The organism is Dietzia cinnamea NBRC 102147, assembly GCF_001571065.1.
GTDB classification, from domain to species: Bacteria; Actinomycetota; Actinomycetes; order Mycobacteriales; family Mycobacteriaceae; genus Dietzia; species Dietzia cinnamea.
On sequence record NZ_BCSW01000007.1, the window covers coordinates 1 to 107009 of the forward strand.

96 protein-coding genes, 3 pseudogenes and 5 riboswitches are annotated in these 107009 nt (G+C 71.3%); of the genes and pseudogenes, 49 read left to right on the forward strand and 50 right to left on the reverse strand.

The window, feature by feature from the left end; genetic code table 11:
• The 3 genes and pseudogenes from DCI01S_RS04235 to istA all read right to left on the reverse strand — a co-directional run.
• Nucleotides 1-305: pseudogene (locus DCI01S_RS04235) on the reverse strand (ATP-binding protein); the annotation flags it as partial.
• Nucleotides 302-838 carry a hypothetical protein gene (locus tag DCI01S_RS17805; protein ID WP_244881644.1) on the reverse strand — a complete coding sequence of 179 codons (537 nt, stop codon included), beginning with the start codon at nucleotides 836-838 and terminating at the stop codon, nucleotides 302-304. The gene DCI01S_RS17805 and the pseudogene DCI01S_RS04235, both read right to left, overlap by 4 nt.
• Nucleotides 795-1955, reverse strand: a complete 1161-nt coding sequence (gene istA / locus DCI01S_RS04240; protein ID WP_244881645.1) for an IS21 family transposase — start codon at nucleotides 1953-1955, stop codon at nucleotides 795-797. The genes DCI01S_RS17805 and istA overlap by 44 nt, the downstream gene beginning before the upstream one ends.
• 252 nt (nucleotides 1956-2207) lie before the next feature.
• Between istA and DCI01S_RS17810 the strand changes: the two genes are divergently transcribed.
• From DCI01S_RS17810 to DCI01S_RS18120, 7 genes are all read left to right on the forward strand, one after another.
• Nucleotides 2208-3080 (forward strand): MEDS domain-containing protein, encoded by an 873-nt coding sequence (locus DCI01S_RS17810; protein WP_082767635.1) that lies wholly within the window; start codon nucleotides 2208-2210, stop codon nucleotides 3078-3080.
• Between the two features lie 102 nt (nucleotides 3081-3182).
• The gene (dnaK, locus tag DCI01S_RS04250; RefSeq protein ID WP_061228108.1) at nucleotides 3183-5075 is read left to right on the forward strand and encodes a molecular chaperone DnaK; all 1893 of its coding nucleotides are present in this window, start codon (nucleotides 3183-3185) and stop codon (nucleotides 5073-5075) included.
• 5 nt (nucleotides 5076-5080) lie between these two features.
• Nucleotides 5081-5608, forward strand: coding sequence for a nucleotide exchange factor GrpE (locus tag DCI01S_RS04255; protein ID WP_061228172.1), 528 nt, complete (start codon nucleotides 5081-5083; stop codon nucleotides 5606-5608).
• Nucleotides 5608-6582 carry a DnaJ C-terminal domain-containing protein gene (locus DCI01S_RS04260; RefSeq protein ID WP_061228109.1) on the forward strand — a complete coding sequence of 325 codons (975 nt, stop codon included), beginning with the start codon at nucleotides 5608-5610 and terminating at the stop codon, nucleotides 6580-6582. The genes DCI01S_RS04255 and DCI01S_RS04260 overlap by 1 nt, the downstream gene beginning before the upstream one ends.
• Complete coding sequence (locus tag DCI01S_RS04265) at nucleotides 6579-6899, forward strand: chaperone modulator CbpM (protein ID WP_061228110.1); 321 nt, start codon at nucleotides 6579-6581, stop codon at nucleotides 6897-6899. Before DCI01S_RS04260 ends, DCI01S_RS04265 begins: the two co-directional genes overlap by 4 nt.
• Nucleotides 6890-9526 (forward strand): ATP-dependent chaperone ClpB, encoded by a 2637-nt coding sequence (gene clpB, locus DCI01S_RS04270; protein WP_061228111.1) that lies wholly within the window; start codon nucleotides 6890-6892, stop codon nucleotides 9524-9526. Before DCI01S_RS04265 ends, clpB begins: the two co-directional genes overlap by 10 nt.
• Before the next feature lie 59 nt (nucleotides 9527-9585).
• Entirely contained in the window at nucleotides 9586-9744 is a 159-nt protein-coding gene (locus DCI01S_RS18120) for a thioredoxin family protein (RefSeq protein WP_198150746.1), read from the forward strand.
• A 49-nt stretch (nucleotides 9745-9793) separates the two neighbouring features.
• On the opposite strand, the gene DCI01S_RS04280 is transcribed toward DCI01S_RS18120, so the two are convergent.
• Complete coding sequence (locus DCI01S_RS04280) at nucleotides 9794-10591, reverse strand: IS3 family transposase (RefSeq protein ID WP_082767637.1); 798 nt, start codon at nucleotides 10589-10591, stop codon at nucleotides 9794-9796.
• The gene (locus DCI01S_RS04285; RefSeq protein ID WP_061228113.1) at nucleotides 10539-11039 is read right to left on the reverse strand and encodes an NYN domain-containing protein; all 501 of its coding nucleotides are present in this window, start codon (nucleotides 11037-11039) and stop codon (nucleotides 10539-10541) included. Before DCI01S_RS04285 ends, DCI01S_RS04280 begins: the two co-directional genes overlap by 53 nt.
• A gap of 773 nt (nucleotides 11040-11812) precedes the next feature.
• Here DCI01S_RS04285 and DCI01S_RS04290 point away from each other — a divergent pair.
• Nucleotides 11813-12271: a YflT domain-containing protein gene (locus DCI01S_RS04290; RefSeq protein WP_061228114.1), complete on the forward strand. Its 459-nt coding sequence runs from the start codon at nucleotides 11813-11815 to the stop codon at nucleotides 12269-12271.
• Nucleotides 12272-12413: 142 nt separating this feature from the next.
• Here DCI01S_RS04290 and DCI01S_RS17525 read toward each other — a convergent pair whose 3' ends face one another.
• Nucleotides 12414-12590: a hypothetical protein gene (locus DCI01S_RS17525; protein WP_167349538.1), complete on the reverse strand. Its 177-nt coding sequence runs from the start codon at nucleotides 12588-12590 to the stop codon at nucleotides 12414-12416.
• 305 nt (nucleotides 12591-12895) lie between these two features.
• Between DCI01S_RS17525 and DCI01S_RS04295 the strand changes: the two genes are divergently transcribed.
• The 7 genes from DCI01S_RS04295 to DCI01S_RS04325 all read left to right on the forward strand — a co-directional run bounded on the left by DCI01S_RS04295 (nucleotide 12896) and on the right by DCI01S_RS04325 (nucleotide 20210).
• Nucleotides 12896-14287: an NAD(P)/FAD-dependent oxidoreductase gene (locus DCI01S_RS04295; RefSeq protein WP_156482540.1), complete on the forward strand. Its 1392-nt coding sequence runs from the start codon at nucleotides 12896-12898 to the stop codon at nucleotides 14285-14287.
• Between the two features lie 360 nt (nucleotides 14288-14647).
• Entirely contained in the window at nucleotides 14648-15211 is a 564-nt protein-coding gene (locus DCI01S_RS04300) for a dihydrofolate reductase family protein (protein ID WP_061228115.1), read from the forward strand.
• Between the two features lie 251 nt (nucleotides 15212-15462).
• Entirely contained in the window at nucleotides 15463-16893 is a 1431-nt protein-coding gene (locus DCI01S_RS04305; RefSeq protein WP_061228116.1) for an MFS transporter, read from the forward strand.
• Between the two features lie 393 nt (nucleotides 16894-17286).
• Nucleotides 17287-17454 (forward strand): ATP-binding cassette domain-containing protein, encoded by a 168-nt coding sequence (locus DCI01S_RS16690; protein WP_244881646.1) that lies wholly within the window; start codon nucleotides 17287-17289, stop codon nucleotides 17452-17454.
• 106 nt (nucleotides 17455-17560) lie between these two features.
• Nucleotides 17561-17749 carry a hypothetical protein gene (locus tag DCI01S_RS04315; RefSeq protein ID WP_061228117.1) on the forward strand — a complete coding sequence of 63 codons (189 nt, stop codon included), beginning with the start codon at nucleotides 17561-17563 and terminating at the stop codon, nucleotides 17747-17749.
• A 10-nt stretch (nucleotides 17750-17759) separates the two neighbouring features.
• Nucleotides 17760-17886, forward strand: a riboswitch (cobalamin riboswitch).
• A 36-nt stretch (nucleotides 17887-17922) separates the two neighbouring features.
• Complete coding sequence (locus DCI01S_RS04320; protein ID WP_061228174.1) at nucleotides 17923-19482, forward strand: cobyric acid synthase; 1560 nt, start codon at nucleotides 17923-17925, stop codon at nucleotides 19480-19482.
• Entirely contained in the window at nucleotides 19479-20210 is a 732-nt protein-coding gene (locus tag DCI01S_RS04325) for a cobalt-precorrin-6A reductase (RefSeq protein WP_061228118.1), read from the forward strand. Before DCI01S_RS04320 ends, DCI01S_RS04325 begins: the two co-directional genes overlap by 4 nt.
• 194 nt (nucleotides 20211-20404) lie before the next feature.
• Here DCI01S_RS04325 and DCI01S_RS04330 read toward each other — a convergent pair.
• The 5 genes and pseudogenes from DCI01S_RS04330 to DCI01S_RS04350 form a co-directional block, all read right to left on the reverse strand.
• A pseudogene (locus DCI01S_RS04330) lies at nucleotides 20405-21889 on the reverse strand (cobyrinic acid a,c-diamide synthase CobB); the annotation flags it as partial.
• Nucleotides 21883-22497 (reverse strand): cob(I)yrinic acid a,c-diamide adenosyltransferase, encoded by a 615-nt coding sequence (gene cobO, locus DCI01S_RS04335; RefSeq protein WP_061228120.1) that lies wholly within the window; start codon nucleotides 22495-22497, stop codon nucleotides 21883-21885. The gene cobO and the pseudogene DCI01S_RS04330, both read right to left, overlap by 7 nt.
• On the reverse strand, nucleotides 22497-24665 hold the full coding sequence (locus tag DCI01S_RS04340) for a magnesium chelatase subunit D family protein (protein ID WP_061228121.1): 2169 nt from the start codon (nucleotides 24663-24665) through the stop codon (nucleotides 22497-22499). Before DCI01S_RS04340 ends, cobO begins: the two co-directional genes overlap by 1 nt.
• Nucleotides 24666-24687: 22 nt before the next feature.
• Nucleotides 24688-24872: riboswitch (cobalamin riboswitch) on the reverse strand.
• Between the two features lie 70 nt (nucleotides 24873-24942).
• Nucleotides 24943-25560 carry a response regulator transcription factor gene (locus DCI01S_RS04345; protein WP_061228175.1) on the reverse strand — a complete coding sequence of 206 codons (618 nt, stop codon included), beginning with the start codon at nucleotides 25558-25560 and terminating at the stop codon, nucleotides 24943-24945.
• A gap of 5 nt (nucleotides 25561-25565) precedes the next feature.
• Nucleotides 25566-26786 carry a sensor histidine kinase gene (locus DCI01S_RS04350; RefSeq protein WP_061228122.1) on the reverse strand — a complete coding sequence of 407 codons (1221 nt, stop codon included), beginning with the start codon at nucleotides 26784-26786 and terminating at the stop codon, nucleotides 25566-25568.
• A 153-nt stretch (nucleotides 26787-26939) separates the two neighbouring features.
• Between DCI01S_RS04350 and DCI01S_RS04355 the strand changes: the two genes are divergently transcribed.
• The 4 genes and pseudogenes from DCI01S_RS04355 (at nucleotide 26940) to DCI01S_RS04370 (ending at nucleotide 30921) form a co-directional block, all read left to right on the forward strand.
• Entirely contained in the window at nucleotides 26940-27992 is a 1053-nt protein-coding gene (locus tag DCI01S_RS04355; RefSeq protein WP_061228123.1) for an FtsX-like permease family protein, read from the forward strand.
• Nucleotides 27993-28075: 83 nt separating this feature from the next.
• Nucleotides 28076-28847 (forward strand): annotated as a pseudogene (locus DCI01S_RS18250) (ABC transporter ATP-binding protein).
• Nucleotides 28848-28891: 44 nt separating this feature from the next.
• A complete protein-coding gene (locus DCI01S_RS04365; protein ID WP_061228124.1) occupies nucleotides 28892-30121 on the forward strand; it encodes a bifunctional cobalt-precorrin-7 (C(5))-methyltransferase/cobalt-precorrin-6B (C(15))-methyltransferase in 1230 nt (409 codons plus the stop codon).
• The gene (locus tag DCI01S_RS04370) at nucleotides 30118-30921 is read left to right on the forward strand and encodes a cobalt-precorrin-4/precorrin-4 C(11)-methyltransferase (protein WP_061228125.1); all 804 of its coding nucleotides are present in this window, start codon (nucleotides 30118-30120) and stop codon (nucleotides 30919-30921) included. Before DCI01S_RS04365 ends, DCI01S_RS04370 begins: the two co-directional genes overlap by 4 nt.
• On the opposite strand, the gene DCI01S_RS16695 is transcribed toward DCI01S_RS04370, so the two are convergent.
• From DCI01S_RS16695 to DCI01S_RS04410, 10 genes are all read right to left on the reverse strand, one after another.
• The gene (locus DCI01S_RS16695) at nucleotides 30918-32471 is read right to left on the reverse strand and encodes a hypothetical protein (RefSeq protein ID WP_082767638.1); all 1554 of its coding nucleotides are present in this window, start codon (nucleotides 32469-32471) and stop codon (nucleotides 30918-30920) included. The two genes, DCI01S_RS04370 and DCI01S_RS16695, sit on opposite strands and share 4 nt — an antisense overlap.
• 238 nt (nucleotides 32472-32709) lie before the next feature.
• On the reverse strand, nucleotides 32710-33384 hold the full coding sequence (gene bluB / locus DCI01S_RS04375) for a 5,6-dimethylbenzimidazole synthase (RefSeq protein ID WP_082767643.1): 675 nt from the start codon (nucleotides 33382-33384) through the stop codon (nucleotides 32710-32712).
• A complete protein-coding gene (locus DCI01S_RS04380; protein ID WP_061228126.1) occupies nucleotides 33381-34928 on the reverse strand; it encodes a precorrin-2 C(20)-methyltransferase in 1548 nt (515 codons plus the stop codon). The genes bluB and DCI01S_RS04380 overlap by 4 nt, the downstream gene beginning before the upstream one ends.
• Nucleotides 34925-35590, reverse strand: coding sequence for a precorrin-8X methylmutase (locus DCI01S_RS04385; protein ID WP_061228177.1), 666 nt, complete (start codon nucleotides 35588-35590; stop codon nucleotides 34925-34927). Before DCI01S_RS04385 ends, DCI01S_RS04380 begins: the two co-directional genes overlap by 4 nt.
• A gap of 74 nt (nucleotides 35591-35664) precedes the next feature.
• Nucleotides 35665-35740, reverse strand: a riboswitch (cobalamin riboswitch).
• 20 nt (nucleotides 35741-35760) lie between these two features.
• A complete protein-coding gene (locus tag DCI01S_RS04390; RefSeq protein ID WP_156482541.1) occupies nucleotides 35761-36702 on the reverse strand; it encodes a ferredoxin-like domain-containing protein in 942 nt (313 codons plus the stop codon).
• A 77-nt stretch (nucleotides 36703-36779) separates the two neighbouring features.
• Nucleotides 36780-37526 carry a hypothetical protein gene (locus DCI01S_RS17120; RefSeq protein ID WP_156482542.1) on the reverse strand — a complete coding sequence of 249 codons (747 nt, stop codon included), beginning with the start codon at nucleotides 37524-37526 and terminating at the stop codon, nucleotides 36780-36782.
• 169 nt (nucleotides 37527-37695) lie between these two features.
• Nucleotides 37696-37935 carry a hypothetical protein gene (locus DCI01S_RS04400; protein WP_061228128.1) on the reverse strand — a complete coding sequence of 80 codons (240 nt, stop codon included), beginning with the start codon at nucleotides 37933-37935 and terminating at the stop codon, nucleotides 37696-37698.
• Nucleotides 37936-37950: 15 nt separating this feature from the next.
• The gene (locus DCI01S_RS18125; RefSeq protein WP_156482543.1) at nucleotides 37951-38259 is read right to left on the reverse strand and encodes a DUF1648 domain-containing protein; all 309 of its coding nucleotides are present in this window, start codon (nucleotides 38257-38259) and stop codon (nucleotides 37951-37953) included.
• Nucleotides 38260-38429: 170 nt separating this feature from the next.
• On the reverse strand, nucleotides 38430-38765 hold the full coding sequence (locus DCI01S_RS04405) for a type II toxin-antitoxin system HicB family antitoxin (RefSeq protein WP_007632678.1): 336 nt from the start codon (nucleotides 38763-38765) through the stop codon (nucleotides 38430-38432).
• The gene (locus tag DCI01S_RS04410) at nucleotides 38762-39013 is read right to left on the reverse strand and encodes a hypothetical protein (RefSeq protein WP_007632679.1); all 252 of its coding nucleotides are present in this window, start codon (nucleotides 39011-39013) and stop codon (nucleotides 38762-38764) included. The genes DCI01S_RS04405 and DCI01S_RS04410 overlap by 4 nt, the downstream gene beginning before the upstream one ends.
• A gap of 85 nt (nucleotides 39014-39098) precedes the next feature.
• Nucleotides 39099-39292: riboswitch (cobalamin riboswitch) on the forward strand.
• On the opposite strand from DCI01S_RS04410, the gene cobN reads away from it, so the two are divergent.
• From cobN to cobA, 3 genes are all read left to right on the forward strand, one after another.
• Nucleotides 39284-43195, forward strand: a complete 3912-nt coding sequence (gene cobN, locus DCI01S_RS04415) for a cobaltochelatase subunit CobN (RefSeq protein WP_438356733.1) — start codon at nucleotides 39284-39286, stop codon at nucleotides 43193-43195. Its footprint overlaps the riboswitch before it by 9 nt.
• Nucleotides 43185-43961, forward strand: a complete 777-nt coding sequence (gene cobF, locus DCI01S_RS04420; protein ID WP_061228129.1) for a precorrin-6A synthase (deacetylating) — start codon at nucleotides 43185-43187, stop codon at nucleotides 43959-43961. Before cobN ends, cobF begins: the two co-directional genes overlap by 11 nt.
• Complete coding sequence (gene cobA / locus DCI01S_RS04425; protein ID WP_061228130.1) at nucleotides 43961-44731, forward strand: uroporphyrinogen-III C-methyltransferase; 771 nt, start codon at nucleotides 43961-43963, stop codon at nucleotides 44729-44731. The genes cobF and cobA overlap by 1 nt, the downstream gene beginning before the upstream one ends.
• Nucleotides 44732-45191: 460 nt before the next feature.
• Here cobA and DCI01S_RS04430 read toward each other — a convergent pair whose 3' ends face one another.
• The 8 genes from DCI01S_RS04430 to DCI01S_RS04465 all read right to left on the reverse strand — a co-directional run bounded on the left by DCI01S_RS04430 (nucleotide 45192) and on the right by DCI01S_RS04465 (nucleotide 53779).
• Nucleotides 45192-45863 carry an Abi family protein gene (locus tag DCI01S_RS04430; RefSeq protein WP_061228131.1) on the reverse strand — a complete coding sequence of 224 codons (672 nt, stop codon included), beginning with the start codon at nucleotides 45861-45863 and terminating at the stop codon, nucleotides 45192-45194.
• 198 nt (nucleotides 45864-46061) lie between these two features.
• Entirely contained in the window at nucleotides 46062-46850 is a 789-nt protein-coding gene (locus tag DCI01S_RS04435) for a (2Fe-2S)-binding protein (RefSeq protein WP_061228132.1), read from the reverse strand.
• Nucleotides 46843-47625 carry an ABC transporter ATP-binding protein gene (locus DCI01S_RS04440; RefSeq protein ID WP_061228133.1) on the reverse strand — a complete coding sequence of 261 codons (783 nt, stop codon included), beginning with the start codon at nucleotides 47623-47625 and terminating at the stop codon, nucleotides 46843-46845. Before DCI01S_RS04440 ends, DCI01S_RS04435 begins: the two co-directional genes overlap by 8 nt.
• A complete protein-coding gene (locus DCI01S_RS04445) occupies nucleotides 47622-48770 on the reverse strand; it encodes a FecCD family ABC transporter permease (RefSeq protein WP_082767639.1) in 1149 nt (382 codons plus the stop codon). The genes DCI01S_RS04440 and DCI01S_RS04445 overlap by 4 nt, the downstream gene beginning before the upstream one ends.
• Before the next feature lies 1 nt (nucleotide 48771).
• A complete protein-coding gene (locus tag DCI01S_RS04450) occupies nucleotides 48772-49770 on the reverse strand; it encodes an ABC transporter substrate-binding protein (RefSeq protein ID WP_061228134.1) in 999 nt (332 codons plus the stop codon).
• Between the two features lie 130 nt (nucleotides 49771-49900).
• Nucleotides 49901-49996, reverse strand: a riboswitch (adenosylcobalamin-variant (AdoCbl-variant) riboswitch).
• A 137-nt stretch (nucleotides 49997-50133) separates the two neighbouring features.
• On the reverse strand, nucleotides 50134-50634 hold the full coding sequence (locus DCI01S_RS04455) for a beta-class carbonic anhydrase (protein ID WP_061228135.1): 501 nt from the start codon (nucleotides 50632-50634) through the stop codon (nucleotides 50134-50136).
• A gap of 65 nt (nucleotides 50635-50699) precedes the next feature.
• Nucleotides 50700-51899, reverse strand: coding sequence for an oxidoreductase (locus tag DCI01S_RS04460; protein WP_061228136.1), 1200 nt, complete (start codon nucleotides 51897-51899; stop codon nucleotides 50700-50702).
• Nucleotides 51900-52057: 158 nt separating this feature from the next.
• Nucleotides 52058-53779 (reverse strand): phosphoenolpyruvate--protein phosphotransferase, encoded by a 1722-nt coding sequence (locus tag DCI01S_RS04465; protein ID WP_061228137.1) that lies wholly within the window; start codon nucleotides 53777-53779, stop codon nucleotides 52058-52060.
• 135 nt (nucleotides 53780-53914) lie between these two features.
• On the opposite strand from DCI01S_RS04465, the gene DCI01S_RS04470 reads away from it, so the two are divergent.
• From DCI01S_RS04470 to DCI01S_RS04485, 4 genes are all read left to right on the forward strand, one after another.
• Nucleotides 53915-54682: a DeoR/GlpR family DNA-binding transcription regulator gene (locus tag DCI01S_RS04470; protein WP_061228138.1), complete on the forward strand. Its 768-nt coding sequence runs from the start codon at nucleotides 53915-53917 to the stop codon at nucleotides 54680-54682.
• Nucleotides 54679-55638: a 1-phosphofructokinase family hexose kinase gene (locus DCI01S_RS04475; protein ID WP_061228139.1), complete on the forward strand. Its 960-nt coding sequence runs from the start codon at nucleotides 54679-54681 to the stop codon at nucleotides 55636-55638. Before DCI01S_RS04470 ends, DCI01S_RS04475 begins: the two co-directional genes overlap by 4 nt.
• 63 nt (nucleotides 55639-55701) lie before the next feature.
• Nucleotides 55702-57810: a PTS fructose transporter subunit IIABC gene (locus DCI01S_RS04480; RefSeq protein ID WP_061228140.1), complete on the forward strand. Its 2109-nt coding sequence runs from the start codon at nucleotides 55702-55704 to the stop codon at nucleotides 57808-57810.
• 73 nt (nucleotides 57811-57883) lie between these two features.
• Nucleotides 57884-58141, forward strand: a complete 258-nt coding sequence (locus tag DCI01S_RS04485) for an HPr family phosphocarrier protein (protein WP_007629212.1) — start codon at nucleotides 57884-57886, stop codon at nucleotides 58139-58141.
• Nucleotides 58142-58314: 173 nt separating this feature from the next.
• Here the strand turns inward: DCI01S_RS04485 and DCI01S_RS04490 are convergent, their stop codons facing one another.
• Entirely contained in the window at nucleotides 58315-59265 is a 951-nt protein-coding gene (locus tag DCI01S_RS04490) for a dihydrodipicolinate synthase family protein (RefSeq protein WP_244881647.1), read from the reverse strand.
• Between the two features lie 357 nt (nucleotides 59266-59622).
• Between DCI01S_RS04490 and DCI01S_RS04495 the strand changes: the two genes are divergently transcribed.
• On the forward strand, nucleotides 59623-61068 hold the full coding sequence (locus tag DCI01S_RS04495) for a protein adenylyltransferase SelO (RefSeq protein WP_061228141.1): 1446 nt from the start codon (nucleotides 59623-59625) through the stop codon (nucleotides 61066-61068).
• Nucleotides 61069-61390: 322 nt separating this feature from the next.
• The gene (locus DCI01S_RS04500; protein WP_061228142.1) at nucleotides 61391-62089 is read left to right on the forward strand and encodes a hypothetical protein; all 699 of its coding nucleotides are present in this window, start codon (nucleotides 61391-61393) and stop codon (nucleotides 62087-62089) included.
• On the opposite strand, the gene DCI01S_RS04505 is transcribed toward DCI01S_RS04500, so the two are convergent.
• The 4 genes from DCI01S_RS04505 to DCI01S_RS04520 all read right to left on the reverse strand — a co-directional run bounded on the left by DCI01S_RS04505 (nucleotide 62061) and on the right by DCI01S_RS04520 (nucleotide 66565).
• Nucleotides 62061-63695, reverse strand: coding sequence for an FAD-dependent oxidoreductase (locus DCI01S_RS04505; protein ID WP_082767640.1), 1635 nt, complete (start codon nucleotides 63693-63695; stop codon nucleotides 62061-62063). The two genes, DCI01S_RS04500 and DCI01S_RS04505, sit on opposite strands and share 29 nt — an antisense overlap.
• 30 nt (nucleotides 63696-63725) lie before the next feature.
• Nucleotides 63726-64721 (reverse strand): AurF N-oxygenase family protein, encoded by a 996-nt coding sequence (locus DCI01S_RS04510; RefSeq protein ID WP_061228143.1) that lies wholly within the window; start codon nucleotides 64719-64721, stop codon nucleotides 63726-63728.
• 165 nt (nucleotides 64722-64886) lie between these two features.
• Entirely contained in the window at nucleotides 64887-65540 is a 654-nt protein-coding gene (locus tag DCI01S_RS04515; RefSeq protein WP_106385233.1) for a TetR/AcrR family transcriptional regulator, read from the reverse strand.
• A complete protein-coding gene (locus DCI01S_RS04520; protein ID WP_061228144.1) occupies nucleotides 65537-66565 on the reverse strand; it encodes an AraC family transcriptional regulator in 1029 nt (342 codons plus the stop codon). Before DCI01S_RS04520 ends, DCI01S_RS04515 begins: the two co-directional genes overlap by 4 nt.
• Nucleotides 66566-66655: 90 nt before the next feature.
• Here DCI01S_RS04520 and DCI01S_RS04525 point away from each other — a divergent pair, with 90 nt between their 5' ends.
• Both DCI01S_RS04525 and DCI01S_RS04530 read left to right on the forward strand, forming a co-directional pair.
• The gene (locus tag DCI01S_RS04525) at nucleotides 66656-68221 is read left to right on the forward strand and encodes a flavin-containing monooxygenase (RefSeq protein WP_061228145.1); all 1566 of its coding nucleotides are present in this window, start codon (nucleotides 66656-66658) and stop codon (nucleotides 68219-68221) included.
• On the forward strand, nucleotides 68218-69051 hold the full coding sequence (locus DCI01S_RS04530) for an SDR family NAD(P)-dependent oxidoreductase (RefSeq protein WP_244881648.1): 834 nt from the start codon (nucleotides 68218-68220) through the stop codon (nucleotides 69049-69051). The genes DCI01S_RS04525 and DCI01S_RS04530 overlap by 4 nt, the downstream gene beginning before the upstream one ends.
• A gap of 81 nt (nucleotides 69052-69132) precedes the next feature.
• Here the strand turns inward: DCI01S_RS04530 and DCI01S_RS04535 are convergent, their stop codons facing one another.
• The 3 genes from DCI01S_RS04535 to DCI01S_RS04545 are packed head-to-tail and all read right to left on the reverse strand — an operon-like array spanning nucleotide 69133 to nucleotide 72880.
• The gene (locus tag DCI01S_RS04535; RefSeq protein ID WP_061228146.1) at nucleotides 69133-70200 is read right to left on the reverse strand and encodes an ABC transporter ATP-binding protein; all 1068 of its coding nucleotides are present in this window, start codon (nucleotides 70198-70200) and stop codon (nucleotides 69133-69135) included.
• The gene (locus DCI01S_RS04540) at nucleotides 70193-71821 is read right to left on the reverse strand and encodes an ABC transporter permease (protein WP_061228147.1); all 1629 of its coding nucleotides are present in this window, start codon (nucleotides 71819-71821) and stop codon (nucleotides 70193-70195) included. Before DCI01S_RS04540 ends, DCI01S_RS04535 begins: the two co-directional genes overlap by 8 nt.
• Nucleotides 71822-72880, reverse strand: coding sequence for an ABC transporter substrate-binding protein (locus tag DCI01S_RS04545; protein ID WP_061228183.1), 1059 nt, complete (start codon nucleotides 72878-72880; stop codon nucleotides 71822-71824).
• Nucleotides 72881-73014: 134 nt separating this feature from the next.
• On the opposite strand from DCI01S_RS04545, the gene DCI01S_RS04550 reads away from it, so the two are divergent.
• Nucleotides 73015-73479 (forward strand): SRPBCC family protein, encoded by a 465-nt coding sequence (locus tag DCI01S_RS04550; RefSeq protein WP_061228148.1) that lies wholly within the window; start codon nucleotides 73015-73017, stop codon nucleotides 73477-73479.
• A 425-nt stretch (nucleotides 73480-73904) separates the two neighbouring features.
• On the opposite strand, the gene DCI01S_RS04555 is transcribed toward DCI01S_RS04550, so the two are convergent.
• Nucleotides 73905-74114, reverse strand: coding sequence for a hypervirulence associated TUDOR domain-containing protein (locus tag DCI01S_RS04555; protein ID WP_061228149.1), 210 nt, complete (start codon nucleotides 74112-74114; stop codon nucleotides 73905-73907).
• 273 nt (nucleotides 74115-74387) lie between these two features.
• Between DCI01S_RS04555 and DCI01S_RS04560 the strand changes: the two genes are divergently transcribed.
• Together DCI01S_RS04560 and DCI01S_RS04565 are read left to right on the forward strand one after the other, a co-directional pair.
• Entirely contained in the window at nucleotides 74388-74729 is a 342-nt protein-coding gene (locus DCI01S_RS04560; protein WP_061228150.1) for a transglycosylase family protein, read from the forward strand.
• Between the two features lie 133 nt (nucleotides 74730-74862).
• Nucleotides 74863-76248 (forward strand): MFS transporter, encoded by a 1386-nt coding sequence (locus tag DCI01S_RS04565; RefSeq protein ID WP_061228151.1) that lies wholly within the window; start codon nucleotides 74863-74865, stop codon nucleotides 76246-76248.
• On the opposite strand, the gene DCI01S_RS04570 is transcribed toward DCI01S_RS04565, so the two are convergent.
• Entirely contained in the window at nucleotides 76215-76802 is a 588-nt protein-coding gene (locus tag DCI01S_RS04570) for a dihydrofolate reductase family protein (protein ID WP_156482544.1), read from the reverse strand. The two genes, DCI01S_RS04565 and DCI01S_RS04570, sit on opposite strands and share 34 nt — an antisense overlap.
• 149 nt (nucleotides 76803-76951) lie before the next feature.
• Between DCI01S_RS04570 and DCI01S_RS04575 the strand changes: the two genes are divergently transcribed.
• Both DCI01S_RS04575 and DCI01S_RS04580 read left to right on the forward strand, forming a co-directional pair.
• A complete protein-coding gene (locus tag DCI01S_RS04575) occupies nucleotides 76952-77446 on the forward strand; it encodes a glutathione peroxidase (RefSeq protein WP_061228152.1) in 495 nt (164 codons plus the stop codon).
• Nucleotides 77447-77527: 81 nt separating this feature from the next.
• Nucleotides 77528-78796 (forward strand): alpha/beta hydrolase, encoded by a 1269-nt coding sequence (locus tag DCI01S_RS04580; RefSeq protein WP_061228153.1) that lies wholly within the window; start codon nucleotides 77528-77530, stop codon nucleotides 78794-78796.
• 166 nt (nucleotides 78797-78962) lie between these two features.
• Here DCI01S_RS04580 and DCI01S_RS04585 read toward each other — a convergent pair whose 3' ends face one another.
• Nucleotides 78963-80195, reverse strand: a complete 1233-nt coding sequence (locus tag DCI01S_RS04585) for a pyridoxal phosphate-dependent aminotransferase (protein WP_061228154.1) — start codon at nucleotides 80193-80195, stop codon at nucleotides 78963-78965.
• A gap of 96 nt (nucleotides 80196-80291) precedes the next feature.
• On the opposite strand from DCI01S_RS04585, the gene DCI01S_RS04590 reads away from it, so the two are divergent.
• From DCI01S_RS04590 to DCI01S_RS04605, 4 genes are all read left to right on the forward strand, one after another.
• Nucleotides 80292-81722, forward strand: coding sequence for an aminotransferase-like domain-containing protein (locus DCI01S_RS04590; RefSeq protein ID WP_061228155.1), 1431 nt, complete (start codon nucleotides 80292-80294; stop codon nucleotides 81720-81722).
• Nucleotides 81723-81821: 99 nt separating this feature from the next.
• Entirely contained in the window at nucleotides 81822-83282 is a 1461-nt protein-coding gene (locus DCI01S_RS04595) for an FAD-dependent oxidoreductase (protein ID WP_061228156.1), read from the forward strand.
• The gene (locus DCI01S_RS04600; RefSeq protein ID WP_063935576.1) at nucleotides 83279-84058 is read left to right on the forward strand and encodes a Crp/Fnr family transcriptional regulator; all 780 of its coding nucleotides are present in this window, start codon (nucleotides 83279-83281) and stop codon (nucleotides 84056-84058) included. The genes DCI01S_RS04595 and DCI01S_RS04600 overlap by 4 nt, the downstream gene beginning before the upstream one ends.
• 133 nt (nucleotides 84059-84191) lie before the next feature.
• Complete coding sequence (locus tag DCI01S_RS04605) at nucleotides 84192-84593, forward strand: cupin domain-containing protein (protein WP_061228157.1); 402 nt, start codon at nucleotides 84192-84194, stop codon at nucleotides 84591-84593.
• Nucleotides 84594-84659: 66 nt separating this feature from the next.
• Here DCI01S_RS04605 and DCI01S_RS04610 read toward each other — a convergent pair whose 3' ends face one another.
• A complete protein-coding gene (locus DCI01S_RS04610; RefSeq protein ID WP_061228158.1) occupies nucleotides 84660-86609 on the reverse strand; it encodes a heavy metal translocating P-type ATPase in 1950 nt (649 codons plus the stop codon).
• A 238-nt stretch (nucleotides 86610-86847) separates the two neighbouring features.
• The gene (locus DCI01S_RS04615; protein WP_007633765.1) at nucleotides 86848-87081 is read right to left on the reverse strand and encodes a heavy-metal-associated domain-containing protein; all 234 of its coding nucleotides are present in this window, start codon (nucleotides 87079-87081) and stop codon (nucleotides 86848-86850) included.
• Between the two features lie 194 nt (nucleotides 87082-87275).
• On the opposite strand from DCI01S_RS04615, the gene DCI01S_RS04620 reads away from it, so the two are divergent.
• Both DCI01S_RS04620 and DCI01S_RS04625 read left to right on the forward strand, forming a co-directional pair.
• Nucleotides 87276-87869 (forward strand): class I SAM-dependent DNA methyltransferase, encoded by a 594-nt coding sequence (locus tag DCI01S_RS04620; protein ID WP_061228159.1) that lies wholly within the window; start codon nucleotides 87276-87278, stop codon nucleotides 87867-87869.
• A gap of 68 nt (nucleotides 87870-87937) precedes the next feature.
• Entirely contained in the window at nucleotides 87938-89194 is a 1257-nt protein-coding gene (locus tag DCI01S_RS04625) for a glutaminase (RefSeq protein WP_061228160.1), read from the forward strand.
• Between the two features lie 195 nt (nucleotides 89195-89389).
• Here the strand turns inward: DCI01S_RS04625 and DCI01S_RS04630 are convergent, their stop codons facing one another.
• The 3 genes from DCI01S_RS04630 to DCI01S_RS04640 form a co-directional block, all read right to left on the reverse strand.
• Nucleotides 89390-90319, reverse strand: coding sequence for a patatin-like phospholipase family protein (locus tag DCI01S_RS04630; protein ID WP_061228161.1), 930 nt, complete (start codon nucleotides 90317-90319; stop codon nucleotides 89390-89392).
• A 184-nt stretch (nucleotides 90320-90503) separates the two neighbouring features.
• Nucleotides 90504-91730 (reverse strand): alpha/beta hydrolase, encoded by a 1227-nt coding sequence (locus DCI01S_RS04635; protein ID WP_061228162.1) that lies wholly within the window; start codon nucleotides 91728-91730, stop codon nucleotides 90504-90506.
• Nucleotides 91731-91732: 2 nt separating this feature from the next.
• Nucleotides 91733-92167 (reverse strand): pyrimidine dimer DNA glycosylase/endonuclease V, encoded by a 435-nt coding sequence (locus DCI01S_RS04640; protein ID WP_061228163.1) that lies wholly within the window; start codon nucleotides 92165-92167, stop codon nucleotides 91733-91735.
• Nucleotides 92168-92250: 83 nt separating this feature from the next.
• Here DCI01S_RS04640 and DCI01S_RS04645 point away from each other — a divergent pair, with 83 nt between their 5' ends.
• Nucleotides 92251-92928, forward strand: coding sequence for a DNA alkylation repair protein (locus DCI01S_RS04645; protein ID WP_156482545.1), 678 nt, complete (start codon nucleotides 92251-92253; stop codon nucleotides 92926-92928).
• Nucleotides 92929-92947: 19 nt separating this feature from the next.
• Here DCI01S_RS04645 and DCI01S_RS04650 read toward each other — a convergent pair whose 3' ends face one another.
• The gene (locus tag DCI01S_RS04650; RefSeq protein WP_244881649.1) at nucleotides 92948-94057 is read right to left on the reverse strand and encodes a glycosyltransferase family protein; all 1110 of its coding nucleotides are present in this window, start codon (nucleotides 94055-94057) and stop codon (nucleotides 92948-92950) included.
• Between the two features lie 59 nt (nucleotides 94058-94116).
• Here DCI01S_RS04650 and DCI01S_RS04655 point away from each other — a divergent pair, with 59 nt between their 5' ends.
• The 6 genes from DCI01S_RS04655 to DCI01S_RS04680 all read left to right on the forward strand — a co-directional run bounded on the left by DCI01S_RS04655 (nucleotide 94117) and on the right by DCI01S_RS04680 (nucleotide 100574).
• Complete coding sequence (locus tag DCI01S_RS04655) at nucleotides 94117-94992, forward strand: WcbI family polysaccharide biosynthesis putative acetyltransferase (protein WP_061228164.1); 876 nt, start codon at nucleotides 94117-94119, stop codon at nucleotides 94990-94992.
• Nucleotides 94989-96047, forward strand: coding sequence for a glycosyltransferase family protein (locus DCI01S_RS04660; protein ID WP_061228165.1), 1059 nt, complete (start codon nucleotides 94989-94991; stop codon nucleotides 96045-96047). The genes DCI01S_RS04655 and DCI01S_RS04660 overlap by 4 nt, the downstream gene beginning before the upstream one ends.
• Nucleotides 96044-97396: a glycosyltransferase gene (locus DCI01S_RS04665; RefSeq protein ID WP_244881650.1), complete on the forward strand. Its 1353-nt coding sequence runs from the start codon at nucleotides 96044-96046 to the stop codon at nucleotides 97394-97396. The genes DCI01S_RS04660 and DCI01S_RS04665 overlap by 4 nt, the downstream gene beginning before the upstream one ends.
• A 129-nt stretch (nucleotides 97397-97525) precedes the next feature.
• On the forward strand, nucleotides 97526-98641 hold the full coding sequence (locus DCI01S_RS04670) for a glycosyltransferase (protein WP_061228167.1): 1116 nt from the start codon (nucleotides 97526-97528) through the stop codon (nucleotides 98639-98641).
• On the forward strand, nucleotides 98638-99729 hold the full coding sequence (locus tag DCI01S_RS04675; protein WP_061228168.1) for a glycosyltransferase: 1092 nt from the start codon (nucleotides 98638-98640) through the stop codon (nucleotides 99727-99729). Before DCI01S_RS04670 ends, DCI01S_RS04675 begins: the two co-directional genes overlap by 4 nt.
• Entirely contained in the window at nucleotides 99726-100574 is an 849-nt protein-coding gene (locus DCI01S_RS04680; RefSeq protein WP_061228169.1) for a glycosyltransferase family 2 protein, read from the forward strand. Before DCI01S_RS04675 ends, DCI01S_RS04680 begins: the two co-directional genes overlap by 4 nt.
• A 126-nt stretch (nucleotides 100575-100700) precedes the next feature.
• Here the strand turns inward: DCI01S_RS04680 and DCI01S_RS04685 are convergent, their stop codons facing one another.
• The 4 genes from DCI01S_RS04685 to DCI01S_RS04700 all read right to left on the reverse strand — a co-directional run bounded on the left by DCI01S_RS04685 (nucleotide 100701) and on the right by DCI01S_RS04700 (nucleotide 104399).
• Nucleotides 100701-101492, reverse strand: coding sequence for an ABC transporter ATP-binding protein (locus DCI01S_RS04685; protein WP_007631559.1), 792 nt, complete (start codon nucleotides 101490-101492; stop codon nucleotides 100701-100703).
• Nucleotides 101493-101494: 2 nt separating this feature from the next.
• Complete coding sequence (locus tag DCI01S_RS04690; RefSeq protein ID WP_061228170.1) at nucleotides 101495-102502, reverse strand: ABC transporter permease; 1008 nt, start codon at nucleotides 102500-102502, stop codon at nucleotides 101495-101497.
• Nucleotides 102499-103479, reverse strand: coding sequence for an ABC transporter substrate-binding protein (locus tag DCI01S_RS04695; RefSeq protein ID WP_061228171.1), 981 nt, complete (start codon nucleotides 103477-103479; stop codon nucleotides 102499-102501). Before DCI01S_RS04695 ends, DCI01S_RS04690 begins: the two co-directional genes overlap by 4 nt.
• A 116-nt stretch (nucleotides 103480-103595) precedes the next feature.
• The gene (locus DCI01S_RS04700; protein ID WP_174521521.1) at nucleotides 103596-104399 is read right to left on the reverse strand and encodes a siderophore-interacting protein; all 804 of its coding nucleotides are present in this window, start codon (nucleotides 104397-104399) and stop codon (nucleotides 103596-103598) included.
• Nucleotides 104400-104582: 183 nt separating this feature from the next.
• Here DCI01S_RS04700 and DCI01S_RS04705 point away from each other — a divergent pair, with 183 nt between their 5' ends.
• The gene (locus DCI01S_RS04705; RefSeq protein ID WP_082767642.1) at nucleotides 104583-107009 is read left to right on the forward strand and encodes an MMPL family transporter; all 2427 of its coding nucleotides are present in this window, start codon (nucleotides 104583-104585) and stop codon (nucleotides 107007-107009) included.

Sequence of the window (107009 nt, forward strand, 5' to 3'; positions counted from 1 at the left end):
CGATCCGCAGATCCCCGTGAACCACCGGGGTTAGCTCGCGGTTGACGTTGCGGTCAGGCAGGTAGCGGATCTCTTCTACGCAGGCGTCAGGGTTTGGCGATCTTTCAGGCCTTGAGTAGTTTCTGGGTCCGGCGTTCCTGCCTGGCCGTGATCTCCTTGTCCAGGGCGTGGAAGATTTTCTCGGAGAAGGTCCACTCGTCGCAGGCGGGATCGTTGGCCAGGTCAATGACGGTCTGTCCGAGCGCGGTCATCCGCAATTGCGTGAACAGCGGCATGTCGGCGTCGGTGAGATGACGATCAGTCACTGCAGCTCCTCCTTCCCCGCGATGCCGGTGCTGGGGCGGCCGGTCAGGGCGGCGAGACTGAACTGCTCGGGCCCGGCCAGATGCGCCCCGGTGGTATCTCGCCGCCCTGCCGGCGGCTCCACCCGGGCCGTCGTTGCCGGCGGCGCCTCCGTCGTCGTGGGTCGGGCCGCGGCCTGGGCCCGCAGGGCCGCCAGTCGCTGTTTGACGGCGGTGTAGCTGATCGCCCGGCGTGCGGTCTCGGAGACGAGTTGCCCGCAGGCCCGCTCGAGGAGCTGCTTGTTGTCGCCGCGGGCCAGGGCGAGGATGTTCTGGCACGAGCGGTAGCCCTGCGCTTCGATGCGCTGACGATCGAGGACCTCGCTGATCGCGGCGACGGTGTTCGGTCCGATCTTGTGGGCCTGGCGTACGAAGTAGGCCCGCGACCACAGGTCGGATGACTGCAGGTGTTGGGCGGGCACGTGGTCAGGGTCGGTGACGAAGGCGTGCCGACTACCGGAGACGGTGTGGGAGGCGATGACCTCGCCGCCAGCCATGACCACCAGTGTGGGGCCGGTGATCACCCGCGTCGACGTGCTGGCCGGCGAAGGTGTAGGGCACCGAGTACTTCACCGTGGCGATCTCCACGTGATAGTCCCGGTTGACCTTGGATTTCTTCCAGATGACCGGCTGCCAGCGGACCTCGGGCAGAGCGATCAGCTCCGACTGCTCGTGCTCGGTGAACAGCTCGTGGCGGCTGGTCTTCTGGCCGCGGAACGGGATCCGGTCGTTGATCGCCTCCACCTCGGCGGCGATCGCCTCGTTCAGATCGTCCAGGCTGGCGAAGCGCCGATCGGCCAGCCGTCCGATCACCCAGTTCGTCACCACCTTCACCCCGGCCTCGACGTGCCCCTTGTCTGTCGGGCGCACCGGCCGAGTGGGCACCGCGGCGGTCTGGTGGTACTCGAGGAAGTCGCGGTATTCACGGTTGACCTCGCGGGCCCGGTCGCCGCGGGCGATCTGGTTCGATGCCGTCGAGGCGTTGTCCGGGACGATCACCTGCGCCGCGCCGCCGAAGTACTCGAAGGCCTGCAGGTGCGCGTCGAGCCAGTTCGGCATCTTCTCGTCCAGGCAGCCCGAGGAGAAGACCATCCCCGAGTACGGCAGCGACGCCACGAACACCGACACTGTGGTCTTGGTACCGATGACGGGGTCGAAGATCGCCATCTTCGTGCCCGCCCAGTCGACCTGCATCGTGTGCCCGGGCACATGCGCGATCCGCATCGTCAGCTCGCTGACCTCGACGTACGTGCCGACGATCTGGCAGAACCGCTGATAACTGTAGTGCCGCTGCCCCGGCGATCCGTCGCTGTCGAGGTAGTTGGCCCACAGCACCCGCAGCGGCAGCTTGTTCTTGCCCGTGCGCTTCTTCACGGTCGCCGCCACGTCGAAGGCCACGAACTCCGCCGACGGCGTCTTGCGCCCATCGGTGAACAAGGCGTCAATCTCCTCGCCGCTGAGCGCCTCGACCTGATCGACGGCGGTCAGCCCGTGCTCGCGGCACACCTTCCTCGCCTTCGCGACCGTGCGGTGCGAGCAACCCGCGATCGCCTCGATGTCCCGGTAGGACCTGTCCTGCAGCAGTAGCGACATCACCAATCGGTAATCAGTCACCGTGCCTCCTGTTCGGAATCACGCGCAGCCTGGTTGCCACGCGTAGAACCGACACGAGCACACGATGACCGGCACCGCTATCCGATGCTCATACTCGCGCTACCCGATCATCAGAACTCTGCTTTCCGAAGCACGTCCCTAACACATGTCCCAGGGCCAGGACATCCCTGATCCACGTGGTTCAGGGCCACGCCCGCTGCGGAATGCGCTAGCGTGCGATCCATCCAATCGACCTATCGAACGGTGGCGAGCATGAACGGTCTGAGTCTCGGGATCCCCGGCGTCGGCGCTGTGAGTTCGGGAACTCATTTCTGCGCGCTCTACTCGGGTCCAGCCGAGCGCGACCGGCTGTTGTACCCCTTCCTCGAGGAGGGGCTGAGGCATGGCGACAAATGTTTGTGCCTGATCGACGACGTCGAGCCGGCGCTGGTCCGGGACCGAGCCGTCGGGCAGCCCGGCGCCGACTACTCGCGACGCTCGGCGCAGCTCGACGTCGAACGCGCGTCGGACGCCTACCTGCGCTCGGGGGAGTTCAGCGTCGAGGGCATGGTGAGCTTCCTGTCCGGCCGCGTGGACAAGGCGAGCGCCGACAACTTCGACCTCATCAGAGCCGTCGGCGAGATGTCGTGGGTGCTGCCCGGCGTTCCGGGCTGGGACGACCTGTTCGTCTACGAGTCGTCCCTCAACCGCGTGGTCGAGGAGATGCCCGCCATTCTCATCTGCCTCTACGACCTCCAGAAGTTCGGGGCGAGGATGCTCGTCCAGGTGCTCCAGACGCACCCCAAGGTCCTGCTAGACGGCACGGTGATCGACAACCCTCACTACCTGCGGCCGGCGGAGTACCCCGCGGCCCGCCTCACCGAGGCGAGCCGGTACCCCATGGTCAGCGCGGGTTCGCACGGCGACGAGGACCTGGACCGAGGGTGGGGGTCGCTCACCGACGGCGAACTGCGCGTCGTGGCCGGTGTCGCTGCGGGCATGACCAACCGCGCTATTGCCACAAAGCTCCGCCTCTCGCGTCACACCGTGGACGCCCACCTGAAGCACGTGTACCTCAAGCTTGACATCCACACGCGAGTCGAGCTGACCGTGCTGGCGCTGCAGCATCACCTTCCCATGGGATAGCGGGAGACCTGCCCCCTCAGAGATCACCCGTTCACGGGATGCCGGTGACGTGGCCCCTGACCGAGCATGGTCACACACGAGCTTCCGGCGAATGGAGTAGTCATGGGCAGGGCAGTCGGCATCGACCTGGGAACGACGAACTCGGTGATCGCAGCGATGGAGGGTGGGCAGCCACAGGTGATCCCGAACGTGGAGGGCAACCGGACGACGCCGTCCGTGGTGGCTTTCCTGGAGAACGGTGAGCGCCTGGTCGGCCAGATGGCGAGGCGGCAGTCGATCCTGAATCCGAAGGGGACCATCTACTCCGCGAAGAGGTTCATCGGTCACAAGTACGACGAGGTCAGCAGTGAGATGAACACCGTCTCGTTCGACGTCGTCGCTGGTCCGGACGGCGCGGTGCGCTTCCAGGTCAACGGCAAGCTCTACGCACCCGAGGAGATCTCGGCACAGGTGTTGCGCAAGCTGGTCGACGACGCCGGGAAGTTCCTCGGTGAGCGGGTCACCGAGGCGGTCATCACGGTTCCGGCGCACTTCAACGACGCGCAGCGTCAGGCCACGAAGGACGCCGGCCGGATCGCGGGGCTCGAGGTTCTCCGGATCGTCAACGAGCCGACGGCGGCCGCCCTCGCGTACGGGATGGACAAGCGCGAGAACGAGACCGTGCTGGTCTTCGACCTCGGCGGCGGCACGTTCGATGTCAGCATCCTCACCGTCGGGGACGGTGTGGTGGAGGTCCGGTCGACAGCGGGGGACACCCACCTAGGCGGCGACGACTTTGACCGGCGCATCGTTGACTACCTGGCCGAGGAGTTCAGGAAGTCCAACGGCATCGATCTCCGCGACGACTCGCAGGCATTGCAGCGACTGTTCGAGGCTGCCGAGAAGGCCAAGGTGGACCTGTCGGCGGTCACACAGACGGCGGTCAACCTCCCGTTCGTCACCGCGGACGCCTCCGGGCCCAAGCATCTCAACGTGAACCTGATGAGGTCGACGTTCGAGCAGCTCACCGCCGACCTCGTCGAGCGCTGCCTCGGCCCGGTCAGGCAGGCGATGGAGGACGCCAAGGTCACCGCCGACGACATCGACGAGGTCATCCTCGTGGGAGGTTCGACGCGGATTCCGGCCGTGCAGGCGCTGGTGCGCCGCCTGACCGGTGGCAAGGAGCCCAACATGACTGTCAACCCGGACGAGGTCGTGGCCGTCGGTGCGGCTGTCCAAGCGGCGATCATCAAGGGCGACGTGAAGGACGTGCTGCTGCTCGACGTGACGCCCCTGTCGTTGGGACTGGAGACGATGGGTGGGGTGATGACCAAGGTCATCGAGCGAAACACGACAATCCCGGCCCGGCGGACCGAGATTTTCAGCACCGCGGAGGACAACCAGTCAGCCGTCGACGTCGTCGTCCTGCAGGGGGAGCGGGAGAGGGCGGCCGACAACCGGGTGCTGGCACGGTTCCGTCTGGAGGACATCCGCCCCGCGCCGCGTGGGGTGCCCCAGATCGAGGTGACCTTCGACATCGATGCCAACGGCATCCTGCACGTGTCGGCGCGTGACAAGGACACCGGTGCCGAGCAGGAGGTGACCATCAGCGAGTCCTCCACGCTGAGCCAGGAGGAGGTCGAGCGAATGGTCAGGGACGCCGAGACCCACCGCGGCGAGGACGCCGCGCTGCGTGAGCGGGTCGATGCTCGCAACGATCTCGACTCCGTGGCCTACCAGGTGCGCAAGACCCTCGAGGAAGCCGGCGCGTCCGTGCCCGAGCACGACCGCGCTCGTGCCGAGATGCTGGTCGAGGAGGCCCGCCAGGCCGTCGAGGGCGACGAGTCCGTGGATCGTCTCCGAGCGCTGACCGGGGAGCTCCACCAGATGACTCAGGCGCTGGGCGCCGCAGCCCGGGGTGGCGGTGGACCGTCGACCGGGGCGGCCGGCTCATCCGGCTCCGCGTCTGACAGCGATGATGACGACGTCATCGACGCCGAGTTCACGGCCAAGTGACGGCCATGTCCGACGGCGAGGAACCGACGAGCGAAGGCCCGACAGACGCGGCGCGGGGCGACGAGGCACCGGGAGGCGAAGCGCCCGAGAGCGTCGACCAGTCGCGCCAGGTCGCCGAGCTCGAAGACGCGTGGCGGCGCACGGCTGCCGAGCTCGACAACTTCCGCAAGCGGTGCGCACGCGACGTGGTGCGCGCCCGCGAGCAGGAACGGGCGACCGTGGCCACCAGCTGGCTGCCAGTCCTGGACAACCTCGAGCGGGCGCTCGAGCACGCGTCGTCCGACCCCAGTTCGGTGGCCGAGGGCCTGCGAGCAGTGCTCGCGCAGGCGGTCGGCGTCCTGGCCGATCTCGGGTTCCCACGTCGCGACGACGAGGGCACGGCCTTCGACCCAGCCGTGCACGAGGCGGTCAGCACCGTGTCCGGTCAGGGGCTGACGCCCGGCACCGTGGTTCAGGTCGTCCGCCCCGGATACGGACCCGACGACAAGCTCCTGCGTCCGGCTGCGGTCGTGGTGGCGACCAGGGATTCCTGATGGCCATGGACTTATATGAGGTCCTCGGTGTCTCTCGCGATGCCGACCCGGACGAGATCCAACGCGCCTATCGCAGGCTGGCGCGCCAGAACCACCCCGACGTCAACAAGCAGGCCGGGGCCGAGGAGAGGTTCAAAGACATCGCCGAGGCCTACGACGTCCTGTCGGACCCCGAGCAACGGCGGCGCTACGACGCCTTCGGCGAGGACTTCCGACGTGTACCACCCGACGCGGACCCGGCCGCCTGGCGCCAGGGCCGCGCCTATGCCGATGCGGGGGCAGGCGCACGCGGCCGGTGGTCGGGGGGTGGGCCGTCCGGCGGCTTCGGAGGGGCTGACTTCGGTGACGAGATCGACATCGAGGACCTGCTCGGGGGGATCTTCGGTGGGCGAGGGCGGGGCGGCCGGGGCCGGGCCGGTTGGGGACCCGGCCCGGTCCCGGGGGCCGACCACGAGGCGGAGGTGGAGGTCTCGGTCGAGGAGGCCTACCGCGGCACCGAGCGCAGCCTCACGATCACGGGTCCTGACGGCCCCCGCACGCTCGACGTCACGATCCCGCCGGGAGTCGTCGACGGCCAACGGATCCGGCTGCGGGGACAGGGCGGCCCGGGAAGCGGTGACGCGGCGGCCGGAGACCTCTACCTGGTGGTCCGGATCGCCGACCACCCGCGCTACCGGGTCGAGGGTCGTGACGTGCACGCACTCCTGCCGGTCGCTCCCTGGGAAGCCGCTCTCGGGGCGTCGGTGTCCGTCGACACGCCCGGCGGAGCAGCCACCGTCAAGGTCCCGGCCGGGTCGTCCAGCCACCGCCGCCTGCGGCTCAAGGGGCGTGGGCTCCCTCACCCGAAGGGCACGCCCGGGGACTTCTACGCGGAGCTGCAGGTGCGCGTGCCCCGCACCCTGTCCGACGACGAGCGGCGGCACTTCGAAGAGCTCGCCAAGGTGTCCCGCTTCGACGCGAGGAGCAGACAATGAACGCGTCCACGCGCTTCGCGCTGGCCCGACCCCACCGGCTGAGCCTGGAGAGCTATGCGCAGATCACCGGCGTACACCCGGAGCTGGTGCGCCGCCTGGTCGCGCTCGGGCTGCTGCAGGTCACTCGCGACGCACAGGGTCGCCTGTGGTTCGACCCGTCCCAGGTGAAGGAGATGGCCAGGATCCAGCGGCTGCGGATGAGCCTGAACCTCGGCTACTGCGCCATCGGGCTGGTCGTCCAGTTGCTCGACCGGATCGCGGAGCTGGAGAACGCACAACGGCGCACGACACGACGAGGAGACGCTCCATGGACATGAACAGACTGACCCAGAAGTCACAGGAAGCGCTGCACGACGCGCAGACCAAGGCGCTGCGCTTCGGCCACACCGAGGTGGACGGCGAGCACCTGCTGCTCGCGCTGCTCGACCAAGCCGAGGGCCTCGTCGCGCCGCTGCTCGCACGCGCCGGGGCCGACCCGGCCCGACTGCGTGAGGAACTTGAGGCCGAGCTCGGCCGGCGCCCGCGGGTCAGCGGGCCGGGCATGACGCCTGGACAGGTGCGCGTCACGCAGCGGCTTTCGCGGCTCCTCGACACTGCTGACGGCGAGGCGCGCAGGCTCAAGGACGAGTACGTCTCGGTCGAGCACCTCGTGATCGCGCTGGTGGAGGAGGGCTCGCAGTCAGCCTCCGGGCGGCTCCTGCGGGACCAGGGCCTGACACGCGACTCCTTCCTGGCTGCGCTGACCGAGGTGCGCGGCCACCAACGGGTGACGTCTGCGACGCCCGAGGGGACCTACGAGGCGCTGGGCAAGTACGGCCGTGACCTCGTTGAGGCCGCGAAGTCGGGAAAGCTCGAGCCGGTGATCGGCCGGGACTCCGAGATCCGTCGAACCGTCCAGATTCTGTCCCGGAAGACCAAGAACAACCCCGTCCTCATCGGCGAGCCCGGAGTGGGCAAGACGGCGATCGTCGAAGGCCTCGCCCAGCGGATCGCCGACGGGGACGTCCCCGAGGGCCTGCGGGACAAGACCGTCTTCGCGCTGGACATGGGTGCGCTGATCGCCGGCGCGAAGTACCGCGGCGAGTTCGAGGAGCGGCTGAAGGCCGTGCTCAACGAGGTGCAGAGCGCCGAGGGCCACATCCTGCTGTTCGTGGATGAACTCCACACCGTCGTGGGCGCCGGCGCCGGCGAGGGTGCGATGGACGCCGGCAACATGCTCAAGCCATTGCTCGCACGCGGCGAGCTGCACATGATCGGCGCGACCACGCTGGACGAGTACCGCTCGCACATCGAGAAGGACGCCGCCCTCGAACGCCGGTTCCAGCCCGTGCTGGTCGACGAGCCCAGCGAGGAGGACGCTCTGTCGATCCTGCGTGGGTTGCGCGAGCGGTTCGAGGTCTTCCACGGGGTGAAGATCCACGACGGCGCCCTGGTGGCGGCGGTGACGCTGAGCCACCGCTACATCTCCGACCGCTTCCTGCCCGACAAGGCCATCGACCTCGTCGACGAGGCCTGCGCGATGCTCCGCACCGAGATCGACTCGATGCCGGCCGAGCTGGACGAGCTCACCAGGCGCGTGACCCGGATGGAGATCGAGGAGGCAGCGCTGTCGCAGGAGGAGGACGCGGCGAGCAGGGCCCGTCTGGAAGAGCTGCGCAAGGAGCTGGCCGACGCCCGGGCCGAGGCCGACGCGCTGCGCGCACAGTGGGAGGCCGAGCGGTCGGCGCTGCGCGAGGTGCAGTCCCTGCGTCAGGAGCTGGAGCAGGTACGGCTGGAGAGCGAGCGGGCCGAGCGCGAGTACGACCTCAACCGGGCAGCGTCCCTGCGGCACGGCCGGTTGCCGGAGATCCAGCGGCGGCTGGAGGCGGCCGAGTCGCGGCTCGCGGGCAAGCAGAGCGGTCGCCGGCTGCTGCGCGAGGTGGTGACCGCCGACGAGATCGCCGACATCGTGTCGCGCTGGACCGGGATCCCGGTCACCCGCCTACAGGAGGGAGAGCGCGACAAGCTGCTCCGGCTCGACGAGGTGCTCCACGAGCGGGTCATCGGCCAGGACGAGGCGGTCCAGCTGGTGGCCGACGCCGTCGTCCGCGCCCGCTCCGGCATCAAGAACCCGCATCGCCCCATCGGGTCGTTCATCTTCCTCGGCCCCACAGGCGTGGGGAAGACGGAGCTAGCCAAGACGCTGGCCGCGGCCCTCTTCGACACCGAGGAGAACATGGTCCGGATCGACATGAGCGAGTACCAGGAGCGCCATACCGTCAGTCGACTTGTCGGTGCGCCACCCGGGTACGTCGGCTACGAGGAGGGCGGTCAGCTCACCGAGGCCGTGCGGCGCAAGCCGTACTCCGTCGTCCTGCTGGACGAGATCGAGAAGGCCCACGTGGACGTCTTCAACACGCTGCTGCAGGTGCTCGACGACGGCCGCCTGACCGACTCGCACGGCCGGACCGTCGACTTCCGCAACACCGTGCTGATCATGACGTCCAACATCGGCTCGGAGTACCTCCTCGGGGGGATCACCGCGGATGGCGAGGTCGAGGACGAGGCCCGCTCGATGGTGATGCGCACCCTGCAGTCGCACTTCCGCCCCGAGTTCCTCAACCGCGTCGACGAGATCGTGATGTTCAAGCCGCTGACTTTGGCCGAGATCGAGCGCATCGTCGACCTCCAGCTCGAGGAGCTGCGGGTCCGGCTGGCGGAGATGCGGGTCACCCTTGAGGTCACGGCCGAGGCGCGCCGGTTCATCGCTGACCAGGGCTTCGACCCGGCGTACGGCGCCCGCCCGCTGCGGCGATACATCTCACGTGAGGTGGAGACCCAGGTGGGCCGAGCGCTGATCCGCGGCGACGCGGCGGACGGGGGCACGATCTGGGTGGACCTGGCCGACGGGGAGCTCGTGGTGACCGCGTCCGGCAGTCCGACCCAGGGGCACGCCGTGACATGACCGCGAACGCTCAGAGGACGACCACGGTTGTGTGCGGGAACTGCGGAGCCAGGAACCGCATGCCGGTGGTGGCCGAGGGCACGCCACGCTGCGGGAGGTGCAGTACTCCGCTGCCCTGGGTAGTGGACGCGAACGACGCTGACTTCCACGCGGTCGTGGACGAGTCGAGCATCCCGGTGCTGGTCGACGTGTGGGCTCCGTGGTGCGGCCCATGCTGACGAGCTGGTCCGGTGCCGTCCACCACGGGCGTGAGGTCGACCAGCACGGTCACGAATGACGAGCTGCCGTCGCCGCGGACGTGCTTCCACTTGTCAAGCCCCGGGTCTTGTAGAGGGTGGTTATCTGGTGTCGATGAGGTCGTCGACGGGCTCTGGTAGTGGTTCGACCGCGGCGTGTTGGGCTTCGTACTCGGCCGGTGGGACGTAGCCGATCTCGCCGTGGATCCGTCGATGGCCCGAACCAGTCGATGTACTCGGCGACGGCGATCTCGAGGTCCTCGATGTCGCGCCACGGCCCCTTGTGGCGGTTGCGGATGAGCTCGGCTTTGAACAGGGAGTTGAACGCCTCCGCCAGTGCGTTGTCGTAGGAGTCGCCGCGTGAGCCCACCGAGGCCACCAGGTCCTGCTCGGCGAGCCGCTTGGTATAGCGCAGTGCCCGGTACTGGACGCCGCGGTCGCTGTGGTGAATGAGTCCGCTGAGGTCGTCGCCGGCGTGTGTGCGCTGCCAGATCGCCATGTTCAACGCGTCCAGAGCCAGGTCGGTGTACAGATTTTTGGACAGCTGCCAGCCGACGACCATCCGCGAGTAGACGTCGATGATGAACGCCGCGTACACCCACCCGGCGTACGTGCGGATGTAGGTGATGTCGGCAACCCACAGCTGGTTTGAGCGCTCGGCGACGAACTTACGTTCCACCAGGTCAGCGGGCCGCTCGGTTTCGGCCTTCGGGCGTGTGGTCCGCGGTGACTTGGCTCGCTGGACGCCTTTGAGGCCTTCGGCTCTCATGAGGCGTTCAACGGTGCAGCGGGCGACCTGGTGGCCGGCGCGGCCCATCTCCTTCCACATCTTGCGGGCACCGTACACGTGGTTGCATGTCGCGGTCAGCTGAACAGAGCACCACCGCGTCGAGAGTTCGATCGCCGGTCATCTCGAGCAGCTGCATGCCGAGCTCCATGTCGACGCCTTTCTCTTTGCCGTCGAGGTTGTTCTCCATCGCGATGACGGTGATGCGCCTGTCGCGCCGCCAGTAGCGGATGTATTGCTCGGTGATGGCGCGGGCGTGGGGGTTCTGGCGCTGGTGGTGAAGGCCGATCACCACGGTGATTCGAGCGACTCGGGAGGGGCGGTTCCGCTCGCCGGCGATCAGCTCCGAGATACTTCCGAGATTGAGTACGTGATCGTCGATGCTCTGTCCGAATCCCAGGATGGTGTCGGCTCCCCTGAGGAAGTTCCAGCCGTCGTACAGCAGGCCGATGTTCTGGGTGAGCGGGACTGTGTAGGTGTTCATGTTCATCCTTTTCTGTTCGTGTATTCGGTGTCTGCTGCGTAAGAAATGGGCTAGTGTCGCGCCTTTTATGCGTTTCCGCGAGTTCGTTTTCCTAGCGATTGTCTCGCTCTTTCCGGCTAGCTGACAAGGATGACACTACTCAAGTGGAGAGGGTTTGCAAGGCCCTGACGGGCGCCGGATCGGCGTCGATTTCCACAGGCGTCGGACAGGGTTTACGGACGCGACTAGCTGCGCTTGTATGCCTCTTGGCGTGGCATGTTCTTGATTTGATTCCTCCGGAGAATCACGAAGTTTCCCTCTTGAATCCACGGTATTCGGCTGGAACTTTTACTTACTTCTGGTGAATTGCCGGACGTAACTCCAGAAGTGAATGAAATCGCCTGGCTAAAGGGTTTCCCGGAATGTTCGACTTTCGGGGGCGAGCCCACTGTCCTGCGGAAATGGCGCGCGCGTCGGCCGTGGTCGCTCGGGTGTGGCGGCGGCGGCTGGCGGCGTGAGGGTTCCGGGCGTGCGGCGGCGAGGGGCCCCCGGTGGGTGAAGGGCGCTGGAGGCGGATGTCGGCGCGTCGTGATGCCGCGTCGGGCGGGGGTTCGCAGCTGCCAGGGTCGGGCCGATGAGCTGCTTTGTGTGATATAAATCACACATGCGCCCTATCTGCGGTTTTGGTGTTCGGGCGCGCGTTGACTGCTCGCTGCTGATTGCGGGCGCGCAGCTGCACCAGTAACGTTCTACCTACTTGGCGGCTGCCCCGAGGCGCCGCGGAGAGGGAGGACGATACGTTGACCACAGCTCGCAACGACCACTCGGATACCGACTACCGGGTTCTGCAGACCGTCTCGGACTACTCGGTGGCGCAAGAGATCGTGGATCGACTGTCCGATCGCGGATTCCCCGTTGACCGGGTCCGGATCGTCGGCAGTGGCCTCCGCTCGATCGAGCAGGTGACGGGTCGCCTGACCACGGGCAAGGCCGCGGGCCGCGGAGCACTGGCGGGTCTGTGGTTCGGCCTTCTGCTCGCGATTCTCTTCCTCATCCTGGCGCCCCTCGCGAGCTTCCTGTGGATCCTCGTCTGGTCCCTCGGCTTCGGCGCGCTGTGGGGCGCGCTCTTCGGCGCCATCGGCCACGCCTCGACGGGCGGACGCCGCGACTTCTCGTCGGTGCAGACGATTGAGGCCGACTCGTACGATGTTCTCGTTGAATCCACGCACTTCGACGATGCTGTCCGGCTGATCGGCTGAAACGCGCCCCACGCTGAACCCCAGCTCTGACCTACTCACACACGCGACGACACCGACGCATCTACGCGACGACCCGGGGGCCCCGCCCGCCGGACACCGAGATGTCCGGGGCGGGAGCCCCCGGGTCGCCGGGAAGCCGTGGTTAGGACAGTCCGCCGAGCAGATCGGTCGGCAGGAGGCCGGTCAGCGAGGCGGTCGCGCTGCCGGAGCCGCTGCCGGGCCCACCGAGAAGCGAGCCGAGGCCGAGCGAGCCGAGGATGGGCGCCGCGAGTGACCCCGCGGCGAGCGAACCGAGCGATCCGAGAGCTTCAGAACCCATGGATGTGTCTCCTTTCGACGGGCATGTGGCGTGATCGGAGAGTGATCTCCGCTCACTTGGCCGAGGGTAACAGCGCCTCCCGCCCACTGTCGGGTGCCGCGGAGACGCCGCCCGTCCGTCACCGGCACGTACACAAACGGGTCCTGGGTCGGGGACGGTGGCTCGTCGTACCTGATGGATGCGGAGATGCACGAGGACGGCGATCCGGAACCGGACGACGAGCCCCGCGAACACGACTAGGGTCGGCCGCAACGGGGCCCGGCGACGGGCTCATGGGAACGGCACAGTCAGTTCGAGGAGGCGCCATGACCGGATACTCGCACTCGCCGATGAACAGTGGGCCGTCAACGGAGAACCGCCATCGGGTGGTCATCATCGGGTCGGGATTCGGCGGGCTCGCCGCCGCCCGCGCGCTGGAGAAGGCCGACGTCGACGTCACCCTCGTCGCCCGGACCGGCCACCACCTCTTCCAGCCGCTGCTGTACCAGGTCGCGACGGGCATCCTGTCCGTCGGCGAGATCGCCCCCTCGACCCGGCTCGTCCTGCGGGACCAGAAGAACGTCACCGTCGCAATGGGGGAGGTGGACCAGATCGACGTCACCGCCCGGAGGCTGCACGCAACGGCCGGGCACGTCGACTTCGAGCTCGAGTACGACTCCCTCATCGTCGCCGCCGGGGCCAACCAGTCCTACTTCGGCAACGATCACTTCGAGCACTGGGCGCCGGGCATGAAGTCCATCGACGACGCGCTGGAACTACGGAGCCGCATCATGGGCTGCTTCGAGCAGGCCGAGGTGTCGGACGACGAGGAGGAACGTCGCAGGCTGCTCACCTTCGTCGTCGTCGGCGCCGGTCCGACCGGTGTGGAGATGGCCGGGCAGATCGCCGAGCTGGCGCGACGGACCCTCAAACACAGCTTCCGGCGGATCGACCCCGCCCGGGCCCGGGTCATCCTCCTCGACGCCGCCCCGGCGGTGCTCCCGCCGTTCGGGAACAAGCTCGGCAACGCCGCCCGGGCGCGCCTCGAGGAGATCGGCGTGGAGATCCAGCTCAACGCCATGGTCACCGACGTGGACTACTACGGGATCGAGGTCAAGGACCCCGACGGGTCGCTGCGCCGGATCGACGCCACCTGCAAGATCTGGTCGGCCGGCGTCCAGGCGAGCCCACTGGGCAGGATGCTCGCCGAGCAGACCGGCGCCGAGGTGGACCGGGCCGGGCGCGTACTCGTGAACAAGGATCTCTCCCTCCCGGGCCGGCCGGAGATCTTCGTGATCGGCGACATGATCAACCTCGACAACCTGCCGGGCGTCTCGCCGGTCGCGATCCAGGGCGGCAAGTACGTCGCCAAGCAGATCGCCCGCGAGGTCGCGACGGGACGGTCGCCGGCCGCCCGCCGCCCGTTCAAGTACTTCGACAAGGGCTCCATGGCGACCGTGTCCCGCTACAGCGCGGTCGCCAAGATCGGCCCCTTTGAACTCCACGGTTTCGTCGCCTGGGTCCTGTGGCTGGTCGTGCACCTGGCGTTCCTCATCGGCTTCCGCAATCGCGTCATCACCCTGCTGTCCTGGGGACTGCACATGGGCGATCATCGCTCGCACCTCACCTCCACGGCCCGGTGGGCGTACGGGCGGCAGGCCCTCGCCCGCGCGGAGCAGGCCGCCGAGCGCGACACCGACCGCGCACCGGCCGACTGACCCCGCGCCCGGTGGGCGCAGTCGCCGACTGACCCCGCGCCCGGTGGGCTCAGCGGTCGCGGCCGACGGTGCGGGGGTGGGACCGTGGCGGTCGACGACGACGACGTGAGCCCGGGCGGAAGGGGTGCGGTGACCCAGTCAGCTGATGAGTCCGCGAAACGTGCCCGACCCGTCCGCGCCAGCCCTGAGGTGCCCCGGCGGCCGGGCCGCCGAGGCCGGCGACGTGGTCGCGATCAGCGACCGCCCGTCGGCCACGCTGCCGACCCTCGTCGTGAGAACCCCGGTCAACGCTCAGCCTAGGGGCGGAATCCGGGGTTAGGCTGCCCCCAACGTCCCCGCGCCATCCGCGAAAGGCCGACCATGGGCACGCTGAGCTACACCGCGACCGTCTCGCTCGACGGGTACGTGGCAGACGCGGACGGGGATTTCCAGTGGTCCGCGCCGGACGCCGAGGTCTTCCGGTTCCACGTGGACCGCATGGGGGCCGTCGCCCACGAGGTGCTGGGCCGCAACACCTACGCGTTGATGGAGTACTGGCAGAACCCACCCGAGGGCGAGGAGTCGGGACCCGACGAGCAGGAGTTCGCGCGGCGCTGGCAGGCGATTCCGCGGACCCTCGTCTCGTCCACCATGACGGCCGCCCACCTCGCCTCCGACACCGACCGCCTGGTGCCGCGTCTCGACCCGGGCACCCTGCGCCGCATCGTCGACGAGGTCGACGGTGAGGTCGAGATCTTCGGTCCGACCACCGCGGCGGAGGCGATCCGCGCGGGGATGGTCAGCGACTTCCTGTTCTTCGTCGTCCCCCACGTGGTCGGCGGGGGCCTTCGCGCCCTGCCGCCGGACGCGCGCCTGGATCTGGAGCTCGCCGAGCAGCGCGTCTTCGGAGGCGGGACGGTACTCCTGCACTACCGGAGCCGGTGAACACGTAACCGAGTGCGTGAGCTGCGTAGCCCAGCCCGCGAGCCGTTGCCACGTCGTCGTCGTCACACCCCCGCCCGTACACCCGACGGCGTGTCCGGGATTGGACACGGTGCCCAGCGGGCGAGAAAAATGACGATCCACACTGTGCCACGTGCACATCCACCGCTGGGCGACGTGACCGAGATCACCAATCCGCCTAGCCTTGTCGCGGTCATCGGTAGCCACCCCCGCTACCCGGACCTAGGAGGAACATGGCAACGTCTGACGGGAAGATCGATCCCCACGGGAGCACGGCCGCGGTCGCCGAGACGATCTCGGCCGAGCCGGTGCCCCGTCACCGGATCATCCTCGCCTCGCTCATCGGCACCACGATCGAGTTCTACGACTTCTACATCTTCGCCACCGCCGCGGTGTCGGTCTTCCCGCTGCTGTTCTTCGCCGGCGGCGACGCCAGCACGGCACTGCTGGCGTCGATGGCCACGTTCGGCACCGCGTTCATCGCCCGCCCGCTCGGGTCCATCGTCTTCGGGCACTACGGTGACCGTCTCGGCCGCAAGGTCACGCTCGTCGGCGCCCTGCTCACCATGGGTATCGCCACGTTCCTCATCGGCCTGCTGCCGACGATCCACCAGATCGGCCTGTGGGCCCCCGCGATGCTCACGATCCTGCGCTTCTTCCAGGGCATCGGCCTGGGCGGCGAGTGGTCGGGTGCGGCGCTGCTGGCGTCGGAGACGGCGCAGCCGGGCAAGCGTGGGTTCGCCGCGATGTGGCCGCAGCTCGGCGCACCGTTCGGCTTCATCCTGGCCAACGGCATCTTCCTGCTGCTGACCATCTGGTTCTCCTACGATTCCACCGCCGCCGACCTGGGCGAGCCGTTCCTCGTGTGGGGCTGGCGCCTGCCGTTCCTGCTGTCCATCGTCATGGTCGGCGTGGGCCTGTACGTGCGGCTGCGCATCGAGGAGACCCCGGTCTTCGCCCGGGCGGTCGCGAACAACGAGCGGGTCAAGACCCCGGTGTCCGAGGTGTTCCGCCGCAACTGGTGGGAGATCATCCTCGGCACGTTCATCATGCTGGCCACCTACGGCCTGTTCTACCTCATGACCACGTGGATCCTGTCGTTCGCTATCGGCGCCGAGGAGACCGGCGGGCTGGGCTACGGCTACCAGTCGTTCCTCATCATCCAGGTCATCGCGATCCTCCTGTTCGCCGCGTTCGTGCCGGTCGCCGGCTGGCTGGCGGACGTGCTCGGTCGGCGCCGGATGCTCATCGGCGTCACCGCCGCGATCATCGTGTTCGGCCTGAGCTTCGGCTGGTGGCTGAACCCGGACGCGATGGGCACCGGCGAGGGCCTGGACGTGACCCGCATGCTGCTGTTCCTCAGCGTGGGCATGATGCTCATGGGCCTGACCTTCGGTCCGATGTCGGCGGTGCTGCCGGAGCTGTTCCCCACCAACACCCGGTACACGGGCTCGGGTGTGGCCTACAACTTCTCCGCGATCCTCGGCGCGGCGCTCACCCCGTTCGTCGCGGTGTGGCTGGTGCAGAACTACTCGGTCGCCTACGTCGGCTACTACCTCGTGGGCCTGTCGGTGCTGACGATCATCGCGCTGATCCTCGCGCCGGAGACCAGCAAGACCTCGATGTACACGGAGGAGTCGCGCTCGGAGGACGCCCTGGCGTGACGCCCGCCCCGCGGTGGATCGAGCTCCGCTGAAGGGGCGATCCCCACCGGGACAGACCCCGGGACCGTTGGAGGGTCCCGGGGTCTGTCGTGTCAGGGGGCGACGACGACGAGGTGGGCGGCGCCTGGGCCTGGCTCCCAGGATGGTCGAGCAGATCCGCGACATCATCATGGAAATCAACGCGCAGGGGACCGGCGTCCTGCTGGTCGAGCAGAACGCGGCGATGGCGCTGTCGATCGCCCGGCACGGCTACGCGGTGGAGACGGGGCGCGTGGTCATGGACCGGCCGGCGGCGGAGCTGCTGGACGACGACATCCGCGCGTTCTACCTCGGCGCGCGGTCCGGACCGCCAGTCACGGCCCCGCGCCCGGCCCCTCGGGCGGCCCCGCGCCGGTGCTGGAGTTCGCGATCATCGGGCCCAACGGCGCCGGCAAGACGAGCATCTTCAAGGTCCTGTCCGGCGTGTGCCGGCCACAGGAGGGATCGGTGACGCTGCGGGGGCGGCAGCTCGTGGGGCTGCGCCCGCACCGGATCGCCCGCCCGGCTCAGCCGGACGGGTAACGACGCGGTGCGGGCGCTCGATATGGAGAGGGAGACCTGCCCATTAGCCCCGCGACCCGCGGTCGCGACCCGCCGCCGCGCGGAGTTCCTCGCCTAGGAGTCATCCGTGATCTTCCGTCCGAACGGCCCCATCAGCGGCCCGATGTACGACGCCATCAACGCGGCATTCGGTGCGATCGCCCGCGGGCTGGAAGCGGTCGGTATCCCGTTCGACCAGTCCGCCGTGCCCCTGAGCTTCCTCGCCATACCGTTCGTGGCGGGCTCGAGCTACCTCCCGGCGGCCGTGGGTTCCTGATGCTCCTCGGGTAGTCTCACTGCTCGTCGGTCCAGGGAACCCGGTGCGAGTCCGGGGCTGTCCCGCAACGGTGTGACCCTCCCGCTTCGCAAGCGGGCCGGGTCGAGCCCGATACCTGCCGACCGCCGCCCGCGTCCGTGGTCGGTGTGTGCCAGGCCGAGGAGCCCCACCGCATGACTGCCGCTGCTACCGGCGCCGCGTCCCTGCTCGTCGCAGGAACCACCTCCGATGCGGGCAAGAGCGTCGTCACCACCGCCCTGTGCCGCGCCTTCGCCCGCCGGGGCCTGAGGGTGGCGCCGTTCAAGGCGCAGAACATGTCCAACAACTCGATGGTCGTGTCCGCCCACCACGCAGCCGGGCCCGCCGATACGGCGTCCGCGGGCACCGCCGAGATCGGCCGCGCCCAGTGGATCCAGGCCCTCGCCGCATGCGCGGTGCCGGAGCCGGCGATGAACCCGGTGCTGCTCAAGCCGGGCGGCGACCGCCGCAGCCACGTGGTCGTGATGGGGCAGCCGGCGGGCTCGGTGTCTTCGCGGGACTTCGTGGACGGGCGCGCCCACCTGGCGGAGGCGGCGTTCGCGTCGTACGACGATCTGGCCTCCCGCTACGACCTCATCATCTGCGAGGGCGCGGGAAGCCCGGCGGAGATCAACCTGCGCTCGAGCGACTACGTCAACATGGGTCTGGCACGCCACGCCGACATGCCGGTCGTGGTGGTGGGCGACATCGACCGCGGCGGCGTCTTCGCGGCGCTGTTCGGGACGGTCGCGCTGCTCGAGCCGGCCGATCAGCGGCTGATCGCCGGATTCGTCGTCAACAAGTTCCGCGGCGACCCCACGCTCCTCGAGCCGGGGCTGCGCCAGCTCACCGCGCTCACCGGCCGCCCGGTCCACGGGGTGCTGCCGTGGGATCCCGACCTGTGGCTGGACTCCGAGGACGCCCTCGCGGTGAGCCCGCGCACCGCCGACGCGCCCACCGCCCTGCGCGTGGCGGTGCTCCGTCTGCCGCGTATCAGCAACTTCACCGACGTCGACGCCCTCGGCCTCGAAGCCGACGTCGAGGTCGCCTATGTCACGGAGCCCCGCGACCTCGCGGGCGCGGACCTCGTCGTCGTCCCCGGGACCAGGGCGACCCTCGACGACCTTGCGTGGCTCCGCTCGCGGGGCCTCGACCGCGCGGTCATTACACATGTCGAGCGCGGCGGCACGGTGCTGGGGATCTGCGGCGGCTTCCAGATACTCGGCGGCGAGATCGCCGACCCCGACGGCATCGAGGGCACCCCCGGCGCGCGCGTGACCGGCCTCGGCCTGCTCGACGTGACCACGCGGTTCGGCGCGGAGAAGGTGCTGCGCCTGCCCACCGGGACCGCGCTGGGGCAGCCGGTGAGCGGGTACGAAATCCATCACGGCCGGGTGAGCGTCGGCGGCGGGGGAGAGACGGGCGACGACGACGAGGTGTTCCCCGGCGGGGCCCGGCGGGGTCGGGTGTTCGGCACGATGTGGCACGGGAGTCTCGAGTCGGACGGTTTCCGGGGCGCGTTCCTGGACGAGGTCGCGGCAGGGTCGGGGCGAACCCGCGAACCCTCGGACGTGAGCTTCGCCGCCGCGCGGGAGCGCCGCCTCGACCTGCTGGGCGACCTCGCCGAGGAGCACCTCGACCTGGACGCGCTGCTCGACTTGGCGCGCGACGGTGCGCCCGCCATGCCCGCGCTCCCGCCGGGTGCCGACCGGTGATCCTCATCCTGGGCGGCACGGCCGAGGCCCGCGAGCTCGCCGCCCTGCTGGTCGAACGCGGGGTGCCCGCGTTGTCGTCGCTGGCCGGGCGGGTCTCGAAGCCCCGGCTGCCGGTGGGCGAGGTGCGGATCGGCGGGTTCGGCGGCGTCGACGGGCTGCAGCGATTTCTGCGCGAGGCCGGCGTGACCGCGGTGGTCGACGCCACCCACCCGTTCGCGGCCGGGATCTCGGCCAATGCCGCCGCTGCGTGCGCGGCCGCGCGGGTCCCGCTGCTGCGCCTCGAGCGACCCGGCTGGGCTGCCGCCCCGGGGGCCGACCGCTGGCATTGGGTGGGCGATCACGACGAGGCCGCGGGCATCACCTCTCGCTCGGGCCGACGGCCGTTCCTCACCATCGGGCGGCAGTCGCTGAACAGGTTCGTGGGCCCGCTCGCCGAGCATCACGCGCTGGTCAGGGTGGTGGACCCGCCCGAGGTGGAGCTGCCCGAGCCGTGGCGGCTACTACTGAGCCGGGGCCCGTACTCGGTCGACGGAGAGCGCGCGCTCTTCGCCGACCACGGAGTCGACGTGCTGGTCACCAAGGACTCGGGTGGCGGTCACACGTGGTCGAAGATGGCCGTGGCCGACGAGCTCGGCGTGCCGGTCGTGGTGGTGCGCCGACCCGGCCCCGCGCCGGGCGTGCAGGTGGTCAGCGACGCCGTGGCCGCCGCCGAGTGGGCCTGCGGCTAGTCTCGCGCCCTCCGCCCCGCTTTTGGACGCAGCCCCGGCGGAACTGGCAGCAGTCACGGCGAGATTCCGCCTGCATCGCCGACATAGCTGCTGCCAATTCCGCGTCAGGGCCGGGCGAGTTGGGCTGGCCGGCGGCCCGGAGCGCTGCGGTCATGCCAGGGCGCTCTGGCGAACGTCCGGACCTGCGCCGCGAACCGGGTCGCGAGCAACGGATGTCCGGCCCAGTGGGTGTGCAGGTAGGACGCGTGGACCGACCCGGTGACGAAGCCCTCCGGCCCGGCAGTGCTCGTCCACGCCGGGCTCGCGCTCGAGAGCGGGCCCTCGACCGCGCCTGATTCGGCCCCCGCGGGACGCTGCCCTGCAGCCGTACCCGCCGTACCCGCCGTACCCGCCGCACCCGCCGAACCAGCCGCACCAGCCGCACCCGCCGTCGGCGTGACCGCCGTGCGATGGAACTCGTGCCCGGTGACCTCGGTGCCTGCGGCGGCCAGGATGCTGTCGGCCACGGCCGTCGAGCGCCGGTAGGCCAGCGTGAGCCGCGGGGCCATGGCGGCGTCGGCGTCGATCGCGCCCACCATCGGCACGCCGTCCAGGCTCCGGCAGAGGTACAGCAGGCCCGCACATTCGGCGACCGTCGGCACGCCCGCGGACGTCGCCGCGCGCAGTGCCCGCAGCATGGGCTCGTTGGCGGCGAGGTCGCCCGCGTGCACCTCGGGGAACCCGCCACCGAGGTAGATCCCTGCGGTCCCGTCGGGCAGGGACTCGTCGGCCAGCGGGTCGAACGGCGCGACCGAGCAGCCGGCCGCCTCGAGCAGCTCGACCGTCTCGGCGTAGCGGAACGTGAAGGCCCGGCCGCCGGCCACGGCGATGAGCGGGCGGCCCTTGTCGTCGTCGCCGCCGGATCCGCGCCCGCCACCTGCCACCGCCTCCTGCGCCGACCACGCCTGCCCGCGCAGCGGCGGCGCGGACCGCGCGATGCGCATGACGGCCTCGAGGTCGATGGATGCGGCGACCTTCCCGGCGAGGTGGTCGAGGGACCGCGCGGCCTCGGGGCGCTCGGCGGCGGGGACGAGGCCGAGGTGGCGGGAGGGGGCGGTGACGTCGTCGTCGCGCTGGAGCACGCCCAGCACGGGGATGCCCAGGGGCGCGAGGCCGCGGCGGACTTCGTCGGAGTGGCGTACGGACCCCGCCTTGTTGAGCACCACCCCGGCGATCCGGACGTCCGCGTCGAACGTGGCCATGCCGAGCACTGTGGCGGCGATGGTGCGCGAGGCGTGCGAGATGTCGACGACCAGCACGACGGGGGAGTCGGTGAGGCGGGCGACGTGCGCGGTGGAGGCGAACCCTTCGCGGCCGATGTGGCCGTCGTACAGGCCCATGACGCCCTCGATCACCGCGATGTCGGCCGGCCGCCCGCCGCGGGTCCCGCCGAATCGCGCACCGTGCAGCAGCAGCGGCACGATCCGCTCCTCGCCCACCAGGTGCGGGTCGAGGTTGCGGCCCGGCCGCCCGGTGGCGAGGGCGTGGTACCCGGGGTCGATGTAGTCGGGGCCCACCTTGTGCCCCGAGACCTCCAGCCCGGTGCGGCGCAGCGCGGCCATGAGGCCGGTGGCGACGGTGGTCTTGCCGTGCCCCGACGCCGGCGCGGCCACGACGATCCGCGGCAGCGCGGTCACCATTCGATGCCCCGCTGACCCTTCTGCCCGGCGTCCATCGGGTGCTTGACCTTGGTCATCTCGGTGACCAGGTCGGCGACCTCGAGCAGCCGTGGATCGGCGTCGCGGCCGGTGATCACGACGTGCTGCCGCCCGGGCCGCGCGGCGAGGGTGGCCACCACGTCGTCGACGTCCACCCAGCCCCATTTCATGGGATAGGTGAACTCGTCGAGCAGGTACAGGTCGTGCCGCTCGTCGGCGAGGCGCCGCTTGATCTCGGCCCATCCTTCGGCGGCATCGGCGGCGTGGTCGGCCTCGGTGCCGTCCTTGCGCGACCACGACCATCCCGAGCCCATCTTGTGCCACTCCACCGGGCCGCCCTCGCCGGTCTCGGCATGCAGTTGGCCGAGGCGTTCCATGACGGTCTGCTCGCCGATGCGCCACTTGGCGGACTTGACGAACTGGAAGACGCCGATGTCCCAGCCCTGGTTCCACGCGCGCATGGCCAGGCCGAACGCGGCGGTGGACTTCCCCTTGCCGGGCCCGGTGTGGACCATGACGAGCGGGCGGTTGCGGCGCTGGCGGGTGCTGAGGCCGTCGTCGGGGACGGTGGTGGGTTGTCCCTGGGGCATCAGGCGACCTCGTTTCGCGTCGTGGGGGTCGGTGCGGTGGTGTGTTCTCGGACGGTGCGGGTGAGGCCGTCGGCGGTGACCTCGCCGAGTGGCACGTGCTCGGCGCCGAGGTGCGCGGCGAGTTCGGCGGCTAGGCCCATGCGGAAGCGGCCGGTCTCGCAGTCCACCACCACGGACGCCACGCCGAGGGAGGCCAGTCCGGCCGCCGCGGTGCGGGACCGGGCGAGGGCGTCCGGGCCGTGGGTGGCGCGGCCGTCGGTGACGACGACGACGAGAGGTCGCCGCTGCCGATCGCGGATGCTCTCGATGCGCAGGACCTCGGCGGTGGTGAGCAGTCCCTCCGCCAGTGGGGTCCGGCCGCCCGCCGGGAGGTCGGCGAGGCGGGTGGCCGCGACGTCGACCGAGGAGGTGGGCGGGAGGGCGACCTGCGCGGCGGACCCGCGGAACGTCACCAGGCCGACCTTGTCGCGGCGGCGGTAGGCGTCCAGCAGGAGGGACAGGATCGCGGTCTTGACCTGCTCCATGCGGGTGCGGGCGGCCATGGAGCCCGAGGCGTCCACGCAGAACAGGACGAGGTTGGATTCGCGGCCCTCGCGCACGGCCGAGCGCAGGTCCTCGGGGGCGAGCAGGAGGCGGGCGCGTTCAGCGCCGTCGTGGCCGGCCATGCGGCCGCGGGCGGCCTGGTGCGGCGCGGCCGTGCGGATGGTGGCGGGAAGGTGCAGGTCGGCGCCGGTGAACTCACCGGCGCCGACCCGCCGACCGCTGCTCGTGCGGGCCCGGGACCGACGACCCGCCGCACCCTCGCCGGTGCCGGCGACGCTGAACAGCCGCGTCCGGTACGGCTCCGACGCGGAGGCCACGGTGCCGGGCTGCGGGGCGGCGGGACCGGGTGCGGAGCCCGAGGCGGTGTCGGGGTCCGGGGTGGTGTCGGGGTCCGGGCTGCCCTCGGGGTCCGGGCTGCCGTCGGCGTCAGCCGGGCTGTCCTGCTGAGCGTGCCCGCCGCCGTCGGTCGCGTCGCTGCCGGGCCCGCCGGCCGAGGCCTCGGCCGGGGTCTGGTCGGTGGACGGGGTGTCCGCACTGCTCGAGTCGTCGGCGGACTCGGACGGACCGGCGTTCTCGCCCTGCGGATCCTCGTCGCGGGGGTCGGGATCGGGCTCGTCGTCGTCGCCCAACAGCCGGTCCAGCAGCTCCTCGTCGAGGCCCGGCGCGTCGAACGGTGCGCGGCGGCGGCGGTGGGGCAGCGCCATGCGCGCGGCGACCCGGATGTCCTCGCGCGTGATGCGGACGCGGCCCTGCCACGCGGCGTGCGCGGCGGCGGTGCGGGCGGTGACGATGTCGGCGCGCATGCCGTCCACGTCGAAGCCCGCGCAGACCCGCGCGATGGTGGCCAGCGCCCACTCGGTGAGCCTGACCCCGCCGAGGACGCGCCGGGCGGCGGCGACCCGCTCACGCAGGGCGCGCTCGTCGTCGGCGTACGCGGCGGCGAACCCGGCGGGGTCGGCCTCGAACGCGATGCGGCGGCGCACCACCTCGGCCCGGAGCTCGGGGTCGCGCGGCGCGGCCACCTCCACGGTGAGACCGAAACGGTCCAGCAGCTGCGGGCGGAGCTCGCCCTCCTCGGGATTCATGGTGCCGACCAGCACGAAACGGGCGGCGTGCTCGACCGACAGGCCATCGCGCTCGACGGTGACGCGGCCCATCGCGGCGGCGTCGAGGAGCTGGTCCACCACGTGGTCGTGGAGCAGATTGACCTCGTCCACGTAGAGGATCCCGCGGTGGGCGCGAGCGAGCAGGCCGGGCTGGAACACGGTCACGCCGTCGGACAGCGCGCTCTCCAGGTGCAGCGACCCGGTGATCCGGTCCTCGGACACCCCGACCGGAAGCTCGACCAGGCGGACCGGCCGCCGCTCGGTGGGAGCGTCGGTGGGGATGCGGCCGTCGGGGGTCTCGGCGCCGCGGTCGTCGGGCGCGGAGGAGAAACGGTCGCCGGTGACCACCTCGATCTTCGGGAGGACTCCGGCGAGGGCGCGGACCATCGTGGACTTGGCCGTGCCCTTCTCACCACGGATGAGGACGCCGCCGACCGACGGCGACACCGCCGTGAGGATGAGGGCCAGCGACATGTCGTCGGAACCGACGACAGCGCTGAAGGGGTAGTGCAATGGCATGGGGGCTCCCGCTCTCGTCTGCCAGGCTGGTCAGCGCGAGGCCGGTCTCCGGACTTCCCGGCTCATCTGTTGACGCTGCGCGTTGGCGCGGTGTCGCGAGAGGCCGGGTTACCGTAGCGGGCCCTGTGCCGGATTCTCACCGGCTTCCCTGATTCTCCCCTCCGTCCGCTCTCGCGGCCGTGGGGCACCTCGTGCTGTGGGTCGTGTTCGGTTGTGGTGCTGAGGGTAGTCCAGGCACCGGTCACCAGCGGCACAGGGGAGCAGCGGACCCGCCCGGCTAGACGGCTCCGAGTTCGCGGGCCCGGGCCACGGCTGCGGTCCGCGTGGTGACGCCGAGCTTGTCGAAGATGTGCACCAGGTGGGTTTTGACGGTCGCCTCCGACACGTTCAGCGAGGCGGCGGTCTGCCTGTTGGTTGCACCGTCCGCCACCGCCCGGAGGACCTCCGTTTCGCGATCGGTGAGTAGTGGACGCGGGTCGCGTAGTCGGCCCATGAGCTTGCCGGCGACGGTGGGGGAGAGCGCACTCTCGCCCGCTGCGGCGGCGCGGACCGCGCCCAGGAGGTCGTCGGGGCCGGCGTCCTTGAGGAGGTAGCCGCAGGCGCCGGCCTCGATCGCGCCGAGGATGTCCGAGTCCGTGTCGTGACTGGTGAGAACCAGGACCTGGGGAGGGTCGGCGAGCTCCCGGATCCTGGCCGTGGCCCGGACCCCGGCGGTGGCATCGCCGGAGAAGCGCAGGTCCATGAGCACCACGTCCACGTCCCCGATCCTGCAGCGCTCCACGGCGGCGTCGGCATCAGCGACGTCTGCGATCACCTCGATCGTCGGATCGGAAGCGAGTAGCGCCCGCAGCCCCGTGCGCACCACCGCGTGGTCGTCCGCGATCAGCACCCGCACCCTCGTCACAGCTCCTTCTCCGTCGTCCCCGTCGGCAGCACCGCACGGACCGACGTACCGCCGCCCACCTCCGACTCCACTTCGAGTGTCCCTCCCAGGTCATCGACCCGACGGGCCATCCCGTCCAGCCCGAACGAGGCCGCGGTGCGAAGGGCGGTGGTGTCGAACCCGCATCCGTCGTCGTGGACCTCCAGCTGCACCGAGGTGGGGCGGTGGTCGAGGGTGATCCTGATCTGGTGGGGCGACCCGTGCTTGACCGCGTTGGTCAGGGCCTCCTGAGTCACCCTGACGAGTACCGCGGAGAGTTCCGCGGGTGGGTCGGCGGTCGGATCGCCACCCACCGACACGGCGAGTCCGGGGTTCTCGGTCCCCACCCGCTCGGCGATCCGGCGCAGGGCCCCGGCCAGCGAGACACCGTCGAGTGGTGCCGGGCGCAGCGCGGCGATGAGCCTGCGCGTCTCGGTGAGGTTCTCGCCCGCCACCTCGCGGGCGAGACGGATCTGCTCCACCGCGGGATGCGAGGGATCCGAGCGCTCGGCGGCGTGCAACAGCATTCCGATGCTGGACAACCCCTGCGCCACGGTGTCGTGGATCTCGCCTGCCAGCCGGGCCCGCTCGGCCTCTCGTCCCACCTCCCGTTCCCGGGCGGCGAGCTCGGAGCGCGTGGCCATGAGTTCGGCGATCACCGCGCGCCGGGCCTGCGACTCGCGGTGTAGCGCGCGCACGCCGGCCCCCAGGCCGAGCGCCACGAGTGCTCCCACCACCGGCCCGATGATCCCCGCGGCGGTGAAGCCCTCGTGTAGTCCCAGAGCCAGCACCGCGACTGCGGCGAGAAAGGCCACCGCCGCCGCGCCCGTCCACACGCCGAGGAGGAACTGGGCCAGGAAGAACAGTGGGAACACGAGGTAGGCGGCCTCGGGAACCTGGACCACGAGAGCCGCCCACAGCACGAGGACGGCGGCCAACCAGCCCAGGCGGACGGTGCTGGCCGTCTCGCGACGGCGCTCCCACACGGTTCCGATGCAGTACACGGCAGCGAATCCCGCGGCGGTCGCCGCGGCCGGGACGTTGAGGACGCCGGAGGCGTCGCTGTGCGCGCCGACCAGGGTGAGCACGAGCAGTGCTGCCACCAGTGTGTGCAGGGCGATCTGCAGTTGGGTGAACACCACACGTACCCCCGCCGACTCGGGCGGGAGCTCCGCGGCGGTCGTTGGCTCCGAGGTCACCAGGTCGACGCTAGTCGTAACCCGCCGGGGCCGGCATCCATCGAAAGGTGGAGGAGCGGCCCGCCTTTCGACTCGGGAGAACCAACCTCGCGGTCGATCCGAGTCCGTGGCCGGGAGACGAACCTTGAGGCATGCCTTCGGAAAGGGAAAACCGTGTTCTTCGCGCTTCGTGACCTCCGCACCGCCCGGTGGCGGTTCACCCTCATCACCGGGGTCGTGCTGTTGCTGTCCGTTCTGGTGGCTGGACTTCTCGGCCTGACCGCCGGGCTGTCGAACCAGAGCGTGTCCGCGCTCCGGGCTCTCGGATCGGGCGGTTCGAGCTTTGTCCTCCCCACTGACGACAAAGGTGTCGTCGACCTCGACCGCGCCGCTCTCACCGACGGGCAGGTGGAGTCGATCACGGCACTGGACCCCTCCGCCGTGCCGGTAGGACTCGCCCGGCTCACCGTGGACGACGGCACGGAGACAGGCGTGTCCGCCGTCGCCGTGGGTCTGGCGGCACCGGTGGGCTCGGTGGCCCCGCCGTCGAGGGGGGAGGTCCTGGTGTCCACCGGGGTCGACGACGAGGTGGGCGGCGGCGTGGATGAGATCGGAATCGGTGGCGACACCCTGGCGGTCGCCGGAGACGCCGGCGATCTCTGGCACTCGCACACGCCTGTGGTGGTGACCGACCTCGACACGTGGAGAGAACTCGCCCCCCGCGGCGGGGCGGCCACCACCATCGCGGTGTCGTCGGAAGCACTCGCTGATTCCGCCGTGCTGGATCAGGGCCTCGGCCTGGTCGACTCCGCGGGACTCGTGGGTGCGTTGCCCTCGCACCGGGCGGAGAACACCTCGCTGAGGACCATGACCTACATGCTGCTGGCTGTCACGGCGCTGGTCGTGGGTGCGTTCTTCACCGTCTGGGGGATGCAGCGCCGCCGTGATGTCGCCGTGCTCAAGGCGCTCGGTGCGTCCACGGCGATGGTCGTCCGCGATTCCATCGGACAGGCCGCGATCGTGTTGGCCGTGGGCATCGGGGGCGGGGTGGGGATCGTCGCGCTCCTCGGGTTGGCCGCGGCCGGCACCGTGCCGTTTGTCGTCTCCGCCGGGACCACGCTTCTGCCGGCCGCTCTGCTCGCGGTGCTCGGTCTGGGCGGCGCGGCCGCCTCGCTGGGGCCGGTCCTGAACGCCGACCCCAACTCCGCGCTCGGGGCCGCCCGATGAGCAGCCCCGATCGCAGCGGCCCTTCGCTGATGACGCCGCCCTCCGACTTCCTGCAACAACCGTCTACCTCCGGAAGGAATCTCATGTCCGACACCGCTCTGCTCGAGGCGCCGTCGACCACCGCGCTGAGGATGAAGGACGTCCTCCTGACCTTCCCCGACGGTGAAGGCAGGGTCACCGCCGTCGACCACGTCTCACTCTCGATCGATCGTGGGCGCAGCCTCGCCGTGACGGGACCTTCAGGCTCGGGAAAGTCCAGCCTGTTGGCGGTGGCGGCGACTCTGACCACGCCCGACTCCGGGCAGGTGTGGCTGCAGACCCGGGACGGCATGGTGGACCTGGCCGCGGTGAGCCCTGCGGAGGGTGCGGAGTTGCGCAGGAAGGACATCGGGATCGTGTTCCAGCAGTCCAACCTCATCGAGTCGCTCACGGCACGCGAACAACTCGAGGCCATGGCCTGGCTCGGATCACGACCGTCACGGGCGCGGCGCCGCGACGTGCGCGGACGAGCGGACGAACTCCTCGGTGTGGTCGGCCTGGGTGACGCTGGAGAGCGGGCGGTCGGGGCGCTGTCCGGGGGGGCAGCGGCAGCGGGTGGCGGTGGCGCGCGCCCTCATGAATCAGCCGGTGATGGTGCTCGCCGACGAGCCCACCAGCGCGCTCGATTCCGAATCCGGTGGGGTCGTGATGGATCTCCTCCTGGGTACCGCCCGGGATCTCGGGGTGGCACTGATGCTGGTCACTCATGACGCATCGATGGCGGCGCGGTGCGATTCACAGCTCCGTCTGGTCGACGGAGCTGTGACGTCCTCGACCGGGCTGGATCGGCAGCCGCGGGGAGGCTCGGTCGTCTGACTGGGCGCTGAGGCAGCTCGGCGGAGGCTGTAGGGTTCCGCGTCATGACAGCGCGGGTGACGGTGGTGGGGATCGGCGGTGACGGCTGGGCGGGTCTCGACGCGGCCCGCCGTAGCGCCGTCCTCGGTGCCGAGGTGGTGCTCGGCGGCGATCGCCATTTGGCGATGCTCCCAGCTGAGGTCTCCGCTGAGCAGGTGCCGTGGACGAGGCCCTTCCGCGAGGGTGTGGCAGAGCCGCTAGCCCGGTTCGCAGGCCAGCGGATTGTGGCTCTGGCCTCGGGTGATCCGCTCGTCGCGGGAGTCGGTTCGACATTTGTCGAGCTGCTCGGCGCCGAGGCGGTGAAGGTGCTGCCGGCGGTGTCCTCGGTGGCGTTGGCGCGGGCCCGGATGCGTTGGCCGGCCGAGTCGGTGGCGGTGCTGCGTGACCACCGGACGCTGTCTCGCGAGCTCGCCCCGGGCCGGCGCCTGCTGGTGCTGTCCGCCGACCGGCACACCCCGTCGGCTGTCGCCGCGATGCTCCGCGAGGCTGGTTTCGGGGGGAGTGCGCTCACCGTGCTGGCCGATCTGGGCAGCCCCGCGGAGTCCTCTGAGCGGTGTGTGGCGCGGGACTGGGCACCCGGCAGCGAGGCGCCGCAGCTCCACGTCCTGGCAATCGAGTGCGTGGCCGATGCCTCAGCCCGGCCCCTCGGCCTGGCGCCCGGGCTGCCCGATGACGCCTTTGAGAACGACGGCCAACTCACCCGACGCGACCTGCGGGCCCCGGCGCTGTCCCGGCTCGCGCCCTCGGCCGGGGAGCTGCTCTGGGACGTGGGGGCCGGCGCCGGGTCGGTGGGCATCGAGTGGATGCGGATGCACCCCGCGTGCCGGGCGATCGCCGTGGAGGCCGACCCCGAGCGTGCGGCCCGGATCGGGCGCAACGCCGCGGCGCTGGGGGTGCCCTCGCTGGAGATCGTGGAGGGCCGCGCCCCGGGCGCGCTGGAGGGCCTCCCCCGACCCGACGCGGTGTTCATCGGCGGAGGCGGCACCGCCCCTGGCCTGCTGCGAGAGTGCTGGGACGCGCTCGCGCCGGGCGGCCGGCTAGTCGCCCACGCGGTGACGCTGGAGACCGAACGCGTGATGATCGACGCCCGCGCCGAGTTCGGCGGCGAGCTGACGCGGTTCCACGTGGAACGCAGCGATCAGATCGGCTCGTTCACCGGCTGGGCGCCGGCGCGGGCCGTGGTGCAGTGGGCGGCCGTGAAGCCGCGTGGTGATGCGATGGAGGAGAACTGGTGACCGTTCACTTCGTAGGTGCCGGCCCCGGCGCCGCCGACCTGCTCACGCTGCGAGCGGTCGATCTGCTTCGCGCTGCCGAAGTGTGCTTGTACGCGGGGACGTACCTCGATGAGGGAGTGTTGGAGCACTGCCGGCCCGAGGCCCGTCTGGTCGATACGCAGAATCTGGATCTGGACGGGATCATCGGCGAGATCGTCGCTGCCCACGCAGACGGGCTCGAGGTGGTGCGGTTGTGCTCGGGCGATCCGTCGATCTACTCAGCGCTGGCCGAGCAGACCCGCCGACTGGACGCGGCCGGGGTGCCGTGGGCCGTGGTCCCGGGTGTGCCCGCCTATGCAGCTGCGGCCGCTGAACTGGGCGTGGAACTGACGGTTCCCGAGGTGGTGCAGTCGGTGGTGCTCACCCGGGTGCAGGCCCGGTCCACGGCGATGCCCTCGGCCGAGGCGCTGGAGAACTTCGCCGCCACCGGCGCCACGTTGGTGCTTCATCTGGCGATCACTCGCATCCGCGAGCTGGCCGAGCGACTGGTCCCCACCCACGGCGCGGACTGTCCGGTAGCCGTGGTGGCTAGCGCGAGCCGCCCGCACCGCGTTGAGCTGAGGGGGACTCTGGCCGACATCGCTGATGCCGTGGAGACGGCCGGGCTGCGGCAGGCGGCGGTCATTCTTGTCGGGCGCGCGCTGGTGCGGCCGGGGGAGGCCGAGTCGTGGCTGTACGCGTCGAGCCCGGAGCGGGAGGCGAAGCGAACTGATCGAATCGGGCCTGGAGGGTTTACCAGAGTGGGCGGTACAGAAAACTAAGTAGACGGCCATCCGAAGAGCGCTTTATGTAGCTCTTCGTCTTCGGGGGATACAAGCTTCTCATCCGCTGACCCGTTGACACATCCGAGTAGCGGGCTCGGCGCTGATGCTGAACGGGGCTTGTGAAGCATAATAAGCTGGGAAAATTCGTTAATCAGGGAGATTCCGGTGCGCATCAGCGTTACCGCGACAGTTGCCAAGTCGGCAACAGTGGAAGGTGTATCGGAGAAATCGACCGGTTGGGTTCGCCAGACTCCGAGCTGATCGTAATGATCTTGTGTTAATTTGCTGCCAGTTGCCCCTGGGAGCAGCTTGGTAATCGGATCTAACTTGAGGGCGATGCTGAGTGAACTTCCGTAGGTGCGGTCAGGGTGCTGGTCTACTGGAAGGATCCCATCGTGGATATGATTTCGAAGTTCTTTGCAGACTGTCGCATAGACGTGTAGCCGTCGCAATTCAGTCAATAGGTCTGCATCGTATTCCTTCTCTAGATGATCGGTTACGAATCCGCTTGCGTCGAGGGAGAAACGGTAATTCCTCGGATTGCGATTTGGGTCAATAAGTAGCAGGAACCGCCGACCGTAAATGTCGAAGGCGGCAGCTAGATAGAGCAGCTGACGGTCGAAAGCTTCTGCGGCGCGCTCCACTACATCTTTGCGGCGCTTCTTTGCGGGATTGGACAAGGCGGAAAGTAGGCTGTCGAGAGCTCGTGCGGATCGCATGATTCTGACTCGTATCGAGCGGAGAGCATCTAGTGTTTCGGCATCCGATTGCAGTGTTGCAGCGATTTCGAAGCATTCGAGCATTGCAAGCTGGGTTGCGATTCCTCGCTCGTATAGGTCCGTGACGGTTCCAGTGCTCGTCGCTCGCCTCCATGTGCCGCTGCCGTTACTTAGCGAGCCAGTGCGAACGTTGACGACCGGGTTGCTTGTCACGCGGAGATAGTGGCCAATAAGGCCAACGGCATCGTCCGGGGAAATGCTGATAACAACGTCGTTGTCTGGGACATCGCTCCGACTTGTTGTTTTTGCCATGGAAACGACGGCATCGATTCCAAGATGGGCGGCCGCGGCGGCGTATGCTGCAGCTCGGTGGCGCTGCTCGAGGTCCAAGGGCGAGGCCCATCCAGGCGCCACTTGATCGTCTAATTGCTGGAGAACCGGGAAAAAGCTCACCCTGGCGTGGGTCGTAGAAGTCTCTGTTTCTGTCGTCACGCCAAACTGGACAGTGTCTAAGAAAGGCGTTGCTTCATCAACTGTGGTGTATGCCATCTTATGTATAAGAGGGGCTTGAAGAGCGGTCAGCCATTCAGTAGGTGGTTCAGATCCGTTTGGTACTAGGAGTTGCAAGTCGATCTCTTCGCGTCCGATGAAGCTTGAAAACAAGCCTGCCGGAGGGGTGGGGACGGTTTCGACATCGATTCCCAGTCGCAGGCGGCGGGTCTGCGGTTGCAAAGGGAAGAGTGGGGAGTGTTTATCAACTTCTGTGGGCGGCCTGACGTATCTCATGAAACGCCGGTTTGGTTGTCCCTCGGGGATGGTGACAGTCATGGGCCCATGCTCTCACCTCGGGCGGATGATCGTGGAGCGATCCGGCGATACGAAGTTTGGGTTCAACGGCCGAGCTAATGGTCCCTGCCTCGGTGCCTCCGAGGCTTCATCGGGGGTCACGGGGATGAGTAACATCCTCTTTCGTAGCCTAACCGGACAACAGATGCACATCCTATTGACTGGGCGGTCGCTTCTGTCTCATCGACGGCTCCGGCTGCCGATGGGGTTGAGTAAGTACTCAGATCCATTCGACGGATAGCGCCTTGTGCTGCCCCCACCCGACCGTCTGCAGCAGTGGTTCTGGCAGGTCCAGTGCCGGGCGCCCGATGCACAGGTAAGCGAGCGGGCGAGCGCTGGCAGGCAGAGGGACGGCGCTGCCGAGGTGGGCGGGGTCGACGAGACTCACCCATCCCATGCCCAGGCCCTCGGCGGTTACCGCGAGCCAGAGCAGGGTGATGGCCGAGACCACGCTGTACTCGGACGCGGTCGGCATGCTGGTCGTGCCCAGCGTGGGGCCGGCGGGTGGTAGGTGGCTGACGATCAGTCCGACCGGGGCTTCCAGAATTCCCTCGAGGCGGAGCGAATTGTAGAGGCGACGGCGCTCGCCCTCGAACCGCTGGGACTCGGCGGCGCGAACCTCACGGAATCCCGCGTGAATAGCCTCGCGTGCCCCTCGGTCCTGGACCACGGTCACGTGCCACGGTTGACTCAGGCCCACGCTTGGCGCCACGTCGAAGACCTCGAGCAGTCGCTCGATGGTCTCCCGAGGGACCGGGTCGGAGAGAAAGTGGCGGTGATCCCGACGGGTCGTCAGGATGCGCCACAGCGCCTCTGCGTCGCGATCGGCCGGCTGGCCAGCGGCGTCGAGGGCGCCGGAGTGCGGCTGGGGCGGGTGGCCAGGGGCTGAGTTCATGCGCGGACGAACCTCGGGCTCCACGCTCGCCCGGATTCGGTGAGCCGGGTTCCTGACGCGCCCACGAGGAGCAGGCACTTCATGTCGATCGAGGCGCAGTCGAGCTTGCCGAGCGTCGTGACCGTGAGCGACTCCTCGGCCCGTCCGACGTCGCGGCCTACGACGACCGGCGTGGCGGGATCGCGGTGACGCAGCAGTACCTCGCGGGCCTCGGCCACCTGGTGGGTGCGCGAGCGGGAGGCCGGGTTGTAGATCGCGAGCACCAGATCCGCAGCAGCGATCGCGTCAAGGCGACGCTCGACCACGGACCACGGCTTGAGCCGGTCAGACAGGCTCACCACCGCGAAGTCGGCGCCGATCGGCGCACCCGCACGGGCGGCCACCGCCTGGACTGCCGAGACGCCGGGCGCGACGCGGATGTCGATCTCGGCGTACGCAGGATCCTCGGCGGCCTCGAACACGGCCGAGGCCATACCGAACACGCCCGCGTCGCCACCGGAGACCACCGCGACCCGCTCGCCGGCCAGCGCCAGATCGAGGGCGAACCGTGCCCGGTCCACCTCGACGGTGTTGCCCGAGGCGTGCCGGGTGAGGCCGACTCGCTGGGGGACGCGGTTGACGTACGGGGCGTAGCCGACGATGTGTTCGACCTGCGACAACACCTCGGTGACCTCGGGGGTGATCCAGCAGTCGGGGCCGGGACCCAGACCCAGAACGTGGACCATCGGGCCGCCGTCAGCCGTCGATGAGGCGGGCGCGGCGGGCACGGAGACTGCCGCGGTGGTGCTGGACAAGGGAACCCCGCGACGCCCGGTCGGGTCCTCGTGGCGCGAATCGCCGGGGACCACGATGAGCGAGAAGTAGGGGACCGAATCCGGGTCGACGTCGGCCACGGCGTGGAACTGCTCGGCGGTCATCGAGGCGCGCTCGACGTACACCGCCCCGTCGACGCGGCCGGCGGCCTCCAGCGCCCGGCGGACGGCGGGGAAGTTTCGGCCGAGCTTCATGATGATCGCGCCGTCGGTGTCGGCCAAGCGGCGGGCGAGCTCGGGCTCGGGCAGCGTCCCGGGCAGAACAGTGAGAACGTCGGTCTGGCGGACCAGGGGAGTGGCGGCGGTGGCGGTCGCGGCGGCGAAGGCCGGCACGCCGGGCACGATCTCGATCTCGAACCGAGGAGCGAGTCGGTCGTGCATGTACATGAAGGACCCGTAGAACAGCGGGTCACCCTCGGAGAGCAGCACGACGTCGCGGCCGGCGACCAGGTGCTCGGCCAACCGCGCGGCGCTGCGCTCGTAGAAGTCTGCGATCGCGCCCGCGTACCCGCCCGGGTGGTCGGTGGAGCCCGTGGTCACCGGGTACTCAAGTCGTTCCTCGATGGCGTGGGCAGGGATCAGGTCGGCGGCGATGCGGCGCGCGTTGGACTCCTTGCCGCGGCCGGCGTGGAAGGCGACGACGTCGGCGGCGCCGATGAGCCGGGCGGCCTTGAGCGTGAGCAATTCGGGATCGCCGGGGCCCACGCCCACCCCGTACAGGCGGCCGCTCACTCCTGCTCCTGCGCCAGTGCGTTGAGCGCGGAAGCGGTCATGGCCGAACCGCCGCGCCGGCTGTGGACGGTGACGAAGGGGATGTCGATGCCGTGGTCGCTGGCGAACGAGGCGAGCGCAGCCTTGGACTCGGCCGCGCCGATGAAGCCGACCGGGCAACCGACGATCGCCGCCGGGCGGGGAGCGCCGTCGAGCAGCATCTCCAGCAGGTGGAACAGGGCGGTGGGCGCGTTGCCGATCGCCACCACCGCGCCGTCGAGGCGGTCGCCCCACAGCGACAGCGCCGCGGCCGAGCGGGTGGTCCCCATCTGTGCGGCCAGGTCGCGCACACCGGGTTCGCTCAGCGTGCACACCACGTCGTTGTCGCGCGGGAGCCGAGCGCGGGTGACGCCGGAAGCCACCATGTGGGCGTCGCAGAGGATCGGCGCCCCGGCATACAGTGCCGCGCGGGCGGCGGAGACGAGCCGAGGGTGAACCTGCAGGTCCGCGGTGAGATCGGTCTGGCCCGTGCCGTGGATCATCCGAACCGCCAGCCGCTCGGCATCGGCGGGGATGCCGGACAGGTCGGCCTCACGCCGGATGGTGGCGAAGGAGTCGACGTAGATGGCCGGGCCGTCGTCGACGTAGTCGTAGCGACGCGGCGGCCTCAGGGCAGCACTCATCAGGTCCTCCTCGGGGTTCTCGCCCCGGTGTGAGAAGTCGCAGCGCTGCGGCATGAGCGGCGCTGATCCCCGGTGAGTATCTGGCTGGGCCCCTCGCGCTCAAGGGGCCTCACAGTGGCGGAACCGCCCCGGACTCTCACCGGGTTCCTCGCCGTGAGACAGCTGGCAGCCTACGCGTGCACGGCCAGAACCCCACGCCACGGGGTGACGACGAGCTCGGTGACCCCGGGCGCGGTGAGTCGCTCGATCAGGGCGGGGGTCAGGACGCCGCCGGGTGCCTCGATGTGCTCGATCCGGCCCGCCGAACCGGGGACCGGCCCGAACGGCAGCGGATCCGCGGGCCGGGGCAGGCGAGGGTCGGGATCGACGGCCGGGACCAGCGACCGGGGCAGGGCGGTCGCCGCCGGATCAGCCTTCGCCGCCGCACCGGCCTGCGCGAGGAGCTCCCGCACGTGCCACGGCGCGTCCGGCCCGGTGCCACGAGCCTGCACGAACGCGCGGGCCAGCTCGACCAGCCAGGCGGCGGCGCCGGCCAGCGGCACCACCTCCGACCACCGATCACCCACCCGCAGCTGCGCGCTCTCGGCATCCAGGGCGACCAGGCCCAGGTCGCAGGAGCGCTCGATGAGGTCGCCGGAGCCGTCGTCCAGCACGAACAGGAACCGCCCCGGCAGCCCGCCCAGCGACGGATCCGCCAGCAGTCCCGCGTCCAGGGCATCGGTCACCGGCCGCAGGTCCGCCCGGCCTAAGGCCTGCCCGCCGAGCGACTCGCCCAACCCCGTCAGCGGCGAGACCATCACGTTCCGCACCAGCTCGTGCCCGGGAGCGGGCAGGAGGCCGGTCGCGGCGATCGCCGACACCACCTCACCGGGGAGCCGCCCGTCCGGACCGATCGGCAGGGCCCGGAGCTGCAGGTTCGCGCGTGACGTGAGGTGCACGTCGTCGTCGCCATATCTCACGGCGACCCCGTGCACCGCGGCCAGGGACGCCGGCGAGAGGCGGCCGCCCGGGACGCGCAGGCGGACCAGTGCCCCATCGGAGGCCGGCCACGGCCGCAACACTCCCGGGCACAGGTCGCCGCGGGTCCGGCGGAGGGGTTCGGAGATGCTCACGCCGGACAGTGTGCACCGGGGTAGCGATGCTCGGGCCACGGGGCGGCTGCTTGGATGGGAGATGTGCACGTCGAGCGTCAGCGAGGCACCGACCCGGGTGACCGCTCGCCGAACTCCGTGAACACCCTCCAGGTGCCGTGTGTCTTCATGGCATCCACGACGAGTTGATAGTCGGGCTCGCCTGCGTACCGAATCTCGAAGAAGAGGCAGATCTGGCGCTGGAGGTCGAATATCGCCGTTCCTTCCAACTCAGGGTTCTCGCCGTTGGTGAGATTGATCCGCGCGACAGGCCCAGGGGTGGGCGAGCGGTGCCAGTCGGGTTCGCCGGTCCCCATCGCTGCTGACTCCTGCCAGAGGACGTCAACACTCCCCGGGAGATAGTCATCGGAGATGTGCCGAATTCCGCCCCACATCGGGAACCGTTCGTAGTAGATCAGGCTCGACGGATGCTGGATGTGTGCCCGCGGCATGGGGCCACCCGAGCGCTCTGACCCGGTAACCATGCCGCCGGGGCCGAGGTTGGCATCCGGCGGACTGAGCTCGTACACGGTCTCCCAGGTATTGAACGCTGGCGCGATGTCCAGGTGGAACCACTCAGGTCGATGATCGTGTTTGTGTTTACGCCCCCACAATTCGACTCCGGTGCTCGATGATCCACCGATCAATGACTCGAGCACTCCAGAACCGGCGATTGTGTTGAAGTGGCGGATGGACATTCGTACGTAACTGCCGCCGAAGAACGCCTGACCCTCTCGGCCGACTCCATGACTTGCAGCGAGTCTGGTCCAATAGTCGTCCGCGGTCGGCGGTAGTGGAGTCGTCATGTGCCGAGGGTAATCAGGCGGGCGAACGTCGCAGGATGTTTTGTATGCGGCCCAGACGCAGCGCTTTCGGGCACAGGTCGCCGCGGGTCCGGCGGGCGGGTGGGCCGCGGGCGCCGAGCCGCCGCACTCTGCGGGCGAGTTGTCACTAGAGCCGGCTGACTCTGGTGCGCTAGTTCAAGTCCGGCTGCTTGCTGTACCGGCCGCCGGCGCCGCCTAAACGCGCGATCGCGGCGATCAATCCTGCGGCGGGGACAAGCATGGCGACCAGCGCCGCTGGCGGAAGCCCGTCTTCCGGCGAGGCGGCGGCGAGGCTGATGCCGAACTGGGCGACGGCCAGGAACAGCAGCGCGGCCGACGCGAACAGGAGGAGGTCCTCTCGAAGAAGCCGCTCGAACCTGCGAAGCCTCAAGGGGGTAGCGGCCCACTAGTCCCGGTTGGGGGCATTAATTGCCCGGGGTGACCGTAGCGTCACAAGGGAGGAAAGCAGGGCAGTGAGCGTGATCACGGCGGCCGTCAGTGCGAAGGTGATGAGCGCGCTCGCCTTGCTCGTCCAGTTCGTAGGTGGCCCGCTGAATTCGAACTGGGTGGGAACTCGCGGCGGAAGAACCCCGATCTGCCAGATGAAGACCCCGAGCCAGATAGCCGCTGCCACGGTGGCAAGTCCGGATATCCATCGACTCGTGGGTTCACGAGGCAGCCGACGAGCCTCGTCCGTGATCGAGCTCGATGTCATACAGCCTTCTCCCTGCCGTGCCGACCGGCTGAAGGCATAACTTTACAGTGAAAACACGCATCAGCGTGGACTTGCACAGCGCCGCCGGAGTGGCCCATGTTGTAACCGTCACGCCGAAACGGCTTGAGAGGAATGTGCGCTGGGCTGGCGCCCTATCGCGTAGGGGTGGGCTACGCGCTGGCGAGTCGCTGGGCCGCCCACTGATTGAGGGAGACGTGGTTTTCCGCCGCCTCCATCACCAGACGGCGGTGGACCTCCGCCGAGGTGCGGACGTAGATGGTGCCGCTGTAGGTGCGTTCGGCGAACGGGAGGGGGACCTTCTCGCCCGCGTCGGTGAGGTCATCCACGACATCGGCGACCAGCTTCACGAGACCCTGGAGTGCTTCGGTCTGGTCCTGCTCGAGGTAGGACAGCGACGGGAACTCCAGAACGGTGGCGACGTACTCGTCGTCGTCGGGCGACCACTGAACTCGGTACGAGTAGCGGCGGGGATCGATATCGCTCATGACTGTTCCTCCATCTTCTTGATCGCTGCGAGCACTTGCTTGACCTGGTACGGCTTGGCCTGGCCGTTCTTGCCTCGCTGAATGTTCACTCGCGGGTCTCCCTGCCAGGGCATCTTGAACACCGCGTGGCTGGTTCCCTGCTGGCGAGGCTCCCCGAAGGCGCGCACGCACAGTGCGTACAGGTCGCTGTAGGCCACCGAGCCGGGGTTCCGCTCGATTGCAGCCCGGATCTTGTCGGCCTTGGACACGATCCCATGCTAGCGCATTCGCTAGCATCTGTCTCCCCTTGGCGAGGCAAGGGGACCAAGGGCGAAGGCGGACTCGGTCGGCGGATAGGCTCGCCCGTGCCGTGGTGCTCGGGAAGCCGGAGGAAAAGCCGGCGCGGCCCTCGCCACTGTAGTCGCGGAGCCACGCGACCCTCGTCCGTCCCACGCGTGGGGCGGAGGCCACTGGGCGGGAGCCCGGGAAGGTCGGTCGCGCGGCGTTGATGCGGAAGCCAGGAGACCGGCCACGGCGACATGTTCCACGAGGGTTTGGAGAAGAACATGCGCCCCGACCGGCGTTCGGCGTCCCCTGATGACGCCCCGGCACGCTCCGACGTGCCCCACATCGCACTGCTGTCCACCTCCGACACGGACCTGCTCTCCGCGCGCGAATCCGGCGCGGCGTTCACGCTCGGCAACCCGTCGCGCCTGGACGTCGAGGCCGACCTAACCGCGCTGATCGAGGCCGCCGACCTGGTGGTGGTGCGGATCCTTGGCTCGCGCCGCTCGTGGGACGACGGGTTCGCCGCCGTCCTGGGCGCGGGCGTGCCCGTGGTGGTGCTGGGCGGCGAGCAGACGCCCGACGCCGACCTCATGGAGCTGTCGACGGTCCCCATCGGCACCGCCGCCGAGGCCCACCGCTACCTCGCCGAGGGCGGGCCCACGAACCTCGCGCAGCTGCACGCCTTTCTGTCGGACACCGTGCTGCTCACCGGCGCCGGGTTCGAGCCGCCGGTGAGCGTGCCGGTGTGGGGGATGCCGGGGCGGCCGGGAACGCCGGGCGTGGGCGCGGGCGTCGACTCCACGGCGAGTGGTCACAAACGCGGCGATTCCCGGGACGCGACCTGGGAGAACGTGAACGAAATCGACCACTCGCCGAGGGTCGACCAGCCACCGCGCAACACCGACCACTCGCCGCAGGTCGACCACTCGGCGGGCGGGCCGGGCGGCGGGCCACGCGTGGGCGTGCTCTACTACCGCGCCCACGAGGTGAGCGGGAACTCCGGATTCGCGCACGCGCTGGCCGACGCGATCGACGCCGCCGGCGGGGTGGGCGTGCCGATCTTCGCCGGCTCCCTGCGCTCGGCGCCCGACGAGCTGTTCGACGCCTTTAGCACGCTGGACGCGCTGGTCGTGACCGTACTGGCGGCCGGCGGCACCACGCCCGGGGCCGCCAGCGCGGGTGGCGACGACGAGGCGTGGGACGTCGAGCGCATCGCCGCCCTGGACATCCCCGTGTTGCAGGGCCTGTGCCTGACCTGGGGCCGCGACGACTGGTCGGAGTCGGACGACGGCGTCAACCCGCTGGACTCGGCCAACCAGATCGCGATCCCCGAGTTCGACGGGCGCATCATCACCGCTCCGTTCTCGTTCAAGGAGATCGACGCCGACGGCCTGCCCCGCTACGTCGCCGACCCCGAGCGGTGCGCGCGCGTGGCCGGGATCGCCGTGGCCCACGCCCGGCTGCGCCACGTCGCGCGCGCTGACCGCAAGATCGCGCTGGTCCTGTCGGCGTACCCGACCAAGCACTCCCGCATCGGCAACGCCGTCGGCCTGGACACCCCCGCGTCCACCATTCGCCTCCTGCGGCGGATGCGCGAGGACGGCTACGACCTGGGCCCGGCGGACGGACCCGTCGCGAAGTTCCTCGACGAGCAGGCCTACGCCACCGACACCGCCGCCGGCGACGCCCTCATCCACGCCCTCATCGACGCGGGCGGCCAGGACGAGGAGTGGCTCACCACGGCCCAGCTCACCGAGAGCCACGTCCGCATCTCCACCGAGGACTACCTGCGCTGGACCGCCGACCTGCCCGCGACTCTGCGCAACGAGATGGTCGAGGCGTGGGGCGAGGCGCCGGGCACCCTGTTCGTCAACGACGCCGGCGAGATCGTCCTGGCCACCCTTCAAGCGGGCAACGTCGTCCTGTTGATCCAGCCGCCCCGCGGCTTCGGTGAGAACCCGGTGGCGATCTACCACGACCCCGAGCTCGCGCCGTCCCACCACTACCTGGCCGCCTACCGCTGGCTGGCCCACGGCTTCAGCGCGCACGCGCTGGTGCACATCGGCAAGCACGGCTCGCTGGAGTGGCTGCCGGGCAAGAACGCCGCCCTCTCGGCTGACTGCGCCACGGACGCGGCCATCGCGAACCTGCCGCTGATCTACCCCTTCCTCGTCAACGACCCGGGCGAGGGCGCGCAGGCCAAGCGCCGCGCGCACGCCACGATCGTCGACCACCTGGTCCCGCCCATGGCCCGCGCGGAGTCGTACGGCGACATCGCGCGGCTCGAGCAGCTGCTCGACGAGTACGGCAACATCGCCGCGATGGACCCGGCCAAGCTGCCGTCCATCCGCGCGCAGATCTGGACCCTCATGCAGGCCGCGCACATGCACGAGGACCTGGGCCTGGAGCAGCGTCCCGATGACGAGGAGTTCGACGACTTCCTCCTCCACGTGGACGGCTGGCTGTGTGAGATCAAGGACGTCCAGATCCGCGACGGCCTGCACGTCCTCGGCCAGGCGCCCGACGGTGAGGCCCGCGTCAACCTGGTGCTGGCCATCCTGCGCGCGTCCCAGGTATGGGGCGGGCAGTCCGGCGCGGTGCCGGGCCTGCGCCGCGCGCTCGGCCTGGCCGAGGGCGCGCCCACCGAGGAGGTCGACCGCGTGGAGGCGCGGGCGCGCGCGTTGGTGGAGGCCATGGAGGCGCGCGACTGGGACGTGGCCGCGGTGCACGAGGTCCTGGCCGAGGTGCGTCGGGCCGGTGCGTCCGGTGACGCCGGGGAGCGTGGCGACGGTCCCGGGGGCGACGACGACGAGGTGGCGCAGGTGCTCGGCTTCGCCGCCCGTGAGGTCGTCCCGAGGTTGGCCGGTACGGCCGACGAGCTGGACGCGGTCATGCACGCCCTGGACGGCGGGTTCATCCCGGCCGGCCCCTCGGGATCCCCGCTGCGGGGCCTGGTCAACGTGCTGCCCACGGGGCGGAACTTCTACACCGTGGACCCGCGGGCGATCCCGTCTCGACTGGCGTGGGACACCGGCCAGGCCATAGCCGACTCGCTGCTCGAGCGGCACCTGGAGGAGACCGGCTCCTACCCGGCCTCGGTGGGGCTGTCGATCTGGGGCACCTCGGCCATGCGCACCTCGGGCGACGACATCGCCGAGGTGCTGGCCCTATTGGGCGTGCGCCCGGAGTGGGACGAGGCCTCCCGCCGCGTCACCGGCCTCGAGGTGATCCCGACCGAGGAGCTGGGGCGCCCGCGCGTCGACGTGACGGTCCGGATCTCCGGCTTCTTCCGCGACGCGTTTCCGCACGTCATCGCGATGCTCGACGACGCCGTCCGGATGGTCGCCGAGCTCGACGAGCCGGACGAGCTCAACTACGTCGCCGCCCACACCCGCGCCGACCTGGCCGAGCACCACGATGGGCGGCGGGCCACCACCCGCATCTTCGGCTCGGCGCCCGGGTCGTACGGCGCGGGGATCCTGCAGACCATCGAGGCGGGCAACTGGCGCGACGACCGCGACCTGGCCGAGGTGTACACCCGCTGGGGCGGCTATGCCTACGGCCGCGACCTGGCCGGGGTGCCCGCCGCCGACGACATGCGCACCAACTACCGGCGCATCGCGGTCGCCGCCAAGAACATCGACACCCGCGAGCACGACATCGCCGACTCGGACGACTACTTCCAGTACCACGGCGGGATGATCGCCACCGTGCGCGCGCTTACCGGCGCCGAGCCGCGCGCGTACGTGGGCGACTCCACCACCCCGGACGCGATCCGCACCCGGACCCTGGCCGAGGAGACCCGGCGGGTGTTCCGGGCCCGGGTGGTCAACCCGCGCTGGATCGCCGCCATGCAGCGGCACGGTTACAAGGGCGCGTTCGAACTCGCCGCGACCGTGGACTACCTGTTCGGGTTCGACGCCACCGCCGGCGTGGTGCAGGACTGGATGTACGACACCCTGGCCCGCGAGTACGTCCTCGACGAGAAGACGCAGGACTTTCTGCGCCAGTCCAACCCGTGGGCGCTGCGCGGGATGATCGAGCGACTCTCCGAGGCCGCCGACCGCGGCATGTGGGCCGAGCCGAACGCCGAGGTCATGGATCAGATGCGGCAGGTCTACCTCGACGTCGAGGGCGATCTCGAGGACTCCCATGGCGACTGAGAAGCGGCGCGTGCGCGTGGTGGGCATCGGCTCCGGTGGGCTCGACCAGATCACCATCGAGGCCGCCGAGGCCCTGCGCGCGAGCGCCTATGCCCTCGCCGCCGTGAAGGGCCCGGCCGACGCGTTGGTCGATCTCCGCGCGCGGCTGCTCGCCCGGCACGCCCCGGACGTGGAGCTGGTGGGCGTGCCCGATCCGGAGAGGGACCGCTCGTGGTCGTCGACCTCCACCGACGGTGACTACCTCGGCGTGGTTCAGGACTGGCATGAGGCGCGCTCGCTGGCGTGGGAGCGCGCGATCGCCGCGCGGCCCGGCGACGTGGCGATCCCGGTGTGGGGCGACCCGGCGTTCTACGACTCGACGCTGCGGATTCTCGACCGGATCACCGAGCGCGGCCGCCTGGCGCTGGACGTGGAGGTGCTGCCCGGGATCTCCGCGCTGCAGGTCCTGGCCGCCCGGCACCGACTGGTCCTGCACGAGATCGGCGGCACCGTCACCGTGACCACCGGCCGGAGGCTGCGCGAGGTGGTGGCCGCTGGCGCGGACAACGTGGTGGTGATGCTCAACGCCGAGCCTCCGCCGGACGAGCTGGCCGACTGGCACATCTGGTGGGGCGGCAACCTCGGCGACGGCGGCGAGACGCTGGTGGCCGGCCGCGTCGGCGACGTGCTGGGTGACCTGCGTGCCCACCGCGAGCGGCTGCGCGCCGAGTTCGGCTGGGTGATGGACGTGTATCTGCTGCGACGCAGAGAAGGGACGACGGCCTGATGACGGGTGAGATCGAGTGCACCGGCCGGGTGGTGTTGGTCGGCGGCGGGCCGGGGGATCCGGGGCTCATGACCGTGGCCGGCCTCGACGCCGTCCGCAGCGCGGACGTGGTGGTGACCGACCGCTTGGGGCCGGTGTCGATCCTCGACGAGCTCGATCCGGGCATCGAGGTGATCGGTGTGGGCAAGGTGCCGTTCGGTCCCGCCACCCCGCAGGAGGAGATCAACCGGATCCTCGTGGAGCAGGCCCGCCGCGGCCGGACCGTGGTGCGGCTCAAGGGCGGCGACAGCTTCCTGTTCGGTCGCGGCGCCGAGGAGCATCTCGCGTGCACGGCCGCAGGAGTGCCCGTCACGGTGATCCCGGGCGTGACTTCAGCGTTCTCAGTGCCCGCGCTCGTCGGGGTCCCGGCCACGCACCGTGGGCTCTCGCAGGGAGTGTCGGTGATCTCCGGACACGTCCCGCCCGGCGATCCGCAGTCGACTCTGGACTACGGCGCGCTCGCCAGGTCCGGGACGACGCTAGTGCTGCTCATGGCGGTGACGACCCTCCCGGCCATTACCGCCGAGCTGCTGGCCGAGGGGATGCCCGGGGGCACCCCGGCGGTGCTGATCGAGAACGGCTCGACGCCGGTGGAGCGGGTCTTGCGCGGGACGCTGGCGACCATCGCGCGGCAGGCGGCGGAGGCGGGGGTCGGGCCGCCCGCGATCACGGTGATCGGCGCGGTCGCCGGGCTGGCGGGGGAGCTGGTGCCCGGGCTGCCCTTCGCCTGACCCGGCCGGTCGCCTAACCTGGCCGGTCGCCCGGGGTCGCCGGGCGGCCCGTAGCCGCACGGTGGGCTGGGCCCTTCCTCGGCGAGTGGTCGCAAATGCTCGGGTCGCGAGAACGCGACCTGGGGGAACGTGAGCAGATGTGACCCCGCGATGAGGCCGCCCGAGGGACGCAGCGCCGTGCGCTGCACTCACCCGGCTACGTCCGATCGCCTGGCCCGTCAGAATGGCCCGTTCGGGCGGGATGGGCCTCCACTCGCGCGGCGACATCGTCGGGGGCACTCAGCGTCGATGACAAGGAGAGGGAGCCGACGGGCAAGTGGGAGACGGCCTGTGTGAGTGACTATCGAGGAATCGGCCACTACCGTCGGACCTGAGCGCGGCACCGTGGGTGTCGGGCGAGTCGCAAGGCCAGGTGCACCCGGGGCAGACCGAAACCCTGGCTTTGCGCACGATCAGTAAGTCAGATTTCCCACCTGAGTAGGCCAGGCACCTGACTACGTTTGTTGATGAACTCTGCCAGCGCGGGGTCGATACATCCCGCGACGCTGAGTAGGTCGCCGTAGCGAGCCTGCACATCTTCCGACCACACCCGGTGGTGGTGGCCGATCCGGTTCCGTAGCTCGCGCAGTCGTTTTACAGGGTCCTGAATGGTCGACTGGTCGCGCGTGGGTGCGTGGGGGAACGCGCCGGCGATATCGGGCCAGAGGAACATCTGGCGGCGGGAGACCATCTGGTGCCAGAACCCGAACGGCAGTTCGGAGATAATCTGGCCGGGGTTCAGCGGCTTGCGGTTTCGCCTGACGCGGCCGATGCTCTCGGCGATGTCTTTGTACGGCTGGCGGTGCTTATCTACTCCGTTGCCGTCGCGACCCAGCTCTCGGAAGTCGTCGAATACCCAATGGCCCGAACGTCCAAGCGCAAGATGACGTTCGGCCAAACGCGCATCGAGAGCATTGCGGAACGCCACCTCGAAGTAGGCGAACGATTGCCAGAAGGCGCCGGAGATCGCGACGTTCCACCGGTACAGTTCCATCGCCATGACGTGATCGCCCTGGGCGCGGGCGAGATAGTGCTGCAGCCGCGCCGGGGCGAAGTGGCGCTCATAGAACGCCCAGTTGCTCGCGCTGGTCACACCTGCCTCCGCTGGGTACTATTGGAGTCGAACACCCCGGACCCGTCCCTGTAGTCCTCCTCGGAGGGCCGATCACACGGCCGGGGTTCTGCTTTTAAACCGCTCCGGTTGCTGCTGCCGCGATTCCGTCCAGCCAGCTCGTCAGCGGCCCGTCTCGGGAGGGGACGCTACCCGGGAGTTCCGGCCCCGTGGGGCGGGCTACATTCGCCGAAGCAGCTCCGCCCGACGGTCGTCCGGGGCGCGGCGCGGGCAGCTCGCGCACTTGCCGCCGTCGGTCGCCACATAGATGAGGCAACACGAACTGCGGCGGACGAACCGTCGCGTCCGGTCGGGGCCCTCCACGTCGACGTAGCGGGCCGGCAGCAGCGGTGGCCTGCACACAGCGAGAGCGAGCTCGACGCCGCGGTTCTCGTCGCCTGCGGCCCGGCCAGCCTCGAGCGCCCGGTTGGCGATGGAGTCCGTGGCGATCGCCCACAACGCCCGCGGTGCCGCGCCCGAGACCTCCGCGAGGGCGGCGATCACCTCGCTGTGGGCCTCCACCAGCGCGTCGGCGAACGCCGCGACCGACGGAAGGAGTCGATCAGACCGCGCCGAGTGGAGATAGCCGTTCGGCTGCAGCGAGACGCTGAGCCGCCCCGGGCGGGGATCGGGCGCGCGTCCGGTGGCGAGCAGCATCGCCAGCGGCGCCGCGACCAGCGTTGAGCTGGCCGAATACCACCACAAAGTCCCGTTCACCCGCGGATCGTCATGGTTCCAGCGCCGGCCGGTGTCCTCCACCCGCCGGGCCAGCCACCGCGGGTCCGTCAGCACCTCCCCGGGCAGGACGGTTGAGGCGTGCTCGATGGTGCGGGCGAAGTCGCCGAGGAGGGCCCAGGCGCCCGCATACGCGGCTGCCACCGTGCCGGGGGTGCGGAGATCGTCGTCGTCGCCGTCGTCACCCACCGGCTCCCCACCCACGCTCGCGCCACCCACCGCTCCGTCACGCATCGGCCAGCCCCACCACGTCGAGGGTGCGGCGACCGTCCGGCCCCGCCCGTACCTGGCCGCGCACGCCGAACACCTCCCGCAGCACCGCGGCGTCCAGGACCTCCTCCGGCGCGCCCGTCGCGACCAGGCGCCCGCGGTGCAGGACGGCGATGGCGTCGCAGTACTCGGTCGCCATCCGCAGGTCGTGGAGTGTGAGCAGCACCGCAAGTCCGCCGGCCGCGAGCTCGCGCAGCAGCGCCAGGACCGACAGTTGCTGGTGGAGGTCGAGGTGGTTGGTGGGCTCGTCCAGCAGGAGGACGTCGGGCTGCTGGGCGAGCGTGCGCGCGATCGACACCCGCTGCCGCTCCCCGCCGGACAGGGCGAGCACGTCCCGGTCGGCGAGCTCGGTCAGCCCGACCTGCGCGAGGACGGTCTCGACGACCGCGGAGTCGTCGGCGCCGAGGGGCTCGAACGGCCCGCGGGTGACCGTCCGGCCCAGGCGCACCGACTCGCGGACCGTGATGCCGCCCAGCGAGACCGGCTCCTGCGTGCTCGCCCCCACCGCGCGGGCGAGCGTACGGCGGCGCAGCGAGCTGATGTCCGCGCCGTCGATGGTGACGTGACCCGCCGTGGTGGGCAGCGCTCGGTAACACGCGCGCAGCAAGGTCGTCTTGCCGCTGCCGTTCGGCCCGACCAGGGCCGTGACCAGACCGGGAGTGACGGTGAGGTCGACGCCGTCGAGGATCTGCCGGCCGCCCAGGCGGGCGGAGACACGGTCCGCGCTGAGGGTGGTCATATCGACGCCCTCCCGTAGCGGCGCCACAGCATCACCAGGAACACGGGCCCGCCCACGACGCCTGTGATGACGCCGACCGGCAGCTCTGTGCCCTCGCGCACCGAGCGGGCCGCGATGTCGGCCAGGACCAGGGCGAGGGCGCCGAGCAGCGCCGCGGTGGGCAGCAGGCGCGCGGACGTCCGGCCCGTGAGGAAGCCCGCGAGGTGCGGGATGAGCAGGCCGATGAACCCGATGGTCCCCGACACCGCCACGGCGCCCGCGGTGAGCAGCGAGACCAGCAGCAGCATGAGGATCCGGAACCGCGGCACGTTGACGCCCATGGCGGTGGCGCCGTCGTCGCCGGTGAGGAGCAGGTCCAGGTGGCGGCTGCACAGCATCACCACCGTGCCGGCGACGGCGAGGATCGCGATCGGCGCCCAGACCATCGTCCACCCGGCGTCGCCGAACCCGCCGGCGAGCCACCGCATGACCGTGCCGAGTTGGTGGTCGTCGCCCAACACCAGCAGCGTGAAGGTGTTGAGCGCGCCGAAGACCATCGTCATGGCCGCCCCCACCAGCACGATGGCGGTGGTGTCGTGGGCGCGGCGGGCCACCAGCACCACTCCGGCCAGCGGTAGCAACGCGCCGACGAACGCGGCCATGGGCAGGGTGAACACGCCCCACATCCCGGCGCCCACCCCGAGGACAGTGAGGGCGACGACGCCGAAGCCCGCGCCCGAGGAGACCCCGAGCAGGTACGGGTCCGCGAGCGGGTTGCGGGTCACCGCCTGCGCCACACCGCCCGCGACGGCCAGGGAGGCGCCCACGGCCGCCGCCATGAGCGCGCGGGGCAGTCGCGACTCGAGGACGATCGCCTCGCGGGCATCGGTCCACCATGGCTCGAACGCGCCCGGGGCGAAGCGGTGCGCGACGATCGCCCAGACGTCTCCGATCGGGATGGACACCGAGCCCAGCGAGACGCCCGCCGCGATCGACACCGCGAGCAGGGCCGCGAGCGGCAGGCAGATGAGCGTGAGCGGGCGACGTCCGGTGGGCACCGCGGGCGGGACGGAGGCGGCGACCGGGTCCGTGGCCGCGGCGGTGCCTACCGTGTCGGTGGTGTCGGGGCTGTGCTCCGTGCGACGGTTCTCGGCTACCGACGTCATGTCACTGCCCGAACGCGTGCGGGTGCAGTTCGCGGGCGATCGCCTCGGTGGAGGTCGTCATCCGCGAGCTCTCGAAGAAGTCAGACAACGGAACCACCACGATGCGGTCCTCCCGCATCGCCGGGGTGGTGGCCATGATGGGCTGGGCGCGCAGGTAAGCGATCTTGTCCTCGGCGCTCGTGGCTCCGTAGTCCAGCACCACGATCGCCTCCGGGCGGCGCTCGCCGAGGATCTCCCACGTGGTCTTGAGGTAGGGACGGTCGCCCTCGGAGAAGATGTTGTCCGCGCCCGCGTATTCGCCGATGAGCTGGCCGATGCCCACCCCGCCGATGGTCGTGGGTTCGGCCTCTCCGCTGTCGTAGAAGAAGGTGGGGAGCCCGGTCACGCCCGCGGCGTCGAGCGTCGCGCGGACGTCCTCCATCTCGTCGGTGATCCGGTCCGTCAGATCGCGGGCGCCGTCCTCGACGCCGAGGACGCGGCCGAGCTGGGAGAAGTCGGTCTCGAGCATCGACAGGTCCGGGAAGCCCTCGCCGCAGTACTCGGAGAACAGGAACGTGTTGATGCCCGCGGCCTCGAGGGCGTCGCGGCTGCGGCCCTCCTTGTCGTCGAACGCACTGCGCATCCCGGCGACCACCAGGTCGGGCTCGAGGTCCACGATCTGCTCCCAGGTGGGGTACTCCTCGGCCAGGGAGGGGATGGCGTGGAACTGGTCGGCGACCTCCGGCAGCACATCGTTCTGCTCGCCGTAGCCCATCCCGACGATCCGGTCGCCCGCACCCAGCTGGATGAGGGTCTCGGTGACGTGGTCGTTCATCGAGATGATGCGCTGCGGCGGCTCGGTGTAGGCGGCCTCGCGCTCGCAGTTGGCGATGGTGACCGGGTTGGCGAAGGGCTCGGCCGCGCCACCGCTCTCGAGCGCCTCGCCGCGGGAGCAGCCGGCGAGCGCCAGGCCGGTCACGAGCAGCGCGGCCAGCGCGGTTCTGGGGTGGTGACGGAACATGATCAGACCTCGGATCGTGTCGTGTGGTCGACGACCACGGCAGACCCGCAGGACGGCTGGCGTCGAGGACGCCACGTCACCTGACAGGACCCCGGATCGCAGACCTCGGCGATGACTGGTGGAGTCAGGCCTCCGGGCAGGCGATCGGGCTCGCCGCCACTTGTGGTAGCGGCACACCGTTGCGGGTCAGCGCCGGATTCTCACCGGTCTTTCCCTGCGTCCGGAAGTCGGTAGTTCATGTCGAGCATAGGCACACCGCGCCGCGCGGAGGTAGTCGTCTCCAGCTCAGCCACCTGCGTCGACGGCCAGCGCCGCCTCAACCGTGGGATGACGCCAGAGTCGTCGACGGCCGCGCCGGGCGGGCTACTCTTCGCGCTGGACCTCACGCAGTTCGCCGGTGGACACGTCGTAGACGAACCCGCGCACCGCGGTGCTGTGCAGCAGGAAGGGGTCGGATTCCACGCGGGCGATCGACTGGCGGACGTCGGCCTCCGGCTCCGGGAACGACTCGGGCGCCCAGCGCGGCCGCAGCCCGGTGTCGGACTGGATCTGATCCTTGAAGTCGTCGTCCCGGAAGGTGAGCATCCCGCAGTCCGTGTGGTGGATGAGGACGATCTCCTCGGTCCCGAGCAGTCGCTGGCTGATGGTGAGCGATCGCGAGACATCGTCGGTGACGACCCCGCCCGCATTGCGGATGACGTGGGCGTCGCCCTCGGTCAGGCCCAGCAGGCCGTACGGGTTGAGGCGGGCGTCCATGCAGGCCACGACGGCGACCTTGCGTCCGGGCGGCATGGGGAGATCGCCCTTGTCGAAGTCGGACTGATAGGCCTTCGCGGCCTCGAGCAGCTCATCGGTGACGGTCATGGCCGCAGGTTAGTCCCGGCCGGCCGGACCCGACGGGGTTTGGCTCGCAATGGCGGGAACCGTTGTCAGGCCGGGGCGCGGAGCGGCGCCTCATGCGCCTCGCGGTCGAACTCCGGAAGTGGCTCGGCCGCCCGCAGGGCCCGGGCGATCGCCGGATCAGCCAGGTGCATCCGGCCGATGGAGATGAGATCGAACTCGCCACGCTCCATGCGCTCCACGACCGAATCGATGTTGTCCGCCGCCACGGCCACCTTGCCCGACTTCTGCTCGCGCAGGGACGTCCCGATCCCCACGCCGCCCACGGCGCCCGCCGGCTTACCCGTGAGCCTGCGGGCCCACCCGGCGAGGGTGACCTCGCCGTCGTCACCTTCCAGGTCGGGGAACGCCGAATCGCTGAAGCGCCTGGTCGACGCGTCGAACAGGTCGACGCCCGCCTCGGCGAGTGCGCCGAGGTAGACGCCGAGTTCGTCGGGGTCGGTGGCCTTGAGGACCGTGTAGTCCTGCTGCGTGTGCTGCGAGAAGCGGTAGAACAGCGGCGCCTCCGCGCCGATGGCCTCACGGACCGCCGCCACGACTGCTGCGGGGAAGCGGCTCCGCGCCGCCAGGCCGCCGCCCCACTCGTCGGTGCGGCGGTTGGTATCGGCCCAGACGAACGCATCCAGCAGGTAGCCGTGGCCGCCGTGCAGGGTGACCCCGTCGAACCCGGCCTCGAGGGCATACCGTGCCGACCGGGCGAAGGCGCCGATCACGTCGGCGATGTCCGACTCGGTCATCGGCTCCACCGCCGGCGACCAGCGCTCGATGCTCCGATCCGAGTACGTGGTGACGCCCGGCGTACCCCACAGGCCCGACGGACGCATGGGGTGCATCGCCATGAGGCGGTCGCGGCTCCCGCGATCGAAGCGGGCGTTGGCGCCCCACAGCGGACCGACGTGCCACAGCTGCGCCATGATCCGGCCGCCCGCGGCGTGCACGGCGTCCGTCACCACGCGCCACGCCGCCACGGACTCCGGACCGTCGAGGCGCGGGATCGCGGAGTGGTCGACCGACGTGGGGTGGTCCACGCCGATGCCCTCGGTGACGACCAGCCCGGTACCGCCTGCGGCGCGGGCCGCGTAGTAGTCCCGGTTGATCTCGTCGGGCAATCCGCCCGGGCAGCCCATCCGCGTCATCGGCGACATGACCAGGCGGTTGGCCAGGTGCAGTGAGCGGACGTCGAGCGACCGGAACAGGGTTTCACGACCGGGGGCGACCAGCGGATTCATGATGTGAGACCTCGTGATTCTCGGTGTGGCGACGAAGGCGGAGTCCTGATCTGGACACTCTTGTCGTTGACAGGCGTCAAGTGTAGACCAGCCAATGGTGTTCGCGGAGGTCCTCGAAGTGGCGCTCCGCCGACGCCGCCCGCGTACCCGGCGCCCCCTCAGCCGCGGGCGGCGCGGACCGCGTCCCGGGCGTCGCGGGCCGTGTCGCTGTCGAGCGCGATCCGGGCGAACTCGCGGCACTGCTGGAGCGTGACCCCGGCCAGCGCGGCGCCGACGTGGGGGAGGGCGGCGGTGGCCACCGACAGCGAGGTGACGCCGAGCCCCAGCAGGACGCAGGCGAGGTCCGGGTCGGCCGCCGCTTCGCCGCACACGCCCACCGGGATCGACCGGCCGTCGGGGGAACGGCCGGCGGCGTCGGCGACCGTGCGGATGAGTCGCAGCACCGCGGGCTGCCAGGGATCGGTGAGGGCGGCCAGGTCGGGGGACATCCGGTCGGCTGCCATGACGTACTGGGTGAGGTCGTTGGTGCCGACGGACAGGAAGTCCACGTGCGGCAGGAAGCGGTCCACCGCCACGGCGACGGACGGCACCTCGACCATGATCCCGGGCGTGAGGCCCCGGCCGCGGCAGCGGTCGGCGAAGTCGCGGGCCTCGTGGACGGTGGCCACCATCGGCGCCATCACCCACGGTGAGGACTGCGCTCCGCCGACCTGCCGGCCGGCCGCCGCGAGGGCGTCGAGCTGGCGGTCCAGTAGCCCGCGGTCGAGCAGGTCCACGCGGATCCCGCGCACGCCGAGGGCGGGGTTGTCCTCCTCGGTCATCCCGGCGAACGCGAGCGGCTTGTCCGAGCCGGCGTCGAGGGTCCGGGTGACGACGCGCGCGTCGGAGAAGGCGCCGAGCACTCGGGCGTAGAGCGCGACCTGCTCGTCGTGGGTCGGCTCGTCGGCCCGGTCGAGGAACGCCAGCTCGGTGCGGAACAGGCCGATCCCCGCGGCCGGGCCGGCGGCGGCCGCCTCCGCGCCGTCGCCGTCCTGGACGTTGGCGAGCAGGGAGACCGCGTGGCCGTCGGCGAGGGCGGCGGGTCCGGTCCAGCTCGCCGCCGCGGCGCGGCTGCGCCGGTCCGCCTCGGCCGCCGCAGCGGCCGGGCCCTCCTCGGGCTCGACCGTGACGGTGCCCGCGGCGGCGTCGACGAGCACGCGGGTGCCGTCGGCGACGGCGGACAGGCCTCCCGCGGCGACCATGCAGGGGATGCCCAGCTGCCGGGCGATGATCGCGGTGTGTGAGGTGGGGCCGCCCTGCTCGCACACGATCGCCAGCACGAGGGCCGGGTCGAGGCCGGCGGTGTCGGCGGGGGCCAGGTCGTCGGCCAGGAGGATGCCGGGTTCGTCGAACTCGGGGATCCCCGGTTCGGGCAGGCCGCGCAGTTCGGCGACCACCCGGGCGCAGAGATCGCGCAGGTCGGTGATGCGTTCGGCCTGCCGGCCGCCGATCTTGGCGAACTTCGCGGCGAAGCTCTCGGTGGCGGCGACCGCCGCGGCCTCGACCGCCGCGCCCTTCTTCAGCTCCTTGGTGACCTCCTTGGCCCAGCCGCGGTCGCGGGCGAGTACGGCGTTGGCGGTGAGCACCTCGGCGCTGACGCCGGTCGCCAGGGCGGCCCGCTGGTCGAGGCGGTCGGCGACGGTGGCGGCCGCGGCAGCGAAGCGCTCGCGACCGCGCTCGACGGCCTCCTGGTCCACCGCGCCCGGCGTGTCCGGGGCGGCGGCCGGGGCGGGCCCGTCAAGGGCGTCGGGCCGGACCACCCATCGGGCGGGCCCGTGGGCGAGTCCGGCGACCACGCCGGTGCCGCGGATGACCGCCCCGGCCTTCGACTGCTGCGTCATTGGGAGCTCCTAGCGGACCGGGCACCCGCGCCCGGCCGATCGAGTGGTTCTGTGACGAGAATAACTAAGACCGCTTGACTTTCCAACCGTTTCGGGCAGAATCCAACACACTCGGTCACAGGCGAAAGGCTCACCATGTACGGCAGCGAGCGACGACGGCGCATCACGGAGACCCTCGCCGCGTCCGGGCGGGTCACCGTGGCCGAACTCGCCGCCGACCTCGACGTGAGCGCCGAGACCATCCGCCGCGACCTGTCGGTCCTGGAATCAGAGGGCCACCTCGAGCGCACGCACGGCGGCGCGGTGTGCGCGGTCCCGGGTGGTCGTGTGGAGCGGACCCTCGCCGCGCGCCGGTCGGAGAACGTCGAGGCCAAGACCGCGATCGGCCGGGCCGCGCTTCGCCTGCTGCCCGCCGCCTGCGGGACCGTGCTGGTCGACGCAGGCTCCACCACCGCGGCCCTCGCCGAGGCGCTGCCCGCCGACCACGGGCTGACGGTCATCACCAACTCGGTCCCCGTCGCCGACGGCCTGCACCGCGCGGCGACCGACGACCTGCACGTGCTCGGCGGGACGGTCCGCGGCCTCACCGGCGGGTGTGTGGGCGCGTCGGTGCTTCGGGCGCTGGAGGCGATCCGCGTGGACGTGGCGTTCGTCGGCGCCAACGGCCTCCACCCCGACCGCGGCCTCACCACCCAGGACCCGGACGAGGCGGCGGTGAAGAACGCCATGTGCGGCGCCGCGCGGCGGGTGGCGGTGCTCGCCGACTCGAGCAAGTTCGGCCACGAGTTCCTCGTCTCGTTCGCCCGCCTCGACCAGATCGATGTGCTGGTCACCGACTCGCCCCCGCCCGGCCCGCTCGCCGCCGCGCTGGACACCCACGGAATCGAGGTCGTGCTGCCATGATCGTCACGCTCACCATGAACCCGTCGGTGGACCGCACCGCGCAGCTGCCGGCGCCGCTCGCCGTGGGCGGGGTCAATCGCATAGCGGCCGTCGACGACTCACCCGGCGGAAAGGGCGTCAACGTCGCACGTGTGGTGGCTGCCGGCGGGGTGGAGGCGCGCGCGGTGTTCCCCGCGCCTCCCGAGGACCCGTTCGTGACGATGTGCGCCGCGACCGGCGTCGCGACATCCGTGATGCCGACGACCGGGGCCGTGCGGATCAACCTCACCCTCGCCGACCCCGAGGGCACCACCACCAAGATCAACTCCCCTGGCCCCGAGCTCGATGCCGCCACGCTCGACCGGGTCCGGTCCACGATCGCCGACCTCGCCCGCGACGCGCAGTGGGTGGTGCTGTGCGGATCCCTGCCGCGCGGCGTGGAGGACGACTTCTACGCCGACCTGGTCACCGCCCTGCGTCCGGCGGGGGCGCGCCTCGCCGTCGACACCTCCGACGCGCCCCTGGCAGCCCTCGCCGCGCGACTCCCGGACGCCGCGCCGGACCTGGTCAAACCCAACGGCGAGGAGCTCGGCCAGCTCGCCGGCGTCGACGGTGCGGAGCTGGAACGACGCGCCGCCGACGGTGACACCGGACCCGTGGCCGCCGCCGCACGCGCCCTGCGTGAGCGGGGCGTCGGCGCGGTCCTGGTCACCCTGGGCGGTGCCGGAGCAGTCCTGGTCGACGACGACGAGACGTGGTTCGCGAACGCCCCCGCCGTGCAGGTCAGGTCCACGGTCGGGGCCGGCGACTCCGCGCTCGCGGGATATCTGCTCGCCGGGGCCCGCGGACTCCCGCCGCGGGACCGTCTCGCATGGGCCGTCGGTCACGGCAGCGTGGCCGCCTCCCTGCCCGGCACCGGACTACCGCTGGGCCTCGACCCCGCCACCTTCCGCGCCACGCTCAGGCGCCTCGACTGAGGTCCCCGTCCCCGCCCCCCCTCTCACCGCGAACCCCTTCTCACCACGACACGGAGCACGGCCATGAACCAGCCCATCATCGAGACCGCCACCGTGCGGCTCGACGCCGACCTCGGCGGCACCAAGCAGGAGGTGATCCGGGCGCTGGCCCGGACCCTCGTCGACGCCGGCCGCGCCGATGACCACGACACCCTGGTGCGCGACCTCCTCGCCCGAGAGGACAAAGCGGCCACCGGCATGAAGGGCGGGATCGCGATCCCGCACTGCAAGTCCGAGGCCGTGACCTCACCGAGCCTCGCGTTCGCCCGACTCGACCCGCCCGTCGACTTCGGCGCCAAGGACGGACCCGCCGACCTCGTACTGATGATCGGCGCCCCCGCCGGCGGCGGCAAGGAACACCTCAAGCTGCTCGCCACGCTCGCGCGGAACCTCGTGCGGGCCGAGTTCGTGGACGCCCTCCGGGCGGCCGCCACGGCCGAGGACGCGGTCGCGGCCATCGAGAAGGTGCTCGCCGCGCAGGAGCAGAAGGCCTCGTCGTCGTCCTCGTCGGCGCCCGCCCCCACGGCGTCCGGCGGCGGGGCGGCGACCACAACCGACGGTGGTGGCGACGCGCCGCTGCGCCTGGTCGCGGTGACCGCCTGCCCCACCGGCATCGCCCACACCTACATGGCCGCCGACTCCCTGGCCCAGGCCGCGCAGGCGCGTGGCGTCGATCTGCAGGTGGAGACCCAGGGCTCGGCGGGCGCCACCGCCCTCGACCCGGGCGTGATCGAGGCGGCCGACGCGGTCGTGTTCGCCACCGACGTCGGCGTCCGCGACCGCGGCCGCTTCGCCGGCAAGCCCGTCGTCGAGTACGGCGTGAAGAAGGCCATCGACGCCCCCGACCGGGTCCTCGACGAGGCGCTGGCCGCCGCGCGCGACCCCCGCGCCCGTCGCGTGTCGGCCGACTCCGGCGACGGCTCGGGGACCGCCGCGTCGGGCGCGTCCGGCGCCGACGAGCACTGGGCCCGCGGACTGCAGCGCGCGGTGATGACCGGCGTGTCCTACATGATCCCGTTCGTCGCTGCCGGCGGACTGCTCCTCGCGCTCGGCTTCCTCTTCGCCGGCTACGACGTCGCGTTCGTGTGGCAAGAACTGTCCACCTCGTTCACGCTCACCGACCTGCCCGGCGAGGTCTGGTACCTCGACGGCGAGATCGTCTCCGCCGGCACCGCCGGCGCCGAGGCCCTCACCCACGCGGGCCTGCGCCTCTACATCGGCGCAGTGCTGTTCGCGATCGGCCAGGCGGCGATGGGGTTCATGATCGCCGTGCTGTCGGGGTACATCGCCTACGGCCTGGCCGACCGCCCCGGCATCGCCCCGGGCTTCGTCGGCGGTGCGCTGTCCGCGACCCTCGGTGCCGGCTTCATCGGCGCCCTGGTCACCGGCATCCTCGCCGGCTACCTCGTGCGCTGGATGACCACGTGGAAGACCCCGCGCTGGCTGTCCGGCCTCATGCCCGTCGTGCTCATCCCGTTGATCGGCTCGCTCGCGATCGGTCTGCTCATGTTCCTCCTGCTCGGCCGCCCGCTGGCCGCGCTCACCGAGGCCATGGAGTCCTGGCTCGGCGGCATGACCGGCTCCTCGGTGATCCTGCTCGGCGTGATCCTGGGTCTGATGATGTGCTTCGACCTGGGCGGGCCCGTCAACAAGGCGGCATACACGTTCGCCACCGCCGGACTGGTCGCCGACAACCCCGCGACGCTGCGGATCATGGCAGCGGTGATGGCCGCCGGCATGGTCCCGCCGCTGGCGATGGGCCTGGCCACCGTCGTGCGCAAGCGGCTGTTCAGCCCGGCCGAGCAGGAGAACGGCCGCGCCGCGTTCCTGCTGGGCGCGAGCTTCATCTCCGAGGGCGCCATCCCGTTCGCCGCCGCCGACCCGCTGCGCGTGATCCCGTCGATGATGGCCGGCGGCGCCGTGACCGGCGCGCTGATCATGGCGTTCTCCGTGGAGTCGTACGCGCCCCACGGCGGCCTGTTCGTGGTGTTCGCCATCAACCCGGTCTGGGGCTACCTACTGGCGATCCTCGCCGGGACCCTGGTGGCGTGCGCGGCCGTGGTGGCCGCCAAGTCCGCGCGCCGCACCCCGGCAGTGGCCCCGGCCGCCGCGGCCGAGCCGGTCGCGGCCTGACCGCCCACCCTGCACGATGGCGGCAAGGCCCGACCCCCGCGCCCCCGCCACCCACCCCACAGGAGGAGACACCATGGCCAGCACCACCGTCATCGTCGGATCGGCCGAGGGCCTGCACGCCCGCCCGGCCGGCATCATCGCCGAGGCCGCCGAGAAGTACGACACGGACATCGAGATCACCTTCGACGGCGAGGAGGCCGACGCCGCCTCCGCGATGCTCATCATGGCACTCGGTGCGGAGAAGGGCGCCGAGGTCACGGTGAGCGGCGACGACGCCGACGCCGTCGCCGAGATCGCCGCCCTCATCGAGCAGGACCTCGACGCCGACTGAGTCGGCGCTGCGCCCGCCCGGCACTCACCGTCGAGAAGACGGTTCCGCCCGTATCGCCCGAGAGGCGACGTGCGAAACCGTCTTCTCGATGAGGACGAGGGCCCGGCGCCGGACCCAGGCGACCTCCGGCGAGGGGACGGCTCAAGTATGAGCCCGCCGGGGTGAACCTGTTGTTATTTCGCGAGCGACAGTGCGGTGAGGACGGTCTCCACCTCGGCCCGGTCACGTCCCCGCAGACCCAGGAGTGGTCGGGGCAGGCAATGCCCCGGAGCCAGTCCGAGCAGTTCGGCGACCGCCGCCACCACCCGCAGGCTCCCGTGCCGGACGAACAGGTCCCACAGTAAGGCGAGCCGGTCCGACGCGGCGAAGGCCTCCCCGCTGTCGCCCGCCAGCGCCGAGCGGGCGATCTGGAGGGCAGGGCCGGGCAGGGTGCCGGCGAGGACGGAGTACCAGCAGTCGCAGCCACCGAGGAGCGCCGCGGCGGCCGAGGGATCGCCGGAGACCCCCAACCCGACGCGCGCGGGCACGGCCTCCCGGAGCCGCGCTATGTGGTCGCGCGCGGCCTCGGCGGCGGGTGGGGGCGGCGGGATCTTGATCGACGCGACCGCGGGAAGCTCAGTCAGACGGGCGTAGAGCTCGGGCGTGAAGTCGAACCGGGTGGTGCCGGGGTTGTCGTAGACCACCATCGGGACGGACAGCTCGGTCGCGACGTCGGTGTACAAGCCCACCACGTCGTCGGCGGTGAGCGGCTGGTAGCTCATGGGGGCGAGCATGACCGCGGCGGCGCCGGCCGCCTGCGCGTCGTGGGCGAGCGCCCGCGCGTGGGAGGTGCGCAGCGCGCTGATGCCGACGATCACCGGGGTTCCGCCCGCGTGCCGAACGGTCAGCTCGGCCACGCGGCGCCGCTCGGCCCCGTCGAGGTAGGCGTACGAGCCGGTCGAGCCCAGGGCGCCGATCGAGTCGATCCCGGCGCGCGCCAGCCGCTCGACGATCCCCGCGTATGCGTGCTCGTCGACACGGTCGTCGCGCAGCGGGGTGAGGGGGAACGCGCTCAGGCCGGTGGTCACGCCCGCGCCGACCGCCTCCGCGGCCGCGCGCGCCGCCCCGGCCCGGTCGGCGGTCACAGCCTCAGCACCCGTCCGCACACCACCGGGTGCACCTCGTCGCAGCACTCGGCGACGGTCTGGTTGAGCGCACCGAGCAGGTCCCATGCCGGGCCTCCTTCGTCGTTGTGGTGACCTGACTCTAGAGGGTCGCGGGACGTGTCGATCCCCTGATGGCGGCGCCCGACGGCAGGGTTTCCGGGCAGCAGTCGACTGGTGACGTCGTGATGGGCGGCGTCGGCGAGCGGGCCGGCGTGCTCAGGGAGCCCGGCGTGTGTGGGGTCCGTCGCCGCCGAGCCCGGTCCCGCTCAGCCATCGACGGCGGCTCCCAGTCCTTCTGGCCTGACGCGGAACCGCACACGGACGTACCGTCGGGGTATGACCCCGCAGGCAGCATCGCCCGTCTCCCTCGGTTCCCGGTACGCCACCGAGTTCCCCGAGCTCGGGGTGCCGTGGAAGGCGGCCGAGGCGCCGGATCCGCGCCTCCTCGCACTCAACGAGCCGCTGGCCGCCGAGCTGGGACTGGACCCGGAGTACCTGCGCGGTGAGGAAGGGGTGCGCCTGTTCACCGGCAACCACGTGCCGGACGGCGCCACGCCCTTCGCCCAGGCGTACGCGGGCCACCAGTTCGGCGGATACTCGCCGCGTTTGGGCGACGGCCGCGCGCTTCTGCTCGGCGAGCTGCCCGACGGTCGCGACCTGCACCTCAAGGGCTCGGGCAGGACCCCCTTCGCGCGCGGTGGCGACGGCCTGGCCGCTGTGGGACCCATGCTGCGCGAGTACCTCATCAGCGAGGCGATGCACGCCCTCGGCGTGCCCACCACCCGCTCACTCGCCGTGGTGGCGACGGGCAACACCGTGTACCGCGAGACGCCGTTGCCCGGCGCGGTGCTGGCGCGGGTCGCCGCGAGCCACCTGAGAGTGGGGACGTTCCAGTTCGCGCGGTCGACCGACGACGGCGAACTGTTGCGTCGGCTGGCCGACCACGCCATCGCCCGGCACCACCCGCACGCCGCGGACGCGGAAAACCCGTACCTGGAGCTGTTCACCTCCGTCGTCGGCACCCAGGCCGACCTCGTGGCGCGCTGGATGCTGCTCGGGTTCATCCACGGCGTCATGAACACCGACAACACGACCATCTCCGGCGAGACCATCGACTACGGGCCGTGCGCGTTCATGGACACCTTCGACCCGGCGACCGTGTTCAGCTCGATCGACACCGGTGGCCGCTACGCCTACGCCAACCAACCGCCGGTGCTGCAGTGGAACCTCGCCCGCTTCGCCGAGACTCTCGTGCCGCTCATCGATCCGGACCCGGAGGAGGCGGTCCGCCTGCTCACGGAGGTCCTCAACACCTACCCGGAGAGGTACCAGCAGACGTGGACGGCCGGGATGCGGGACAAGCTGGGACTGTCGGCCGAGGTCCCGGACGCCGAGGCGGACGACCTGATCGAGGAGCTGTCCCGGCTCCTCAACGCGACCCGGCCCGACCACACCGGCTTCTTCCACGCCCTCGGTGCGGCCGCGGCCGGGGACACCGCGCCGGTCCGGGAGCACGTCGGCACCCTGGCGGAGGGCTGGCTCTCGACGTGGCGGGCCCTCGGACCCGACCAGGGATCGATGGCCCGTGCCAATCCGCTGTACATCCCGCGCAACCACCTCGTCGAAGAGGCCCTCGACGCGGCCACGGCAGGGGACATGGGACCGTTCTTCGAACTCCTCGTCGTCGTCACCGATCCCTACACCGAGCGCCCGGGGCGCGAGCGCTACGCACAACCGGCCCCTCCGGACGCCGCGAAGCACGTCACCTACTGCGGAACCTGAGCCGGATCTCATTACCGTACAGGCGTCTTGACAGGAAACATTTACTTATTGACTCTGCCGTTTGTCAGCCGTTCGTATGACACTGAGGTTGTTACATCAATCTCGTGGAGCGCCGGTGGGCGCCCTGGGGGTCATGCAGTGCGGATATTCATCGCGGACAGCGACGGCGGCTACCGGCAGCCCTCGAGGATACTCGGGCGGTTCGTCGACAACCTGGCGGACTGGACAGGCGCCCGGGACACCGTCAGGGTGCAGTGGCCGACCCCGGGGCAGGTGAACCCGCGACGGTCCCCACACCTGGGAATCCGCGGCCGCCGCCGGCGTGGCCGACCTCAGCCGGCTCGTGCGCCTGCATCCGTCGGACCCCCTCGTGCTCATCGGGGTCTGCAGCGGAACGCGCGTCATCTACGACTGGATGGACGCCCACCCGGAAGACATCGACCGCGTGGTGGCCGTCGGGATGATCGGCGACCCTCACCGGCCGTGTGACCGCTGGCTCGACGGCACCCCGGACCCCGGGGGGCAGGGCGTGGCCGGCCCACGACGCGGCCCGATCCCCGACCGCACCCTGTGGGTGTCCGTGCCGGGGGACCCGCTGAGCGGCGTGCTCCCGGACTGCCTCCTGAAGGGCGTCGTCCGCGCCTCGACCCTGTCCCCCGACCAGGTCTACGACGAGCTGCTCGAGGACCTGCCGGACACCCGGCCGCGCCTGGCCGCCCGACTCAAGCTGGCGCAGCAGCCCGCGCAGTGGTCGCCGCAGCTCCTGCGCAGACTCGACGACGCCGTGGCAGTCCTGGCGACCTATCGGGAACGCGAGTACGCGGCCCTGTACGAGTTCGGTGAGGGCGGGGCGTCCCCGCTGACGCGGCTCGGCGCGGCCATCGTCGACCGCGTCGAGGCATGTGGCCGCGAGAGCGGCGGCCACTCCGGTGATGTCACCGGCCACGGCCCCGGTTCGGGGGCCGGCTGTTCCAACGGCGCGCGGCCGAAGCTCAGCGAGTGCGCATCCGGGATGGCGTAGCGAACGGCCGGTTCCGGCCCGCGGCGCCGAGCAGGTCCTCGAACGCCGCCGCGGACCGGGGCGTGGGGAGCAGCCCCCCGTTGGCGTCGGCGAGCAGTGAGTTCACGGTCTCCCGCGCGCACGTCTTGTTGGTGCCGAGGAACCCGCGCGGGCCGCGCTTGATCCAGCCCACGACGTACAGGCCGGGGACGACGCTGCCGCCGACGGCGTCGAGGACGCGGCCCTCGCGGCTGGGGATCGTCGCGGTGTCCGGGTCGAACGGCACGCCCGGCACCTCGACCCCGCGGTAGCCGACCGAACCCAGCACGAGACCCGCCGGGATCGTCTCCTCCGAACCGGGCCGGGGCACGGCGCGGACCCGGCCCGTCTCGCCGCCGACGAGGTCCGTGCGCACCACGCGCAGGCCCTCGGCCCGCTCCGTGCCCACGACCTCGACCGGGGCGGTCTGGAATCGCAGGACGATCCGGCGGCGCTCGGTGTCGCCGGTGTCGCCGGTGGCGGCGGTGACGCCGGGGCCGCTGGTGCCGTCCGCGGGCACGGCCTCTCCGGCGGGGCGGGCCGCGATGCGGGCCAGGTACTCCGCCTTCAGCCGACCCTGGCGGGTGGTCGCGGCGTCGGGGTCGATGCCGTCCGGGGCGTCGACGCGCAGGTCGATGTCGTCCCGCGCGGCGAGTCCGACCAGCTCGGGCAGCGTGAACGCGGCGTGCTCCGGGCCGCGGCGGCCGAGCACCACGACCTCGCGGACCCGGCTGTTTCGCAGCGCCTCGAGGGCGTGGCGGGCGATGGAGGTGTCGGCGAGCCGCTCCGGGTCGGTGGCGAGGATGCGCGCGACGTCGAGGGCCACGTTGCCGTTGCCGACGATCACCGCGCGCTCGTGGTCCAGCGGGACGTGGGCGTCCGCGTGGTCGGGGTGGTCGTTGTACCAGGCCACCACTTCCGTGGCCGACGTGCTCCCGGGCAGATCGGTGCCGGGGATGTCCAGCGGGCGGTCCGTGCCGGCGCCGGTCGCGTACACCACCGCGTGATGATGGGCCGCCAGTTCCGCGGCCGTGACGTCCTCGCCGACGTGCACCCCGAGGCGGTACCCGAACCCGGGCTGGTCCTCGATCGCCCGGAACAGGTCGGCGACCGCGCGCGTGCTGGTGTGGTCGGGCGCCACCCCGTGCCGGGCCAGGCCGTGCGGCACGGGCAGGCGCTCGAACACCGTCACCTCCACCCCGGGCTGGCGGAGCAGCTCGTCGGCGGCGTACAGCGCGGCCGGGCCGGCGCCCACCACGGCCACCCGCACGGTCGTGCGCGTGGGGCCGAGGCGCACGAGCGTGGGGACGCGCGCCTGCGGCCGGGAAGGGCGGTCGTCACCGGTCAGGTCGGCGTTGATCTGCAGGAAGGCGCGCTGCTCCGGGGCCAGCTCGGTGTGCGGCACGATCGCCCCGACCGGGCACGCCCCCACGCACGCCCCGCAGTCCACGCAGGACACCGGGTCGATGTAGAGCATCTCCGCCGTGGCGAAATCCGGCTCGTCGGGCGTCGGGTGGATGCAGTTGACCGGGCACGCGTGGACGCAGGAGGCGTCGGCACAGCAGGCCTGGGTGATGACGTGGGGCATGGGTGGGCGCCTGTCCGGGAGGGGGTGTGGTCAGTCGCGGAACGCCACGGGTGGTTCGCCCCGGTACCGCGAGGGTCGTCCGTCGATCTTCAGGGCCTTCCACAGCCGGCGGGACGTCCGGTTCATCAGTCCAGACTCCTCGGCCAGCATCCGGACGTCACCGAAGAGGTCGGACAGGAACCGCCGCGACTCGGGGTTGTCCCAGTAGAGTTCGCGGACGACCTCGTCGGGGATGTCGAAGGTCTCCCGGAACTCGCGGGTCGGCTTGAGGATCGCGTCGCACAGCACCCGCATGATCACCGGGAACGCCAGGGAGACGAGGTACGCGTCCCGGCGGGACAGCTTGGGGGCGTTGCGCGCGACGTAGGTGTGCGCGAACGAGATGTGGCGCGCCTCCTCGGCGATGTGGATCTCCATGATCCGCGACAGCACCGGCGGCAGCGAGTCCGAGTTGCGCAGGACCTGCTTCTGCGTGTGGTCGATCGGCTCCTCGCCGGCCAGTACGGCGATGAAGAAGGCGACCGGGAAGCGACCGGCGGCCAGCGGGAGGAGCGGTGAGAGTCGCCGCAGCCAGCGCGGCATGCCAGGGACGTCCGCCCCGATCTGGTTGACGCCCTGCTGGAACATCTGCGTGTGGTGGCATTCCTCGGTGGCCTCGTGGGTGAGGTACCGGAATTCCGCGGAGCCGTTCTCGGCCGTGAAGACGTACTGCATGATCCCGCGGATGAGGATGTTCTCGAACTGCAGGCCCACCTTCATGATGTTGGCCTGACGCCACAGCCCGATCTCGATCTGCTTCTCCAGCGGCTGGGACTTGTACCAGGGGTGACCACCGAGCGGATCGAGCCCGGCGGGCAGGACCCAGCGCTCGTCCGTGGGGTCCACGGAGAAGTCAGGGTGGTCCCAGGCGATGTCCTTGAACGGGTCGAAGCTGCGGTGCACGGAGGCGTGCGACAGGCGGCGGAGCGTGTCCTCGTACTCGTCTGTGCTCGTCGTGGGGGCGGGTGCGGGTGCGGCTGCGGACATGATCTTCCTTCCGGTCACCGACCCGGCGGGTCGGGAGGCGTGGAATCCAGCGGATGAGACAGAGAGACATCCGCGATCTATTTGTCCCTGACGCTAGACACAGGCCGTCGATTCGTCAAGCAGTCATGGGGGGATTGTCAGCTCTGCCGGCGCGCACCGCGCGGGTCAGCGCTGCGGGTGCGCACCGAGGAGGGGGCCGAGGTGGTTCCGGGCGAAGCCCCGCGCGACGGTGGGGTCGTCGAGGTCGATGGTCGTCGACGGCGTGAGGACGAAGGAGACGACCAGTCGGGCGGTCAGTTCGGCCACGACCAGCACCTCTTCGTCGCTGCGCGGCTCGGGGGCGGCGCGGCTGATCTCCGCGGCGAGGAAGTGAGCGGCGGCGGTGATGAGCGGCGCGCCCTGGACGGTGAAGTGGGGGACCGTCGCCTCGGGCTCGGTCTCGAGGAGGCGGTTGAGCAGGTCATGGTCGCGGAGCGTCTGCACCGTGAACGCGAAGCCCTCGGTGAGTTTGTCCTCGATGGATTCGTGCGCGTCGAGTTCCTTCTGCAGGTCCGCGAGGAACCACGACGCCTCGCGCAGCAGCGTCGCCTCGACGAGTTCCTGCTTGTTGGCGAACCTGCGGTACAGGGTCATCCGCGCCAGGCCCGCCCGCCGGGTGATGTCGTTCATCGTCGACCGGGCGATCCCGACACTCTCGAACTGCGCGGCGGCCGCGTCGAGGAGCTGTTCGCGGATCGGGTCGTCGACCTCGACGGCGTCCGGCAGTCCGCGTCCGGAACGGAGCATCGCCAGGGGGTCGGACGACGGGTTCTCGCTCATGGGGTCGATTGTCCCACCCCGCCGTGGCCGTGCCGGACCTCGCGCGCGGTCATGCCCCACCACCGGCGCGCGTACTGGCTGAAAGTGGTCGCGTCGCCGAGGTCGAGGGCCGAGGCGATCTGGTACAGCGGGATCTCCGTGGTGGTGAGCAGCCGCGCGGCGACCTCACGACGGACCTCGTCGCGGACCGCGGAGAAGCTCGTGCCCTCGCCCGCCAGGCCGCGCTGCAGCGAGCGGGGTGACATGGACAGCAGCCCGGCGATCCGCGCCAGGGACGAGGCGCCGGCGTCGAGGGACTGCTGGAGCGCCGCGCGGGTCCGGTCGGTCAGGCTCCGGCGGTCGGTGGGCACGTGCTGCTCGAGGTACCGCAGCGCCAGCTGTTGCACGGCGTCGTCGCCGCCCGAGATCTCCCGGCCCAGAAGGTCGGACGGCACGCGCAGGACGGCGGACGGGGTCGACGGCGTGACCGGCGCGCCGAAGAGGGCCTCGTACTGCGCGGCGTGGGTGTTGAGCGGGCCTGGGAGCTCGACGGAGAGCAGCCCGTAGTCGCCGCCGAGCACGGTGCGCATGGCCCGGTGCAGGAAGAGCAGCACGAGGTCGACGGCCTGGGGCGGGATGAGCTGGGCGGGGTCCCGGTAGCCGAACCGCACGCCCAGCACGTCCGGCTCACCGCGCGGATCGGGGACGACGGTGATCTCTATCGACCTCGAGTGGAAGAACAGGTACTTGGAGGTCATCTCGAGCGCCTCGGTGGTGGTGCGCGCGTTCTTCACGACCACCGCGACAGGACCGAGCATGTCGAGGTCCTGGTGTTCGGCCACGCGCAGCCCGAGGTCGGGGCATCCGAGTTCGGCGGCCGCGGTCTCCAGTAGGAGCGCGATCGCCAGGTCCTCGACCAGCATCTCGTCGCTGTCCAGGGCGCCGTGGGGCAGGCCGGATCGCCGCGCGAGGTCGTCGGCGTCGCCGCCGAGCCCGGACACGACGGCGCGGACGCCACGCAGTCCTGCGGATCGGATGAACGCCATGGGAGCACTCTGGGCGACGTGGCGCGAAAGAGCAACTTGTTGGCGCATTGCGGAAACCCTCGCCCGCCGCGGGCGGTTACGGTACCTGGCATGACTGGAAGCACCCACCTCCCGGACGGGCCGGGCACCGAGCCCGCCGACCCGCTGGACCTGCTCATCGTCGGGGCGGGGATGTCGGGCATAGACCTGGCCCACCACGTCCACCGCGCCTTCCCGGACTGGCGCTGGGAGATCCACGATGTCCACGACGACCTGGGCGGGACCTGGCACACCTTCCGCTACCCGGGCATCCGCTCGGACTCGGACATGGCGACCTTCGGCTTCCCCTTCCGTCCCTGGCCCCACGACTCGACGCTCGGCAACGGCGAGGACATCAAGGAGTACATCCGCGACACCGCCCGCGAGGCCGGCGCGCTCGACCGTCTCCAGCTGGGCTCGTGGGTCGCGGACGCCGACTGGCGGAGCGACGTACAGATGTACCGCGTGACCTGCCGGAACGCCGACGGCGAGCGCATCGTATGGGCCCGCCGCGTGCACTTCGGCTCCGGCTACTACTCGCACTCCGAGGGTTTCCGCCCGGAGTTCCCGGGCGAGAATGACTTCCGTGGGCGGATCATCCACCCGCAGCAGTGGCCGGAGGACCTCGACTACGCCGGCCGACGGTTCGTGGTGATCGGCTCGGGCGCGACCGCGGTGACGTTGGTCCCGGCGCTGGCGGAGCTCGGCGCGGACGTGACGATGCTGCAGCGCACTCCGAGCTACATCGGCCCGCTGCCCGGGAAGGACGTCATCAGCGCGGTATGGAGGCGGTTGCTGCCGGCGCCGTGGGACCACCGGGTGGCCCGCCTCAACCACGGCGCGCGCGACACCGCGCAGTTCGTGATCGCGCAGCGCCTGCCGTGGTTGTTCAAGGCGGCGCTGCGGGCGATGCAGCGACGCTACCTGCCGGCGGAGGAGATCGACCGGCATTTCACGCCGCCGTACCGGCCGTGGGACCAGCGCGTGTGCAAGGCCCCCGACGGTGACATCTTCCGCGTCATGCGCCGTGGCGCCGCGCGGGTGGTGACCGGGCACATCGACCGGTTCACCGAGAGCGGCATCCGCCTCACCACGGGCGAGCACGTCGACGCGGACGTCATCATCACCGCGACGGGCCTGCGGCTGCAGGTCTTCGGGGGCGGCACGCTGAGCATCGACGGCGAGCCGCTCGACGTCCCGTCGCTGGCCACGTACCGCGGCATGATGCTGGCGGGCGTGCCCAACGTCAGTTTCACCGTGGGCTACATCAACTCGTCGTGGACCCTGCGCGCGGACCTGGTCTCGCGCTACATGGTCCGCCTGTGGGGGTCCGGTGAGGAGGTCTACGCGCCGCGAATGCCCGACGGCCCGGCCGATCAACTCCTGCTGGACTTCGACGCCGGCTACATCCGGCGCGACGGCCACCTGTTCCCCAAGCAGGGCGCCGCGCGGCCGTGGCGCTACGTGCAGAACTTCCTGGTGGAGATCCCCGAGCTCGCGTTCGGTGACCAGCGCCGGGAGATGGCGTTCGGGGAGGACGTGGTCCTGACCGGCGCCCGCCGCGCGCCGGGCGCCGGTGGTGCCGCCGTGCGTGAGGTGACCGAGATGAGCGACGACGACGAGGTGGCGCGATCATGACCCGTTTCCTTCCGCGCCGGAGCGCCGGACGGTCCGGGCGGGCCGCCTCCGACGGTCCGGGCAGGCGCGTGCTCATCACCGGGGCGGCCTCGGGGCTGGGCCTGGCGCTGGCCCGGGAGTATCTGGAGCTCGGCGACGAGGTGATCCTCACCGACGTCCACGCCGATCTGCCCGCGGCTGTACGGGGGCTGCCCGGGCGGTGGTCGTACCGCCGTCTGGACGTCACGTCCGACGCCGACTGGGCGGCCGCCGCCGAGGACGTCGACTCACTGGACGTCCTCGTCAATAACGCCGGCATCGCGGTCGGGGGTTCGCTGGAGACCACGTCCATGGAGTCGTGGCGGCGGATCGTGGACATCAACCTGCTCGGCGTCGTGCGGGGTTGTCGAGCGCTCGCGCCGAAGCTCGGCCGGGGCGGCCGCCTGGTCATCACCGCCTCGGCGGCGGGTCTCGTCCATGCGCCGAAGATGGGGGCCTACAACGCGACCAAAGCCGCCGCGGTCGCGCTGGGGGAGACCCTCGACGCCGAGCTGCGGCCGCGCGGGGTGTCCACGTCGGTGATCTGCCCGCAGTTCTTCCGGTCGGGTCTGGCCGACTCGCTCTCCGGCGACGACCCGAAGGCGGACGACATGGCGAGGAAGCTCCTCACGAGGACGCCCCTGACGTCGGAGATCATCGCGCGACGGTCGGTGCGCGGCATCGAGGCCCGTCGGGTGGTCATCACGCCCGACGCCCTGGCCACTATTTTCTGGTACTCCAAGCGCTTCTCCCGCGTGCCGTTCCTCGGCTCGACGCGCCTCATCGGCCGGGTGGTGGCGCGCACGGGCTGAACTCCGCCGGCAGGCGCCAGCTCGCCCGCGGGCGCGGGAGAGGCGGGTGCGGGCGCGGCGGTGGCCCCGCCCGCGCCCCGGTCAGTCCCGCGGGTAGACGAAGCCGCGCCGGACGTCGACGCCCACGGCCTCGCCGACCCGGCCGGGCGCCGCGGTCCCGGCGGGGGTGAGAATCCGGAGCTCGGTGTCGCCGTGGCGGCAGATGACGGTCCTCCCGCTACGACCGTAGAGGGAAGTGATGAACTCGGCGCCGATGCGACCCTCCGCCACGCCGGGGGTGGCGAGGTCGAGTCCGCCGGGGAGCAGGGCGAGGGTGGCGGGACCCGTCACCGTGCCGGCGGGCCCGGTGAGGACGTCGGCACCGAGCGTGATGCCCCCGTCGTCGGAGCGGAAGCCGTCGCCGTCGACCGTCCCGTCGACGAGAGTGGCGTCGTGCAGGAACCCGGCGACGAAGGCGCTGTTCGGGGCGGCGTCCAGCCGGTCGGGCACGTCGCACTGCACGAGTCGTCCCCGGTGCAGCACGGCCACCTCGTCACCGAGGGCGAGGGCCTCGCCCCGGTCGTGGGTGACGTGGACCATCGTGAGGCCGTGTTCGGCGGCGAGCCGGCGCAGTACCAGGCGTAGTGAGGCGCGCAGCGGCTCGTCGAGCGCGGAGAGGGCCTCGTCCAGTAGCAGGACGCTCGGTCGCGCGACGATGGCCCGGGCGAGCGAGACCCGCTGACGCTGCCCACCGGACAGGGTGTCGGGCCGCCTCCGGGCGAGCTCGCCCAACTCGACGGTCTCGAGCGCCTCGGCGACGAGCGCGCGTCGGCGTGCGGCCGGCACCTTCGCACGGCGCAGCGGGTAGGCGACGTTGTCCGCCACGCTGAGGTGGGGCCACACGGCATGGTGCTGGAAGACCATGCCGAGGTCGCGCTCCTCGGGCGGGAGGTGGACTCCGCCGCCGACGAGGGTGCGGCCGCCGACCCGGATGGTGCCCGCCGAGGGGCGCTCGAACCCGGCGACGGCGCGGAGGAAGGTGGACTTGCCGGAGCCGGACGGGCCGACGAGGGTGAGGATCCGGCCCGAGTCCACGCGGACGTCGAGGTCCTCCAGGGCGACGGTCTCGCCGAATCGGACGCTGACGCCGCGGGCGTCGAGTTCAGGCACGGATCCTCCCGGATGCGGCGTCGGACCCGGTGTCGGGTCGGGTGTAGCGGGCACCGAAGGCGGCCAGGACGAGCAGGCCCACCGCCATGAGCACCACGGACAGGGCGGAGGAGGCGTTGTAGTCCCCGGCCCGTTGGTACTGGAAGATCACCACGCCGAGCGTCTGGGTTCCCGGGGCCACGAGTAGGACGGAGAGTGTGAGCTCCCGCACCGCGGTGACGGCGACCATGACCGAGCCGATCCCGGCGGCGGGCAGGGCCATGCGCACGCTCGTGTCGATCCGCGAGCGTAGAGCCCTGGCACCGCCGATGCGGGCGGCCTCCTCCATCGACGAGTGGATCCCCGCCAGTGGGCCGCGGACGGTCTGCACCACGATCGCGGTGAAGGCGGTGACGTACGCACCGAGGATGACCCAGCGGGTGTTGAACAGCCCGGTGTAGCGGCCGAGGATGAGCCACCCCGTGGCGATGACTAGGCCGGGGACGGCCTGCGGCAGCAGCACCGACATGAGGAGCGGTTCGCGGTCGCGTCCGGCCAGGCGGGTGGTGAACAGTCCGACGAGCAGTCCGAGGACGCCGCAGATGAGCGCCGCTCCGAGCGCGAGGACGACGGAGTTGGTGACTCCGTCGATCGTGGTGGAGGCGGTCAGCGCCCGCCGGAAGTTGTCCAGGGTCGCGGTCTCAAGGGTGAGGGGCACGCCCGGTGCGGGGAGGAGGGCCCGGACCGCCAGGCCGACGAGCGGGGCGAGGGTGACGAGGACGCTGACGGTCCACGCGATCACCGCCAGGGGCAGCCGAGACCGGCCGAGGGCCTGGGGCGCGGCGGGCCGTCCGGTGCCGCCGAACTCGACCGACCCCTTGGTGACCTGCCGGTCGAGCAGCGTGCCCAGGGCACCGATCAGAAGCAACACCACCCCGATCTGGGAGACGGTCTGCAGTGGTGAGGCCACGGATCCGGATTCGAGGAACCGGTAGACCATCGTCGACAGCGTCTCGAACCCGGCGGGCAGACCCACGATCACGGGGATACCGAAGTCGCCGATCCCGCTGACGAAGGTCAAAGTGAACGCCGCCGCCATGGCCGGCCGGATGAGGGGCAGGGTGACGTCGAGATGGGTGCGCGTCGGGCGGGCACCGGAGAGGCGGGAGGCCTCCTCGAGTTCTGCGGGGATGCGTCGCAGCGCGGCCGCGACGACGAAGTACGCCATGGGGTAGGCGTGCAGGGTGAGCAGGAAAATGACGCCGGGCCCGCCGTAGAAGTTCCAGGGCGCGAACCCGATCAGTCGGTCGAGGAGTCCGCCGTCGGTGAGCAGGCCGCTCCAGGCGATGGCCCCGATGAAGGGCGGTATGAACAGAGGCGTGAGCAGCAGCAGGCGCAGCGCCCCGCGGCCCGGCAGGTCGGTGCGGTCGAGGCCGAACGCCATCAGCGTGCCGATGATGACGGCCCCGACCGCCGAGAGCAGAGAGCTGACGAGGCTGTTGGCGGTGGCCGTGAGCAGACCCTGGTCGATGAGTTCGGGAAGGTGGTTGGCCCCCAGCGCCAGCGAGACGACCAGGGCCAGGGGCAGCACCATGACGCCCGCGAGGGACGCCCACAGGGCCAGCCTGAGGGGGAGCGTCACCTACCTGACGGCCGCGTTGAAGGCGGCCACGGCGTCGTCGCGGGAGGCGGCGATCGCCTCGAGGTCCTGGTCGAAGAGGGCGATGTCGCCCAGCGCGGGGGCGCCCTCGGGGCTTCCGGCGTCATCGCGCACCGGAAGGTAGTTCTGGTCGACGGCGAGCTCCTGGCCCTTCTTGGAGACGAGGAAGTCGAGGAAGAGCTTGGCGGCCTCGGGGTTGGGTGCGTCGGCGAACACGGCACCGGGCTGGGTGATGTAGGGGACGCCCTCATCGGGATAGCTCACGGCGATGGGCGAGCCCTGGGAGGCGAGGTCGCGGACGAGGTAATCCACCACGATCCCGACGGGCCGGGAGCCCTCGGCGACGGCCTGCGAGACGGGCCCGTTGGACTCCGCGACCTGCGGGTTGTTGGCGCCGAGCTGTTCGATCCACTCCTCGCCCAGGTCCGGCTGCAGGCTCCACGCCGCGGCGTTGAAGGCGGCCGCGCCGGAGACGTCCGGGTTGGGCAGGATGATCCGGTCGGCGTACCCGGGCTCGGTGAGCTCGGCCCACGAGGTCGGCGGCTCGGTGATCTCGTCGGTGTTGTAGGCGATCACGGTGGGGATGATGCGGGTGCCGACGTAGAACCCGTCGGGGTCGATCGCCACGTCGGACAGGGCGTCGGCCTCGCTGGGCTCGAACTCCTGGAAGAGGTCCTGGTCCTTGTAGTCCTCGAAGGTGGGCACGTCGGCGGCGAGCAGGATGTCCGCGGCGACCCCGCCGGTGGTCTTCTCGGCCTCGATGCGCGCCTTGAGGTCGCCGGTGCCGGCGCGGAAGACCTTCACCTCGATGTCCGGCTGCTCCTCGTTGAACGCGGCGATGATCTGGTCGATCTTGGCCTGCGGCTCCGAGGTGTAGAGGGTCACCTCGCCGGAGGCCTCCGAGGACGTGGTGCCCTCGCCGGATCCGGGGGCGGCGGGTTCGGAACACCCCGCGAGTCCGAGGGCCCCGGCGGCGAAGACCGCCACCGACGCCAGTACCGCTCGACGACCAACAGACCGCGACACGCGACCACTTCCCATCTGCACCATGAAACGGACACTCCATCCTGGCACCCTCGTCGGTCCGGCTCGGGAGTACGGGGTGAACCCACGGTGAATTCGGCGCCGATCGCTGACCGGATGCGCCCCGCCGCGGCGGCGGGCACAGTGGAGTCATGACTGATTCCAACGCCATCACCGTCGAGCGCGTGATCGACCACTCGGCGGCTGAGATCTTCGATTTCCTCTCCAATCCGGAGAACCACGCCCGCCTGGACGGCTCCGGCTTCGTGCGCGGCGACTACAAGACCGACCGCATCCAGCGGGTCGGGGACGTGTTCGCCATGGATATGGAGGGCGATCACATGGGTGGCGAGTACCGCACCGAGAACCACGTCACCGGCTTCGCCAAGGACAAGTTGCTGGCCTGGCAGACCGCGCCCGCGGGCACCGAGCCCAAGGGCTGGGAGTGGGTCTGGGAGCTCGAGGCCCAGGGCCCGGACTCCACGCTGGTCCGCCACACCTACGACTGGTCCAAGGTCACCGACAAGGACCTGCTCAAGAAGGTGTCGTTCCCGCTGGTGTCGGAGAAGCAGCTCGAGGATTCGCTGAGCAACCTCGCCGCGGCCGTCGCCGGCTGAGCGGGCGGCCCGGCCCGGCCCGCCGCCTGCCGCCCGACGATCGGCTCCTCGCCCAACGATTGGCTCCTCGGATCTCGATCCGCCCCCGGAACTACGGGGGCGGATCGCAATCGGAGGGGCGGATCGCCGCACCTGCAGTCGCGCGGCGGGCCCGCTGCCGCATCACGTCCGCAGCCTTGCCGAGTCTGCGGGCACATCACCTGCCCGCGCCGCGCCACCTATCTGATCGCGCGCCGCCTATGGGATCCCGTAGGCGGTGCGCGATCAGATAGGTGAGCTGTCGCGTGCGCTCAGAGCCGGGCGTGCCGCCGACGTGGATCGCGGATTGCGCCCCTGCCCCGAGCGCCGCCCCCGCCTCGAGCGCCGCCCCCGCCTCGAGCGCCGCCCCCGCCTGGAGCGCCGCTCGCGCCCGGCCACGTCCCGCTCTAGTCGATCTTCTTCAGCGCTGAGCCCTTGTGCATGGCCATGTGGCCGGTCCTGTCGCTCTCGATCTCGTACTGCGGCTCGTCCTTGCTGCACCTCCGCATGCGTCCCTTGAACTCCACGTCCTCTGTGTGGATGTCGCGGATCACTCCGCGCACCATCCCGGCCTCGGAGTTCCACTCGACGTGGTCGCCCTTCTCGAAGTCGCTCATGACGCCAGTATGGGCGCCGGACGACGACGAGGTGAGCCATCTCACGCACTCGATCCCGCCCGCCGCCCGATCAGCGGGGCCTGCGCCGTGACCTGCATGCCTGCACGTCAGCGGTCGCCCAGCGCACTGGCCGGTCGGGCCCCGGATCCCGCTCCCGGGGGTTGCGGGGCCCCTCCCGGCTCTTCGTAGTCTCGGCGACCGTCCGACAGACGACGTCGAAGCAGACGAACCAGTCGTAGAGCACGACACGAGACCTTCAGGAGGTCACGAGGGATGCAGAAGAAGCTCGTCCGAACCCTGACCGGTGCGATGTTCGCGGGAGGCGTGGCCGCGGCCGGTGTCTCACTCGCCGCCCCGGCGGCCAACGCGGCCCCGGCCAGCAGCTGGGACCAGGTGGCCCAGTGTGAGTCCGGAGGCAACTGGCAGATCAACACGGGGAACGGCTACTACGGTGGCCTGCAGTTCTCCGCGCAGACGTGGAGCGGGTACGGCGGTGGCGAGTACGCCGCTACGGCCGACCAGGCCACGCGTGAACAACAGATCGACATCGGCGAGCGGGTGCTCGCGGGTCAGGGCGCGGGCGCCTGGCCGAACTGTGGTGGGCCGCTCGCCTGATCCGAGCGCCGCACACGGATATGCGCACGACCGGCGCCGGGGCGATCCTCCGGCGCCGGTCTGACGTCTCTCCGCCGGCGGCCTGGGCGGGTGGCGGAGTGGTAGACGGCGGAGGCGGCTAGTCTTCTGAACGGTGACCACCGCCGATCGTGTCTACTCCCGTCTCGTCACCCGCTCCGTCGACGCGGAACACGAACTCCCCGAGCCCGTCCGACGCGACCTTCCGCGCAACGGCCTGCGCCTCGTCGCCGCCAACACACTGCAGTCGTCGGGGGACCAGACCGTCAACGCCTCCACGGTACTGCCGTGGCTGTTCCACGTCCTCGGCGTGCCGGCGGCCTTCGTGGGCCTGCTGGTGCCGATCCGCGAATCAGGGTCGATGCTGCCGCAGGCGTTCCTCACCCCGCTCGTGGTGCGGGTGCGCCGCCGGAAGTGGGTCTTCGTCACCGGCGCGGCCGTGCAGGCGGTGTCGGTGGCGGTGATGGCCGCGATCGCCGCGCTCGGACACGGGACGGCGGCGGGCGTCGGGATCCTGGCCGCGCTCGTGGTGTTCTCGCTGGGCCGGTGTCTGTGTTCGATCGCGTCGAAGGACGTGCAGGGCCGCACCATCCCGTCTGGGGAGCGCGGGCAGATCGTCGGTCTGGCGACGTCGGCGGCCGGGCTGGTCGCCATCACCCTCGGCGTGCTCATCCGGATGCTGGGCGGCGAGGATCTCGACCACACCGCGCTGGCGATCCTGCTGGCCGTGGGCGCGCTGCTGTGGACGCTGTCGGCGTCGGTGTACGCGCGGGTGCGCGAGCCGGCCGGCGAGGCCCGCGCTGCCGACGAACCGGAATCCGGGGCGGAGGCCCCCGCGTCCGACGAGTCGTCACCCTCCTGGTTCGCGGACGCGGCGCGGCTCTTCCGCGAGGACGCCACGTTCCGGAAGTTCATCTCCGTGCGCGGTCTGCTGCTGGTGTCGTCGCTGAGCCCGCCGTTCATCGTGACGATGTCGATCGCCTCGGGAACGGGCGCGCTGGCCGGACTCGGCGGCTTCATCCTCGCCTCCGGCGTGGCGTCGCTGATCGGCGGGCGCATCTTCGGCCGGATGGCCGACCGGTCTTCTCGCCTGCTCATGGCGGGCGCGGCGACGGCGGCGTCGATCGTGGCGGTGGCCCTGGTGCTGATCGAGTCGATCCCGGGCTTCGACGGCGGCTCACTGGTCGGCGCCGCGGTGTTCGTCGGCGCGTACTTCCTGCTCACGCTCCTGCACTCGGGCGTCCGCGTGGGCCGCAAGACCTACGTGGTGGACGTGGCGGAGGGCGACACCCGCACCGCGTACGTCGCGGTCGGCAACACGATGATGGGCGTCATCCTGCTCGTGGTGGGAGGCGTCAGCTCGGCGCTGGCGGCGGTGAGCGTGGACTGGGCGCTGGTGTTCCTGGCGGTGCTCGGCCTCATCGGGGCGGCGTCGGCGGTCTCGATGCCCGAGGTCTCCCGCGGCGCTCAGGCCTCGGGGTCGAACCCGACCACGTCGTAGATGAGCTTCTGCACGCCGTTGCCGTAGGCCTCGCTCTCGACCAGCTCGAGCTTCTGCCGCGGCTTGTCGGTGTCGCTCCACATGCGTTTGCCGGCGCCGAGGATCCACGGGAACACCAACAGGTGGTAGCGGTCGATGAGGCCTGCGTCGGACAGGTTCCGGGCCAGCGTTGCCGATCCCTGCACGAGGATCGGCGCTCCCTCCGCCTGCTTCAGAGCCGCCACCTCGTCGAGGTTGCGCAAGATCGTCGTCGTCCCCCATCCCTCCACCAGGTCGCCCTCGGCGAGGGTCGTCGACACGACGTACTTCGGCACGGCGTTGTACTTCGGGAACTCGTCGACCATCTGCGGCCACACGGCGGAGAACGCCTGGTAGCTGACGCGGCCGAGCAGCATCGCCCCGGCCTCGTCCTGCTCGCGGGCCTTGAGGCCGTACGCCTCCTCGAGGAAGTCCACCGCGAACGTCCAGCCGGTGTTGCGGTAGCCGGGCTCGCCGCCGGGGGCCTCGACCACGCCGTCGAGCGAGACGAACGCGGTGTAGATCAGCTGGCTCACGGCGGGCTCCTCGCACGGGAGTGCCAGAGTACGCCCGCACGTGCGGCCTGTGAACAGTGACAAGGGCAGCGGCGGGTGTCGCCGCGGTGCCGCCCGGGCCCGTGTGACCGCGGCCGGTGCGACGACGAGTACGACGACGAGGAGTTCCCATGGCCGACCACCAGACCACCCTCGCGGACTTCGAGGCCAGCCTGCTCGACGGGAGCGAGAAGGATCTGTCCGACTACCTGGGGCAGGTCGTCCTGGTGGTCAACACCGCGAGCAAGTGTGGGTTCACGCCTCAGTACAAGGGACTGCAGGCGCTGTACGAGGAGTTCCGCGACCGCGGCTTCGTGGTGCTGGGGTTCCCGTGTGACCAGTTCGCGCACCAGGAGCCGGGCACGGACGAGGAGATCGGCGCGTTCTGCGAGCGGAACTTCGGCGTGGAGTTCCCGCTGTTCTCCAAGATCGAGGTCAACGGGTCGGGCGCGCACCCGCTCTACGACTGGCTGAAGTCCGAGAAGTCCGGCGTGTTGGGCGGGCGGATCAAGTGGAACTTCACCAAGTTCCTCGTTGGCCGTGAGGGTCGGGTGATCGACCGGTTCGGGCCCGCCCGCAAGCCCGAGGACCTGCGAGACGCCGTAGCCGACGCACTGCGGGGGTGAGCGGAGCGGTGCGCGGTTAACACCCCGAACTCAGTCGGTATTAAGGTTCCTCAGACACTTCTCATCACTCTTTGGAGCCACATGTCTTTCGGACTCCGTCGCGTCGCCGCTGTCACAGCCGGCGCACTCGCCGTCGCGCTGACCATCGGGTCGGCCTCTCCCGCTCTCGCCCAGACCGCGAGTATCGATCCCTCCACGCTCGGCCAGGACGATCTCGAGTCGATCATCGACGCCGTCGGCTCGGTGCCGCTCGCCTCCACCGCCGGACTCATCGGCTCGGTCGGCTCTGCCGACATCCCGCTAGACGCGGGATCGACCGAGAAGGTGGGGACGCCGACCCCGGTCGACCCCACGATCACGAAGACCGAGTTCCTCGGCATCGAGCGGTACCGGAAGGACGAGGCGGGCAACGCGCGGGCCTACGAGTACTGGACTGTCGCCTCGAAGGCCATGCAGCGCGAGATCACCGTCGAGGTCGTCCCGTCGCGTGGTGAGGGCGCCGCGCCGGTCCTCTACATGCTCGATGGGGTCGGGGCGCCGATCACCAGCACCGGGTGGGCTCACCAGGCGGAGATCGCCGACCGTCTCAGAGACGAGAACGTGCACGTGGTGAACCCGGCGGGCGCCTACGCGTCGTACTACACCGACTGGGAGGAGACGGACCCGACGCTCGGCCACAACAAGTGGGAGACGTTCCTCACCGAGGAGCTCCCCGCCGTCGTCGAGCAGCAACTCGACACGACCGCCAAGGCCGCCGTCGGGGGCATCTCGATGGGCGGCCAGGCCGCGATGCACCTCGCCGCCGCGCACCCCGATGTCTACGACGCCGTGATGTCCTTCAGCGGCTTCTACTCCACGATGGACCAGCTCGGATACCAGACCGTGCGTCTGAGCGTGGAGACCCGCGGCGGCGATGTCGAGAACATGTGGGGCCCGCACCGCAGCAAGCGGTGGGCGGAGAATGACACCATCTCGCACCCGGAGGGCCTGCGTGGCAAGGCCGTCTACTTCTCGGCCGGCAACGCCGAGATCGGTGAGGCCGACCTCGAGCAGTATGGCGCGAACTACCAGAGCCTGCTCATCGGCCTGGTGCTGGAGAAGGGCGTGTACGAGAACTCCAAGGCGTTCGAGAAGGCCCTCGATCGCGCCGGCGTCGAGCACAGAGTGGACTTCTCCGACACGGGCCTGCACAACTGGCCGAACTTCCTCAAGAACTTCGACTCCGGTTGGGACCACATCAAGCCCGCCCTGTACGGCGGTGATGTCGAGTCCGGAACGGGGACCCCGGGTACCTCCGGTTCCGTGGGCTCGGCCGGGTCGTCGGGCTCGTCGAGCTCGTCCGGTTCCTGACCGACCGCTTCCGCGCGCGTGTAACCCCGGGCGTGTAACCCCGGGCGTGTAACCCATCGAGAAGACAGTTCCGCACACCGCCTCTCGGCCGATACGCGCTGAACTGTCTTCTCGATGAGGGCGGGGCCGTGCGGCCGCGGCGGTGGGCGGCGCTGAACCCGGCCCCTCACGACACCGCGACCGTCAGCCTGCTCTCCAGATGGCGGGCGATCGCGCCGACCGCGCGCTCCAGCACACCGGCTTCGGGCAGACAGACGATCCGGAAGTGATCGGGGTCCGGCCAGTTGAAGCCCGTGCCGTGTGTCACGAGGACGTGTTCCGAGCGCAACAGGTCGAGAACGAACTCCTCGTCGTCGTCGATCCCGTACATCTCCCGGTCGATCCGCGGGAAGCAGTACAACGCTCCGCGCGGCGCCACGCAGCTCACGCCGGGGATCGCGTTGAGCCTCTCCGCGGTGAGGGCCAGCTGCCGCTCGATCCGGCCGTCGGGGTCCACGACCTCCGGTCCCCACGGGGAGTCCTCGGCCAGGGCGACAGGGATCGCGAACTGGCCGGGCACGCCGGGGCAGACCCGCATGTTCGACAGCAGCGTCAGCCCCTCGAGTAGGTCGGTGGCGCGGTCGAGCGGCCCGGTCGCCACCACCCAGCCGGCGCGGTACCCGCACACCCGGTACGCCTTGGACAGTCCGCCGAAAGTCAGGCACAGCACGTCGTCGCCGGCCGCGAGCGCGGCGTGGTGGTGCACGGCATCACCGAAGACCAGCTTCTCGTAGATCTCGTCGGACAGCAGCACCAGTCCGTGCCGGCGGGCGATGTCGGCCATCCCGCGGACGGTCTCTTCGCTGTACACCGCGCCGGTCGGGTTGTTGGGGTTGATCATCACCAGCGCGGTGGTGCGCGGGGTGATGCGGGACTCGATGTCCTCGAGGGACGGGTTCCAGCCGTTCGCCTCGTCGGCGAGGTAGTGCACGGGCATCCCGCCGGTGAGGTTCACCGCGCCGGTCCAGGTGGGGTAGTCGGGTGCGGGGACGAGGATCTCGTCGCCGGGGTCGACCATCGCCTGCAGGACGAGGGTGATGAGCTCGCTGACCCCGTTACCGCAGAACACGTCCGCCGGCGAGACCCCGCGGACGCCGCAGCGGCGGTAGTAGTCCGCGACGGCCTCGCGGGCCGCCGGGATGCCGCGCGAGTCGGAGTACGCCTGCCCGTCCTCGAGGCCTCGGGCGACGGCGTCCACCAGCTCGGGCCGGGCGTCCAGGCCGAACGGGCGCATGTTGCCGAGGTTGAGCCGGAGGACGTCGTGCCCCTCGGCCTCGAGGCGCATCGCCTCGGTGAGGATGGGGCCGCGCACGTCGTACCGGACGTCGCGGAGTCGGCGGGACTGGCGGTAGGTCTGCATAGCCCCCATTCCAGCCCGGAAGTGGCGCGGGCAGAAGATCCACTTCGCACATTTCCGCGGGACCACTTCTCGCCTGCCTCGCCTAGGCTGAAGCGCATGGCCCGTCCCACCCGCCCCGTCTCGCTCGTCGTGGGCGAGGTGGTCGGCGCGGCCGACCTCGTGGACGGGATCATCGACCGGATCGCGGAGGGGGCGCTGGCCGACGGCGACCGCCTGCCCTCGACCCGCGCGCTCGCCGAGCAGACCGGGCTCTCGCGCGGCACGGTGGTCCGGGCGTTCGACGAGCTCGCGGCGGCCGGTTTCGTCGAGTCCGCGCACGGGTCGGGGACCCGTGTCAGCGCCGGTGCCGGGCTGGCCGCGCGGGCGGGCGCGCGCACCCGGGGGCACGCCGACCCCGTCGCGTCGTCGGCCCCCGAGCCCCGCCGGGGCCGCTCGCCGCGGGACCTCCGGCCCGGCATCCCGGACGCCACCCTCGTGGATCAGCGCGCGTGGCGGGCCGCGGTGCGGGCGGCCGCCGCGCAGGGGCTGGCCGGCCTCAACCCGTGGGAGGAACCGAGCCCGTCCCTGCGGGCCGCGCTCGCCGGGCACCTGCGTCGTCACCGCGGCATCGCGGGCGCGGAGCCCCTGCTGTTCGACAGCTCGCGCTCGGCGATCGCGGCCCTGTGCGCGGCGTTCACCGCCGCGGGCCCCGACCGGCCACCCGCGGTGTTCCATATGGAGGACCCCGGTTACCGCGGCGCGCGACTGATGGCCCGCGAGCAGGGCCTCGAGGCGCGCCTGCACCCCGCCGAGCCGGGCGGCCTCGACGCCGCGCGTCTGGGCGCCGAGCGCGCGATCGTGTTCACCACGCCCGCGCACCAGTTCCCCCTCGGGCACCGCATGAGCGTGGACCGGCGGGTCGCGCTGGTGGAGTGGGCGCGCAGGACAGGGTCGCTGGTGATCGAGGACGACTACGACGGCGAGTTCCGCTACGGCGTCGCCCCCCTGCCGGCGCTGGTCACGCTGCCCGGCGCGGCGGATCACGTGGCGTACGTGGGCACCTCGTCCAAGTCGGTGGCGCCGGATCTGCGTGTGGCGTGGTGTCTGCCGCCCGCGTCGTTGTGGCGTGAGGTCGAGCGATGGCTGGTGGTCCACCGCCGGGGCCCGTCGTCGTTGCCGGCCGAGGCGCTCGCGGCGTTCCTGGAGTCGGGGGCGATGGACCGGCACCTGGCCCGCGCCGCGCGGGTCTACGCCGACCGCCGGAGCCGCCTGGTGGCGGCGCTCGCGCGCGAGTGTCCGGGCCCGGAAGTGACGGGTGTCGAGGCGGGCCTGCACCTGTGCGTGGTGCTGCCCGGATATGACGACGACGAGGTGGTCCGTGCCCTCGAGGAGACGGGGTGGCGCACCCGCTCGCTCAGCGGGCAGGCGGAGAGCCACGCGGTGGCGGGGCTGGTGCTGAGCTACTCGAGGCTCGCTGCGCGGGACGCGGCCGAGTTCGCGTCGGACCTGCGGCGGGTGCTCGAGAGGCTCGGTTCCGGTTACTCCTGAGGCCCGTACCCGCGCCCACCGAGCGGGTGCGGGTACATACGGCCTGTCTTACAGTGAGCGCCAGCGACATCCGCGGCGAGAGCTCAGAGGAGACGCACCATGGGCACATCATTCTGGCGACGCACGACGATCGACCCCCCGGCGACGGAGTTCCCCGAGGACGAGCACGTGGACCTGGTGATCGCCGGCGCGGGGTTCACCGGCCTCATCACCGCCCTCATGGCGGCCGCGCGAGGCAAGTCCGTCGTGGTCCTGGAGGCGCACACCGTCGGCGCCGGGGCGAGCGGCGCGACCACGGCCAAGGTCTCGGTCCTGCAGGGCACGCGACTGTCGACGCTGCGGTCGAGGCACGGGCTCGAGACCGCCCGTCATTACGCCGAGGCCCATCAGTACGGGCTGGACTGGTGGGCGGAGTTCTGCGAGACGCACGGTGTGCCCGCCCAGCGCAGGCCCGCGCTCAGCTACTCGCGCGGCGCCCTGGGGACGGCATCGTTGCGCAAAGAGAAGCAGACGATGGACGACCTCGGTATTCCCGCCCGGTGGTACGATCGACTGGATGTCCCGTTCCCCGCTCGATCGGCGGTGGAACTGCCCGACCAGCTGCAGATCGATCCCGTCCAGGCGCTGGCCGCGCTCGTCGAGGCCGTGGACGCGCTCGGGGTGCGCATCGTCGAGCAGTCCCGCGTCACCAAGGTGACCCCGCGCGGCGACGGCGCCGACGCCCATGCCGAGGTACGCAGTGACCGCGGGATCCTCACCGCGCGTGACGTGCTCCTGGCGACGTCCGGGCCGTCACTGGACCGCGGCCCGACGGTGGCGACCATGGAGGCCGAACGCTCGTACCTATGCGCTTTCGAGTACGACGGCGGACTGCCGGAGGGCATGTACGGCTCGGTGGAGACGCCGGTGCGCTCGCTGCGGACCGTGCCGACCGAGAACGGGGAGGTACTCTTCGTGGGCGGCAACGGCCACCGCACCGGAACCGTCGCCCCGACCGGATCCAAGATCGAGTCACTGCGGGAATACGCGGAGAAGTACTTCCCCGGTGCGCGGATGACCCACGGGTGGTCCGCGCAGGACTTCCACCCGGTCGAGATGGTCCCCAGGTCGGGACCGCTCCCGTGGGGGAGGGGCCGCGTGCACTACGCCGGTGGCTACAGCAAGTGGGGGGTCAGCGGGTCCGCCGCGGCGGCCGGGATCATGGTCGACCGGCTGGAAGGGCTCGACCCACGCGTGTCGTTCGGCAAGCCGACGCTGACCGGCGTGATCAAGACCGCGCCGTCGATGTACGCCGACCTGCCCGTCCACATGGCCGCCGCCGCGGCGAAGTCGGTGGTCCGGCGCCCGCGGCCGAGCGTCCGACCGAGGGGCGAGGCGACGGCCGACGACGGCGAGAGGTGCACTGTCGGCCTGCTGTGCCCGCACATGGGCGCCGTGCTCAGCTGGAACGACGTCGAGCGCTCGTGGGACTGCCCCTGGCACGGGTCCCGCTTCTCGGCATGTGGTGAGCTCATCGAGGGCCCCGCCACGAGCAACCTGAAGCGCCACGATACGACGTGACGGCGATCCCCGGACGCCGCCGGACACCGCTGCGACCGACCTGCGCACAACCTCACGCCTGCTCGATCGACGTGCGGCTCGCGGTCCTGCACCGCACTCCGTTTTTCGCCGACCTCGACGCCGACGGGATCGCTGAGGTGGACCGGCGGGCGGTGTCCCTGTCGTGGGGCTCCGGCGACGCCGTGTATACCGAGGGCGAGCGCTCCGGCTACCTCTACGTCATCGCCCACGGTCGCGCCAAAGCGTACCGGAACTCCGAGGACGGCAGGACCGTCGTCGTCGACCTGCTCGCACCGGGTGATTTCGCCGGTGGTGTCGACTCGCTCGGCACGCCGCGGTACGGCGAGACGGTCGAGGCGATCGACACACTGTGCGCGCTGCGGATCAGCGCCGAGGACTTCCGCGACCTCCTCACCCGATTCCCGCAGGTGGCGCTGCGCGTCGTCGACCACCTCACGGGGCTGCTCGAGGACGCGCGGACCACGGTGACGCACCACGCCACCCGTACCGTGTCGCAGCGGGTGGCCGGGACACTCCTGCGTGTCGCCGACAAGTTCGGTGAGGCCCGCTCCGGGTTCGGCGACGGCCGCGCGGCGGGAACGCTGCTGGAGCTACCGCTGACGCGATCCGACCTGGCAGGGATGACCGGGTCCACACCCGAGTCGGTGTCACGGGTGATGAGCAGGCTCCGGCGGGAGGGGATCATCGATTCCGGTCGCCGCTGGACCGCCGTGCTCGACCGCGAGCGACTGGCCGAGATCGCCGAGCCGCGCTGAGCGCCCGCGAGCGTTCGCGGGGCGTTGCACAGCCTGTCCTTGGTTGAAAGTGGCCCGGGAGTGACCGAAACTCGGGAGGACAACATCGGCCGCCGGCCACAGTGTGTACCCGCCTACGGAAGCAGGAATATCGATGAGCCCCACTGACCAGGGTCCGAACCCGTTCGTCGTCGACATCGAGGAGGCCACCCTCGCCAACGACAACTACCGGACCACCCTGTGGACGGGATCGCACATGCAGCTCACCGTGATGAGCATCCGCCCCGGGGACGACATCGGTCTCGAGGTCCACGACGACCACGACCAGTTCCTCCGCGTCGAGGCCGGCACGGGTCGGGTCGAGATGGGGCCGGCGAAGGACCAGCTCGACTTCGTCCGCGAGGTCTCCGACGACTGGGTCATCCTCGTGCCCGCCGGGAGCTGGCACAACGTCACCAACATCGGTGATGACGACCTCAAGGTGTACTCGCTGTACGGCCCGCCCGAGCACGAGCACGGCACCGTTCATCAGACCAAGGCGGACGACGACCACTGATCTGACGAGACACCGCGGGCCCGGTCCGGTCGATCTTCCGGTGCGGGCCCGCGATGTGGTGTCAGGTCAGGCCGAGACCGCCTCGCGGTGCCGCCCCCGGCGATCCGGGTCGGCGACGGTGCGGTGGACGTCGACCCGCCGACGCAGGAGACGCATCGCGTTGACGATGACCACCAGGACGGACGCCTCGTGAACGAGCATTCCGATCGACATGGTGACCCCTCCGGCGAAGACACCTGCCAGCAGCGCGGCCACGGTGATCATCGCGACCGCGATGTTCTGACGCATCACCGACACGGTGCGCTTCGCCAGACCGACGGCCTCCGGCAGCTTGAGCAGGTCGTCACCCATGAGTGCGATATCCGCGGTCTCCACCGCCACGGCTGACCCGGCGGCGCCCATCGCGACACCGATGTCCGCGGTGGCCAGCGCGGGAGCGTCGTTGACACCGTCGCCGACCATGGCCACGGTGTGGCCCGCCCGCTGCAGCTCGGTGACCGCGTGCAGCTTGTCCTCCGGCAGCAGCCCCGCCCGGACCTCGTCCACCCCGGTGGCCGCGCCGACCGCCTCCGCGACCAGCGGGACGTCACCGGTGAGCATGATGACCTTCTCGACACCGGAACCGTGGAGCCGGGCGATCATCTCGGCCGCATCGGCACGGACGGTGTCGGCCACCGCGATGACGCCGGCCACCTCGTCGTCGACGGCGATGATCATGGGGGTCTTGCCGTCGCGGGCGAAGTCGTCGGCCGCCCGTGCCGCGCCGCCGTCGTCGGCGATCCCGAACTCGTCCAGCAGCGCCTGGTTGCCGATCAGGACGCGATGCCCGTCCACCTGCGCGGTCAGACCCTTGCCCGCGATAGGCCGGACCGATTCGGGAGTGTCGTAGGCGACCCCCTCGGCCGAGGCCGCCTCGAGGATCGGCCGGGCCAGCGGGTGTTCGGAGCCCGCCTCGCCGCCTGCCGCCAGGGCCAGCACGTCGGCGCGGGACCTGTCAGGGGCCAGCACGAGGACGTCGGTCAGTTCGGGTCGTCCCTCGGTGAGGGTTCCGGTCTTGTCCACCGCGACGACGTCGATCTTCGCGGAGGTCTCCAGGTACTCCCCGCCCTTGATGAGGATGCCGTTGCGGGCCGCCCTGCCGATGCCGGCGACGATCGCGACCGGGATCGAGATGACCAGCGCACCGGGGCAGCCGATCACCAGCAGGGTCAGCGCCAGCACCACATCGCCGCTGATCAGGCCGGCGACCAGCGCCAGGACCATGATGCCCGGGGTGTACCACGCGGAGAAGCGGTCGATGAAACTCTGGGTACGCGCCTTGGCGTCCTGCGCCTCCTCGACGCGGTGGATGATCCGCGCCAGGGTGGTGTCGGCACCGATGCCGGTCGCCAGGACGTGGAGGAATCCCCCGCGCGACACGGTGCCGGCGAACACCTGGTCGCCCTCGGACTTCTCCACGGGAATCGACTCGCCGGTGATCGAGGCCTCGTCGAGCGCACCGGAACCGGCCACGACCTGGCCGTCGACGGGGACCTTGGCGCCGTTCTTGACCAGTACGATCTCACCCTCGCGGACCTGGCCGGCCGGGACCTCCACCTGTTCGCCGTCACGCATCACCACCGCGACGTCCGGTGCCACGGCAACCAGCTCGGCCAGCGCGGAGCGGGTCTTGTTGAGGGTGGCCGACTCGAGGGCGTGACCGATCGCGAACAGGAAGGTGACCGCGGCCGCCTCCCAGTAGTTGCCGATGATGATCGCGCCGATCCCCGCGACCGACACCAGCAGATCGATGCCGATGTGGCGGATGAGCAGGGCATCGACCGCCTTCTTGACGATGGGGGCTCCCGCGACGACAGCGGCGGCGAGCATCAACACGTCGGCGAGGACCGCGTTGTCCTCGAGCCCGCGGAAGTCCGAGCCGGCCACACCGGATGCGATGAAGGATCCGATGATGAGCAGCCCCGACAGGATCGGGACGAACCAACGCCCGTATATCCATTTACGGATGGTATTCATGACCTACTCCTCGATATCCGGGTCCAAATTTCGGTGCGGTGTTTCCGACACATCTCCTCGACCCGTCGGAATTACCATAAGAGCGTTCCGGTGAAGCGACCATGACGGTGATCAATTAACCGCACGATCGGATACGGCAGGCCCGGCGGTGGGGGAATGTCCGGAAAACGCGGCTCCGCCGTCCCGGGCGAATCGGCGCGCGGGACGGCGGAGGGCAGGTGAAGGGTCACCGGTCCGGTCAGAAGGCGCTGGGACGTGCCCTGTAACCGGCCTTCGCCACGGCGGCCACGAGGTCATCGACGCTGGACACCCCCGGGTCGTGGTCGACCTCGATCCGCGAGGAGGCGAAGTGCACCTCCACCTTCTCGACACCCTCGAGTCGACCGACCTGCTTCTCGATCTTGGCCACACAGGACGGGCAGGAGAACCCCTCCGCGCGCAGGATGCTGTGAATGACATTCTTTACGGCCATGACGTTGTCCTTTCCTCTCGGTCCCGGTCGGCACCCGCCGCCGAGTAATTCCCACGATAGAGACGGGCCGCTGCCGGAACATTGACGCGGATCACTTATCCGCACAATTCTTTCCGGTCGTGTCGCGGGGACTATTTCGAGGCGTGGTCCGCGTTGATCGACATGAGATCAAAGGAAAAGGGGGGATCAGGAACATGACATATGAGGACATCCCGAGCGCGTACGTGGCGCGGGCGGAGGTGCTGGCGGGCGTGCTGGGCAGGGAGGTCGCCCCGGACGATCCCGACCGCGAGGTCATCGAGGCGTGGGCGGGTGGTGTCCCCGGGCGCATCCTCGACGTCGGCTCGGGCACGGGACGGTGGGCCGGGCACCTGGCGGCGCTGGGGCACACGGTGGACGGGATCGAACCCTCCGGCCCGTTCGTCGACATGGCCCGGGAGAGCTTTCCGACCGTGGCGTTCCGGCACGGCGCGATCTCTGATCTGGACGGGACGCAGGAGCGCTGGGCCGGCCTGTTGGCCTGGTACTCGCTCATCCACATGGATGGACAGGAGCTCCCCGTGGCGCTGGCGACCCTCCACCGGGTTCTCGAGGCGGGCGGGCAGCTGCTCCTGTCGTTCTTCACCGGACCCTGTCACGGTCCGTTCGCCCACCCGGCGGCCACGGCCTACCTCTGGCCGATGGACTGCATGGTCACCGCTCTGGAGCGCGCGGGCTTCAGGGTGACGGGCCGGCGTACGCAGCCGGGTGCGCCGCACGCCGTCGTGACCGCGCGGTCCGCCGCCTGACGGGCATCGCAGGCCCCGCGCCCGGGACTGATCGGCCCCCGCGCGGACGGTCATGACACTCTGGTGGCGTGAAGACACCGGTACCTGATTATCTGCTCGAGATCCGCGACGCCTGCTCGGACGGCGGGGAGGGCCGGCTCGCGGACTACATCCCCGAACTCGCGGCCGTGGACCCGGACCGGTTCGCGGTGGCCGCCTGCATGATAGACGGGGTCGTCTACACAGCCGGCGACGCCGACGCGGAGTTCACGATCCAGTCGATGAGCAAGCCGTTCGTCTACGCGCTGGCCCTGCGCGACCGCGGGATCGAGGCTGTCCTGGAGAAGGTCGAGGTGGAGCCGTCCGGCGACGCGTTCAACCAGATCTCCCTCAACCGGGGCACCGGCCGGCCGCGCAACCCGATGATCAACATCGGGGCGATCGCCACGCACACGCTCGTCGGCCCGCCCGGCGCCTCGGAGGACGAGCGCAACACGGTCATCGCGGACGGGTTGTCGGCATTCGCGGGTCGGCGGCTCGAGGTCGACGGCGCCGTGTGCGAGTCCGAGCTGCGCACCGCGTTCCGCAACCGCGCGATGGCCAACCTGGTCCGCGCCGGCGGGATCATCGACGGCGATCCCGACGAGGCCTTGCGCGGATACACGCGGCAGTGCGCCTACCGGGTTACGGTGCGGGACCTCGCCGTCATGGCCGTCACGCTGGCCACCGGCGGCGTCAACCCGGTCACGCGCGAGCGGGTGGTGTCGGCACCGGTCGTGAGGCAGGTCCTCGCGGTGATGACGACGTGCGGGATGTACGACGCCGCCGGCGACTGGATGTCCACGGTGGGGATTCCGGCCAAGAGCGGGGTGTCCGGAGGGATCCTCGGCGCGCTGCCCGGTCAGGTGGGGCTGGGGGTGTTCTCGCCGCGGCTCGACGAGCACGGGCACAGCGTCGAGGGCGTACGCGCCTTTGAGCGGCTGTCGCGGGAGCTCGAGCTCCATCTGATGAACACCACGGTCACCGAGGTCGAGGCCGTGCGATCCGTGCGGTTCGACGAGATCTCCGGGCGCCGGACGTTCCGCCTGCAGGGCCCCATGACCTTCGCCAGTGCCGAGCAGGTGCTGCGGCGCCTGGCCGAGATCCCCGAGGGGCCGGAGGAGGTGACGCTCGACCTCAGCCGCGTGTCCTCGGTCAACGCGAGCGCCCGGCGGATGTTGCTCGAGGCGATGCGGCGGTTGGCCGATGACGGGCACACCGTGGGCCTGGCCGACCCGAGCCGGCGCCTGCCGGAGCCGGACCTCGGCGACGGGACCCGCCCGGTCACGCGCCGCGCGGCGCGCTGACTGTCCCCGTGGTGCTCACCCGCCGTTGAGCCCGCTGACCGGGGCGAACTCGTGCCCCTCGCCGCCGGCGCGCGATGTTCCAACGTCCCGTAGCGACTAGCGATCACCAGGGGGTCGTGACGCGGACGCGGTCGGGGGATAGAGGGTGACAGCCGACGTCGAGAGGTCCAGTCGCATATCGCTGAGTCGGCTCAGTCACACCCCGGCCCCGTTGGCGGCGAGCGCCGACCGGACTGTCGCGGGAGCGGTGGTCATGGAGTGCTCGAACGCCTGCGTGCGGCGCGCGCCGTTCATGAAATGCGCGCTCAGGCCGGCGAGATCGGCGGGGGTCGGCAGGATCGGCACGACGGTCGTGCCGCGGGCGCGGACCGTGTCGATCTCGGCGTGCAGGACGGTCGACATCGGGCGGCGGATCATCCGGTACTCGAGCGAGCCACCGGGGCCGGGGATGCGGACGCCCGGTGCCGACGCCATCGGGGCGATGACGTAGATGAGGTCCACCTCCTCCGGACCGATGAGGTCGACCGAGGCGGTCGAGCCCATCCCGCCGTCGACGAAGATGCGGTCCCCGATCGGCACCGGCGGCATCCAGCCGGGTGTCGCCCAGGACGCGCGCAGCGCCTCGCCGACGGTCGCGTGAGGCGACCCGGGTGCGCCGAACACGACCCGCTCCCCGGCGCGGACGTCGTAGGCCACCATCCGGGCCGCGGGGTGGGGGAGCCAGGCGCCGACCTCGAACTGCTCGGCGAGTCGCTGCAGCCACCGCGCGTCCGCGCGTCCCGTGGGGGCGATGCCGGTGAGGCCCGCCAGCCCGGTGCGCTTGCGCAGGAGGCCCGGGTTGAGCAACGGAAGCCGCGGCAGCGGCGGCACGCTGGGCGGAGTGGAGGCGATGTGGTCCCGCAGCCTCGGGTCGGTGGCCCGGCCGTACTGCATGTCGACCAGTTCGGAGACGGAGACGCCGCCGGCGAGCATGGTGACGAGTTCGGCGCCCGCGGAGGTGCCGAGCATGACGTCGGCCTCACGCGGGTCGAAACCGGTCTGCTCGCCCAGGGCGTGCATGGCCGCGATCGCCCAGGCGGCCCCGATGGTGCCGCCGCAGCCGAGCACGATCGCCGTCCTGCTCATGCGTCGGACTCCTGAGGTCTGCGACTCACGTCCGCGCCCACCATTCGTCGCGCTCGGCGCCGGTGACCTCGCGCGCGGTGTAGTCGCCGACCCGCGGGGGTTCGTATCGTCCCGTCAGCGGCATGGAGTCTCCTCGGATCGGCGATGTCCTGGCAGTGAGTGGAACCTTACGCGGCCGGAGCACTCAGGCGTACCGGTCCGTGAACCGGGCGACCGCGTCGACCACCGCGAGGTACCGCGGCGAGCACACCGCGTCGAAGCCGTGCTGCGCGCCCGGCAGCTCGGCGTAGACCACCGGGTTCGGCGACCCCGCACGCAGGTGCCGTACGAGCCGCCGCGAGCCCTTGACCGGCGTGTACGTGTCCAGCGTGCCGTGGATGATCGCCACCGGCGGCGCCCCGGACGCCGGATGCCGCACAGGGTCCGAGACGTCCCGGGTCGCACTGCCCAGCCGGCCGTAGTACCCGTAGAGCCCGACCGCCGCGGCCAGCGTGGTGTCGACGTGCTCGAAGCCGGGCTGGAACCGGGGATCGTTCGCGGTCAGCGCGGTCATCATCGCGATGTGGGCGCCTGCCGAACTGCCCGCGACGACGATCGGCGCATCGGCCGGGATGCCGTGTGACGGGCCCTCGACGCGGATCCAGTGGAGAAGCCGCTTGATGTCCACCAGGTGGCGCGGGAAGCCCGCCTCGGGGGTGGGCGACAGGGTGTAGGTCGCGCTGATGGCGACCCAACCGCGACGCGCGTGGTCGAACAGCATCGCGCGGGACTCGCGGCTCGGTGCGCCCGCGCGGAAGTGACCGCCGTGGATGTGGACGAGCACGCCGCGGACCCCACCCACCCCCGCGCCGAACTCACCGACACGGGACCCGGCCCCGCCGTCGCCACCAGGGCGGAGGTCTGCACGGGTGTAGAGATCGAATCGGTGCGCCACGGGGTCCGGACCGTAGACCATGCCCCGGCGGGCCCGCACCCCGTGCGGAGGCAGCGGCCACGGACGGGCCAGCACCGTCGGCCAGGGCGTGCGGTGGCGTGGGGCGGAGCTCGTCGTCGTCGCCGTCTCGCGGCCCTCCGAGCCGTTCCGCGGCGCCCCCTCCCGCAGCGCGCGGTCCAGGGCGGGCCCCGCGGCGAGGTGGCGGGCGAGCACGGCCCCCAGCCCCGCGCAGGTCAACGCGGCCATCCCCGCACCCACCACGTCGGACGGACGCCGCTCCCCGCGGGCCAGCGCGCTCGCCGTGGTCGCGCCCACGAGCGCGCCGATGTGCAGCGGCACCTCGAGCGCCGGCAGGCTCGCCACCCACCCCGCGGTGGCGGCGGCGAACGGCCGACGGATGGGGCGCAGGGCGAGCGTCGTGGACACCGCGGCGGGCGCGACGAACGCGGGCAACGGGACGCGGGTCGGTCGGGACACGGTCACTCCTCGGGCTGGTCAGCGCGCTCCCAGGCCGCCACCGGGCCCGGGATCAGGTCGAACATCGGGTGCGGCCGCGGGGCGACGAGCCGGTCCAGCCAGGGCGGGTCGCGCTCGATGACCTTGGCCCGCAGGTGCGCCCACTCCAGCGCGAGCTGGCCGTCGGTGAGCGGCAGGCGCTCGGGCCCGGGCGGCAGGACGACGCGCGTGCGGTCGAACCGATACCCGCGCGCGTCGGCGGCGTCGGCGAGACCGTGCAGCCACGTGGCGATCCCCGCGACCGGGTCGGCGAGCGTGCGGAACCGCTCGAGCTGCGGATGCGCGCGATAGCCCTTCGTCAGCCCGCGGAGTACCTTCTGGGCCAGGAGCCCCTCGCGCCACCCGGCGACGAGCGCGGCGCGGTCGAGCAGGTCGGGATGGATGCTCCACAGGCGCACCCCGGCGAGTATAGGGACGCCCCGCGCGGCGGGGGCCGGCGTGCGTGGCGGCGGGCGCGCCCGGGAGGGAGAGGACGACGACGATGACGACGATGACAACGCCGACGCTCGACGAGGTGATGGCCGAGCTCGCCGGGCTCGAGGACGCCCGGATCCGGGAGGTCAACGCCCGGCACGGCGACGACCACGCGGTCAACCTCACCAAGCTTCGCGCGGTGGCCAAGCGGGTGAAGAAGAACCAGCCCCTGGCGGTCGAGCTGTGGGCGACCGGCGACTCGGCCGCGCGGCTGCTGGCGATCCTCGTGTGTCGGCCGAAGGAGCTCTCCGCCGACGAGCTCGACGCCATGCTGCGCCAGGCCCGCACCCGGAAGGTCCACGACTGGCTGGTGGGCTACGTGGTGATGAAGGGCCCGCACGCCGAGGACCTGCGCGTGGCGTGGTTGGACGACGCCGACCCGGTCGTGGCCTCCGCCGGCTGGGCGCTCACCGCCGACCGCGTGGTCAAGAAGCCGGAGGGGCTGGACCTGCCCGCGCTGCTGGACGTGATCGAGGCCGAGATGGCCGACGCCCACGAGCGGCTGCAGTGGGAGATGAACACCTGCCTGGCGCAGATCGGCATCCACCACCCGGAGCTGCGCGGGCGGGCGCTGGAGATCGGTGAGCGGCTGGGGGTGCTGCGGGACTACCCGACGCCGCGCGGCTGCACCTCGCCGTACGTGCCCGAGTGGATCGGCGAGATGGTCCGCCGGCAGGAGGGCTGACGCCGCGCGCGGCGAGTGGTCACAAACGACGATGCCTGGCGTCAGCGTCCTGGGTGAGGTCCAGCGCTGCGCGGTAGATCGCTGCGTGGGTGGCCGCGACGGCGGCGTCCTCGGCGTCGGGCGCCCGCTCGGGGACGGGCGGGCCTCCGAGCGCGGTGCCCAGTGACTCCCGGAGTTCGGCGGCGTCGGGTGAGGCGGGGTCGTACGAGGCGACGGCGTGCCCCCACTGCTCGACCAGGCATCCGATGCGGGGGACGACGGGCGGCAGGCCCAGGTCGCGGCAGAGCTCCAGCCACCCCGAATGCGTCCCGTGCCGGTGCGGGAGCACCAGGGCGTCGAACCCGGCGAGCGCGGCGCACAGCTCGGACTCCGGCAGGTGGCCGTGCGGCCGCACCTCCACCTCGGGGCGGGCCGCGAGGCGGTCCAGCGCCAGCGCGACCCGGTGCCGGGGGTGGTCGGACTCACGGGCCGCGGCGAGGGCGTCGGCGCGGATCATCACGACCAGCCGGGTGTCCTGCGGCAGCGCCTCGGCCAGCGCGGGCAGCAGTTCCTCGGCCGCGACGCCCGCCCGCAGGGTGCCGAGCACTACCCCCACGGTGCGGCGGGACCGCCCGCCGACCCGCTCCCGGCGCAGCGGCTCGGTGACCCCGGCCGGTACGAGGCGTGGATGCGGGATGACCCGGGCGTCGACGCCCCACCGCTCCCGGATCTTCGCGGCGGCGCCGGCGGTCAGAGTGAGGACTGCGGAGGCCCCGCGGACGAGATGACCGGTGCGCTCGAGATGCGCGGCGGGGTCCGGTTCGTGGGGGTTGGTCAGGTCGTGGACGGTCACCACCAGCGGCATCGCCCGGGCCCGGAGAGCCGAGACGAACCCCGCGACCTGATCGGGCGTGCGGTGCTCGTACCCGAAGTGCAAGTGCACCAGGTCGGCGCCGTCGAGGACCTCGGGCCGCTCGGCCGCCTCCAGCGCGGGATGCGGCCACCACCGGGAGGGTTCGGCAGGGTCGAGCACCGGGTCGTCGAGCGCGACGACGTCGGCGGCGCCTCCGAGGGAGTGGCGGACGTAGTCGTGCCCGGCGGGCACGGAGCGGACCCGCATCGTCGGGGCGGGGGAGGCGCCAGAGTTCACCTCGTCACCGTGCCATGCGTCCCCGGCGCCGTGACCCGGGGCCTACTACTGTCGACGCGGTGAGCACCCCCGACCGGCCGACCGTCATGGTGATCGGCAACTGCCAGGCCGACGTCTACCGCGACCTGCTGCGCTCCTCGGACGAGGTCCGGGTCGTGGACGTGCGGCCGGTGTACGAGATGACGGCCGCCGACCTGCCCGGCCTGCATGCCGATCTCGCGCGCACGGACGTGCTGATCGTCCAGCCCGTCCGCGACGACTACCGCGACCTGCCGCTCGGGCACCGCCAGCTCGCTGCGCATCTGCCGCCCTCGGCGACGGTCGTCCTCGTCCCCGTCCTGCGCTACGCCGGCCTGCATCCGTACCAGGTGCTGGTCCGGCCGCCTCGCGACCGGTCGCTGACCCCGCCCCTCGCGCCGTACCACGACCTGCGCACGATCCTCGCCGCCGCGACCGGCGACCGCGGCGTGCTCGAGGCCGTGCCGACCGCCGAGCAGGCCCGGACCGCCGGCCGCGAGTCGGTCGAGGCGCTGCGGGTCCGCGAGCAGGCGCACGGCACGCTGACCGCCTCCGACCTGCTCGACGTATTCCCGCGCTGGCACACGATCAACCACCCCGACCGGCACACGCTGGCCACGGTGTTCGAGCGCATCCTCGAGCGGCTGCCCGCGGGGGTGCTCACCGACCCGCCGCGGATAGGTGACCGCGAGCCCCTCGGCTCCACACGCGCACCCGTGGAGCCTGCCGCGGCCCGCGCACTCGGCGTGACCGGATTCGATGGGACCGCCTCGGGCGACTGGCTCGTCGACGGCGTGCCGGTGCGCACTCGGGAGATCATCGACGCGCATCTGGCCTGGTATACGGCCACGCCGGGCGTGGTCGAGGAGGGCCTGCGCCGCCACGCCGACCGCATCGACCTGCTGGGGCTGCGATGACGGCCCCGGGCTCCGCCGCTCCGAGCCCCGGCGCCGCGGATCCCGCCCCGGACCCCGGAGCCCCGCTGACCATCGCCCTCGGCCCGCCCGAGCACGGGGTGACCCGCTTCGCCGTGGACAGCGCGCGCGCCGCGGGCACGCCGGTCCTCGAGGTCCGGGAGGTGGCCGCGGTGCCCGCCGCGCTGGCGGGGCGGGGGCGCGGACCAGTGCACCTGCACATCACCGACCCGCTGTTCGGCCGCACGCCCGACGAGGCCGCTGCGGCTGTGGAGGCACTCGCCGCGGACCGGCCCGTCAGCGTGACCCTCCACGACGTGCCCCAGCTCGCGGAGGGTGCCGAGCGGTGCCGCCGCCGCACCCGGGCCTACCAGTGCATCGCGCGGGCCGCCGGGCTGGTCGTGGTGAGTTCCGAGCACGAGCGGCGCCTCTGCGCGGACGCCGGCATCGCCGTCGACGCCGTCATCCCGCTGCCGGTCCCGGCCCTCGGGCCGCCCGCCGACCTCAGCCCTGACGCGCGGTCGGTCGGGGTGTTCGGGTTCCTGCACCCGGGCAAGGCCGTCGACATGGTCGCCGAGGCCGTCGCCGCCCTGGCCGCTGGGGGTGACGCCGACATAACTCTACGGCTGTTGGGCGCCCCCGCTGACGGGCACGACGACTACGTCGACGCCGCGCTGCAGACCGTCCGCGCCGCCGGTGGGCGCGCCGAGGTGACGGGACGGGTCGACGACGAGGACCTCGCCCGCGTGCTCGGCGAGGTGACGGTGCCCGTCGCCCTGTTCCGCAACGTGTCGGCGTCCGGGTCGCTCGGCACGTGGGCCGCGGCCGGCCGGCGCCCCCTGGTCTGGGACTCGGACTACATCCGCGAGATGGAACACGACCGCCCCGGCTCCCTGCTCATCACTGACGGCACCGACCTCGCCGGCGACCTCCGGCGACTGCTCGGCGATCCCTCGCCCACACGCATCCCGCCCCCGCCGCCGGGGATCGAGGAACTCGGACGCGCGTACCGCGCGGCGTGGGCGCAGTGGCCGACGGGACCCGGGGGGCTCGCATGACACGGAGCGTCCCCGTGCGCGGCGGCATCGACGTGGTCATCCCGTACTACCGCGACCAGCGCATGCTCGACCGGATCCTCGCCGCCCTCCGCGGCCAGACCGGACTCGACCACCGGGGCACGCTGCGGGTGATCGTCGCCGACGACGGCTCGCCCACCCCGCCGACGGTCCCGCCCGACGTCACCGTCGTGCGGCAGGACGATCGCGGTTTCCGTGCCTCCGCCGCACGCCACCTGGGTGCGGAGGCCGGCGACGGTGAGCTCCTGCTCTTCCTCGACGGGGACACGGTCCCCGGGCCCGGTTACGTCGCCGCGATGTGCGAGGCGCTGGAGGGCCGACCCGATCTGCTGGTGGTGGGGCGGCGTCGGTACGGGCGCTTTCCGCACCCCACAGAAGAAGTGGAGCCCGCCGAGATCCTCCCGGACCCCGAGTGGCCGGCCGCCTACTACGCCGAGACCGCGAACCTCACCCGGGGCGAGGACCTGTGGCGCGGCGTGCTGTCCGCCGTGTGCGGCCTGCACCGCCGCCTCTACGACCTGGCCGGCGGTTTCGATCCAGACATCGTCGGCTACGGCGGCGAGGACTGGGACCTCGCCTGGCGCTGCCAGCAGGCCGGCGGCCACCTGCTGTACGTCCCCGACGCCGTGGCCTGGCACGACGGCCTCGACTGGTCCGGCCGCGCCGACACGGCCGAGCGACCCGGGGACGACCGCGCCGACGCCGGCCGCCGCCACGACGGCTCAGCCCACCTCACCCAGAAGAACGCCGAGACCGCTCGCCTGGCCCCGCTCATCGCGTCGACGCTCACCCGACCGGCCGGCGGGATCTACGCGCTGCCCTCGATCGCCGTCCACGTCCACGCCGCCGATCCGGCGTTCGGCGGGACCGGCACGGCCGCCGCCACCTGCGCATCCCTGCTCACCTGGGGTGATGTCGCGGTGACCGTCGACCCCGCCACATCCGACGCCGCCGTGATCGCCGAACTCTTCGCCGACGACCCACGCGTGGACCTCCGCCCGCGCAGCCCGTGGTGGCTCCCCGGGACGCCGGGGGCGGGTCCTCGTCGTCGTCCCCCCGTCCTCGTCGACATCCACCGTCCCTGCGCGCTCGGGGCGCTCGACGCGCGGCGGCTGCGCGCCCTGTGCCCGCCCGAGGGGAGCGTGACCCTGGACGACGACGAGGGGCGCACCCTCGCGGACATTCGCAGTTCCCGGGCCCTGGCGCGCGAGCAGGAGTGGGGCGAGCGTCCTCCCGTGGCGCAATCGATCGCCGCGGCGGGCGTCGGGGTCCGCAGCCTGGGAGGCGACGGCGACGGTGTGCGGCTCGAGCGGATCATCGCGGGCTGGTGACGGTCGGATGGTGCGACGGGGGTGACCCGCCGGTGCCGCAGCGGTGGCGCGGGGGCCCCCGACAGGACACTATTCAATGTTCTGGCAGCGCCCGGACCGGTCGGGTGCCACGAGAGGACGAGGGGGGCTGTGGACGACCGTAGCGAGCAGCGTCTGGACATCGCCGTGATCGGGCCGTCCCGGTTCCCCATACGGGAGCCGTACGCCGGTGGGCTCGAAGTGGTCGTGGCCAAGGAGGTCCGGGCCCTGCGCGCCCGCGGTCACCGGGTGACCCTGTACGCGGCCACCGGCAGCGACGGGCACGACCCGCGGTTCGAGTTCACCGCCATGGCCACCGCGGCCGGCCGCGGCGACAGCTACTACCCGCCCGGCGGCTACGAGGCGGACTCCCTCGAGTTCGAACGACTCATGGACCACGTCGCCGTGGCCGGCTACGACGTGGTGCTCAACCACAGTCTCAGCCACGTCCCGCTCGTACGCGCCGCCGAGATGGGCACGCCCATGATCACCACGCTGCACTGCCCGCGGCTCGAGCCCATGCAGGAGGCGTTCGACCAGCTCGGTGAGGCCACCGGCCACGTGCTCGCCGTGAGCCGATCCGTCCTCGGCACCTGGCGGGTCCCGCAGGGGGCCGACGTCCTGCCGAACGGCGTCGAGCTCGTGACCTGGCGGCCCCGGGAGACCGGGTCCGACTCGCGGCGGGGTGCGGCGCCCCGCGCGGTGTGGACCGGCCGGATCGTGCCCGAGAAGGGCCCGCACCTGGCAATCGAGGCAGCGCGGCTCGCGGGGATGCCCCTCGACCTCGCCGGCCGCGTCGGTGACGACCGGTACATGCGGCGCGTCCTCGGACCCCGGCTGAGCGAGGCCGGTGACCTCGTGCGCTACCACGGTCCGCTGGGCCGCGACGCGCTGGTGCCGCTGGTCGCGAGCGCGGCCGTCGCCCTGGTGACCCCCTGCTGGGAGGAGCCGTTCGGACTGACCGCCGTGGAGGCGCTCGCGTGCGGCACCCCGGTCGTCGCCCTGGCGCGCGGCGGCATCCGCGAGATCATGCGCGGGCAACCCGGCGTGATCCTCGTCGACCCCGGCGACGACCCGGCGTCCGCGCTGGCCGCCGGCATCCCGGCCGCGCTCACCCTCGACCGGGCCGCGACCGCCCGCGCCGCTGCCGCCGCGTTCTCCCACGACGCCCGCATCGACGCCCTCGAGGAGCGACTCCGGGCACTACTGATGGGCGTGGCGTCGTGATCGGGATCTACGCCCACCACCACGGCAGTGGGCACGTGCAGCGGGCGCTGTCGGTGGCCGCCGCGCTCGACGACGAGGTCACCATCCTCACCTCCGCCCGCGTTCGCGACGATGCTGTTCCCGATCCCGGGCGCGTCCGGGTCGTCTCGCTGCCGTTGGACGTCGGCGGGTCAGGAGACGGCGCGGGGCCGGACCCGACCGCCGGGGGGCGGTTGCACTGGGTCCCGCTGCGCCACGACGGGTTGCGCCGCCGGATGGCCGTGCTCGCCGAGTGGATCGACCGCCACGCGCCGACCGTGTTCTGGTCGGACATCTCCGTCGAGGTGACGGTCGGCGCCCGGCTCACCGGTACGCCAGTGGTCTCCACCGTGCTGCCGGGCCGCCGCGACGACGCCCCGCACCTGCTCGCCCACGGGGTCTGCTCGGCGTTGGTCGCCGGGTGGCCCCGCGCGGCCGGCGCACCCGTGCCCGCCGGGGCCACGCGTCCGCTCGTGCCCGTCGGCGGCGTCTCACGGTTCGCCGGTCGGGACCCGGGCGCCGGTCCGCGTCCGGGCGAGCGCCACGGGGAGCGGCCCCGCGTACTGCACCTGCGCGGTTCCGGCGGAGGCGGCCACGATCGACGGTGGGACGCCGTGCGCGACGAGCTCGGTGAGGTCGACTGGATCTCCCTCGGCGGTCCCGGCGGCCGCTGGGTGGCCGACCCGTGGGACGAGCTGTGCCGCGCCGACGTGGTGATCAGCGCGGCCGGGCAGAGCTCGATCGCCGACCTCGCCGCCGCCGACGCGCACGTCGTCGTGGCACCGGAGGAACGGCCCTTCGGCGAGCAGGACGCCACCGCCGCGACCCTCGCCCGGCTGGGCCTGGCCGAGGTCGTGCGCCGCGATGACCCGGTCGACCAGCTGGTGGGAGCCGTCCGGCGCACCCTCGAGGTCGCCCGCTCCTCGTCGGGCGCGGGGTCCGGGCTGCGCGAGACGTGGGAGGTCGACGGCGCCGCCGAGCGGCTGGCCGGCGTCCTCGAGGCGGTGGCCGAGGGGCGGGAAAACGGAGTCGAGCGGCCCGCGGAGCCGACGGTCGGAGCGGCGCGATGACCACCGCGGCGTCGATCGCCGTGGTGACGGTCTGCACGCCGGGCCGCGCCGAACACCTGAGGTCCCAACGCCGCGCGATGGCCGCGCACCTGCCCGGTGCCCGGCACGTGGTGGTGTTGCCCGACAGGCCCGGCGGTCGGGATCTGGCCGCCGAGCTCTCCGCCGAGGGCGTCGAGATCGTGGAGTTGCCCGCCGGCCCCGACCTGCCGATCGCCCGCAGCCGCAACCTCGGTGGCGACCGGGCGGCCGAACTGGGAGCCGACCTGATCGTCTTCCTCGACGTGGACTGCATGCCCGGCCCCGAGCTGGGTCGGCGGTACTCCGAGATCCCCGACGGCGCCGTGGGACTCGGGCCGGTGACCTACCTTCCGGAGTCCGCCGGAGCGCCCGATCCGGCCGACCTGCCCGCGTTCACCAACCCGCACCCGGCCCGACCGTTCCCCTCCCGCGGCACGCGGCGACTGGAGCCCGACGAGTTCGGGATGTTCTGGTCGCTGTCGTTCGCCGTGCGGCCGGGCCTCTGGCTCCGGTTGCGCGCGGACTTCGGTGGGTTCGACGAGGCCTTCACCGGGTACGGCGCCGAGGACACGGACTTCGGCCGCAGGCTGCTCCACCGGCGCGTGCCGGTGATCCTGGTGGCCGGCGCGCACGCGTACCACCGGTGGCACCCGGTGGCTGATCCGCCGGTCGACCACCTGACCGACCTGCTGCGCAACGGCGCGCACTACGCCGCGCGGTGGGGGAGCTGGCCCGCGCCGGGCTGGTTCGAGAAATTCGAGCAGATGGGCCTGGTGCGCAGAGTCGGCGACGGCTGGGAGGCCGTGCCCGGCGCGACCGGTGACTGAGCGGCGCGGGCGCGGGGCAGCGCGACGAGAAGAGCGTCCCGCACACGATTCCCGAGTGGGGGTGTGCGGAACGCTCTTGTCGATGGAGTGGGCCGGCGCGTGGCGTCGGCGTTCCACGCGGGTGGCTCAGCCGAGGAAGGCCTGATCCGACAGGGTCGCGCCCTTGATGTTGGTGAACTCGCGCAGCAGGTCCTGCACCGTGAGCTTGGATTTGGTCGCGTCATCGGCCTCGTACACGATCCGGCCCTCGTGCATCATGATGAGCCGGTTGCCCAGGCGGATGGCCTGCTCCATGTTGTGCGTGACCATGAGCGTGGTGAGGCCGCCCTCGCGGACGATGCGCTCGGTGATCGACGTGACCAGCTCCGCGCGCTGCGGGTCGAGGGCCGCGGTGTGCTCGTCGAGCAGCATGATGCGCGGCTGCGTGAAGCCCGCCATGAGCAGCGACAGTGCCTGCCGCTGACCGCCCGACAGCAGCCCCACCTTGGCGGTGAGACGGTCCTCGAGGCCCAGTTCGAGCATGGCGAGCTGCTCGCCGAACCGCCCGCGCCGCTTCTTGCTCAGCCCACGCCCGAGACCGCGACGCTGACCGCGGAGCAGCGCCAGCGACAGGTTCTCCTCGATGGTGAGGTTCGGGGCGGTCCCGGCGAGCGGGTCCTGGAACACGCGGCCGATGTACTTGGCGCGCTTGTGGTCGGGCAGACGGTTGACGCGCACGCCGTCGATGTCGATCGCACCGGTGTCCACCGGCAGCTTGCCGGACACGGCGTTGAGCAGGGTCGACTTCCCCGCGCCGTTGGAGCCGATCACGGTGACGAAGTCGCCCTCGCCGAGCGTCAGTGTGAGGTCGTTGAGCGCCCGGCGCTCGTTCGCGGTGCCCGGGAAGAAGGTCTTGGACACTCCGGTGACGGACAGCATCGTCAGACCTCCTTGGTGCCGGGGGCGGTAGAGCCGGGGGCGGCGGACCCGGTGGCGGCCGCGTCGGCGGACGTGCCGGGGCCCGGATCGACCGCGGCACCGACCCCGGCCACGGCCCGCTCGTTGGCCGCGACCGGGGTGGTCGGCTTGCGCCCGAACCGGCCACCCACGGACTTCCAGCGAGGCAGCAGCAGCGCGATGACCACGAGCAGGGCGGTGATGGCCTTCATGTCATTGGGGTTCAGGCCCACCTCGAGCGCCGCGAAGATGATGAGGCGGTAGAGGATCGCACCCACGACTACGGCGAACACGGCCAGCCACAGGCGACGCTGGCCGAGGATCGCCTGACCCAGGATGACCGACGCCAGGCCGACGAGGATGAGGCCGATGCCCATCGAGATATCGGCGAAGCCCGAGTACTGCGCGATGAGCGCGCCGCACATGCCCACGAACCCGTTGGACAGGGCCAGCGTGAGGGTCTTGGTGAAGTCGGTGGAGACGCCGAAGGAGGCGATCATCGGGCCGTTGTCACCGGTCGCCCGGATGGACAGGCCGAGGTCGGTGGTGAGGAACCACAACACGACCAGGCCGAGCAGGATGACGGCCACCGCGAGGACGGCGACGCCGCCCCAGGTGCCGAGGATGCCGGCCTCACGCAGCGGCGTGAACGCCGTGTCCTGCCGCAGCAGCGGGACGTTGGCCCCGTCCATGATCCGCAGGTTGACGGACCACAGGGCGATCATGGTGAGGATGCCGGCGAGTAGTCCGTCGATCCGACCCTTGGTGTGCAGCAGGCCGGTGACCGTGCCGGCCAGGAACCCGGTGCCGAAGCCCGCGAGGGTCGCGAGCACCGGGTTCCAGCCGGCGAGGAGCCCCATCGCCGCGGTGGCGGCGCCGGTGGTGAAACTGCCGTCGACGGTGAGGTCGGGGAAGTTGAGGACGCGGAAGGTCAGGAAGACCCCCAACGCCATGACCCCGTAGATGAGGCCTACCTCGACGGCCCCGATCACTTGCGATCAGCCTCGGCGAGGATGTCCTCGGGGATGGTCACGCCCTGACGCTCGGCCGCGGCCTCGTTGACCACGTAGGTGAACTCGGTCGCGGTCTCGACCGGCATCGTGGCCGGGTCCTCGCCGTCGCGCAGGATGCGCAGCGCCATCTCACCGGTCTGGCGGCCCAGCTCGGTGTAGTCGATGCCCAGGGTGGCGACGGCGCCGCCCTCGACGGTGCCCTCCTCCGCGGCGATCACCGGGATCTGCTTGTCCTCGGCGACCTGGACGAGCGAGGCGATGCCGGCCACGACCATGTTGTCGGTCGGCACGTAGATCGCGTCGACGTCACCGAGCGCCTCGACGGCCTGCTGGATCTCGTTGACGGTGGTGACGGTCTGGGTGACGATCTCCAGCCCCAGCGGACCGGCGGCCTCCTCGGCCTGGTCCACCTGGACCTGCGAGTTGACCTCGCCGGAGGCGTACACGACGCCGACACGCTCGGCGTCCGGGACGAGCTGCTTGAGCAGCTCGAGCTGCTCTTCGATGGGAGCGGCGTCCGAGGTGCCGGTGACGTTGGAGCCCGGCTCCTCCATCGAGTCGACCAGCTCGGCCGAGACCGGGTCGGTGACCGCGGTGAACAGCAGCGGGATGTTGATGATGTTCTGGGCCATCGCCTGCGCGGCCGGAGTGGCCACCGCGAGGGTGAGGTCCAGGTCGTCGGCGGCGAACTGCTGGGCGATGGTCAGCGCGGTGGCCTGCTCGCCGTTGGCGTTCTGCTCGTCGAACTCGACCTCGACGCCGGCCTCGGAGAATGCCTCCTTGAACCCGGCCGTGGCCGAGTCCAGAGCCGGGTGCTGGACGAGCTGGTTGATGCCGATGCGGTAGGACTCGCCACCATCGCCGGAGGCGTCGTCACCGCCGCCCGAGCAACCTGCGAGGACGAGAGCCGAGGTGGCGACCAGTCCGGTGAACAGCTTCGCGCGTGTGAATGCCATGTGCCATGCCTTGTCTGTGCCGTCTGGGCCTCCCGGGTGGGTACGCGAGGGGCCGGATGCGTGAACGGTGCTGGCACATGAGGGTACCGGGTCGCCCCGACACGATGAGCCCGGACTCACCTGACGGGCTGCGGGCCCTCCTCCGACTCGGCCAGTTCGCGCTTCCAGGTGCGGAAGCCCTCCTCGGTCCGGCCGCGCCGCCAGTAACCGGAGATCGACGCCCGGGCGGCGGGCACGCCGCGCTCGCGTCGCAGGTACGGCCGCAGGTGCTTCATGACCGTCTCGGCCTCGCCGTGGACGAAGACCTGCACGTCGCCGCCCGGCCACGGCAGGTCACGCACCGCGCCGACCAGCGGAGCGTCGCCGTCGATCAGCCCCGGGCCGGCGTCCGTCGAGGGGGTCCCGCGGTGGATCCAGGTGACCTCCACACCCGCCGGCGCGACGAGGTCGACCTCGTCGTCGTCGCCCCCGACCTCCAGGAACACCGCGCCCACGGCGTCCTCCGGCAGCGACTCCAACGCCGCGGCGACGGCCGGCACCGCCGTCTCGTCCCCGGCCAACAGGTGGAAGTCGGCCTCCGGGTCCGGACGGTAGCCGCCGCCCGGGCCGCGCAGCGCGACCTGCGTGCCCGGGGTGACCGAGCACGCCCACGGGCCGGCCACTCCGGCGTCACCATGAACGACGAAATCGATCCAGACCTCCCGCGCGACCGGGTCGCATCGCCGCACGGTGTACGTCCGCACGACCGTCTCGCCGGCGTGGGGAAGCTCGATCTTGACGTAGCTGTCCGTGTCCGCGCGGGCGGCGAACGAATCGAAGCCCTCGCCACCCAGGATCACCCGGACCAGGTGGGCGGTCACCGTCTCGGTGCGCAACACCGTCAGGACGATCGGGGCGGGGGGCTGGCGATCGCGGGCCACTCGTACTCCTTCGGCAGGGGGTTAGGTAACCCTATCCTCCCGGAGAGTCGCCCCCCGCGGCCGGGGACGACCGCGCGGGGTGTCGTCCGCCACACAACCTTGCACAGACTGTGCAATCGTGCAGAGTCCGTGCAAAACTGCGAGGGTTCGCGAGTTGCACCCACGCCCCGAGGAGCCAAGCGCATGGCGTCATTTCTCTACCGCATCGGCCGGTCGGCCTACCTGCACAGGTGGCGGTTCATCGTCGCGTGGCTGCTCATCATCGCGGGCATGGGCACGGCCGCCGCCACCCTGTCGCAGCAGACCACCAGCAGCTTCGAGATCCCCGGCCTCGAGTCGATCGAGACGCAGGAGGCGATCCAGGAGCGGTTCCCGGGTTCGCCCAGCCAGCTCGACGCGCCGACGGGCACCGTCGTCATCCGGGCACCCGAGGGCAGCACCCTCACCGATCCGGCCGTCGCGGAGGACGTCGACGCCTTCCTCGCCGAGGTGCGGGAACTGGACTTCCTCACCGGCACCGAGGCGATCGTCAGCCCGGTGATGGCCGCCGAGGGCATGCGTCAGCAGATGACCGAGGCCAAGGCCGCGCAGGGCATCCCGCAGGAGCAGATCGACGCCGACCTCGCCGCGCTCAGCCCGCTGAGCGAGGACGGGACGACCGGCACGCTCCAGGTGCAGTTCGACGCCGAGACCACGATGAACGTCGAGGCCGAGGACCGCGAGGCCTTCGCCGACCTCGTCGCGGAGCATCAGGACGGCCTGACGATCGCCTACTCGGGTAACGCGTTCCAGACCTCCGAGATCAGCGCGACCGGCGAGATCATCGGTATCGCCGTGGCCGCCGTCATCCTCACCATCACGTTCGGCTCGCTCATCGCGGCGGGCCTGCCCCTGCTCGTCGGCGTGGTGGGTGTGGGCATCGGCATCGCCGGCATCTTCGCCGCCACCTCCTTCACGGACACGATCAGCAACTTCACGCCGACCCTGGCGTCGATGATCGGCCTCGCCGTGGGCATCGACTACGCCCTGTTCATCGTCTCGCGCTTCCGCACCGAGCTCGTCAAACACATCGGCGGCAACGACCTCGAGCCCAGGGAGCTGGCGCAGCAACTCAAGACCATCCCGTTCCGCGAGCGCGCCCACCTCGCCGGGCTCGCGGTGGGCAAGGCCGGTTCCGCCGTGGTGTTCGCCGGCCTGACCGTGCTCATCGCGCTCGCCGCGCTGTCGATCATCAACATCCCGTTCCTCACGGCGATGGCGCTGTCCGCCGCCGCGACCGTCGCGATCGCCGTCTTCGTCGCGATCACCCTGCTGCCGGCCGTCCTCGGCGCCGTCGGCACCAAGGTCTTCGGCGCCCGCGTCCCGGTCGTCAAGGCGCCGGACCCGGAGGACGAGAAGCCGACGATGGGCCTGACCTGGGTCCGCCGCGTTCGCAAGCACCCGATCCTGCACGCCGTGGTCGCCGTGGTGCTCCTGGGCCTGCTCGCGATCCCGGCCGCGCAGCTGCGGCTCGCCATGCCGTCCGACGGCACGATGTCGCCCGGCACCCCCAACCGCACCGCGTACGACCTCACGGCCGAGGCGTTCGGCCCCGGCCGCAACGCGCCGATGATCGCCCTCGTCGACACCCTCGAGGTCCCGGCGGAGGAGCGTCCGGCCGCGTGGGCCACCGCGGTCGAGGACATCCAGGCGGTGGACGGCGTCCGCAACGCGCAGATCATCGAGTCCAACGAGGCCGGCGACGCCGCTCAGGTGCTCATCACGCCCGAGTACGGGGCGACAGACGAGCAGGCCGCCACGGTGCTGGACAGCATCCGCGCGGGCATCGGCGAGTTCGAGGAGCAGACCGGCGGCACCTACTCCGTCACCGGCGTCACCCCGATCTACGAGGACATCTCCGAGCGACTGTCCGAGGTGCTCCTGCCGTACGTCGGCATCGTCCTGGCGCTGGCGTTCATCCTGCTCATGCTGGTGTTCCGCTCCATCTGGGTGCCGCTCATCGCGGCGCTGGGCTTCGGCCTGTCGGTGGCCGCCACCTTCGGCCTCACCGTCGCGCTGTGGCAGGAGGGCTGGGGCGGCATCGTCTCCGACCCGCAGCCGATCATCAGCTTCCTGCCGATCATCCTCATCGGCATCGTGTTCGGCCTCGCGATGGACTACCAGGTCTTCCTCGTCACCCGCATGCGCGAGGGCTGGGTCCACGGCAAGACCGCGCAGAACGCCGTGTCCAACGGCTTCAAGCACGGTGCGCGCGTGGTCACCGCGGCCGCGCTCATCATGACCAGCGTGTTCGCCGCGTTCATGACGATCGACGAGCAGTTCATCAAGGTGATGGGCTTCGCGCTGGCCGTGGCCGTGCTGTTCGACGCCTTCGTCGTCCGAATGACGATCATCCCCGCGGTGATGTTCCTGCTCGGGGAGAACGCGTGGAAGATCCCGCGCTGGCTCGACCGGATCCTGCCCTCGGTGGACGTCGAGGGGTCGGCTTTGGAGGACGTCGGCGCGGACGGTCCCCGCGGAGCCGGGGACCGCGCGGGATCCGGTGACGACGACGAGGTGGTCCACGCCGACGCGGTGGCCGCGGGCCGGTCCACGAGGTCCGATGCCTAG

Bases quoted from the DNA above. Each gene is read 5' to 3' on its own strand.
- DCI01S_RS17805 (WP_244881644.1), bottom strand. From the start codon at position 838: ATGGCTGGCGGCGAGGTCATCGCCTCCCACACCGTCTCCGGTAGTCGG.
- DCI01S_RS17810 (WP_082767635.1), top strand. From the start codon at position 2,208: ATGAACGGTCTGAGTCTCGGGATCCCCGGCGTCGGCGCTGTGAGTTCG.
- dnaK (WP_061228108.1), top strand. From the start codon at position 3,183: ATGGGCAGGGCAGTCGGCATCGACCTGGGAACGACGAACTCGGTGATC.
- DCI01S_RS04255 (WP_061228172.1), top strand. From the start codon at position 5,081: ATGTCCGACGGCGAGGAACCGACGAGCGAAGGCCCGACAGACGCGGCG.
- DCI01S_RS04260 (WP_061228109.1), top strand. From the start codon at position 5,608: ATGGCCATGGACTTATATGAGGTCCTCGGTGTCTCTCGCGATGCCGAC.
- DCI01S_RS04265 (WP_061228110.1), top strand. From the start codon at position 6,579: ATGAACGCGTCCACGCGCTTCGCGCTGGCCCGACCCCACCGGCTGAGC.
- clpB (WP_061228111.1), top strand. From the start codon at position 6,890: ATGGACATGAACAGACTGACCCAGAAGTCACAGGAAGCGCTGCACGAC.
- DCI01S_RS18120 (WP_198150746.1), top strand. From the start codon at position 9,586: ATGCCGGTGGTGGCCGAGGGCACGCCACGCTGCGGGAGGTGCAGTACT.
- DCI01S_RS04280 (WP_082767637.1), bottom strand. From the start codon at position 10,591: ATGTGGAAGGAGATGGGCCGCGCCGGCCACCAGGTCGCCCGCTGCACC.
- DCI01S_RS04285 (WP_061228113.1), bottom strand. From the start codon at position 11,039: ATGAACATGAACACCTACACAGTCCCGCTCACCCAGAACATCGGCCTG.
- DCI01S_RS17525 (WP_167349538.1), bottom strand. From the start codon at position 12,590: ATGGGTTCTGAAGCTCTCGGATCGCTCGGTTCGCTCGCCGCGGGGTCA.
- DCI01S_RS04295 (WP_156482540.1), top strand. From the start codon at position 12,896: ATGACCGGATACTCGCACTCGCCGATGAACAGTGGGCCGTCAACGGAG.
- DCI01S_RS04300 (WP_061228115.1), top strand. From the start codon at position 14,648: ATGGGCACGCTGAGCTACACCGCGACCGTCTCGCTCGACGGGTACGTG.
- DCI01S_RS04305 (WP_061228116.1), top strand. From the start codon at position 15,463: ATGGCAACGTCTGACGGGAAGATCGATCCCCACGGGAGCACGGCCGCG.
- DCI01S_RS04320 (WP_061228174.1), top strand. From the start codon at position 17,923: ATGACTGCCGCTGCTACCGGCGCCGCGTCCCTGCTCGTCGCAGGAACC.
- cobO (WP_061228120.1), bottom strand. From the start codon at position 22,497: ATGCCCCAGGGACAACCCACCACCGTCCCCGACGACGGCCTCAGCACC.
- DCI01S_RS04340 (WP_061228121.1), bottom strand. From the start codon at position 24,665: ATGCCATTGCACTACCCCTTCAGCGCTGTCGTCGGTTCCGACGACATG.
- DCI01S_RS04365 (WP_061228124.1), top strand. From the start codon at position 28,892: ATGACAGCGCGGGTGACGGTGGTGGGGATCGGCGGTGACGGCTGGGCG.
- DCI01S_RS16695 (WP_082767638.1), bottom strand. From the start codon at position 32,471: ATGACTGTCACCATCCCCGAGGGACAACCAAACCGGCGTTTCATGAGA.
- bluB (WP_082767643.1), bottom strand. From the start codon at position 33,384: ATGAACTCAGCCCCTGGCCACCCGCCCCAGCCGCACTCCGGCGCCCTC.
- DCI01S_RS04385 (WP_061228177.1), bottom strand. From the start codon at position 35,590: ATGAGTGCTGCCCTGAGGCCGCCGCGTCGCTACGACTACGTCGACGAC.
- DCI01S_RS17120 (WP_156482542.1), bottom strand. From the start codon at position 37,526: ATGACGACTCCACTACCGCCGACCGCGGACGACTATTGGACCAGACTC.
- DCI01S_RS18125 (WP_156482543.1), bottom strand. From the start codon at position 38,259: ATGACATCGAGCTCGATCACGGACGAGGCTCGTCGGCTGCCTCGTGAA.
- DCI01S_RS04405 (WP_007632678.1), bottom strand. From the start codon at position 38,765: ATGAGCGATATCGATCCCCGCCGCTACTCGTACCGAGTTCAGTGGTCG.
- cobN (WP_438356733.1), top strand. From the start codon at position 39,284: ATGTTCCACGAGGGTTTGGAGAAGAACATGCGCCCCGACCGGCGTTCG.
- cobF (WP_061228129.1), top strand. From the start codon at position 43,185: ATGGCGACTGAGAAGCGGCGCGTGCGCGTGGTGGGCATCGGCTCCGGT.
- cobA (WP_061228130.1), top strand. From the start codon at position 43,961: ATGACGGGTGAGATCGAGTGCACCGGCCGGGTGGTGTTGGTCGGCGGC.
- DCI01S_RS04435 (WP_061228132.1), bottom strand. From the start codon at position 46,850: ATGCGTGACGGAGCGGTGGGTGGCGCGAGCGTGGGTGGGGAGCCGGTG.
- DCI01S_RS04440 (WP_061228133.1), bottom strand. From the start codon at position 47,625: ATGACCACCCTCAGCGCGGACCGTGTCTCCGCCCGCCTGGGCGGCCGG.
- DCI01S_RS04445 (WP_082767639.1), bottom strand. From the start codon at position 48,770: ATGACGTCGGTAGCCGAGAACCGTCGCACGGAGCACAGCCCCGACACC.
- DCI01S_RS04450 (WP_061228134.1), bottom strand. From the start codon at position 49,770: ATGTTCCGTCACCACCCCAGAACCGCGCTGGCCGCGCTGCTCGTGACC.
- DCI01S_RS04455 (WP_061228135.1), bottom strand. From the start codon at position 50,634: ATGACCGTCACCGATGAGCTGCTCGAGGCCGCGAAGGCCTATCAGTCC.
- DCI01S_RS04460 (WP_061228136.1), bottom strand. From the start codon at position 51,899: ATGAATCCGCTGGTCGCCCCCGGTCGTGAAACCCTGTTCCGGTCGCTC.
- DCI01S_RS04465 (WP_061228137.1), bottom strand. From the start codon at position 53,779: ATGACGCAGCAGTCGAAGGCCGGGGCGGTCATCCGCGGCACCGGCGTG.
- DCI01S_RS04470 (WP_061228138.1), top strand. From the start codon at position 53,915: ATGTACGGCAGCGAGCGACGACGGCGCATCACGGAGACCCTCGCCGCG.
- DCI01S_RS04475 (WP_061228139.1), top strand. From the start codon at position 54,679: ATGATCGTCACGCTCACCATGAACCCGTCGGTGGACCGCACCGCGCAG.
- DCI01S_RS04480 (WP_061228140.1), top strand. From the start codon at position 55,702: ATGAACCAGCCCATCATCGAGACCGCCACCGTGCGGCTCGACGCCGAC.
- DCI01S_RS04485 (WP_007629212.1), top strand. From the start codon at position 57,884: ATGGCCAGCACCACCGTCATCGTCGGATCGGCCGAGGGCCTGCACGCC.
- DCI01S_RS04495 (WP_061228141.1), top strand. From the start codon at position 59,623: ATGACCCCGCAGGCAGCATCGCCCGTCTCCCTCGGTTCCCGGTACGCC.
- DCI01S_RS04505 (WP_082767640.1), bottom strand. From the start codon at position 63,695: ATGCCCCACGTCATCACCCAGGCCTGCTGTGCCGACGCCTCCTGCGTC.
- DCI01S_RS04510 (WP_061228143.1), bottom strand. From the start codon at position 64,721: ATGTCCGCAGCCGCACCCGCACCCGCCCCCACGACGAGCACAGACGAG.
- DCI01S_RS04515 (WP_106385233.1), bottom strand. From the start codon at position 65,540: ATGAGCGAGAACCCGTCGTCCGACCCCCTGGCGATGCTCCGTTCCGGA.
- DCI01S_RS04520 (WP_061228144.1), bottom strand. From the start codon at position 66,565: ATGGCGTTCATCCGATCCGCAGGACTGCGTGGCGTCCGCGCCGTCGTG.
- DCI01S_RS04525 (WP_061228145.1), top strand. From the start codon at position 66,656: ATGACTGGAAGCACCCACCTCCCGGACGGGCCGGGCACCGAGCCCGCC.
- DCI01S_RS04530 (WP_244881648.1), top strand. From the start codon at position 68,218: ATGACCCGTTTCCTTCCGCGCCGGAGCGCCGGACGGTCCGGGCGGGCC.
- DCI01S_RS04545 (WP_061228183.1), bottom strand. From the start codon at position 72,880: ATGGGAAGTGGTCGCGTGTCGCGGTCTGTTGGTCGTCGAGCGGTACTG.
- DCI01S_RS04550 (WP_061228148.1), top strand. From the start codon at position 73,015: ATGACTGATTCCAACGCCATCACCGTCGAGCGCGTGATCGACCACTCG.
- DCI01S_RS04555 (WP_061228149.1), bottom strand. From the start codon at position 74,114: ATGAGCGACTTCGAGAAGGGCGACCACGTCGAGTGGAACTCCGAGGCC.
- DCI01S_RS04560 (WP_061228150.1), top strand. From the start codon at position 74,388: ATGCAGAAGAAGCTCGTCCGAACCCTGACCGGTGCGATGTTCGCGGGA.
- DCI01S_RS04575 (WP_061228152.1), top strand. From the start codon at position 76,952: ATGGCCGACCACCAGACCACCCTCGCGGACTTCGAGGCCAGCCTGCTC.
- DCI01S_RS04580 (WP_061228153.1), top strand. From the start codon at position 77,528: ATGTCTTTCGGACTCCGTCGCGTCGCCGCTGTCACAGCCGGCGCACTC.
- DCI01S_RS04585 (WP_061228154.1), bottom strand. From the start codon at position 80,195: ATGCAGACCTACCGCCAGTCCCGCCGACTCCGCGACGTCCGGTACGAC.
- DCI01S_RS04590 (WP_061228155.1), top strand. From the start codon at position 80,292: ATGGCCCGTCCCACCCGCCCCGTCTCGCTCGTCGTGGGCGAGGTGGTC.
- DCI01S_RS04595 (WP_061228156.1), top strand. From the start codon at position 81,822: ATGGGCACATCATTCTGGCGACGCACGACGATCGACCCCCCGGCGACG.
- DCI01S_RS04605 (WP_061228157.1), top strand. From the start codon at position 84,192: ATGAGCCCCACTGACCAGGGTCCGAACCCGTTCGTCGTCGACATCGAG.
- DCI01S_RS04610 (WP_061228158.1), bottom strand. From the start codon at position 86,609: ATGAATACCATCCGTAAATGGATATACGGGCGTTGGTTCGTCCCGATC.
- DCI01S_RS04615 (WP_007633765.1), bottom strand. From the start codon at position 87,081: ATGGCCGTAAAGAATGTCATTCACAGCATCCTGCGCGCGGAGGGGTTC.
- DCI01S_RS04620 (WP_061228159.1), top strand. From the start codon at position 87,276: ATGACATATGAGGACATCCCGAGCGCGTACGTGGCGCGGGCGGAGGTG.
- DCI01S_RS04630 (WP_061228161.1), bottom strand. From the start codon at position 90,319: ATGAGCAGGACGGCGATCGTGCTCGGCTGCGGCGGCACCATCGGGGCC.
- DCI01S_RS04645 (WP_156482545.1), top strand. From the start codon at position 92,251: ATGACGACGATGACAACGCCGACGCTCGACGAGGTGATGGCCGAGCTC.
- DCI01S_RS04660 (WP_061228165.1), top strand. From the start codon at position 94,989: ATGACGGCCCCGGGCTCCGCCGCTCCGAGCCCCGGCGCCGCGGATCCC.
- DCI01S_RS04665 (WP_244881650.1), top strand. From the start codon at position 96,044: ATGACACGGAGCGTCCCCGTGCGCGGCGGCATCGACGTGGTCATCCCG.
- DCI01S_RS04680 (WP_061228169.1), top strand. From the start codon at position 99,726: ATGACCACCGCGGCGTCGATCGCCGTGGTGACGGTCTGCACGCCGGGC.
- DCI01S_RS04685 (WP_007631559.1), bottom strand. From the start codon at position 101,492: ATGCTGTCCGTCACCGGAGTGTCCAAGACCTTCTTCCCGGGCACCGCG.
- DCI01S_RS04695 (WP_061228171.1), bottom strand. From the start codon at position 103,479: ATGGCATTCACACGCGCGAAGCTGTTCACCGGACTGGTCGCCACCTCG.
- DCI01S_RS04705 (WP_082767642.1), top strand. From the start codon at position 104,583: ATGGCGTCATTTCTCTACCGCATCGGCCGGTCGGCCTACCTGCACAGG.